Source organism: Streptomyces sp. NPDC054887 (assembly GCF_053610585.1).
Map to the genome: position 1 here is coordinate 1 of NZ_JBSGYQ010000015.1, position 112,560 is coordinate 112,560.

General features: G+C 72.9%; 101 protein-coding genes and 3 tRNA genes (1 of these 104 only partly in view). 57 read left to right on the forward strand and 47 right to left on the reverse strand.

The features are described from left to right. Positions 1-49: 49 nt before the first annotated feature. A complete protein-coding gene (locus ACWGH0_RS11140; protein WP_453403884.1) occupies positions 50-871 on the forward strand; it encodes a potassium channel family protein in 822 nt (273 codons plus the stop codon). Here the strand turns inward: ACWGH0_RS11140 and ACWGH0_RS11145 are convergent. The 3 genes from ACWGH0_RS11145 to ACWGH0_RS11155 all read right to left on the reverse strand — a co-directional run bounded on the left by ACWGH0_RS11145 (position 853) and on the right by ACWGH0_RS11155 (position 3,322). Beyond that, positions 853-1,116, reverse strand: coding sequence for a small hydrophobic protein (locus ACWGH0_RS11145; RefSeq protein ID WP_453403885.1), 264 nt, complete (start codon positions 1,114-1,116; stop codon positions 853-855). The genes ACWGH0_RS11140 and ACWGH0_RS11145 overlap by 19 nt on opposite strands. A gap of 82 nt (positions 1,117-1,198) precedes the next feature. Beyond that, positions 1,199-1,561: a peptidase inhibitor family I36 protein gene (locus ACWGH0_RS11150; RefSeq protein WP_453403999.1), complete on the reverse strand. Its 363-nt coding sequence runs from the start codon at positions 1,559-1,561 to the stop codon at positions 1,199-1,201. A gap of 153 nt (positions 1,562-1,714) precedes the next feature. Beyond that, positions 1,715-3,322: an MFS transporter gene (locus tag ACWGH0_RS11155; RefSeq protein WP_453403886.1), complete on the reverse strand. Its 1,608-nt coding sequence runs from the start codon at positions 3,320-3,322 to the stop codon at positions 1,715-1,717. A gap of 116 nt (positions 3,323-3,438) precedes the next feature. On the opposite strand from ACWGH0_RS11155, the gene ACWGH0_RS11160 reads away from it, so the two are divergent. The 7 genes from ACWGH0_RS11160 (at position 3,439) to ACWGH0_RS11190 (ending at position 11,029) form a co-directional block, all read left to right on the forward strand. Further along, positions 3,439-4,131 carry a TetR family transcriptional regulator gene (locus tag ACWGH0_RS11160; RefSeq protein WP_453403887.1) on the forward strand — a complete coding sequence of 231 codons (693 nt, stop codon included), beginning with the start codon at positions 3,439-3,441 and terminating at the stop codon, positions 4,129-4,131. 86 nt (positions 4,132-4,217) lie between these two features. Continuing rightward, on the forward strand, positions 4,218-5,429 hold the full coding sequence (locus tag ACWGH0_RS11165; protein WP_453403888.1) for an alpha/beta hydrolase: 1,212 nt from the start codon (positions 4,218-4,220) through the stop codon (positions 5,427-5,429). 96 nt (positions 5,430-5,525) lie between these two features. Further along, positions 5,526-6,422: a DUF4429 domain-containing protein gene (locus ACWGH0_RS11170; protein ID WP_453403889.1), complete on the forward strand. Its 897-nt coding sequence runs from the start codon at positions 5,526-5,528 to the stop codon at positions 6,420-6,422. Positions 6,423-6,651: 229 nt separating this feature from the next. Then, a complete protein-coding gene (locus ACWGH0_RS11175; protein ID WP_453403890.1) occupies positions 6,652-7,971 on the forward strand; it encodes a sensor histidine kinase in 1,320 nt (439 codons plus the stop codon). Further along, a complete protein-coding gene (locus ACWGH0_RS11180) occupies positions 7,968-8,642 on the forward strand; it encodes a response regulator (RefSeq protein WP_453403891.1) in 675 nt (224 codons plus the stop codon). The genes ACWGH0_RS11175 and ACWGH0_RS11180 overlap by 4 nt, the downstream gene beginning before the upstream one ends. 174 nt (positions 8,643-8,816) lie before the next feature. Then, positions 8,817-9,836 carry an alpha/beta hydrolase gene (locus ACWGH0_RS11185; RefSeq protein ID WP_453403892.1) on the forward strand — a complete coding sequence of 340 codons (1,020 nt, stop codon included), beginning with the start codon at positions 8,817-8,819 and terminating at the stop codon, positions 9,834-9,836. Beyond that, positions 9,836-11,029, forward strand: coding sequence for an acyltransferase family protein (locus ACWGH0_RS11190; RefSeq protein ID WP_453403893.1), 1,194 nt, complete (start codon positions 9,836-9,838; stop codon positions 11,027-11,029). The genes ACWGH0_RS11185 and ACWGH0_RS11190 overlap by 1 nt, the downstream gene beginning before the upstream one ends. Before the next feature lie 129 nt (positions 11,030-11,158). Here ACWGH0_RS11190 and ACWGH0_RS11195 read toward each other — a convergent pair whose 3' ends face one another. Further along, positions 11,159-12,178: an aldo/keto reductase gene (locus tag ACWGH0_RS11195; protein WP_453403894.1), complete on the reverse strand. Its 1,020-nt coding sequence runs from the start codon at positions 12,176-12,178 to the stop codon at positions 11,159-11,161. Positions 12,179-12,185: 7 nt separating this feature from the next. After that, positions 12,186-12,641: a MerR family transcriptional regulator gene (locus ACWGH0_RS11200; protein ID WP_453403895.1), complete on the reverse strand. Its 456-nt coding sequence runs from the start codon at positions 12,639-12,641 to the stop codon at positions 12,186-12,188. 207 nt (positions 12,642-12,848) lie between these two features. Between ACWGH0_RS11200 and ACWGH0_RS11205 the strand changes: the two genes are divergently transcribed. Beyond that, a complete protein-coding gene (locus ACWGH0_RS11205; protein WP_453403896.1) occupies positions 12,849-13,676 on the forward strand; it encodes a serine hydrolase domain-containing protein in 828 nt (275 codons plus the stop codon). On the opposite strand, the gene ACWGH0_RS11210 is transcribed toward ACWGH0_RS11205, so the two are convergent. Genes ACWGH0_RS11210 through ACWGH0_RS11230 form a run of 5 tightly spaced genes read right to left on the reverse strand, consistent with a single transcriptional unit; the run spans position 13,673 to position 19,271 of the window. Next, positions 13,673-14,170, reverse strand: coding sequence for a hypothetical protein (locus tag ACWGH0_RS11210; RefSeq protein ID WP_453403897.1), 498 nt, complete (start codon positions 14,168-14,170; stop codon positions 13,673-13,675). The genes ACWGH0_RS11205 and ACWGH0_RS11210 overlap by 4 nt on opposite strands. Then, entirely contained in the window at positions 14,167-15,714 is a 1,548-nt protein-coding gene (locus ACWGH0_RS11215) for an ATP-binding protein (RefSeq protein WP_453403898.1), read from the reverse strand. Before ACWGH0_RS11215 ends, ACWGH0_RS11210 begins: the two co-directional genes overlap by 4 nt. Then, entirely contained in the window at positions 15,708-16,394 is a 687-nt protein-coding gene (locus tag ACWGH0_RS11220; protein WP_453403899.1) for a response regulator, read from the reverse strand. The genes ACWGH0_RS11215 and ACWGH0_RS11220 overlap by 7 nt, the downstream gene beginning before the upstream one ends. 46 nt (positions 16,395-16,440) lie before the next feature. Continuing rightward, positions 16,441-18,012: a murein biosynthesis integral membrane protein MurJ gene (gene murJ / locus ACWGH0_RS11225; RefSeq protein ID WP_453404000.1), complete on the reverse strand. Its 1,572-nt coding sequence runs from the start codon at positions 18,010-18,012 to the stop codon at positions 16,441-16,443. A gap of 56 nt (positions 18,013-18,068) precedes the next feature. Then, the gene (locus ACWGH0_RS11230; RefSeq protein WP_453403900.1) at positions 18,069-19,271 is read right to left on the reverse strand and encodes a lipid II:glycine glycyltransferase FemX; all 1,203 of its coding nucleotides are present in this window, start codon (positions 19,269-19,271) and stop codon (positions 18,069-18,071) included. 198 nt (positions 19,272-19,469) lie between these two features. On the opposite strand from ACWGH0_RS11230, the gene ACWGH0_RS11235 reads away from it, so the two are divergent. Beyond that, positions 19,470-20,666 carry an Ig-like domain-containing protein gene (locus ACWGH0_RS11235; protein WP_453403901.1) on the forward strand — a complete coding sequence of 399 codons (1,197 nt, stop codon included), beginning with the start codon at positions 19,470-19,472 and terminating at the stop codon, positions 20,664-20,666. A gap of 9 nt (positions 20,667-20,675) precedes the next feature. Here the strand turns inward: ACWGH0_RS11235 and ACWGH0_RS11240 are convergent, their stop codons facing one another. Beyond that, positions 20,676-21,335, reverse strand: coding sequence for a pirin family protein (locus ACWGH0_RS11240; RefSeq protein ID WP_453403902.1), 660 nt, complete (start codon positions 21,333-21,335; stop codon positions 20,676-20,678). Positions 21,336-21,393: 58 nt separating this feature from the next. On the opposite strand from ACWGH0_RS11240, the gene ACWGH0_RS11245 reads away from it, so the two are divergent. From ACWGH0_RS11245 to fabF, 5 genes are all read left to right on the forward strand, one after another. Next, a complete protein-coding gene (locus tag ACWGH0_RS11245) occupies positions 21,394-22,593 on the forward strand; it encodes a PucR family transcriptional regulator (RefSeq protein ID WP_453403903.1) in 1,200 nt (399 codons plus the stop codon). An 89-nt stretch (positions 22,594-22,682) separates the two neighbouring features. Continuing rightward, positions 22,683-23,603, forward strand: coding sequence for an ACP S-malonyltransferase (locus tag ACWGH0_RS11250; RefSeq protein WP_453403904.1), 921 nt, complete (start codon positions 22,683-22,685; stop codon positions 23,601-23,603). Positions 23,604-23,617: 14 nt separating this feature from the next. Continuing rightward, a complete protein-coding gene (locus ACWGH0_RS11255; RefSeq protein WP_453403905.1) occupies positions 23,618-24,649 on the forward strand; it encodes a beta-ketoacyl-ACP synthase 3 in 1,032 nt (343 codons plus the stop codon). A 70-nt stretch (positions 24,650-24,719) separates the two neighbouring features. Beyond that, the gene (locus tag ACWGH0_RS11260; RefSeq protein ID WP_453403906.1) at positions 24,720-24,968 is read left to right on the forward strand and encodes an acyl carrier protein; all 249 of its coding nucleotides are present in this window, start codon (positions 24,720-24,722) and stop codon (positions 24,966-24,968) included. Between the two features lie 78 nt (positions 24,969-25,046). Then, positions 25,047-26,309: a beta-ketoacyl-ACP synthase II gene (gene fabF / locus ACWGH0_RS11265; protein ID WP_453403907.1), complete on the forward strand. Its 1,263-nt coding sequence runs from the start codon at positions 25,047-25,049 to the stop codon at positions 26,307-26,309. 84 nt (positions 26,310-26,393) lie between these two features. On the opposite strand, the gene ACWGH0_RS11270 is transcribed toward fabF, so the two are convergent. Together ACWGH0_RS11270 and ACWGH0_RS11275 are read right to left on the reverse strand one after the other, a co-directional pair. Beyond that, on the reverse strand, positions 26,394-27,878 hold the full coding sequence (locus ACWGH0_RS11270) for an outer membrane protein assembly factor BamB family protein (RefSeq protein ID WP_453403908.1): 1,485 nt from the start codon (positions 27,876-27,878) through the stop codon (positions 26,394-26,396). 84 nt (positions 27,879-27,962) lie between these two features. Then, on the reverse strand, positions 27,963-28,457 hold the full coding sequence (locus tag ACWGH0_RS11275; protein ID WP_453403909.1) for a DUF3145 domain-containing protein: 495 nt from the start codon (positions 28,455-28,457) through the stop codon (positions 27,963-27,965). 306 nt (positions 28,458-28,763) lie between these two features. Between ACWGH0_RS11275 and ACWGH0_RS11280 the strand changes: the two genes are divergently transcribed. Next, on the forward strand, positions 28,764-29,690 hold the full coding sequence (locus tag ACWGH0_RS11280) for an SGNH/GDSL hydrolase family protein (RefSeq protein ID WP_453403910.1): 927 nt from the start codon (positions 28,764-28,766) through the stop codon (positions 29,688-29,690). A gap of 11 nt (positions 29,691-29,701) precedes the next feature. After that, complete coding sequence (locus tag ACWGH0_RS11285) at positions 29,702-30,670, forward strand: aldose epimerase family protein (protein ID WP_453403911.1); 969 nt, start codon at positions 29,702-29,704, stop codon at positions 30,668-30,670. 60 nt (positions 30,671-30,730) lie between these two features. Here ACWGH0_RS11285 and ACWGH0_RS11290 read toward each other — a convergent pair whose 3' ends face one another. After that, positions 30,731-33,298, reverse strand: a complete 2,568-nt coding sequence (locus tag ACWGH0_RS11290; protein WP_453403912.1) for a beta-glucosidase — start codon at positions 33,296-33,298, stop codon at positions 30,731-30,733. Positions 33,299-33,448: 150 nt separating this feature from the next. On the opposite strand from ACWGH0_RS11290, the gene ACWGH0_RS11295 reads away from it, so the two are divergent. Beyond that, complete coding sequence (locus ACWGH0_RS11295) at positions 33,449-34,024, forward strand: TetR/AcrR family transcriptional regulator (RefSeq protein ID WP_453403913.1); 576 nt, start codon at positions 33,449-33,451, stop codon at positions 34,022-34,024. 52 nt (positions 34,025-34,076) lie between these two features. Next, the gene (locus tag ACWGH0_RS11300; protein WP_453403914.1) at positions 34,077-35,387 is read left to right on the forward strand and encodes a pyroglutamyl-peptidase I family protein; all 1,311 of its coding nucleotides are present in this window, start codon (positions 34,077-34,079) and stop codon (positions 35,385-35,387) included. Between the two features lie 67 nt (positions 35,388-35,454). Here the strand turns inward: ACWGH0_RS11300 and ACWGH0_RS11305 are convergent, their stop codons facing one another. Next, entirely contained in the window at positions 35,455-36,063 is a 609-nt protein-coding gene (locus tag ACWGH0_RS11305) for a LysE family translocator (protein WP_453403915.1), read from the reverse strand. A 79-nt stretch (positions 36,064-36,142) separates the two neighbouring features. Between ACWGH0_RS11305 and ACWGH0_RS11310 the strand changes: the two genes are divergently transcribed. Continuing rightward, positions 36,143-36,874 (forward strand): carbon-nitrogen hydrolase family protein, encoded by a 732-nt coding sequence (locus ACWGH0_RS11310; protein WP_453403916.1) that lies wholly within the window; start codon positions 36,143-36,145, stop codon positions 36,872-36,874. Here the strand turns inward: ACWGH0_RS11310 and ACWGH0_RS11315 are convergent. Next, a complete protein-coding gene (locus tag ACWGH0_RS11315; RefSeq protein ID WP_453403917.1) occupies positions 36,864-37,670 on the reverse strand; it encodes an EI24 domain-containing protein in 807 nt (268 codons plus the stop codon). The genes ACWGH0_RS11310 and ACWGH0_RS11315 overlap by 11 nt on opposite strands. Before the next feature lie 4 nt (positions 37,671-37,674). Further along, on the reverse strand, positions 37,675-38,187 hold the full coding sequence (locus ACWGH0_RS11320) for a GNAT family N-acetyltransferase (RefSeq protein ID WP_453403918.1): 513 nt from the start codon (positions 38,185-38,187) through the stop codon (positions 37,675-37,677). A 172-nt stretch (positions 38,188-38,359) separates the two neighbouring features. Between ACWGH0_RS11320 and ACWGH0_RS11325 the strand changes: the two genes are divergently transcribed. Beyond that, positions 38,360-40,933 (forward strand): M14 family zinc carboxypeptidase, encoded by a 2,574-nt coding sequence (locus ACWGH0_RS11325; protein ID WP_453403919.1) that lies wholly within the window; start codon positions 38,360-38,362, stop codon positions 40,931-40,933. Between the two features lie 96 nt (positions 40,934-41,029). Here ACWGH0_RS11325 and ACWGH0_RS11330 read toward each other — a convergent pair whose 3' ends face one another. Both ACWGH0_RS11330 and ACWGH0_RS11335 read right to left on the reverse strand, forming a co-directional pair. Beyond that, a complete protein-coding gene (locus ACWGH0_RS11330) occupies positions 41,030-41,458 on the reverse strand; it encodes an organic hydroperoxide resistance protein (RefSeq protein WP_453403920.1) in 429 nt (142 codons plus the stop codon). Positions 41,459-41,525: 67 nt separating this feature from the next. Then, positions 41,526-42,545, reverse strand: coding sequence for an NADP-dependent oxidoreductase (locus ACWGH0_RS11335; protein ID WP_453403921.1), 1,020 nt, complete (start codon positions 42,543-42,545; stop codon positions 41,526-41,528). Between the two features lie 92 nt (positions 42,546-42,637). Here ACWGH0_RS11335 and ACWGH0_RS11340 point away from each other — a divergent pair, with 92 nt between their 5' ends. After that, positions 42,638-43,060, forward strand: coding sequence for a MarR family winged helix-turn-helix transcriptional regulator (locus tag ACWGH0_RS11340; RefSeq protein ID WP_453403922.1), 423 nt, complete (start codon positions 42,638-42,640; stop codon positions 43,058-43,060). A 79-nt stretch (positions 43,061-43,139) separates the two neighbouring features. Here the strand turns inward: ACWGH0_RS11340 and ACWGH0_RS11345 are convergent, their stop codons facing one another. Then, a complete protein-coding gene (locus tag ACWGH0_RS11345; protein ID WP_453403923.1) occupies positions 43,140-44,189 on the reverse strand; it encodes an SCO2400 family protein in 1,050 nt (349 codons plus the stop codon). 112 nt (positions 44,190-44,301) lie between these two features. On the opposite strand from ACWGH0_RS11345, the gene ACWGH0_RS11350 reads away from it, so the two are divergent. The 3 genes from ACWGH0_RS11350 to ACWGH0_RS11360 all read left to right on the forward strand — a co-directional run bounded on the left by ACWGH0_RS11350 (position 44,302) and on the right by ACWGH0_RS11360 (position 47,707). Next, positions 44,302-44,877 carry a hypothetical protein gene (locus ACWGH0_RS11350; protein WP_453403924.1) on the forward strand — a complete coding sequence of 192 codons (576 nt, stop codon included), beginning with the start codon at positions 44,302-44,304 and terminating at the stop codon, positions 44,875-44,877. A 182-nt stretch (positions 44,878-45,059) separates the two neighbouring features. Further along, positions 45,060-46,103: a rod shape-determining protein MreB gene (mreB, locus tag ACWGH0_RS11355; protein ID WP_453403925.1), complete on the forward strand. Its 1,044-nt coding sequence runs from the start codon at positions 45,060-45,062 to the stop codon at positions 46,101-46,103. 26 nt (positions 46,104-46,129) lie between these two features. Beyond that, positions 46,130-47,707 carry a sensor histidine kinase gene (locus ACWGH0_RS11360; RefSeq protein ID WP_453403926.1) on the forward strand — a complete coding sequence of 526 codons (1,578 nt, stop codon included), beginning with the start codon at positions 46,130-46,132 and terminating at the stop codon, positions 47,705-47,707. Between the two features lie 46 nt (positions 47,708-47,753). On the opposite strand, the gene ACWGH0_RS11365 is transcribed toward ACWGH0_RS11360, so the two are convergent. Both ACWGH0_RS11365 and ACWGH0_RS11370 read right to left on the reverse strand, forming a co-directional pair. Then, positions 47,754-48,998 (reverse strand): MFS transporter, encoded by a 1,245-nt coding sequence (locus ACWGH0_RS11365; protein WP_453403927.1) that lies wholly within the window; start codon positions 48,996-48,998, stop codon positions 47,754-47,756. Continuing rightward, a complete protein-coding gene (locus ACWGH0_RS11370) occupies positions 48,995-50,422 on the reverse strand; it encodes an FAD-dependent oxidoreductase (RefSeq protein ID WP_453403928.1) in 1,428 nt (475 codons plus the stop codon). The genes ACWGH0_RS11365 and ACWGH0_RS11370 overlap by 4 nt, the downstream gene beginning before the upstream one ends. A 171-nt stretch (positions 50,423-50,593) precedes the next feature. Here ACWGH0_RS11370 and ACWGH0_RS11375 point away from each other — a divergent pair, with 171 nt between their 5' ends. Continuing rightward, entirely contained in the window at positions 50,594-50,965 is a 372-nt protein-coding gene (locus ACWGH0_RS11375) for an ArsR/SmtB family transcription factor (protein ID WP_453403929.1), read from the forward strand. A 112-nt stretch (positions 50,966-51,077) separates the two neighbouring features. Here ACWGH0_RS11375 and ACWGH0_RS11380 read toward each other — a convergent pair. From ACWGH0_RS11380 to ACWGH0_RS11390, 3 genes are all read right to left on the reverse strand, one after another. Continuing rightward, positions 51,078-51,151 (reverse strand) — tRNA-Ile (locus ACWGH0_RS11380). Between the two features lie 167 nt (positions 51,152-51,318). Beyond that, positions 51,319-51,391 (reverse strand) — tRNA-Asn (locus tag ACWGH0_RS11385). Positions 51,392-51,396: 5 nt separating this feature from the next. Further along, positions 51,397-51,469: transfer RNA gene (locus ACWGH0_RS11390), tRNA-Asn, on the reverse strand. 213 nt (positions 51,470-51,682) lie between these two features. On the opposite strand from ACWGH0_RS11390, the gene ACWGH0_RS11395 reads away from it, so the two are divergent. The 5 genes from ACWGH0_RS11395 (at position 51,683) to ACWGH0_RS11415 (ending at position 57,599) form a co-directional block, all read left to right on the forward strand. After that, entirely contained in the window at positions 51,683-51,985 is a 303-nt protein-coding gene (locus ACWGH0_RS11395; protein WP_453403930.1) for a YtxH domain-containing protein, read from the forward strand. Positions 51,986-52,064: 79 nt separating this feature from the next. Then, on the forward strand, positions 52,065-53,504 hold the full coding sequence (locus ACWGH0_RS11400; RefSeq protein ID WP_453403931.1) for an FGGY family carbohydrate kinase: 1,440 nt from the start codon (positions 52,065-52,067) through the stop codon (positions 53,502-53,504). 115 nt (positions 53,505-53,619) lie between these two features. Beyond that, positions 53,620-55,353: an ABC transporter ATP-binding protein gene (locus ACWGH0_RS11405; RefSeq protein WP_453403932.1), complete on the forward strand. Its 1,734-nt coding sequence runs from the start codon at positions 53,620-53,622 to the stop codon at positions 55,351-55,353. Beyond that, positions 55,350-57,320 (forward strand): ABC transporter ATP-binding protein, encoded by a 1,971-nt coding sequence (locus ACWGH0_RS11410; protein ID WP_453403933.1) that lies wholly within the window; start codon positions 55,350-55,352, stop codon positions 57,318-57,320. Before ACWGH0_RS11405 ends, ACWGH0_RS11410 begins: the two co-directional genes overlap by 4 nt. Positions 57,321-57,326: 6 nt before the next feature. Then, positions 57,327-57,599, forward strand: a complete 273-nt coding sequence (locus ACWGH0_RS11415; RefSeq protein WP_453403934.1) for a hypothetical protein — start codon at positions 57,327-57,329, stop codon at positions 57,597-57,599. Between the two features lie 50 nt (positions 57,600-57,649). On the opposite strand, the gene ACWGH0_RS11420 is transcribed toward ACWGH0_RS11415, so the two are convergent. The 3 genes from ACWGH0_RS11420 to ACWGH0_RS11430 all read right to left on the reverse strand — a co-directional run bounded on the left by ACWGH0_RS11420 (position 57,650) and on the right by ACWGH0_RS11430 (position 62,444). Next, on the reverse strand, positions 57,650-58,855 hold the full coding sequence (locus tag ACWGH0_RS11420) for an RNA polymerase sigma factor (protein ID WP_453403935.1): 1,206 nt from the start codon (positions 58,853-58,855) through the stop codon (positions 57,650-57,652). Positions 58,856-59,203: 348 nt separating this feature from the next. Beyond that, entirely contained in the window at positions 59,204-61,108 is a 1,905-nt protein-coding gene (gene dnaG / locus ACWGH0_RS11425; RefSeq protein ID WP_453403936.1) for a DNA primase, read from the reverse strand. A gap of 79 nt (positions 61,109-61,187) precedes the next feature. After that, positions 61,188-62,444: an NAD(P)/FAD-dependent oxidoreductase gene (locus ACWGH0_RS11430; RefSeq protein ID WP_453403937.1), complete on the reverse strand. Its 1,257-nt coding sequence runs from the start codon at positions 62,442-62,444 to the stop codon at positions 61,188-61,190. 371 nt (positions 62,445-62,815) lie between these two features. Between ACWGH0_RS11430 and ACWGH0_RS11435 the strand changes: the two genes are divergently transcribed. Next, positions 62,816-63,835, forward strand: coding sequence for an ArsR/SmtB family transcription factor (locus ACWGH0_RS11435; protein WP_453403938.1), 1,020 nt, complete (start codon positions 62,816-62,818; stop codon positions 63,833-63,835). On the opposite strand, the gene ACWGH0_RS11440 is transcribed toward ACWGH0_RS11435, so the two are convergent. The 3 genes from ACWGH0_RS11440 to ACWGH0_RS11450 form a co-directional block, all read right to left on the reverse strand. Continuing rightward, positions 63,807-65,168 carry a deoxyguanosinetriphosphate triphosphohydrolase gene (locus tag ACWGH0_RS11440; RefSeq protein WP_453403939.1) on the reverse strand — a complete coding sequence of 454 codons (1,362 nt, stop codon included), beginning with the start codon at positions 65,166-65,168 and terminating at the stop codon, positions 63,807-63,809. The two genes, ACWGH0_RS11435 and ACWGH0_RS11440, sit on opposite strands and share 29 nt — an antisense overlap. A gap of 36 nt (positions 65,169-65,204) precedes the next feature. Then, complete coding sequence (locus tag ACWGH0_RS11445; RefSeq protein WP_453403940.1) at positions 65,205-66,113, reverse strand: sirohydrochlorin chelatase; 909 nt, start codon at positions 66,111-66,113, stop codon at positions 65,205-65,207. 114 nt (positions 66,114-66,227) lie between these two features. Then, positions 66,228-66,875, reverse strand: a complete 648-nt coding sequence (locus ACWGH0_RS11450) for a GNAT family N-acetyltransferase (RefSeq protein ID WP_453403941.1) — start codon at positions 66,873-66,875, stop codon at positions 66,228-66,230. Positions 66,876-66,909: 34 nt separating this feature from the next. On the opposite strand from ACWGH0_RS11450, the gene ACWGH0_RS11455 reads away from it, so the two are divergent. Both ACWGH0_RS11455 and ACWGH0_RS11460 read left to right on the forward strand, forming a co-directional pair. Continuing rightward, positions 66,910-67,707 carry a SanA/YdcF family protein gene (locus ACWGH0_RS11455; RefSeq protein ID WP_453404001.1) on the forward strand — a complete coding sequence of 266 codons (798 nt, stop codon included), beginning with the start codon at positions 66,910-66,912 and terminating at the stop codon, positions 67,705-67,707. 231 nt (positions 67,708-67,938) lie between these two features. Continuing rightward, complete coding sequence (locus ACWGH0_RS11460) at positions 67,939-70,080, forward strand: molybdopterin oxidoreductase family protein (protein ID WP_453403942.1); 2,142 nt, start codon at positions 67,939-67,941, stop codon at positions 70,078-70,080. A 6-nt stretch (positions 70,081-70,086) separates the two neighbouring features. Here ACWGH0_RS11460 and cutA read toward each other — a convergent pair whose 3' ends face one another. After that, positions 70,087-70,410, reverse strand: a complete 324-nt coding sequence (cutA, locus tag ACWGH0_RS11465) for a divalent-cation tolerance protein CutA (RefSeq protein WP_453403943.1) — start codon at positions 70,408-70,410, stop codon at positions 70,087-70,089. Between the two features lie 124 nt (positions 70,411-70,534). Then, positions 70,535-71,188, reverse strand: a complete 654-nt coding sequence (locus ACWGH0_RS11470; RefSeq protein ID WP_453403944.1) for an NADPH-dependent FMN reductase — start codon at positions 71,186-71,188, stop codon at positions 70,535-70,537. 126 nt (positions 71,189-71,314) lie between these two features. Between ACWGH0_RS11470 and ACWGH0_RS11475 the strand changes: the two genes are divergently transcribed. The 3 genes from ACWGH0_RS11475 (at position 71,315) to ACWGH0_RS11485 (ending at position 73,779) form a co-directional block, all read left to right on the forward strand. Beyond that, positions 71,315-72,121 (forward strand): aminotransferase class IV, encoded by an 807-nt coding sequence (locus ACWGH0_RS11475; RefSeq protein WP_453403945.1) that lies wholly within the window; start codon positions 71,315-71,317, stop codon positions 72,119-72,121. Positions 72,122-72,413: 292 nt separating this feature from the next. Next, complete coding sequence (locus ACWGH0_RS11480; RefSeq protein ID WP_453403946.1) at positions 72,414-73,031, forward strand: hypothetical protein; 618 nt, start codon at positions 72,414-72,416, stop codon at positions 73,029-73,031. 118 nt (positions 73,032-73,149) lie between these two features. Further along, positions 73,150-73,779, forward strand: coding sequence for a class F sortase (locus ACWGH0_RS11485; RefSeq protein ID WP_453403947.1), 630 nt, complete (start codon positions 73,150-73,152; stop codon positions 73,777-73,779). 13 nt (positions 73,780-73,792) lie between these two features. Here ACWGH0_RS11485 and ACWGH0_RS11490 read toward each other — a convergent pair whose 3' ends face one another. After that, on the reverse strand, positions 73,793-74,575 hold the full coding sequence (locus ACWGH0_RS11490) for a sulfite exporter TauE/SafE family protein (RefSeq protein WP_453403948.1): 783 nt from the start codon (positions 74,573-74,575) through the stop codon (positions 73,793-73,795). A gap of 277 nt (positions 74,576-74,852) precedes the next feature. On the opposite strand from ACWGH0_RS11490, the gene ACWGH0_RS11495 reads away from it, so the two are divergent. The 4 genes from ACWGH0_RS11495 (at position 74,853) to ACWGH0_RS11510 (ending at position 80,064) form a co-directional block, all read left to right on the forward strand. Then, positions 74,853-76,190 carry an NAD(P)/FAD-dependent oxidoreductase gene (locus tag ACWGH0_RS11495; protein ID WP_453403949.1) on the forward strand — a complete coding sequence of 446 codons (1,338 nt, stop codon included), beginning with the start codon at positions 74,853-74,855 and terminating at the stop codon, positions 76,188-76,190. A 1-nt stretch (position 76,191) separates the two neighbouring features. Further along, positions 76,192-78,729, forward strand: coding sequence for a nitrite reductase large subunit NirB (gene nirB, locus ACWGH0_RS11500; RefSeq protein ID WP_453403950.1), 2,538 nt, complete (start codon positions 76,192-76,194; stop codon positions 78,727-78,729). After that, positions 78,726-79,055 carry a nitrite reductase small subunit NirD gene (gene nirD / locus ACWGH0_RS11505; RefSeq protein ID WP_453403951.1) on the forward strand — a complete coding sequence of 110 codons (330 nt, stop codon included), beginning with the start codon at positions 78,726-78,728 and terminating at the stop codon, positions 79,053-79,055. Before nirB ends, nirD begins: the two co-directional genes overlap by 4 nt. 79 nt (positions 79,056-79,134) lie before the next feature. Continuing rightward, positions 79,135-80,064, forward strand: a complete 930-nt coding sequence (locus ACWGH0_RS11510) for an oxidoreductase (RefSeq protein ID WP_453403952.1) — start codon at positions 79,135-79,137, stop codon at positions 80,062-80,064. A gap of 25 nt (positions 80,065-80,089) precedes the next feature. On the opposite strand, the gene ACWGH0_RS11515 is transcribed toward ACWGH0_RS11510, so the two are convergent. Both ACWGH0_RS11515 and ACWGH0_RS11520 read right to left on the reverse strand, forming a co-directional pair. After that, positions 80,090-80,503 carry a VOC family protein gene (locus ACWGH0_RS11515; RefSeq protein WP_453403953.1) on the reverse strand — a complete coding sequence of 138 codons (414 nt, stop codon included), beginning with the start codon at positions 80,501-80,503 and terminating at the stop codon, positions 80,090-80,092. A gap of 129 nt (positions 80,504-80,632) precedes the next feature. Continuing rightward, positions 80,633-81,070 (reverse strand): MarR family winged helix-turn-helix transcriptional regulator, encoded by a 438-nt coding sequence (locus ACWGH0_RS11520; protein WP_453403954.1) that lies wholly within the window; start codon positions 81,068-81,070, stop codon positions 80,633-80,635. A gap of 127 nt (positions 81,071-81,197) precedes the next feature. Here ACWGH0_RS11520 and ACWGH0_RS11525 point away from each other — a divergent pair, with 127 nt between their 5' ends. The 7 genes from ACWGH0_RS11525 to ACWGH0_RS11555 all read left to right on the forward strand — a co-directional run bounded on the left by ACWGH0_RS11525 (position 81,198) and on the right by ACWGH0_RS11555 (position 88,430). Next, complete coding sequence (locus ACWGH0_RS11525) at positions 81,198-82,019, forward strand: CoA transferase subunit A (RefSeq protein WP_453403955.1); 822 nt, start codon at positions 81,198-81,200, stop codon at positions 82,017-82,019. After that, positions 82,016-82,786: a CoA-transferase subunit beta gene (locus ACWGH0_RS11530; RefSeq protein ID WP_453403956.1), complete on the forward strand. Its 771-nt coding sequence runs from the start codon at positions 82,016-82,018 to the stop codon at positions 82,784-82,786. The genes ACWGH0_RS11525 and ACWGH0_RS11530 overlap by 4 nt, the downstream gene beginning before the upstream one ends. Next, complete coding sequence (gene pcaH, locus ACWGH0_RS11535) at positions 82,783-83,553, forward strand: protocatechuate 3,4-dioxygenase subunit beta (RefSeq protein ID WP_453403957.1); 771 nt, start codon at positions 82,783-82,785, stop codon at positions 83,551-83,553. The genes ACWGH0_RS11530 and pcaH overlap by 4 nt, the downstream gene beginning before the upstream one ends. Further along, the gene (gene pcaG, locus ACWGH0_RS11540; RefSeq protein WP_453403958.1) at positions 83,550-84,107 is read left to right on the forward strand and encodes a protocatechuate 3,4-dioxygenase subunit alpha; all 558 of its coding nucleotides are present in this window, start codon (positions 83,550-83,552) and stop codon (positions 84,105-84,107) included. Before pcaH ends, pcaG begins: the two co-directional genes overlap by 4 nt. A gap of 76 nt (positions 84,108-84,183) precedes the next feature. After that, positions 84,184-85,785, forward strand: coding sequence for a lyase family protein (locus tag ACWGH0_RS11545; RefSeq protein ID WP_453404002.1), 1,602 nt, complete (start codon positions 84,184-84,186; stop codon positions 85,783-85,785). Then, entirely contained in the window at positions 85,778-87,127 is a 1,350-nt protein-coding gene (pcaDC, locus tag ACWGH0_RS11550; RefSeq protein WP_453403959.1) for a bifunctional 3-oxoadipate enol-lactonase/4-carboxymuconolactone decarboxylase PcaDC, read from the forward strand. The genes ACWGH0_RS11545 and pcaDC overlap by 8 nt, the downstream gene beginning before the upstream one ends. Before the next feature lie 145 nt (positions 87,128-87,272). Beyond that, complete coding sequence (locus ACWGH0_RS11555) at positions 87,273-88,430, forward strand: alkaline phosphatase PhoX (RefSeq protein ID WP_453403960.1); 1,158 nt, start codon at positions 87,273-87,275, stop codon at positions 88,428-88,430. Here the strand turns inward: ACWGH0_RS11555 and ACWGH0_RS11560 are convergent. The 4 genes from ACWGH0_RS11560 to dusB all read right to left on the reverse strand — a co-directional run bounded on the left by ACWGH0_RS11560 (position 88,420) and on the right by dusB (position 97,044). Beyond that, positions 88,420-89,508 (reverse strand): ArsR/SmtB family transcription factor, encoded by a 1,089-nt coding sequence (locus ACWGH0_RS11560; protein WP_453403961.1) that lies wholly within the window; start codon positions 89,506-89,508, stop codon positions 88,420-88,422. The two genes, ACWGH0_RS11555 and ACWGH0_RS11560, sit on opposite strands and share 11 nt — an antisense overlap. Before the next feature lie 485 nt (positions 89,509-89,993). Beyond that, the gene (locus ACWGH0_RS11565) at positions 89,994-92,228 is read right to left on the reverse strand and encodes a hypothetical protein (RefSeq protein WP_453403962.1); all 2,235 of its coding nucleotides are present in this window, start codon (positions 92,226-92,228) and stop codon (positions 89,994-89,996) included. A gap of 560 nt (positions 92,229-92,788) precedes the next feature. Continuing rightward, positions 92,789-95,527, reverse strand: coding sequence for a pyruvate, phosphate dikinase (gene ppdK, locus ACWGH0_RS11570; RefSeq protein WP_453403963.1), 2,739 nt, complete (start codon positions 95,525-95,527; stop codon positions 92,789-92,791). Positions 95,528-95,904: 377 nt separating this feature from the next. After that, positions 95,905-97,044 carry a tRNA dihydrouridine synthase DusB gene (gene dusB / locus ACWGH0_RS11575; protein ID WP_453403964.1) on the reverse strand — a complete coding sequence of 380 codons (1,140 nt, stop codon included), beginning with the start codon at positions 97,042-97,044 and terminating at the stop codon, positions 95,905-95,907. Positions 97,045-97,096: 52 nt separating this feature from the next. On the opposite strand from dusB, the gene ACWGH0_RS11580 reads away from it, so the two are divergent. Then, positions 97,097-98,548, forward strand: a complete 1,452-nt coding sequence (locus ACWGH0_RS11580) for an MFS transporter (protein WP_453403965.1) — start codon at positions 97,097-97,099, stop codon at positions 98,546-98,548. Between the two features lie 120 nt (positions 98,549-98,668). Here the strand turns inward: ACWGH0_RS11580 and ACWGH0_RS11585 are convergent, their stop codons facing one another. After that, positions 98,669-98,890, reverse strand: coding sequence for a DUF6243 family protein (locus ACWGH0_RS11585; protein WP_453403966.1), 222 nt, complete (start codon positions 98,888-98,890; stop codon positions 98,669-98,671). Between the two features lie 248 nt (positions 98,891-99,138). Then, a complete protein-coding gene (locus ACWGH0_RS11590) occupies positions 99,139-100,524 on the reverse strand; it encodes a glycine--tRNA ligase (RefSeq protein WP_453403967.1) in 1,386 nt (461 codons plus the stop codon). Between the two features lie 167 nt (positions 100,525-100,691). Between ACWGH0_RS11590 and ACWGH0_RS11595 the strand changes: the two genes are divergently transcribed. The 4 genes from ACWGH0_RS11595 (at position 100,692) to ACWGH0_RS11610 (ending at position 103,911) form a co-directional block, all read left to right on the forward strand. Then, positions 100,692-101,699 carry a metal ABC transporter substrate-binding protein gene (locus tag ACWGH0_RS11595; protein WP_453403968.1) on the forward strand — a complete coding sequence of 336 codons (1,008 nt, stop codon included), beginning with the start codon at positions 100,692-100,694 and terminating at the stop codon, positions 101,697-101,699. Between the two features lie 35 nt (positions 101,700-101,734). Next, entirely contained in the window at positions 101,735-102,508 is a 774-nt protein-coding gene (locus ACWGH0_RS11600; protein WP_453403969.1) for a metal ABC transporter ATP-binding protein, read from the forward strand. A 2-nt stretch (positions 102,509-102,510) separates the two neighbouring features. Further along, on the forward strand, positions 102,511-103,425 hold the full coding sequence (locus ACWGH0_RS11605) for a metal ABC transporter permease (protein WP_453403970.1): 915 nt from the start codon (positions 102,511-102,513) through the stop codon (positions 103,423-103,425). Positions 103,426-103,491: 66 nt separating this feature from the next. Then, positions 103,492-103,911 carry a Fur family transcriptional regulator gene (locus ACWGH0_RS11610; RefSeq protein ID WP_344497441.1) on the forward strand — a complete coding sequence of 140 codons (420 nt, stop codon included), beginning with the start codon at positions 103,492-103,494 and terminating at the stop codon, positions 103,909-103,911. Positions 103,912-103,989: 78 nt separating this feature from the next. On the opposite strand, the gene ACWGH0_RS11615 is transcribed toward ACWGH0_RS11610, so the two are convergent. The 3 genes from ACWGH0_RS11615 to recO are packed head-to-tail and all read right to left on the reverse strand — an operon-like array spanning position 103,990 to position 106,156. Next, on the reverse strand, positions 103,990-104,517 hold the full coding sequence (locus ACWGH0_RS11615) for a YcxB family protein (protein WP_453403971.1): 528 nt from the start codon (positions 104,515-104,517) through the stop codon (positions 103,990-103,992). Positions 104,518-104,561: 44 nt separating this feature from the next. Beyond that, positions 104,562-105,389 (reverse strand): isoprenyl transferase, encoded by an 828-nt coding sequence (locus ACWGH0_RS11620; protein ID WP_453403972.1) that lies wholly within the window; start codon positions 105,387-105,389, stop codon positions 104,562-104,564. 20 nt (positions 105,390-105,409) lie between these two features. Further along, entirely contained in the window at positions 105,410-106,156 is a 747-nt protein-coding gene (gene recO / locus ACWGH0_RS11625; RefSeq protein ID WP_453403973.1) for a DNA repair protein RecO, read from the reverse strand. Between the two features lie 159 nt (positions 106,157-106,315). Between recO and ACWGH0_RS11630 the strand changes: the two genes are divergently transcribed. Next, positions 106,316-107,686 carry an FAD-dependent oxidoreductase gene (locus ACWGH0_RS11630; RefSeq protein WP_453403974.1) on the forward strand — a complete coding sequence of 457 codons (1,371 nt, stop codon included), beginning with the start codon at positions 106,316-106,318 and terminating at the stop codon, positions 107,684-107,686. 25 nt (positions 107,687-107,711) lie between these two features. On the opposite strand, the gene ACWGH0_RS11635 is transcribed toward ACWGH0_RS11630, so the two are convergent. Together ACWGH0_RS11635 and leuA are read right to left on the reverse strand one after the other, a co-directional pair. Next, the gene (locus ACWGH0_RS11635) at positions 107,712-108,416 is read right to left on the reverse strand and encodes a TerB family tellurite resistance protein (RefSeq protein WP_453403975.1); all 705 of its coding nucleotides are present in this window, start codon (positions 108,414-108,416) and stop codon (positions 107,712-107,714) included. A gap of 161 nt (positions 108,417-108,577) precedes the next feature. Then, positions 108,578-110,335, reverse strand: coding sequence for a 2-isopropylmalate synthase (gene leuA / locus ACWGH0_RS11640; RefSeq protein WP_453403976.1), 1,758 nt, complete (start codon positions 110,333-110,335; stop codon positions 108,578-108,580). A gap of 306 nt (positions 110,336-110,641) precedes the next feature. Between leuA and ACWGH0_RS11645 the strand changes: the two genes are divergently transcribed. From ACWGH0_RS11645 to ACWGH0_RS11655, 3 genes are all read left to right on the forward strand, one after another. Beyond that, on the forward strand, positions 110,642-111,697 hold the full coding sequence (locus tag ACWGH0_RS11645) for a M4 family metallopeptidase (RefSeq protein ID WP_453403977.1): 1,056 nt from the start codon (positions 110,642-110,644) through the stop codon (positions 111,695-111,697). A gap of 26 nt (positions 111,698-111,723) precedes the next feature. Further along, entirely contained in the window at positions 111,724-111,990 is a 267-nt protein-coding gene (locus ACWGH0_RS11650; RefSeq protein WP_453403978.1) for a protealysin inhibitor emfourin, read from the forward strand. 127 nt (positions 111,991-112,117) lie between these two features. Next, on the forward strand, positions 112,118-112,560 hold the 5' end (the start) of the coding sequence (locus ACWGH0_RS11655; RefSeq protein ID WP_453403979.1) for a GH1 family beta-glucosidase. Its footprint extends 928 nt past the window's final position; 443 of the gene's 1,371 nt are visible here — the first part of the coding sequence; the start codon lies at positions 112,118-112,120; its stop codon lies off the right edge, out of view.

Genomic DNA, 112,560 nt, shown 5'->3' on the forward strand with positions numbered 1-112,560 from the left:
GGGACCTCCTGGGGTCTCGCCGCCCTTCGGCGTTCCCTACGATGCGGGCATGAAGGTGCAGACCGCGCAGATCCGCTGGGAAGAGCGCACCCACAGGCCCCTGCTCGTGCTGGCGGGGGCGTTCGCCCTGGCGTACGCGGTGCCCATAGTCGCTCCCGACGCCGACGAGGCGGTGCACCGGCTGTGCCTGGCCACGGAATGGGTGGTGTGGGGCGCGTTCGCCCTGGACTACCTCGTACGGCTGACCCTGTCCCCGCGGAAGTGGCTCTTCGTCCGCAGGCATCCGCTGGACCTGCTCGCCGTGGTGCTGCCGCTGCTGCGGCCCCTCCAGCTGCTGCGGCTCGTCTCCACGCTGCTGCTGGTCGGCCGGCGGGCCAGGATGGCGCCGCAGATCCAGCTCACGACGTATGTCGGGGGCGCGGTCGTGGGTCTGCTGATGTTCGGCTCACTGGCCGTGCTGGAGGTCGAGCGGGATTCCCCCGACGGGAACATCAAGACGCTGGGTGACGCGGTCTGGTGGTCGTTCACGACGATGACGACCGTCGGGTACGGCGACCACTCCCCCACGACCGGTCTCGGCCGGATGCTGGCGGTGGGGCTGATGCTGTCGGGCATCGCGCTGCTGGGTGTGGTGACCGCGAACATCGCCGCCTGGTTCATCTCCCGCTTCGACCGGGACGACGTCGAGGAGCGGCGGCAGACGGCCGCCATCGCGCTGCTCACCGACGAGGTGCGGGCGCTGCGGGCGCAGGTGGCGGAGCTGACGTCCGGGCCGGTTGCCGCGGCTCCGGGCACGGGTGAGGGGCCGCCCCTGGGGGCGGCCCCTGCACCGCGGCGTTCACAGCAGGCGCGTCAGATCGACATGCCGTAGACGGCCGCGCCGCTTATCAGCGCGATGATCGCGAGGACGGTGATGATCAGGCCGAGTACGAAGCCGATCATGGCGGGCACGTTGCCGCTGTTGAAGTGCTTGCCCATCGCGATCCAGCCGGTGATCAGCGCGACCGGACCGAGGACGATGCCGAAGGTGAAGAAGCCGACGATGCCGCAGATGAGCGAGACCCAGCTGAGGGCGCTGGTGTTGGACGGGCTGTGTGCGCGGCTGTTGCTCGCCATGGTCACTCCCTAGGTCGTGCCCTGGAAATCGTGTGATCCGGGCTTGACCACCGGTTGCCCCGCTTTCGCGCGCGCATCCCCCTCAGTTCTCCCACACCTTGAAGGCCCGGACGCGGTAGGGCGACTGGGGCACCCACGTGCCGCCGCCCGGGTACGTCTCGAATTCGCCCGTCTCGGCGCACTCGGCGGACTGGTACGTCGTGACCGGCCGCCCGGTGCGGTTGGCGACGGACTGGGCGTCGGCGCCGGGCGGCAGGGGGACGCAGCTCTCGATGTCGACGCCGGACAGCTCGTGGGTCTGGCGCGCTCCCCTGAAGTCCGGTTTCTGCCACATGCAGAGCTCGCCGGGCGCGCAGTCGCCGAGGCGCGGCGGTCCGGCGTGGGCGGGCTGCGGCAGCAGCGCGGTGACGGCCAGGGCCCCGGCCGCGAGGACGGTCGTACGCATCATCGGAAATCAACCCCCGTGTCGTGCGGATCAGTTGACCCACCCTGAGCTGGGCGGACGGCGCCGCGGAAGGTCTCCGGGGCGGTTACACCCGGATAGGCGACAGCCCCGCCGGAACCGTCCGGCGGGGCTGTCGTACGCACGGGGTTGACGTCAGATGTGGGCGCCGCCCGCGGCGGCGTCCGCGTTCTCGCCGCGCTTCGTCAGGGTGGCGACGAGTGCGGCGACGACCGCGACGACGCCGGCGACGGTGAAGGCGAGGTGCATGCCCGACACGAACGTGTCATGGATGACCCCGCCGATCTTCTCGATCACCGGCGGCTGGAGGCCGGCCTCGGCGAGCTCCTTGGCGGGTACGGCGGCGAACTCGGCCGCCTCCTCCAGCTTCGGGTCGGCGGGGACCGGGATGCCCGCTTCCTTCCAGTTGCCCGCGAAGTCGGCGCTCACCTTGGCCGACATGATCGCGCCGAGGACGGCGGTGCCGAGCGCGCCACCGACCTGCATGGCGGCCTGCTGGAGACCGCCGGCGACGCCGGAGAGCTCCATCGGGGCGTTGCCGACGATGACCTCGGTCGCACCGACCATGACCGGCGCGAGGCCGAGGCCGAGGAGGCCGAACCAGAGGGACATCATGAACGTGCCGGTGTCGGCGGTGAGGGTCGTCATGCCGAACATGGCGGCCGCGGTGGCGACCATGCCGCCGACCAGCGGGACACGCGGGCCGAACTTGGTGATGAGCACGCCCGCCAGCGGCGAGGAGACGATCATCATGCCGGTCAGCGGCAGCAGGTGCAGGCCGCTGTCGACCGGGCTCATGCCGTGCACGCCCTGGAGGAAGAACGTCACGAAGAACAGGCCGCCCATGAAGGCGATGGCCATGAGGACCATGAGCACGACGCCCGCGGAGAGCGGGACGGAGCGGAACATGGCGAGCGGGATGAGCGGTTCCCGGACCTTCGTCTCCCAGACCGCGAAGACGGCGAACAGGACGACGGAGGCGCCCAGCCACATCCAGGTGCTGGGGCTGTCCCAGCCCCACTCGCCGGCCTTGATGATGCCCCAGATGAGGGCGAACATCGCGCCCGAGAGCAGCACGATGCCGAGGACGTCGAAGGAGCGCGGGGCGTTGGCCGCGCGGTGGTCCTTCAGGATCACCAGGCCGAAGACCAGGGCGACGACGCCGACCGGCACGTTGATGAAGAAGACGGACTGCCAGTTGACGTGCTCGACGAGCAGGCCGCCGACGATCGGGCCGCCCGCGGTGGAGGCGCCGATGACCATGCCCCAGATGCCGATGGCCATGTTGAGCTTCTCGGCGGGGAAGGTGGCGCGGAGCAGGCCGAGCGCGGCCGGCATGAGGAGCGCGCCGAAGAGTCCCTGGAGCACGCGGAAGGCGATGACCAGGGCGATCTCGCTGGAGAGGCCGATGGCCCCGGAGGCGAGGGCGAAACCGGCTATGCCGATCAGGAACGTCTGGCGGTGGCCGAAGCGGTCGCCCAGCTTGCCCGCGGTGATGAGCGCGACGGCGAGGGCGAGCAGGTAGCCGTTGGTGATCCACTGGACGTCGGCGAGCGAGGCCCCGAGGTCCTTCTGGATGGCCGGGTTGGCGATGGCGACGATCGTGCCGTCGAGCGCGACCATCATCACGCCGATCGCCACGGAGAAGAGCGTCAGCCAGGGGTGGCCACGGAGCCCCTTGGCCGGCGCGGGCGCGGGATCCTGCGGCGGCGGCGCCTTGTCGATGGTGGTCTGACTAGTCATACCGAACAAGCTAATGTCAGCCGCTGACAGTTGACAAACGAATTCACAAGCCGGTAACTGTCACGTAGCTCACAGGTATCCTGAGCTGGACAAAGGCGAAAGAGGCGTACCTACGGATGACCGAGCGGCAGGCGGCCGGCGAGCCGACGACGGGACTGCGCGAGCGCAAGAAGCAGCGCACCCGCGACGCCCTGCTGCGGGTGGCGCTGGAGCTCTTCACCACCCAGGGATACGAGCACACGACCGTCGACGAGATCGCCGACGCGGTCGAGGTCTCCCAGCGCACCTTCTTCCGCTACTTCGCGAGCAAGGAGGAAGTCGCCTTCGCCGTCCAGGAGATGATGGAGTCGCGCTTCGTCGCGGAGTTGCTCGAACGCCCCGCGCGGGAGCGGCCGTTCACCGCCATGCGCAACGCGGTGCTGTGCGCCTGGAACACCATCGGCGAGGCGATCGAGGCCGTCGTGCCGGTCGAACTGCACATGCGCACCTACCTGATGATCGAGTCGACGCCCGCCCTGCTCGCCGCGCATCTGCGCCGCTCCACGGAGCTGGAGGAGCGGATCGCCCGGATCGTCGCGGACCGCGAGGGGCTCGACCTCGACGCCGATCCGCGCCCGCGCATCGCCGTCGCGGCGTTCACCGGCGTCATGCGCGTGACCGGGCGGCTGTGGGGGCAGGGCGAGGACGCCAGCATGGAAGCGATCAGATCGCTGACCGAGCTGTACCTGGACCACCTCGAACCGGCGCTCGCGGCGGACTGGCGCGCCCCGGCGCGTACGCCGGGCCCGTCCGGCGTGCACGAAGTGTGACGGAGCATCAACCTCCGCCCCGTTGAAACGTGATGTGTGTCACGGATTTCGCGACGAGCCCCCTGATTCTCCTAGGGTGGCGGGCAGTGACTTCCTTCGACACCTCCCCCACCCTCAACGCATGGCGCGCGCTGCTCGCTCTCGCCGTGGTGTTCGTCCTGCTGGCCACCACGGGCTGGACCGCGATACGCCACCACGAGGGCGACCCGGATCTGCGCGCGGCCTCGTTGGCCGCGTGGGCCCGCGGGGGGATCGACGGCCGCGCGCTGCCGGACGCCGGATCGGCGCCCGGCCGGTTCGCCCGCTTCTTCGCCGGTCTGACCGCCTCCCAGCGCGGTCGGCTCGTCGACCGCTACCCGCTCGTCGTCGGCAACCTGAACGGCGTCCCGCTCACTCTGCGCTACCGGGCCAACCGCCTGGCGCTGGACCGGGCGCGCAAGGTCGAGTGGCGGCGGATGCACGACGAGCGGCTCACCCCGGCGGGCCGCCAGACCGCGGAGCGCCGGCTGAAGCGCTTCGCGTCGCTGATGGGCGAGGGGCGGCAGATCCTCGCGTTCGACCCCGTGGGCTCCGGGCAGGTCGCCGAGGTCTTCGGCGACCTGGGCCGCGCCGAACGGGTGTCCGTGGTGGTGCCCGGTGTCGACACCAATGTGGTGAACTTCGAGCGGACGCGCCGCAGGTACACCGCGCCGGTGGGCATGGCCAAGTCGCTGTACGCCGCCGAGCGCGCGGCGGCGCCCCGTACCCGTACCGCCGTCATCGCCTGGGCCGACTACACGTCGCCCGTGGGCGTCGGCATGGACGCGGCCATCGGCCGGCTGGCCAGGTACGGCTCCAAGCGGCTCGACGCCCTCGTGCGGGCGCTGCCCGGGGACTCGAAGGTGTCGCTGTTCTGCCACAGCTACGGCTCGGTGGTGTGCGGTGTCGCGGCGCCCTCGCTGCCGGCGCGGGTCTCCGACATCGCGGTCGCCGGCAGCCCCGGCATGCGGGTCGAGAGCGCGAAGGAGCTGCGCACCGGCGCCCGGGTGTGGGCCACCCGGGACCACGACGACTGGATCCAGGACGTGCCGTACCTGGAGGTCGGCGGGCTCGGCCACGGCGCGGACCCGGTGACGCCGGAGTTCGGGGCGCGGGTCGTCTCGGCGTCCGGCGCGGTCGGGCACACCGGTTACTTCGAGCCCGGGACGACGAGCCTCAGCAATTTCGCCGGGATAGGCGTCGGCTCGTACTCCACGGTGCGCTGCGCCGGCGACGACGGGGCCTGCCGGAGCGGAATTTCCGGTGCGGAAGCGAACTGACGCGCGTAGAACCCCGTGGCGACCGGAGTGCGGCCGGAACATTGTGGCTAGCACCGAGGGGCGACGCGCGGGCGCACGCCGCATACGATGAGCCGCATGGGTGATGTGCTGGCCGGAATTCATGCCACCTGGGAGTTCGAGAGCGACTCCGTGCTCATCCGCTTCGAACGGGGGATCCGCACGCCGAAGCTGTTCCAGGCGCTCGGCGAACGACGCATCCCGCACGAGGCGCTGGCGTCGGTGACCCTGACGCCGGGGAAGCGCGGCACGGTCGTTCTGCACGCGACCCCGAGACCGGGCGCCGACCCGCTGATGGAGGCCGCGGCCGGGCAGCTGCGGGAGGGCTGCGACCCGTACCGGCTGGTGCTGCCGGCCGAGCGGGAGACCCTCGCGGAGTACTACGGCGACGAGCTGCGCGCCGTGCTCACTCCCGACGCGAAGACGCCCGCCGAGAAGTTCCTGGTGGCCGCACCGCAGGGGCCGCTCCACTTCAAGGCGTACGACGGCAAGGCGTCCTTCGACGGGGCGCGGGTCTCCTTCCGCTGGTTCTGGACGGGCGCGTCCTCCGCGAAGTGGAAGGCGGGCGACCAGAACTTCCAGGTGCGGGAGCTGGACGGCGTGGAGTGGCGCTCCCCCGACGTCTTCGACGGGTACCTGCGGCTGCTGCGGCGCGACGCCGGCCTGCCGGGGTCCCCGCCGCAGCCGGCCCAGGCGGACCAGGACCCGGCCGCCGTCGTCTTCGGCCTCGGGTACGGCCCGGTGCACGAGTCCCTGCCGTTCGCCGCGGCGGTGCTCGCGGCGGTGCGCACGGGCGTGGCGCCGCCCCCGCGGGACGGCGAGCCGGGCGGCCCGGTGCCGGTGGCCGTCGGCGCGCGGCGCGACCCCGCCGACATCGCCGAGCGGATACGCCACCTCGGCGACCTGCGCGCGGCGGGCCTGGTCACGGACGAGGAGTTCACCGCGAAGAAGGCGGAGCTGCTCGCGGAGCTGTAGCGGCGGACGGACCGGCGCCCGGGGGAGCTGCGGTCGCGGAGCCGGCCCGCGACCCTGCGGAGCTGTGGCGCCGGGCCCCGCCCCGCGCCCCGGTCCGGTCCCGTGGCACCCGCGATCTGTGCTGACGGGCCCGCCCGCGCCGCCTCCCGTGTCGTACCGGGGTATGAGGCCGGGACTGCGACCCGGGTACGACGCGGTGCGGTCGTCTCGCGCCTACGCTGGCCGGGTCATGACCCAGCCCTCCGCTCCCCCGCCGCCCGCCGACGGCCTCGTCAGCGCCGGGCGCCGCAATCTTCGCGCCCTCGCGTACGCGGTCAGCCACCCCTCGCACGCGCCCACCCCGCTGTTCGCGGACTCCCCGAGGCTGTGGCAGCGGTTGCTGCCGTACGCGGCGGCCGTCGCCCTCGTCGCCACCTTCCTGCCTCTGAGCGTCGTCGTCCTCGCCGGGGACTACGGCGTGCCCGGCGCTCTGGCCGGCGCGATCGCCGCCGCGCAGACCGTTCCGCTGCTGATGGTCGCCCACCGGCCGCTCCAGGCGTGGTGGATCGTGCTGCCCGCCGACGTCGCCGGCGCGCTCGTCGCCCTCGGCGGCTTCGACGGGCGGTCCCCGTGGCCCTGGACGCCGCCCGCCCTGGTCGCGTACCTCTTCCTGATGTTCGCGCTGGCGCTGCGCGAGACGCGGCGGACGCTCATCGGGGTCTGGATGGTCACCGGCGCGGCCGGTCTCGTCCTCGGGCGGGTCTTCCCCGAGGAGAGCGACGGTACGAACGTCCTGCTCGTCGTGCTCAGCGCCGTCGTCCTCGTCATAGGCGGCGCGCTGCGCGAGCGCGGTGAGGCGCAGCGGCGGCTCGCCGAGCAGGAGACCATCAGCGAGGCGGAGCGGGCCCGGCGGACGCTGCTGGAGGAACGCACCCGGATCGCCCGGGAGTTGCACGACGTGGTGGCCCACCACATGTCGGTGATCACCGTGCAGGCCGACTCCGCGCCGTACCGGGTCGGGGGCCTGCCGCCCGAGGCGCGGGAGGAGTTCGCCTCGATCGCCGCGAGCGCCCGGGAGTCGCTGACGGAGATGCGCCGGCTGCTGTCGGTGCTGCGCAGCGAGGACGCGGCGGGCGAGCGGGCTCCGCAGCCCGGCCTCGACCGGCTCCAGCAGCTCGTGGAGGCGACGGTGCGGGCGGGTCTGCCGGCCGAGCTGTCCCTCGCGGCGGGGCTCGCCGAGCGCGGCCGGCTGCCGCAGACCGTCGACCTGTCGGCGTACCGGATCGTCCAGGAGGCACTGGCGAACGTGGTGCGGCACGCGCCCGGCGCCACCACCCGGGTCTCCGTCACCTCCGACGGCACGGACCTCACCGTCCTCGTCGTCAACGGACCGCCCGCCGGACCGACTTCACCGGTGGAGGCGGGCGGGGCGGGCGGTCACGGCCTCGTCGGCATGCGCGAACGCGTACGGTTGACCGGCGGCACGCTCGACACCGGCCCGCTGCCCGACGGCGGCTTCCGGGTCGCCGCCCGGCTTCCCCTCGGCGCGAAGGACCCCGCTTCCCCATGACCATCCGCGTGATCATCGTCGACGACCAGGCCATGGTGCGCGCGGGGTTCGCCGCGCTGCTGTCGGCGCAGAGCGACATCGACGTGGTCGGGGAGGCGCCGGACGGGCGGCAGGGGATCGCGGTCGGACGTGCCGTGCGTCCCGACGTGGTCCTAATGGACGTACGGATGCCGGAGATGGACGGACTGGCGGCGGCGCGCGAGCTGCTGGACCCGCCCCCCGGGGTCGTCCACCGGCCGAAGGTCCTCATGCTCACGACGTTCGACGTGGACGACTACGTGTACGAGGCGCTGCGCGCCGGCGCGTCCGGGTTCCTCCTCAAGGACGCGCCGCCCGCCGACCTGATCTCGGCGGTGCGGGTGGTGGCGGCCGGGGAGGCGCTGCTGGCGCCGTCGGTGACCCGGCGCCTGATCGCGGACTTCGCGCGGCAGCGGCCCGCCCCGCGCAAGGACCCCTCCCTGCGGCTGAACGGGCTCACGCCCCGCGAGACGGAGGTGCTGGAGCTGATCGCCCGGGGTCTGTCGAACCAGGAGATCGCCGCCCGGCTGGTCCTGGCGGAGCAGACGGTGAAGACGCACATCGGCCGTGTCCTGGCCAAGCTGCACCTGCGCGACCGGGCGCAGGCAGTGATCTTCGCGTACGAGTCGGGCCTGGTCTCGCCAGGCGCCTGACGGTCCGTCACCTCTCTGGACGGTCACCCGAGGCCCCCGGCGCGCGCGACCCGTACCCCTGATACCCCGGTAGCACCCCCGACTTGGCTCTCCGGTCCGACGCCCCCGCCGGCGTCGTCTTCCTACCTTCCTCTCCGCCAGCCACCGGACGAGGAAGAGGAAGCAGGGGGAGCCATGCGCCGCTACAAGAGGACCCTGATCGCGCTAGCACTCGCGACGACCGTCGTGTCGGGCACGGCGGGCTGGGCCTCCGGGACCGCGCAGGAGCCCGTCACCGGCCCGCCGCCCGGCACCGCCGCCTGGAACCGCGAGGGTCTGCCCGACCCCGCCACGACGTCGCCCGCCCGGGTCGCCCGCTTCTTCGCGGCGCTCGGCGACGACCGGCGCCGCGACCTCGTGCGCCGCCACCCCACCGTCGTCGGAAACCTGGACGGCGTCCCCGTGGAGCTGCGTTACGCCGCCAACCGCCGCACCGCGAAGGCCACCGGGCACGACCGCCTCGCCGAGCCCGGCCGCCGGATCCTGGCCCTCGACCCGCGCGGCCGGGGACAGGTCGCCGAGGTGTACGGGGATCTGACGGACGCGCGGCACGTCGCCGTCGTGGTCCCCGGCTCGGACATCGACGCCGCCACCTTCGACCGTACGAACGACCCCTACGGCACCCCCGCCGGCATGGCGAAGTCCCTGCGGGACGCCACGAAGGGCCACCGCACCGCCGTGATCGCCTGGGCCGGTTACACGACGCCCGTCGGCGTGGGCGTGGACGCCGCCACGGGGGACCTCGCCGAGGCGGGCGCGGACCGGCTCGTCCGGCTGGCCGACGGACTCGACGCCGTGGGCGCCCCCGACCCGGCCCTGTTCTGCCACAGCTACGGCTCGGTGGTCTGCGGCCTGGCGGCTCACCGCCTCGACGCGGCCGACGTCGTCGCGCTGGGCTCCCCCGGGATGCGCGCGGACAGCGTCGGCGACCTGCGGACGCGAGCCCGTGTGTGGGCCGCCAAGGATCCGACCGACTGGATCGGCAGGGTCCCCCACGTGCGGTTCGCGGGGCTGGGCCACGGCGCCGACCCCACCGGGGCGGCCTTCGGCGCCCGCCGCGTGCCGGCCGGTGACGCCGACGGCCACACCGGCTACTTCGCCCCCGGCACGGAGTCCCTCCGCACGTTCGCCTCGATCACCGTCGGAGCGATCTGATGCGGGCCCTGGCAGCGAGGATCGACGCACGGACCCCCGCCCACCGCGACCGCGCCGTCGACGGCCTGCGGGCGCTGGCCCTCCTCGCCGTGCCGACCGGCCACTGGATGCTCGGCGGCTTCACCCTCGACGGCGGCGGCGCGCTGCACAACGCGAGCCCGCTGTCGTCCTTCGGCTTCTTCGCGCCGGTCAGCTGGGTGCTCCAGATGCTGGGCATCTTCTTCCTGGTCGGCGGTTACGCGTCCGTCCTGTCCTACCGCCGCCACCGGGGCACGGCCGGGGCGTGGCTGCGCGGCCGGATCGCGCGGCTCGGCCGGCCGGTGCTCGGCGTGACCGCCGTGTGGGCGGCGGTGCTGCCGGTGCTGTACGCGGCGGGGGTGCCGGGGACGACGCTGCGGACCGCGTCGACGCTGGTGATCCAGCCGCTGTGGTTCGTCGGGGTGTACGTCGCGGTGACGGCCCTGACGCCGTACTGCGTCCGCGCCTCCAGCGGGCTGGGCGCGTGGGCCGCCGCGCCGCTCCTGGCGTCCGTCGCGGTCGTCGACTTCCTGCGGTACGGGCCGTACGCCGGGGACGTGCCGTCGTGGCTCGGGGTGCTGAACCTGCTGCCGGGCTGGCTCTTCGCGTACCAACTCGGCGTCTCCTGGGGCGAGAAGCGCATCGGCCGACGGGGAGGTGCGGTGCTGCTGGCCGGTGGGGCGGTGCTGTTCGCCGTGCTGCTGGTGGTGTTCCACTACCCGGCGTCGATGGTCGGCGTTCCGGGCGAGGCCCGTACCAACTCGCATCCACCGTCGCTGCTGGTCCTCGCCCTCGCGGCGGCGCAGAGCGGTGCGGCGATCCTGCTGCGCGAGAGGATCGGCGGGCTGCTGCGCCGGCCCGCGCTGTGGGCGCCGGTCGTCGTGGTCAACCTGTCGGCGATGACGATCCTGTGCTGGCACCAGACGGCGATGCTCGCCGCGGCCGTCCCCGCCTCGTTCCTGGGCACGGTTCCGGGGCTGACGGGGGCGCCGGACTCGCTCGGCTGGATTCTGGCCAGGGCCGCGTGGCTGCCGGTGTTCGCCGGGCTGCTGATCCTGATCGGACGGTACGCGCGCGCCTTCGAGGCGCCGTGGGCCAACGTGACGACGGCCCGCCGCACGGTCGCGGGCCTGCTCGCGGCGGGGTTCGCGGCCTTCGCCCTCGGCCTGGCGTGACCGGTCCGCCGCCCCCGGCCAGGGAGTCTCCTCGCATCCGCGTACCGGGAGATCCCCTCGCCTCACGGAAGAGTCGCGCACTCCGCGCCGCGTACACGACGGCGGCCGGAGTGTGCGACGGCGGCGTCCCTACTCGCGCCCGGCCGACGTGAACGTCATGTCCGCGTACCGGCCGCCCGCGACCTGGTCCGCGATCGGGGCCAGGAGTTCCATCTCGCTCTCGGTGAGCAGGAGCCGCGTCGCCGCCGCGTTCTCCTCGACGCGGGTGCGCCTGCGGGTCCCGGGGATCGGTACGACGGCGAGTCCGTGCACCCGGGCCTGCTGCTGCACCCAGGCGAGGGCGACCTGTCCGAGCGTGGCGTTGCGGCCCTCGGCGAGCTTGCGCACCGGTTCGAGCAGCAGGGCGTTCGCGGCGGCGTTGTCGCCGTTGAAGCGGGGCTGGCTGCGGCGGAAGTCGTCCTCGGTGAGGTCCTTCTCCGCGCTGGTGAAGGCCCCGGTGAGGAAGCCCCGGCCCAGCGGGGAGTACGGGACCAGGGCGACACCCAGTTCCTTGGCCGCCGGTACGACGCCCTTCTCGATGTCGCGGCTGAACAGCGACCACTCGGACTGCACGGCGGCGATCGGGTGCACGCCCTGTGCGGCCCGCAGCTCGCCGCCGGTCACCTCGCTCAGTCCCAGGTGCTTGACCTTGCCCTCGCGCACCAGCTCGGCCATCGCGCCGACCGTCTCCTCGATGGGGACGTTCACGTCCCTGCGGTGCATGTAGTAGAGGTCGATCTCGTCGACGCCGAGGCGTTCGAGGCTGCCCTCGACGCACTGGCGGATGTAGGCGGGGTCGTTGCTGATCGTCCGCTTCGACGGGTCACGGGGGTCGACGGCCAGCGCGAACTTGGTCGCGATGACGACCTCGTCCCGGTGCGCGCGGACGAACGGCGCGAGGAACCGCTCGTTCTCCCCGGCCGCGTACGCGTCCGCCGTGTCGTACAGGGTGATGCCCAGTTCGAGCGCGCGCTCCAGCGTCGCCCGCGCCTCGTCGGCGTCCGTGGGCCCGTACGCGAAGCTCATGCCCATGCAGCCGAGGCCCTGGACGCCGACCTCCGGTCCACCCGTGCCCAGCCGGACCTTCTCGATGGTGCTGTGGTCGCTCATAGGGGTTTCAGGCCCTCTCCGACGCCCTCCGGGCGTCCGCGTAGAAGTCGATCTTGTAGTTGAGAACGGCGAGCGTGTCCTGAAGCTCGGCGATGCGCGTGCGCACGTCGCGGCGGGTCGACTCCAGCAGCTCCTGCCGCTGCTCGAAGGTGTGCTCGCCCTCCCGCAGCAGTTCGGCGTACCTGACCATGTCGGCGACGGGCATGCCGGTCAGGCGCAGCTTGCCGACGAAGGCCAGCCAGTCGAGATCCCGGTTGCTGAAGCGCCGCTGACCGGTGTGCGAGCGGTCGACGTGCGGCATGAGCCCGATCCGCTCGTACCAGCGCAGGGTGTACGCCGTGAGGCCGGTGTGCGCGGCGACCTCGCTGATCGTGTAGTGGTCCCGGCCCTCGGGGCGGGGGTGCGCGCGGGTCGCGGCGGCGCGGGGACCGGTGCGTGCGGGGACGGTTTCCGTCACGGTCATGACCTCCACGCTAGGACCTTGGAGTGCACTCCAAGCAACCGTAAACGGGAAGAAGTTTCGGGGAGGAGGCCGGACGGCCTCCGCCGCACGGGCCGCGTACCCCTCGCTCGGCCCCGCACACGCCGTACGCCCCGCCCTGCCCCGTACGCGGGCGCGGGCCGGACCCCTCGATGCGGCCGTCGGCGTGGAGCCTTTACGCTCGTACGCATGCAGAGCCTGGCGTCGCTGATCGAGAACTGGCCGGTACCCACCGCGGCGGCCGCCGTCGTGCGGGCGGACGGAAGCGTGCCGGCGTCGTACGGCCCGACCGGCCACCGCTTCCCGCTGGCCTCGGTGACCAAGCCGCTCACCGCGTACGCCGCGCTCGTCGCGTACGAGGAGGGGGCGGTCGAGCTCGACGAGCCGGCCGGACCCGAGGGGTCCACGGTCCGCCACCTGCTGGCCCACACCAGCGGGCTCGCCTTCGACGAGCACCGCGTGATGGCGCCGCCCGGCGAGCGCAGGCTGTACTCCAACGCGGGCTTCGAGGTGCTCGGGGACCACCTCGCGAAGGCGACGGACATCCCCTTCGCCGACTACCTGCGCCAGGCGGTGCTCGAACCCCTCGGCATGGCGGCCACCTCGCTGGACGGCTCGCCGGCCAAGGACGGTGTGTCGACCGTCGACGACCTGGCGCGGTTCGCCGCCGAGCTCCAGGCCCCGCGTCTGCTCGACCCGCGCACGGTCGCCGGGGCCACGGCCGTCGTCCACCCGGGGCTCAAGGGCGTACTGCCGGGCTACGGCCACCAGAACCCGAACGACTGGGGCCTCGGCTTCGAGATCCGCGACTCCAAGTCCCCGCACTGGACGGGCGGTTCGTCCTCGCCGCGTACGTTCGGACACTTCGGCCAGTCCGGTACGTTCCTGTGGGTGGACCCCGACGCGGGCCTCGCCTGCGTCGCCCTCACGGACCGGGCTTTCGGGCCGTGGGCCGTCGAGGCGTGGCCGCCGTTCACGGACGCCGTGCTCGCCGCGTTCGGCCCCGGCGCCCGCTAGGCGCAGCCGGCGGCGGGCAGCGAGCCGTCGCTGCCGGTGAGGGCCACTTCGGTCAGGCCCTCCGGGTCCTCGGCGTGGGCCGTCGTGCAGACCAGCTGCCGCACGCTCGCCGCGTCCAGCGAGCGCACGGCGAACCCGACCGTGACCCGCACCCGGGCGCGCTTCCCCCCACCGGCCACCGGCTCCACCGTGACCGGTGTGCGGTCGGTGGGCAGCCCGGTCGTGATGCCGGCCGCGTGCTCCTCGGGCGTGGGACCGTTCAGCAGCGCGGCCAGCCTCTTGTCGGTCGGCACGGCGGCGGGCGTCGAGTCGATGAACCTGACCACGGGGATCGACGAGCCGTCCGGTCCGACGAAGAAGAGCAGCATCCCGTCGTCCTTGGCCACGTCGGCGACGGCCGGGCCGCCCGCCTCGACCACCTCGCTCGCCCTGATGCCGCAGCCGGCGAGCAGCAGCGAGGCGGACGCCAGGGCGAGGGCGCGCACGTGCTTCACGCGCTCACCTCGCTGGTGGTGAGGGGTATCTCCACGACGAAGACGGCGCCGCCGCCGGGGCCGTTGGCGGCGCGGACCGTACCGCCGTGCAGCCGTACGTTCTCCAGGGTGATGGCGAGTCCGAGGCCGCTGCCCGCCGAGCGCGCACGGGCCTGGTCGGCCTTGTAGAACCGGTCGAAGACGTGCGGCAGCACGTCCGCGGGGATGCCCGGGCCCCGGTCGGCCACCTCCGTCACGAGCCAGTACGCGGCCTCCCCGCCCGGAGCGTCCGGCCCGCCGCCGGGTCCGTCCGCCGGGCCCGGTCCGTCCGCCGCGGTCTCCTGGGCGGCCGGATCGCGCTCGCGGGTCTCGGTTCTCAGCGTGACGGTGACGGGCGGCCGGCCGTGCCGCAGGGCGTTGCCGACCAGGTTGGCGATCACGACGTCGAAGCGCCGGGGGTCGAGCCGTGCGCGGATGCCGTCGGGCAGGTCGAGGACGATCTCGGCGGGGTCCGTCCAGTGGCGGCTCTGGAGGGTCCTGCGGATGGTCTCGGCGGCGTCGACCTCGTCGGTGTTCAGCTCGGCCGCGCGGGCGTCGAAGCGGGAGATCTCCATCAAGTCCTCGACCAGTACGGCGAGTTTGCCCGTCTCGGCGCTGATCAGGCGGACCGCCGCGGCCGTGTCCGGGTCGAGCCCGGCCGCGTCCTCGTCGAGGAGTTCGGTGACGGCGAGCATCCCGGCGAGCGGGGTGCGCAGTTCGTGGGAGACGTCGGAGGCGAAGCGGCGGGCGCGGGCCTCGGCGCGCTGGAGTTCGTCCACGGAGCGTTCGAGGGCGGCGGTCGACTCGTTGAACGTGCGGGCCAGTTCGGAGAGCTCTCCGCCGCCCTTGACGGGGATACGGGTGTCCAGCCGGCCCCGGCCGAGGCTGCGGGCCGCCTGCCGCAGGTCGCGCACCGGGCGCAGCACACCGCGCGCGGCGAGCAGCGCGGGCACCAGGGCGATCGCGAGGGCCGGCAGGGCGCCGTCCCGTGCGGCGACGACCATGGCGTCCACGTTGGCCTGTTCGTCGGTCAGCGGCACGACGGCGTAGAAGATCAGACCCGTGGGGCGCACGGTCCGCCCGCCCGTCCCGGCCGGGCTGGTCCGGAAGACGACGGGCACGGCGACGGTCAGGTAGGGCTCGCCGCCCTTGACGACCCGCTGGAAACTGCCGTGCGGCGTGCCCCGGGCCTCGCGGCGCAACTCGGGCGTGATGACGGTGGAGGTGGGGTTGGTGCCGGAGGACAGCCGCAGCGACCCGTACTCGGCGTACACCCACCAGTCGCGGCCCTTGCCCTGCCGGGCGAGCATGCGGAGCATGCCCTGCATCTGCTCCGTGTTGGGCGGCAGGTTGAGGTGGAACTCCTGGATCTGTTCGCGGAAGGACGAGACGGCCGAGTCCTGTGCCTGCTTGAGCAGGGCGTTGCGCGCCTCGCGGTAGGTGAGGGCGGCCGTGGTGCCGCAGCCGACCGCGGCGACGAGCAGGAAGGCGAGGACGAGCCGCGTCCGCAGGCCGGAGATCAGCACAACGGTCCGAAACGGTAGCCGAAACCGCGCAGGGTCTGGATGTAGCGGGGGCTGCCCGGTACGTCCTCGATCTTGTTGCGCAGCCGCCGTACGCAGGCGTCGACGAGCCGGGCGTCGCCGTGGTAGCTGTGCTCCCACACGTGCTCCAGCAACTGCTGCCGGCTGAAGACCTGTTCCGGGGCCGCGCACAGGTGCAGCAGCAGCTTGAGCTCCGAGGGGGCGAGGGCTATCCGCTCGCCGGACTTGACGACGGTGAGCCCGGCCCGGTCGACGGCGAGGTCGCCGTGGAACTCGACGGCGGGCCGCGCGCCGCCGGGTTCCTCGATGCGGCGCAGCACCGCCCGGATGCGGGCCTCGATCACCTCGGTGCGGGCCGGCTTGACGATGTAGTCGTCGGCGCCCGCCTCCAGTCCGATGACGACGTCGAAGTCGTCGCCGCGGGCGGTGAGCATGATGATCGGCAGTTGGCTGGTCTCGCGCACCCGGCGGCAGACCTGGACGCCGTTCATGCCCGGCAGCATCAGGTCCAGGAGCAGCAGGTCGGGGCGGAACTCGGCGAGGGCGGCGAGCCCCGCCTCGCCCGTTGCGGCGGTCCGTACGTCGTGGCCGCGGCGGCGCAGCCCCAGTTCGACCCCTTCGCGTACGGACGGGTCGTCTTCGATCAGCAGCACGCGTGGCATCTGCGGAGTATCCCAAGGGGTGAGGTTCGGTCGTTCGTCGCCGTGCTCATGGCCGCAGCCGCCGTACGGCGCCCGACAGCAGGGCGTCGACCTCGGCCAGGCGCAGCGGCTTCGCCAGGACGGCGAACACCGCCAGGATCACGGCCGCGCCGGACGCCGCGCCCGCCGGGGCGCCCGCACCCGCCGCCCATCCGGCGGCGAGGTGGCCGAGCACGGCCGCGGGCACGGCGGCGGCGAGCAGCCGGGCGTGCGCGGTGACGGACGGCGAGCGCCCCGTCGCACGGGCCGGCGGCAGGCGTCTGTGCAGGGTGTACGCCGTGAGCGCCCAGCCCGCGCAGAGGGCGAGCGAGTACGCCCCGGCCATGCCGGTCACCGCCCAGCGCGGCGGCAGCAGGACGTACGCGGCGATGGACAGGCCCGCGTTGAGGCCGGCGATCACCAGGTTGAGCAGGAAGGGGGTGCGGGTGTCGCGCAGGGCGTAGAAGGCCCGGGAGAGGACGTACTGGCCCGAGAAGGCGATCAGGCCGGGTGCGAACGCCATGAGGATGCCCGCCATCGCGGCGATGTCGTCGGCGCCGGTCCGCCCGTACTGGAAGACGAGGGCCATCAGCGGCTGGGCGAGGGCGAGCAGGGCGCAGGCCGCCGGGACGACGGCGGCGGCGCTGGTGCGCAGCGCGTACGACACGTCGCGGCGCACGGCCGCCAGGTCCCCGTCGGCGGCCGCCCCGCTCATCCGGGGCATCAGGGCGGTGACCAGCGAGACGGTGACGATGCCGTGCGGCACCGCCCACAGCAGGTAGGCGTTGTTGTAGGCGCTGTAGCCGACGCCGCCGTGGATGCCCACGGCGAGCGCCCGCTCTCCGGCCGACGTGGCCAGCCGGGTCACGACCCAGTACGCGGCCTGGTTGGTGAGGACCAGCATGACCAGCCAGCCCGCGGCCCGCATCGGCCGGGTGAGCCCGCTGCCCCGCCAGTCGAATCGGGGCCGCCAGCGGAAGCCGGCCGCGCGCAGGGCGGGCAGCAGGGCGAGCGCCTGGACGGCGATGCCGGCCGTGGTCCCCCAGCCGAGCAGCGCCGTGCTCCCGGGCGACAGGGAGCCGCCGGACGTGGTCACCAGCGTGAGGTAGAGCGTGAACACCGCGATGACGACGGCGTTGTTGAGCACCGGCGTCCACATCATCGCGCCGAACCTGCCGCGTGCGTTGAGGACTTGGCCGAGCAGCGTGAACAGGCCGAGGAAGAAGATCTGCGGCAGGCAGTAGCGGGCGAAGGCGACCGTCATGGTGGCCCGCTCGCCGGTGTAGCCGGTGTACGCGGCGACGATGGCGGGCGCCGCGAGGACCGCGCCGCCGGTGATCACCAGCAGCGCCACGACGCAGACGGTGAGCAGCCGGTCGGTGTACGCGACGCCGCCGTCCCCGTGCTCCTTGGCGGCCTTGACCAGCTCGGGCACGAAGACGGCGTTCAGCGCGCCGCCGAGCAGCAGCATGTAGACGATGGTCGGGACGGAGTTGCCGACCGCGTACCCGTCGGCGACGACGCCGGCGCCGAGCGCCGCGGCGACGACGGCGGACCGTACGAACCCGGTGGCGCGCGAGACGACGGACCCGGCGGCCATGAGCGCGCCGCTGCGCAGCGCGGACGGCGGCTTCGGCGGGGCGGGCAGCGTGGTGCTCACCGGCGTGCCAGGTACGCCTGGAAGGCGCGGTACAGCGTGTGGTTGGCCGTTCCCGGCATCGGTGTCTCCCACTCCCCCAGTGTTTCGACGACCTGTCCGCCCGTGCCGAGCTTCCAGCGCAGCAGGCCGTGCCCCCGGTCGTCGGGATCAAGGGTGGAGGGTACCCCGCGCATGTCGTACACGTCGGCGCCCAACGCGTGGGCGTCCCGCAGCATGCGCCACTGAAGGGCGTTGGAGGGGCGGACCTCGCGGCGGTGGTCGGCGGAGGCGCCGGTCTGGTACCAGACCCGCCGGCCCACCGTGATCATGGTGTGGGCGGCGAGCGTCTCGCCGCCGTGGCGGGCGAGGTAGAGCTTCATGCGGCCCGGCTGCTCGGCGTTGAGGACCTCGTACTGGCGCGCGTAGTACGCCAGGGAGCGGCCGAGCCGGAACCCGTCGCGGTCCTCGGTGATCCGCAGCAGCCGGTAGAACTCGGGGAGGTCGGCGGCGCCTCCCACGGACACCTCGACACCGGACTTGTCGGCCCTGCGCACATTGCGGCGCCACTCCTGGTTGAGCCCGTTCCACAGGTCGTCGACGGTGCGCCCGGCGAGCGGCACCTGGAAGACGAGGCGCGGCTGCGCGTCCCCGTCGCCGCCCGGGCCGTCGCCGCCACAGCGCCGCCAGCCGCGTGCCCGCAGCCGCTCGGACACGGCGGTGCCCAGGGGGTCGACCTCGCAGGCGAGGACGTCGTGGACGCTTCGGCCGGGGCCGGTGAGCTGCTTGAGGCGGGCGGCGTTCCAGCGGCGGAAGGCGGGCGCGGGCCCGATGCGCACGGCGAAGACGCCGGCCGCCCGCAGGTGGCGCAGCAGCGGCGTGAGCCAGCCGTCGATGTCCGGGTCGGCCCAGTCGGCGTACGGCCCCTCCGGCAGGTACGCGAAGTACTTGCGGGTGCCGGGGAACGGGCGGAGCAGGACCAGGGCCACTCCGGTGAGCTCCCGCGGGCCGGGCGGGCCGGAGCCGTCGACGGCGGGTCCCCAGCCGATCAGCCGCGACTGCCAGCCCTCCTTCACACCGGCCCAGGAGGGGCACTGGAGGAAGCTGGGGCCGGACGGCCCGGCCGCGCGGGACGCGAGGAACGCCTGGTACGTCTCGGCGGTGATGGGCCCCAGCCGGGTCTCCCGGCTGCGGGCGGCCGCCGTCACGAGCAGAGCTGACACAGCGTGAACCTCCTTCTTCCGCCCCTTGGTCGGTGGGGGCGTCCAGGAGATTCACAGCCGTCCGTGACCGTGCCGCGCGGCGAATGTGACGGGACGACGACCGTTTGTTCCCAACCGCTGTCACATGGCCACAGGGCCGGTTTCCGGAGTTTTCCGCGGCTTAGAGTCCGGACATCCCACCCCTTTCTGGAGGCTTCCGTGAGTCATATACGTGCGTCGCGTGCCGCTGTCGTGGCCGGCGTACTGGGCGCCGTGCTCTGCGCCTGTTCGTCGAGCGGCGGGAGCGTCGCGCCGCCGGACGAGGGGAAGCCGGGCGGCCGGCCCGACCGCCCGGTGACCGTCACCGTGACGCCCGACGGCAAGGGCGCGGCCGCCGGGAGGCCGGTCGTCGTGACGGCGAAGGGCGGCACCCTGTCCTCGGTGACCGTCGTCGACGCCGGGGGCGGGCGGCTGACCGGCCGCCCGGCGCCCGGCAAGGCGTCCTGGACGTCGGACCGCAAGGCGGTGCCCGGCACGACGTACACGGTGGAGGCGAGGACCCGGACGCAGGGCGGCCGGGAGGCCACCAGCAGGACCTCCTTCAGCACGGCCGCCGCGAGCCGGGTCAACAAGCTGTCACTGGCGCCCGGCAAGAACTCCACCGTCGGCGTGGGCCAGCCGCTGTCGGTCGTCTTCGACGGCCCGGTCGCGCACCGGGCCGACGTGGAGAAGCAGCTCAAGGTCACCACCTCGAACGGCACCGTGGGCTCCTGGGGCTGGGTCCGCGACCACTCCGGCAGGGACCGCGCGGACTGGCGGCCCGAGAAGTACTGGAAGGCCGGTACGAAGGTCACCCTCGACGCCGAGCTCAACGGCACCGACTCGGGCCCGGCCGGCGGCTGGTTCGTCCGCGACTACCGCACCGGTTTCACCGTCGGCTCCCGCCAGGTCGTACGCGTCGACCTCGACCGCAAGCTGCTCACGCTGGAGCGGGACGGGAGGAAGCCGGTCGAGATCCCCGTCTCCGGCGGCACCCCCGGCGGCGACAAGCGGTCCTGGCGGGGGACGGCCGTCCTCATGTCGAAGGAGGGCACCATCAACATGAACTCGGAGACCGTGGGCCTGGGCGACGCGTACGACAAGATGGTCGACTACTCGATGCGCCTCACCTGGTCCGGGATGTACGCGCACGCCGCCCCCTGGAACGCCGCCCACTTCGGCCGCGCCAACATGAGCTCCGGCTGCATCGGGATGAGCACGGCCGACGCGGCGCGCTTCTACCGGCTGGTCCGGGTGGGCGACCCGTTCGAGATCAAGGGCCGGGACACCAAGGGCACGGTCGCCGAGGGCAACGGCTACGGCGCGTGGAACGTGTCCTGGGAGCAGTGGAAGTCCAAGAGCGCGCTGAAGGGCTGACCCGGGGGGTCAGCCGCTCATCTCCCACAGCAGCACCTCGGCGGGGGCGGCGGCCGCCACCAGCTCCAGGCCGTCCGCCCCGGTGATCAGCGCCGCGTCGCCGGGACCCAGCGCGTGCTCGCCGAGCCCGAAGCGGCCCCGTACGACGTGGGCGTACACCCGCGGGGCGTCCGGGACCGCCGTGCGCTCCCCGGCGCCCGGCCGCCGCACGTGCAGCAGCGCTCCGGCCTCGGGCAGCGCGTACGGGGTGGCGTCGGCGATGCCGCGCACGACCTCGTACGACGGCTCCCCGCCCGGGTCCACCGGCGCCAGCCACATCTGCACGAAGACCAGCGGCGCCTCACCGTCGTTGCGCTCGACGTGCCGGACCCCCGCGCCGGCGCTGAGCCGCTGCACGTCACCGGGGCGCACGACGGTGGCGTGGCCGGCCGAGTCGCGGTGGGTGAGCTCCCCCTCGGCGACCCAGGTGACGATCTCGGTGTGGCTGTGCGGGTGCTCGTCGAATCCGGCGCCGGGCGCCAGCCGTTCCTCGTTGCAGGCCAGCACGGCGCCGAAGCGCAGCAGCTCCGGGTCGTAGAAGTGCCCGAAGGAGAAGGCGTGGAGGGACTCGACACCGGCGGAGGCGTCACCGCCGCGGAAGCGGTCCGCGGCACGCCGTACAGAAATCACGGAGCCCACCGTAGCCCCGGCCCGACGGCCCGGGGTTCCGATAAGGCAGTCTTGTCCCGTGCCCCAACCCGATCCTGAGCAGCCCGCCGCGAAAGCCGCCCACCCGCATTCCGCGACCTTGCGCCGGCTGGAGAAGTCCTCCGGCCGCCTCGCCGCGAACGCGATCGCCCGCATGGACGAGACGCTGCCGTGGTACCGGGCCATGCCCCCGGAGAACCGGTCGTGGATCGGCCTGGTCGCCCAGGCCGGCATCGCCGCCTTCACCGAGTGGTTCCGGCATCCCGAGACCCCGCAGGCCATCTCCACCGACGTCTTCGGCACCGCGCCCCGCGAGCTGACCCGGGCGATCACCCTGCGGCAGACCGTCGAGATGGTCCGTACGACGATCGAGGTCATGGAGACGGCGATCGAGGAGGTCGCGGCGCCCGGCGACGAGTCGATCCTGCGCGAGGCCCTGCTCGTGTACGCCCGCGAGATCGCCTTCGCGACCGCGCAGGTGTACGCGCAGGCCGCCGAGGCGCGCGGTGCCTGGGACGCCCGTCTGGAATCGCTCGTCGTGAACGCGGTGCTGTCCGGGGAGGCCGACGAGGGCGCGGTCTCCCGCGCGGCGGCCCTGGGCTGGAACTCCCCCGAGCACGTCTGCGTCGTCCTGGGCACCGCGCCCGACGGCGACTCCGAGCTGACGGTCGAGGCGATCCGCCGCGCCGCCCGGCACGCCAAGCTCCAGGTGCTGACCGGCGTGCTCGGCAGCCGCCTGGTCGTCATCGCGGGCGGCAGCGACAACCCGCTCCAGGTGGCGAAGGCCCTCATCGGCCCGTACGCCGCCGGACCCGTGGTCGCCGGGCCCATCGTCCCGGACCTGCTCGCCGCCACCCGGTCCGCGCAGGCCGCCGCCGCCGGGCTCAAGGCGTGCCAGGCGTGGCAGGACGCCCCGCGCCCGGTCCTGGCGGACGATCTGCTGCCGGAGCGGGCGATCGCCTCCGATCCCGCTGCGCGGGAGCAGTTGGTGGAGGAGATCTACAGACCGCTGGAGGAGGCGGGCTCGGCTCTGCTGGAGACGCTGAGTGTGTATCTGGAGCAGGCGAGCAGTCTGGAAGGCGCGGCACGGATGCTCTTCGTGCACCCGAACACCGTGCGATACCGCCTTCGACGTGTGACGGACGTCACCGGATGGTCACCCTCCGATGTTCGATCCGCCTTCACTCTGCGCATCGCGCTCATCCTGGGGCGTCTGGCCGACGGGGACCCCCAGCCCTAGACTTTTGTCGAACACCAACAAATCCCCCGACGGTTCTTGGTCCCTGTCCCCACGGGCCCGCAGGTCCGTCCACAAGAGAGAGTGTGAGGGTGCTCGTACTCGTCGCTCCCGGCCAAGGCGCTCAGACGCCCGGCTTCCTGACTCCCTGGCTCGACCTCCCCGGCGCCGCCGACCGGCTCGCCGCCTGGTCCGACGCCATCGGGCTCGACCTCGTCCACTACGGCACGCAGGCCGACGCGGACGCGATCCGCGACACGGCCGTGGCCCAGCCGCTGCTGGTGGCGGCGGGTCTGCTGTCCGCCGCAGCGCTGGACGCCCGCCCGCACGTCTCCGCGGTCGCCGGACACAGCGTCGGTGAGATCACCGCCGCCGCGTACGCCGGTGTGCTCACCGAGGAGGCCGCGCTCGGCTTCGTCCGTACGCGCGGCCTGGGCATGGCCGAGGCCGCCGCCGTCACCGAGACCGGCATGGCCGCGCTCCTCGGCGGCGACCCCGAGGCCGTCGTACCGCACCTGGAGAAGCTGGGCCTGACCCCGGCCAACGTGAACGGCGCGGGCCAGATCGTGGCCGCGGGCACGCTGGAGCAGCTCGCCGCGCTCGCGGAGGACAAGCCCGAGGGCGTACGCCGGGTCGTGGAGCTGAAGGTCGCCGGCGCGTTCCACACGCACCACATGGCCCCCGCGGTCACCGAACTCGGCAAGGCGGCGCAGGACCTGGTCGTCTCCGACCCGGCCGTCACCTATGTCTCGAACGCCGACGGCCGTACGGTCTCCACCGGCTCCGAGGTCGTCGCGCGCCTGGTCGCCCAGGTCTCCAACCCGGTCCGCTGGGACCTGTGCATGAAGACCCTGGAGGAGCTGGGCGCCACCGCGCTCATCGAGGTCTGCCCCGGCGGCACGCTGACGGGCCTCGCCAAGCGCGCGCTGCCCGGTGTGAAGACTCTCGCGCTCAAGACCCCCGACGACCTCGAAGCGGCCCGCGCGCTCATCGCTGAGCACGCGGCGCGATAGGAGCCCGAGAGAGCATGTCGAAGATCAAGCCCAGCAAGGGCGCCCCGTACGCGCGGATCATGGGTGTCGGCGGCTACCGTCCGACCCGGGTCGTGCCCAACGAGGTGATCCTCGAGACGATCGACTCGTCCGACGAGTGGATCCGCTCCCGCTCCGGCATCGCGACCCGGCACTGGGCCTCCGACGAGGAGACCGTCGCCGCCATGTCGATCGAGGCGTCCGGCAAGGCCGTCGCCGACGCCGGGATCCGCGCCGACCAGATCGGCGCCGTGGTCGTCTCGACCGTTTCGCACTTCAGCCAGACCCCGGCCGTCGCCACGGAGATCGCCGACAAGCTCGGCACGGCGAAGGCCGCGGCCTTCGACATCTCGGCCGGCTGCGCGGGCTTCGGCTACGGGCTGACCCTCGCCAAGGGCATGATCGTGGAGGGTTCCGCCGAGTACGTGCTGGTCATCGGCGTCGAGCGGCTGTCCGACCTGACCGACCTGGAGGACCGCGCGACGGCCTTCCTGTTCGGCGACGGCGCGGGCGCGGTCGTCGTCGGCCCCTCCGAGGAGCCGCACATCGGCCCGACCGTCTGGGGCTCCGAGGGCGACAAGGCGGGCACGATCAAGCAGACCGTGCCGTGGGACCGCTTCCGCATCGGCGACGTGTCCCAACTGCCCCTCGACTCCAAGGGCGAGGTCAAGTTCCCGGCCATCACGCAGGAGGGCCAGGCGGTATTCCGCTGGGCCGTCTTCGAGATGGCGAAGGTCGCCCAGCAGGCGCTGGACGCGGCCGGGATCACCCCGGACGAACTGGACGTCTTCATTCCGCACCAGGCGAACATGCGGATCATCGACTCGATGGTGAAGACTCTGAAGCTGCCGGAGCACGTCACGGTCGCCCGTGACGTCGAAACCACCGGTAACACCTCGGCCGCCTCGATTCCGCTCGCGATGGAGCGGCTCCTGGCGACCGGACAGGCGAAGAGCGGCGACACCGCGCTGGTCATCGGCTTCGGGGCGGGTCTCGTCTACGCCGCGACGGTCGTTACCCTCCCCTAGGCACGTCCGGACCTTTCCGGACCTGCCGCTGTACCCCATTCCCTCTGCACAACACCGAAGGAGCGCCACCATGGCCGCCACTCAGGAAGAGATCGTCAACGGTCTCGCCGAGATCGTCAACGAGATCGCCGGCATCCCCACCGAGGACGTCCAGCTGGACAAGTCCTTCACCGACGACCTGGACGTCGACTCGCTGTCCATGGTCGAGGTCGTCGTCGCCGCCGAAGAGCGCTTCGACGTCAAGATCCCCGACGAGGACGTCAAGAACCTCAAGACGGTCGGCGACGCCGCCGCCTACATCCTCAAGCACCAGGCCTGATCCGGCCGGTCCTGTGTCGCCGCCCGGCGGTGGCGCCGTGAAAATTCAGCACCCTCTACACGTGGAGAAAGAATTCCTGTGAGCCCGACCAATCGCACCGTGGTCGTCACCGGTATCGGCGCAACAACACCGCTGGGTGGCGACGCCGCATCGACCTGGGAAGGTCTGATGGCCGGACGTTCCGGCGTCAGGCCCCTGGAGGGCGAGCGCTTCGCCGAACTCCCCGTCCGCATCGCGGCCCTGGCCGCCGTCGACCCGGGCGACGTACTGCCCCGCCCGCTGGCCCGCAAGCTGGACCGCTCGGCGCAGTTCGCGCTGATCGCGGCCCGTGAGGCGTGGGCCGACGCGGGGTACACCGACAAGGCGGGCGAGGACGAGAAGATCCAGCCGAACCGTCTCGGCGCGGTCATCGCCTCCGGCATCGGCGGCGTCACGACGCTGCTCGACCAGTACGACGTGCTGAAGGAGAAGGGCGTACGCCGCGTCTCCCCGCACACCGTTCCCATGCTCATGCCGAACGGCCCCTCCGCCAACGTCGGTCTCGAGGTCAACGCCCAGGCGGGCGTGCATACTCCGGTCTCCGCGTGCGCCTCCGGCGCCGAAGCCATCGGTTACGCCGTCGAGATGATCCGCACCGGCCGTGCCGACGTGGTCGTCGCCGGCGGTACGGAGGCGGCGATCCACCCGCTGCCGATCGCGGCCTTCGCCAACATGATGGCGATGTCCAAGAGCAACGAAGAGCCGCAGAAGGCCTCGCGCCCGTACGACACCGGCCGCGACGGCTTCGTCCTCGGCGAGGGCGCGGGTGTCGTCGTCCTGGAGTCGGCCGAGCACGCCGCCGCGCGCGGTGCGCGGGTGTACTGCGAGGTCGTCGGCCAGGGCCTGTCCGCGGACGCCCACCACATCGCGCAGCCCGAGCCGAGCGGCCGCGGCATCGCCGTCGCCCTGCAGAACCTGCTCGACGACACCGGTCTGAAGCCTGCCGAGATCGTGCACCTGAACGCGCACGCCACCTCGACCCCCCAGGGCGACGTCGCCGAGATCAAGGCGCTGCGCAAGGTCCTCGGTGACGACCTCGACCACGTGGCGGTCTCCGCGACGAAGTCGATGACCGGTCACCTGCTGGGCGGCGCGGGCGGCATCGAGACCGTCGCGACGGTGCTGGCGCTGCACCACCGGAAGGCCCCGCCGACCATCAACGTCGACGACCTCGACGCCGAGGTCGACGCGGACGTCGTGCGCGACGAGCCGCGGGTGCTGCCCGAGGGCACGATCGCCGCGATCAACAACTCGTTCGGCTTCGGCGGCCACAACGTGGTCCTGGCCTTCCGTACGGTCTGATCCGCGCGGCACACAGCCGAAAAGGCCCTGCCGGGAGCTCCGCGCTCCCGGCAGGGCCTTCGCCGTCGCGCTCCCCGTGCGGGGTCAGCGGACGGCGAAGACCGGCGGTTCGCCGTCGGTGTACCGGTTGACGACGACGTATCCGTCGCGCACCGCCAGCATCTCGGCGTCGATGGACACCGGCGCCTCCTTGCCCAGCGTCGTCTTCTCGACGGCGCCCTTCGCCCGGGGGTCGAGCACGGCGACGTCCGAGCGCGGCCATCCGGAGGTCAGCGCCGCCACCCGGCCGTCGTCCCGCAGGGCGAGCGCGCCGATGTGGCCGATCTTCGGACTGCGCCACAGCTCCCGGCCGTCCTCGATGGAGAATCCGGCGACGTACTGGGGCACGATGTCGCCCGGCTTCTGGACGGCGGCGACCAGCGTGCCGCCCGACACGAACGGGCCCTCGGCCTTCAGGTCGTCGGGAGACAGCCGTATGTCGAGGTCGCCGGAGCGGCCGGACAGCGGCACGGCCGCGCGCGCCTCGCCCCGCTCGTCGAAGGAGAGCACCGCGCGCACGCCCCGCTCGTCGGTCTCCTGGAAGCCGATCACGGCCGGCTCGACGGAGTACACGTACGCCGTGCCCGCGCTCTCGACCGGGAGCTTCGTCACCCACTCCTGCGCACCGGTACGGGTGTCGAGGGCCAGCAGCCGCGCGGTGACGGCGCCGTCGCTCTTGACCCGGGCGCACTCCTCCACGAGCAGGGTCCGGGCGGCGTTCGCGCCCACGGTGAGGATCCGGCAGCGTTCGGGCACCGGCCGCTTCCACTGTTCACCGCCGGTGCGGGCCGACCGGGCGCGCACCGCGCCGTCCTCCAGGGTGACGGCGGTGGCGCCGCCCAGGGCGATGCCCTTGCCGATGCCCTCACCCTTGAGGGTCCGCTTCCAGAGCGTGGCGCCGTCGTCGAGCCGGACGGCGGCGAGGGTGGAGCAGGGCTTGTTGTGGCGCCCGTAGGCGACGAGTCCCACGCCTGCGGACGGCTGGGCGCTCTGCGCGCACACGGACTCGCGGACCGGTGCGGGGGTGCTCCACCGCTCCTCGCCGTCCTTCACGGCGTAGGCGGCCAGGCCGTCGGTACGGACCCGCACGACGGTGTCGCCGGTGGACCAGCCGCGCAGCCCCTTGACGGTGGCGGGGCGGTCCACCGGCGCCTTCCAGGCGATGTCCAGCCGGTCGACGCCCTTCATCGGGGAGGTGATCCGCACCTTCTCGCCGCGGAGCCACTGGTACCCGTACAGCCCGGGCAGGACGCCGATCAGCAGTCCGGCCACCACCACGCCGGCGACGGCCGCCCGGCGCAGCCCCGCCGCGCCCAGCGCCTTGCTCAGGGCGAGGGAGCCGCCGAAGGAGAACGCGAACGCGAGGAGGAGCACGGTGGGCAGCCCCTGCGGGCAGTCACCGCCGCCGCACGCCCCGCCGGCCTCGCGGAACAGCGCGGTCCAGCCCAGGACGTGGAAGACGACGGCCCAGCAGACCACGACTGACGCCAGCAGTACGGCGGCCACTTCGACCGCCGGTCGTATACGCACAACCAACCCCCACACAGAGCGGTGCACGGCATGTGCACCGTGGGGCGGAATGTATCGGGCGGCCGTCGCGCGCGGTCGAGAGGGTCAGACCACCTGGTGGAGCCAGCGCACGGGGGCGCCCTCGCCCGCGTATCTGAAGGGTTCGAGTTCGTCGTCCCAGGGCTTGCCCAGCAGCTTGGCGACCTCGGCCTCCAGGTCGGTCTCGCCGCCCACCGAACGGGCCAGGGCGGCGCGCAGCCGGTCCTCCGGGACGAGGATGTCGCCGTGCATTCCGGTGACGGCGTGGAAGATGCCGAGGCCGGGGGTGGAGCTGTAGCGCTCGCCCTCGGCCGTCGGGGAGGGTTCGGCCGTCACTTCGAAGCGCAGCAGGTGCCAGCCGCGCAGGGCGGACGCCAGCTTGGAGGCGGTGCCCGCCTGGGCCTGCCAGGAGAACTCGGCTCTCCAGGTGCCGGGCGAGGCCGGCTGTCTGATCCAGTCGAGGTTGACCCGCACACCGAGTACGCCCGCTACTGCCCATTCGACGTGCGGGCACAGCGCGCGCGGTGCGGAGTGAACGTACAGAACTCCACGTGTCGTCACCGGGACCTCCAGTGTGGGACGAGGTTCGCCTTCCCCAGCGGCCTCGCGCCCGTACCGCCTCTTCCCGGTCGGCTCCCGAGGTTGTCAACAGTAAACAGCATCGGGAGTTAATCTCCTGAAAAGGGACAGTATGTGACGTGATGTAATTTACCGGAGCCCCGGATGGGCGAAGGGCTGCTGGTTCGACGGGGAAAAACTACCGTGCGGCGGCGTCCGGCGGGTGACGTACTGTCGGTCGGGGTGGACGCGGACACGAAGCTTTCACCCGCCAGGACGCCGGTACGACGCCACGGAGGGGATCAGGGCATGCGGGTACGCCGCCGAGTGCGCGGCCGGGAGCGCCGGCCGCGTGCCGCCGCAGCCGCCGCGACGGCGGCCCTGCTCGTCCTGGCGGGCGCGCTCGCCGGGTGCGACGCCGGGGACGGCACGGAGCCGGGCGAACCGCCGGCGGCCCGCCCGGCCGTCCCGAAGCCGACGCCCCTGTGGGACCGCAGCCCGGAGTCCGTCGCCGCGGTCGGGGACTCCATCACGCGCGGCTTCGACGCGTGCGAGGTCCTCGCGGACTGCCCGGAGGTGTCCTGGGCCACGGGCACGGACGCCACCGTGCGCAGCGTGGCGCTGCGGCTGCTGGGCAGGGCGGGGGCGGTCGCCCGCACCTGGAACCACGCCGAGTCAGGCGCGCGGATGGCCGAGCTCCCCGAGCAGATGACGCGAGCCGTCGCGGACCGGCCGGAGCTGGTGACGGTCATGGTGGGGGCGAACGACGCCTGCCGCAAGGACGTGTCGCACATGACATCGGTGGCTGACTTCCGGACGTACTTCGAGACGTCGGTGAAGAAGCTGCGCGAGGAGCTGCCCGAGTCGCAGCTGTACGTGTCGAGTGTGCCGGATCTGAAGCGGCTCTGGTCGCAGGGGCGCGCCAACCCGATGGCCAAGCAGATCTGGGGGCTGGGCATCTGCCCGTCCATGCTGGCCGGCCCGGACGCCACGGACGCGGGGTCGGTGGCGCGGCGCGAGTCGGTGCACCGGCGGGTGGTGGCGTACAACGAGGTGCTGCGGGACGTGTGCGCGAAGGACGCGCGCTGCCGCTACGACGGCGGCGCGGTCTTCGACTTCCGTTTCACCGGGCGGCAGTTGAGCCAGTGGGACTGGTTCCACCCGAGCAGGAACGGGCAGCAGCGGCTGGCCGAGATCGCGTACCGCAACATCACGGCGGCGGAGCCTCCCGCGTAGGGTCTTCCGTCATGGACGCGCAACCTTCCCCGGCACGCCCGGAGCCCTTCGGCACGCTCGACGACGGCACGCCCGTCCACCGCTGGGTCCTGGAACGGGACGGCGTGGTGGTGCGCGTGCTGACGTACGGCGGGATAGTCCAGTCGGTGGAGACCCCGGACCGGCACGGGCGCACGGCCGGTGTGGCGGTCGGGTTCGACTCCCTCGCGGGGTACGTGGAGCGTCCCGGGCCGTACTTCGGGGCGCTCGTCGGGCGGTACGCCAACCGGATCGCGGGCGGCGCCTTCACCCTGGACGGGCGGACGTACGCGCTGGCGCGCAACGGGGGCGCGCACAGTCTGCACGGCGGCGAGCGCGGCTTCGACAAGCGGGTGTGGGAGGCGCGGCCGCTGCCGTACGGCGTGCGGCTCTCGCGGGTCAGCCCCGACGGCGAGGAGGGTTTTCCCGGGCGCGTCGATGTCTCGGCGGCGTACACCCTGGAGGCGGGCGGGGCGCTGCGGATCGCCTACCGGGCGGTCACGGACGCGCCGACGGTGGTGAACCTGACGAACCACACGTACTGGAGCCTGGGCAGCGGCGGCCCGCGCGAGCTGCGCCTCGCGGCGGGGGCGGTGACGCCGGTGGACGGCGAGGGGATACCGACCGGCGCCATGGACACGGCGGCGGGCTCGCGGTTCGACTTCCGTGCTGCGCGGGTCCTCCGCGGCGGGTACGACCACAACTTCGTGCTGGACAAGGGGGTCACGGCCGAGGCCGAGCCGGTGGGCGAGCTGTACGACCCGGGGTCGGGGCGGGTGGTGACGATCGCCACGACGGAGCCGGGGGTGCAGGTGTACACGCCGGACGGGTTCGACGGGGTGGCGCTGGAGACCCAGCACTTCCCCGACTCGCCGAACCGGCCCGGGTTCCCCCCGGTGGTGCTGCGCCCGGGCGAGGTCTACGCGTCGGCGACGGTGTACGGGTTCGGGGTGCGGGGGTAGCGGCGGGGGCGCGGCCGGGCCGCCCCCGCCGGCCCGGCACCCCGCCCCCGCCCCGCTGGGTCAGTCGCCCTGGAGGTCCAGCGTCGCCGTCAGCCGGACGTCGGTGAGGGAGCGGCCCGTACGGACCTCGTACGTGCCGGGGACGAAGGACCAGGCGCCCGCCTCCTCGTCCCAGATCTCGAACGCGCGCGCCGGCAGGGTGATCTCCGCCTCCGCCCACTCCCCCGGCGCCGCCTCGACGTTCGCGAACCCGGCAAGCCACCGGGCCGGGCGCTCCACCGCGTCCGCCTGCGGGGCCAGGTAGACCTGGACGACCTCGCGGCCGGCGCGCGCCCCGGTGTTGCGCACCCGGATCTTGGCCGTCGTGCGGGTCGCTTCCAGCGACTCGTACTCCCAGGTGGTGTAGCCCAGGCCGTGGCCGAAGGGGTACGCCGGCGCGGCGCCCGCCCTGTCCCAGGCGCGGTAGCCGATGAAAAGCCCCTCGCGGTAGTGGAGTTGCCCGTCCGTCGGCGCGACCTCGGTCACCGGCGCGTCCGCGAGGGCGGCCGGCCAGGTGGTCGGCAGCCGGCCGCCCGGCTCCGCCGCGCCGAGCAGCACGTCGGCGAGCGCGGCGCCGCCCTCCTGGCCGGGGAACCAGCCCAGCAGCACGGCGGCCACCTCCTCGCGCCACGGCATCTCCACCGGGGAACCGGCGTTGACGACCACGACCGTGTTCGGGTTGGCGGCGGCCACGGCGTGCACGAGGTCGTCCTGGCGGCCGGGGAGGTGCAGGTCCGCACGGTCGAAGCCCTCCGACTCGACCTCCTCGGTCGTGGCGACCACGACGACGGCCGCGTCCGCGCCGCGGGCCGCCTCCACCGCCTCGGCGATCAGGTCGTCGGGGTCGCGCCGGGGCGCCGCGTGCAGGAACGAGAACATCACCGCGGGGAGCGGTGCGTCGTCCCGCCGGTCGAGGAGGTGGGTGAGCGAGACCTCCACGGGCTCGCCCGCCGTGAGGCGGACCCGTCCGCGTTCGGCGGGGGCGCCGAAGAACGCCTCGAAGGGGTCGGCGGCGTCGGACACCGGCTGCACGCCGTCGTACAGCACCTCACCGGCGACGGTCAGCGTGAACGCGCCGGGGCCCCGGGTGCCGAACGTGTGCTCGCCGCTCTCGCGCGGGGTGAAGACGCCCTTGACCTCGACGCTGTGGAGCGTCTCGTGCGTGACGCCGTCGGGCAGGTCGTCGCCGATCCACTGCACCTGGCCGCCGGGGAGCGAGCGCGTGCCGATGACGTCACCGGCCGCGTCCCGGCAGACGGCGTGCAGGACGAAGCCGGTCGCGGCGGGGGCGAGTTCACCGCTGGGGTCGGCTCCGACGGCGTACGTGAGCGCCACGCCGGGCAGCGCGGCGGCGAGGCCGTCGAGCGGGGAGACGACCCGCTCGGGGAAGACGGTGGCGGAGCCGCCGCCGAGGACGCGCGCGTCGCGGGCCGCCGCGCCGCTCAGGGCGAGTGTGCGCAGCTCGGAAGGGTCGAGGGGCAGGACGCGGCGGCCCGCCGCCCGCACCACGTCACGGGCCTGGCCCGCGGGCTCGTCGCGTGGGCCGGTTGCCGCCTCGGTCCTGGCGGCGTCGCGCGCCTCGCCGCGTACCTCGTTGCGTACGAGGACGAACGCGCGGCGGGCCACCTCGCGGGCCAGAGCCTGGCCGTCCACGGGCTCCGGCAGCTCGGTGACGGCCGGCGGCGCGCCGTCCAGGGCGCCGACCCGTGCGGCGAGCCGCAGCACGTTGCGCACGGCGTCGTCGACCACGGCTTCGTCGACCTCGCCCGCGCGCACCGCCCCGGCGAGCGCGTCGCCGTACACCGTGACGGGGCCCGGCATGGCGGCGTCGAGGCCGCCCCGGACCGCGCCGGTGGTGGAGCGGGCCGCCGTCCAGTCGGAGACGACGAAGCCGTCGAAGCCCCACTCGCCGCGCAGCACCTCGTTCTGCAGGAAGTGGTGCTCGGTCATGCTCACGCCGTTGACCTGGTTGTACGCCGACATGACGCCCCACGGGTGGGCGTTCTTGACGATGGCTTCGAAGGGCGCCAGATACAGCTCGCGCAGGGGCCGGGGTGCGATGACGTTGTCGACGGTGAAGCGGTCGGTCTCGGCGTCGTTGGCGACGAAGTGCTTGACGGTCGTGCCGACGCCGCCGTCCTGGACGCCCTGCACGTAACCCGAGCCGATCTCGCCGGTGAGGTACGGGTCCTCGGAGTAGCACTCGAAGTGCCGGCCGCCGAGCGGCGAGCGGTGCAGGTTGACGGTGGGGGCCAGCAGGACGTGCACGTCCTTGCGGCGGGCCTCCTGCGCGAGGAGGCGACCGGCGCGGCGGGCCAGCCCGGGGTCCCAGGTGGCGGCGAGCGCGGTCGGCGACGGCAGCGCGACCGACGGGTCGTCCGCCGTCCAGCGGACGCCGCGCACGCCGACCGGGCCGTCGGACATGACCAGCGACTTCAGGCCGATCTCGGGGAGCGCGGGCAGCGACCACATGTCCTGGCCGCCGAGCAGCGCGGCCTTGGCTTCGAGCCCGAGCTTGCCGAGCGCCGCCTCGACGGCCTCTTCGCGCACGCGGTCGGGGGTGTCCTGGGTGCTGGGGTCGGCTGCCACGTCCGTACCTCCTCGTTGAAGTCCTGTGGGGTCACTCGCCCTTCCATCGTCACGGGTTTACCTGTAGAGCGGTAGGGTTCGTTATGCATACGTGATAATCGGCCATGGCGTACCGTCCTGCCAGCACGTACGAGGGAAGGAACCGGGACGATGGCCAGGGCCAGGAGCGAGGAGCGGCGGGCGGAGATTCTCCGCGCCGCGCTCGAAGTGATCGCCGAGCGCGGCTACCGCGGGGCGTCGCTGAGCGCCGTGGCCGAACGGGTCGGCCTGACGCAGCAGGGGCTGCTGCACTACTTCCCCACCAAGGAGGCCCTGCTGGTCGCCGTACTGGAGGAGCGCGACCAGTGGGACACCGGCGGCTCCGGGCGCAGCTCCGGGGCCTGGCGGCTGGATCTGCTCGACTCGCTCGTGGAGTACAACGCGATGCGCCCCGGCATCGTGCAGACCTTCTCCGCGCTGCTCGGCGAGAGCGTCACCGAGGAGCACCCCGCGCGGGAGTTCTTCACCCGGCGGTACGCCCAGGTCCGCGAGGGGACGGCGGCGGCGCTGCGCGGCGAGTACGGCGACGCGCTGCCCGGCGGGCTCACGCCGGAGGAGGCCGCGCCGCTGCTGGTGGCGGTGATGGACGGGCTCCAGTACCAGTGGCTGCTCGACCCGGGCTCGGTGGACATGCCGGCCGCCTTCCGCGACTTCCTTGCCCTGCTGCGCCGGCCACCCGCCCCGTAGCGCGAGCCCCACGCGTACCGGGATACTTCCGCCACCCGACGGAAGGATCACCGTGTCCCCGATACGCCCCGCACGTCCGACGCGCGCCCGGCACACCGCGGCCGGCGTCGCACTCCTCACCCTCGCCCCGCTGCTCGGGGCGCTGCCCGCCGCGGCGGCCGGGCCTGCGGCGGCTCCGACCGCCGCGGCGGCGGGTGTCGAGGAGCAGCGCCTGGAGCGGGCGGCGCCCCAGGAGATCCTGCGGCGCAGCGGATTCGACTCCGTGGCAGCGGACTTCGGCGAGGCGCTGGGCGGGGCGCGGTCGTACGCCGCCGCCGAGGAGGCCGTCGTACGGCACGGGACGCGGCTGTGGCGGCGGGCCGTCGACCGGGCGCAGGGCCGGGGACCGGCGGGCGGGGACCTCAGCCGGGACGACGACCGGCCGCTGTACTGGTCGCGGCTGGGCATGACCCGCGAACTGCGGCAGTGGCAGGCGCCGTTCGCGCTGACGGACGCGGCGCGGGCGAAGCTGCTGGACCGGCTGGAGCGCTCGTCGCGCGGACAGGACACGATCCGCTTCCCGTCAGGGGCGGGGGCGGCCGGGGCCGGGGCCGGGCACGACGGCGGGGCCAAGGGCCTGAAGCGGGTGCTCGTCACCGGTTTCGACCCGTTCACGCTGGACCGGGACGTGCGGATCAGCAATCCGTCGGGCGCGACGGCGCTCGCGCTGGACGGCACGGTCGTGCGGACGGCCGACGGCCCCGCGCGGATCGAGACGGCCGTCTTCCCCGTTCGGTGGCAGGACTTCGCCGACGGCACGGTGGAGCGTGCCCTGCGCCCCCATCTGCCGCACCTCGACCTGTTCACCACCGTAAGCCAGGGCAGGGTCGGGCGCATCGACGTCGAGCGCCACAACGGGGCCTGGCGCGGGGGCTTCGGGGACAACGAGAACGTGTCGCGGACGGGGACCGTTCCGGTGAGCGATCCCGGCTCGCAGCCGCAGTGGACCACCACCACGCTCCCGTACCGGGAGATCGTCGCGGCGGACACCGGCCGCTTCCCGGTGTACGACAACACGTCGGTCACCGAGATACCGGCGGGCTCCACCACCCCCGTGGTCCGGCCGGGAGGCCCGACGCCGGGCTCGACCGCACGCGCCGGGGGCGGCGGCGACTACCTCTCCAACGAGATCGCCTACCGCGCGACGCTGCTGCGCGACCGGCTGGGACTGCCCGAGCTGCCCGGCGGGCATGTGCACACCCCGGTGCTCCAGTTCGGCGCGGGCAACACCACCGAGGTGACCGACCCGGAGTTCGTCCGCAACCGGCTGGACATCGTCGCGCAGGTACGGGCGGTCGTCACGGTGGCGGCGGGTGCCTCCTGACGGGCCCACGGGGCGCGGGGATCGGGCTCAGCGGGCCTCGGGCGCGGCTCGGCGGGCAGCAGCGGGCTCAGCGGGCGACGCCGAGGGTGACGCCGAGGCCCACCAGCACCGAGCCGATCGCGCGGTTGAGCGCCTTCTGGCGGCGCAGCATGGCGGTGCGCAGCCGTGAGTCGGAGAAGAACAGCGCGATCGCGCCGAACCACCCGAGGTGCGCCGCCGACATGAAGAGCCCGTAGCCGGCCTGCTGCCACACCGGGGTCCCGGGGCCGACGACCTGGGTGAAGGTGGACACGACGAACAGGGTGGTCTTGGGGTTGAGGACGTTGGTCAGGAAGCCGGAGCGCAGTGCGCCGAGCGGGCCGAGCTCCGGCTTCGACCCCAGGTCGACGGTGAGGTCGGCGCGGGCGGTGAAGGTCCGCACGCCGATGTAGACGAGGTAGGCCGCACCCGCCAGCTTGATGGCGGTGAACAGTTCGGTCGAGGAGGCGATCAGCAGGCCGACGCCGAGCATCGTGTACGTCACGTGCACCAGGACGCCCGCGGCGACTCCGGCGGCGGCGAACAGTCCGGTCGTACGCCCGTAGAGGCAGCTGTTGCGGACGACCATGGCGAAATCGGCGCCCGGGCTGATGACGGCGAGCAGGGTGATGACGGCCACTGCCGCGATCTCTGTCATGGTGCGATGCTCGCGGACTGGCCACCGGTGATCAAGTGCCTTTCGCCGTAGGCACTTTCGGCGGTGCAGAATGGGCCGCATGATCGTCGCAGCGGCGCAGTTCACGTCCGTCGCCGGCTCCGTCGGCGCCAACGCGCGCCGGATGGCCGGGTACGTACGGGAGGCCGCCGCGCGCGGCGCCCAGCTCACCGTCTTCGCCGAACTGGCGCTGACCGGCTACGAGCCGGAACTCATCGCCCGGGACCCCTCGCTGCTCGTCACGGCCGGCGACCCGCGTCTGGAACCGGTCGCGGCGGCCTGCCGCGAGACGGCCACGGCGGCCCTCGTCAACTGCGCGGCGCCTGCGGTGGACGGCGGCGACCGTCCCGCGATCACGTCCTTCGTCGTCGGCCCGGACGGCACGCCGCTCGCCCGTTACGACAAGCAGCATCTGTACGAGAGCGAGCGTGAGGTCTTCGCGCCCGGCGCGGGCGACGGCCGGTTCGAGCTGGACGGCGTGCGGTGCGCGACGGCGACCTGCTTCGACAACCACTTCCCCGAACTCGCCGAGCGGGCCGCAGCCGACGCGTGCACGCTCTACCTGGCCAGTTCGCTGTACGGCAGGGGCGACGGCGAACGCGAGCGCCTGGCGGTGTATCCCGCTCTGGCGAAGGACCACGGGCTGTACGTCGTCCTCGCCAACCACGTGGGCCCGGCGGGGACGTACGACGCCTGCGGCCTGAGCGCGGTGTGGGGGCCGGACGGTACGGCGGTGGCCGAGGCGGCGCGGGACGAGGCGGGCCTGGTGCTGGCCGAGGTGCCTACGCCGTAGCGGGCGGCGGCGTCACCATGTCGCCTGCCACGACGTCGTCCGCGTCGGCCGACGGCTCCTCCAGCAGGTCGCGCGCCATCAGCGTCGCGCCGGCCACCGCGCCGGGCATCAGGAACACGGCGACCAGCGGGACGAGGAAGGCGAGGGTGATCGGGACGCCGAAGCCGAGCGTGAGCAGGCGCCGGCCGCGCAGCAGCGTGAGCCGCTCCTTCAGTTCGATGCCCCGGCGCTGGAGCGCCACCGACGTCAGCTCCTGCGCGAGGAAGAAGCCGGAGACGCAGAAGCCGGCGACCGGGACGACGGTCTGGCCGATCACGGGGATGAAGCCGCAGGCGAAGAGCAGGACGCCGTAGAGCAGCACCCGGGCCAGGACGCGCAGGCTGTCGCGGGCGGAGATCCACAGTTCGCGGATCAGCGGGAGGTCCGACTCGGGGGCGGTCCCGTCGGGGGACACCGAGCGGTCGACGCGCTCGGACAGCGCCTCGTAGAAGGGCTGTCCGACGAGCAGCGTGACGGCGGTGAAGGTGATCACCGCGAGGAACAGCGCCAGGGCGAAGAGCAGGGCGGTCAGCGCGCCCCGGAAGAGGCCGAGCCACGGCGAGCCCCAGCCGTCGGCGAAGGGCGTGGCCCAAGCCGTGAGGTCGTCGGCGCCGAGGCCGAGCCCGACGAGGGCGCCCACGTACAGCACGAAGGTCACGAGGCCGGGCAGAAGTCCGAAACCGTAGGACTTGCCGTGCCGGGCGACCCAGCGCTGGCCCTTCATGAGATAACCGAAGCCCACCCCGAGATCACGCATGGGATCAGCCTATCCACTGGTCCAGGCGGAGCCGATACCGCGTACCCGGCTGCCCGCCCAGGTCGATGTCGCCGACCGGGACGAAGCCGGTGCGGGCCAGGACCGCGCGCGAGGCGGCGTTGCCGAGCGTGGTGGCGGCCGTGAGCGCCGTGAGGCCGTACTCGTTCGCGGCACGGGAGCGGATCTCCCGGACGGCGGCGACGGCGAGGCCGCGGCCGGCGACGCGTTCGGCGACGCGGTAGCCGAGGTCGGCGCTGCCGTTCTCGACGTCGACCAGGTTGACGCGGCCCAGGACCGCGCCGTCGTCGTCGAGCAGGAGGTGGAAGTGGCACGCTCCGGCGTCCTGCTCGGCGAGCAGCGCGGCGTGGCGGGCCGCGAAGCGGGTGAAGTAGTCGTCCCCGCGGTCGGGCACGGACCGGGCGAAGTAGGCGCGGTTCTCCCGCTCGAAGGCGAGGAGGGCAGGGGCGTGGTCGTCGCGCAGGCGCGTCAGGTTCAGGGCAGGGGGTCGTGGCGGCACAGGTGGACCGTACAGAAGGCGAGCGGTTCGCGGCTCCCCCTTTTCCCGGTCGGCCGCCACCACGCCGTCGGGCAGGGGCGGCTCAACGCCCCCTTGCCGCCGGGTGATTCACCCGGTAGACCCTGCACGACGATCACCACCTCTGATCGCTTCCGAGCACCCGGAGACACGCATGGGCACTGGTATACCGAGACCGCTCCTCATCACCGCCGCCGCCATGACGAGCGCACTCCTGCTCTCCCCCGTCGCCGCCCTCGCCCGCCCCGGACCGCCGGGCGGCGGCGACGGGGTGCACCGGGAGCGGGCCGCCGATCAGGGGCAGGCGGCCCGCACCCCGGCGGGGGCCGCCGCGCGGGCGCTCGACTCCGGCCGGGCCGGGACCGGGCAGCGGCACGGCGGCGGGTATCCGCGCCGTACGCACCTGACGCCGCCCGCGCCGGACCCGGCCGACAAGTCCGTCAGGCTGGGGCTCGCGCCGTACCACTCCCTCGCTCCGAAGCTGAACGCGCTCCAGAAGCTGGGCGACCGGGTCAGCGTCGAGATCGCAGGCAAGTCCGCCGGCGGGCGCGAGCTGTACCTGGTGACGGTCACCGCGCCGGAGAGCGACCGCCAGGCCCGCGAGCAGGAGCGGATGCGGGAGCTGATCGAGAACGCGCCGTCGGCCGCCGCCGGGGACCGGCGCCTCAAGTCCGCCTACAAGGCACCGGTCTTCATCAACAACAACATCCACGGCAACGAGTGGGAGGGCACGGACGCCGCCCTGAGGCTCGTCGAGGAGCTGGCGAAGGCCAAGGACCGCAAGACCGCCGATCTGCTGGCGAAGACCCGTGTCCACCTCAACATCACGGCCAACCCCGACGGGCGGATCGCCGGCACCCGTGCCAACGCCAACGGCTTCGACCTGAACCGGGACTTCATCACCGCGACCCAGCCCGAGACCCGCGCGATCCGGCGGATCGCCGTCGACAAGCAGCCGGCCGTGATGATCGACCTGCACGGGTACGTCAACGGCACGCTCATCGAGCCGACGACCCCGCCGCACGGCGAGAACTACGAGTACGACCTGTTCCTCAAGAACTCCTACGCCAACGCGCTGGGCATGGAGGAGGCCGTCAACGGCCTCGGCTACACGGCCGCGGAGGACGGTGTCGAACCCGCCGTCATCCCGTTCCGCGACCAGGAGGAGGGCTGGGACGACTGGCCGCCGATCTTCACGCCGCAGTACATGCCCTTCCAGGGAGCGGTCGCGGCGCACACGATCGAGTTCCCGCTCCAGGTCAACAACCGGGCGTACGACACCCTGCCGGTGGCGGAGCTGCGGCGCAGGGCCGCCGTCAACACGGACATCGCGGGCGCGGCGATGCGCGCGACGCTCGACTACACGGCCCGCCACCGGTCCGCGGTCGTCGCCGACCAGATCGAGACGTTCCGGCGCGGCGCGGCGGGCGCGGCGCAGGTGCCGGTGTCCCCCGAGACGGTTCCTGGCGTGCCCGGCATCGGTCCCGAGGACGTCTACACGACGGACTTCCCCCGGGCGTACGTCGTCCCGGCGGGCCGCGGCCAGCGCTCCGCGACGGCGGCGGCCCGGCTCGTCGGCCACCTCGTCGCCAACGACGTGCGCGTGGCCCGCGCGCACCGCGACTTCCTGCTGGGCGGGCGGTCGTACGAGGCGGGCTCGTACGTGGTCGACATGCGGCAGCCCAAGCGGGGCCTCGCCAACGTGATCCTGGCCGCGGGCCGGGACATCAGCGCGGACGTCTCGACGATGTACGACATATCCGGCTGGAGCCTCGGGCTGCTGTGGGGCGCGAGCGTGGAGGAGGTGCGCGAGGCCGGTCCCGGCCGGCTCGGCGTACCCGGGCACGCGGTCCGTGCCGCCCCGTCCGCCGGGTACGTCGCGCCGCGCGGCGACCTGCGGCTGCGGCTCGACGACCCCGGGGAGCTGGCGGCGCTCAACTCCCTGCTGCGGGACGGCGTCCGGGTGCGGCGTACGGCCGACGGCAGCGCGCTGGTGCCCGCCTCGGCCCGCAAGAAGGCCGCCGTGCTCGCCGAGCGGCACGGCGTCGCGTTCCACGCGACCAGGGCCGGGGGCGTGGCCCCGCTGCACCGCACGCGGGTGGCGGCGGCGGTGGCGCCCGGCGAGCTGCTGGCGCTGCGGGAGATGGGCTTCGACGTCGTCCCGGTGTCGACTGCGGCGCTCAACGCCGGCTTCGACTGGTCCCGGGCGGACGTGCTGTTCGTGTCGGGCGGCCTGGAGTACGGGAAGCTCGACGCGGCGGCGCGCGGCGCGCTGGACGCGTTCCTCTCCGGTGGCGGCGGCCTCGTCGGGCGCGGCGCGGCGGGCGCCGCGCTCAACGCCGACGCGGGTCTGCTGGCGGTGAAGCCGGTCGAGGGCAACGGGGACGCCAACGGCGTCGTCCGGGTCGTCAACGCGGGCGGCGCGGTGACCGGCGGCGCGCCCGCGCACACCTTCGTCTACTCCCCGGTGTGGTTCACCGACCTGGGTCCGGGCGTGCGCGTCGACCAGTCGTACGGCGCGGGCAGCCCGCTCGTGTCCGGCCACTGGCGTGCGGCGCGGGACGGCGGCGGCGGTCCGCTGGACGCGGCCGGCCGGGCGGCCGTCGTCAGCGGTACGTCGGCGAAGGGCGCGCCCGTCGTGCTCTTCGGCACGGAGCCGCTGTTCCGCGCGCACCCGAAGGGTGTGTTCGCGCAGGTCGGCCGGGCCCTGCTGCACGCGGCGGGCTGAGGAGCGGCGAAGGGCCGCACCCCGTGCGGGGTGCGGCCCTTCGTTGTCACGCGAAGCGGTACGCGGCGACGGGACGCCGCGCGTCGCGTCCGGACGTCAGACGACGGCCAGGTCGACCTTGATGTTGCCGCGGGTCGCGTTGGAGTAGGGGCACACCTGGTGCGCCTTCTCCAGCAGCGCCAGGGCGGTCGCCTCGTCCACGTTCGGGATGTGCGCGGAGAGCGCGACCTCGAGGCCGAAGCCGCCGTTCCCGTTCGAGCCGATGCCGACCTTGGCGGTCACGGTCGAGCCCGAGACGTCGACGTTCTCCTTGCGCGCCACGACGCCCAGCGCACCCTGGAAGCAGGCGCTGTAGCCGGCGGCGAACAGCTGCTCCGGGTTGGTGCCGGCACCGCTGCCGCCCATCTCCTTCGGCGGGTTGACGACGACGTCCAGCTTGCCGTCGTCCGTCGCGACGCGGCCGTCACGGCCGTTCTCGGCGGTGGCGACAGCGGTGTACTTCACGTCTATGTCGAGAATGGTCATGCTGAGGCATTCCTCCTGCTTCGTACGCCGCGACTCGCGCCCACGACCGCGGCGGCTGGGGGTGAGCCTATCGGGTGAGCGAAACGATCATCTTGCCGGTGTTCTCGCCCCGGAGCAGACCCACGAAGGCGTCGTAGCCGTTCTCGATGCCCTCGACGACCGTCTCGCTGTACTTCAGCTCGCCCGAGCGGATGTAGGCCGAGACGTCCTGGACGAACTGCGGCTGGAGCGCGGCGTGGTCGCCGACCAGCACACCCTGGAGGCGCAGTCGCTTGCCGATGATCAGCGCCATGTTGCGCGGTCCCGGCGTGGACTCGGTGTCGTTGTACTGGGCGATCATGCCGCAGATGGTCGCGCGGCCGTGCACGTTCAGGGAGCCGATGGCCGCTTCGAGGTGGTCGCCGCCGACGTTGTCGAAGTAGACGTCGATGCCGTCCGGAGCGGCCTCGCGCAGCTGCTCGGCGACCGGGCCGTTCTTGTAGTTGAAGGCGGCGTCGAAGCCGAGGTCCTCGATCAGGTGCTTGACCTTCTCGTCGGAGCCCGCCGACCCGATGACGCGGGAGGCGCCCCGCAGCTTCGCCAGCTGGCCGACCTGGCTGCCGACGGCGCCGGCCGCGCCGGAGACGAAGACCGCGTCGCCCTCCTTGAAGGAGGCGACCTCGAAGAGGCCCGCGTACGCGGTGAGGCCCGGCATGCCGAGGACGCCGAGGTAGGCGGAGAGCGGGGCGAGCGCGGCGTCGACCTTGGTGGCGTGCTTCGCCGGGACCTCGGCGTACTCGCGCCAGCCGAGCCCGTGCAGGACGTGGTCGCCGACGGCGAAGCGCTCGTCGGCGGAGGCGATGACCTCGCCGACCGCGCCGCCGTCCATCGGCTGGTCCAGCTTGAACGGCGGTACGTACGACTTCACGTCGTTCATGCGGCCGCGCATGTAGGGGTCGACGGAGAAGTGGAGGTTGCGGACCAGTATCCGGCCTTCGCCGGGCTCCGTCACCGGGGCTTCGCGCAGCGCGAAGTCCTCGGGCTTGGGCCAGCCGTGCGGACGGGCGACGAGGTGCCAGGAGCGGCCGGTCGTGGGCAGTGCGGTCATGCGGTGCGACCTCCTTGGAAAAGCTTCAGGTACTGAAACAACCATGCTCCTGGATATTTCAGATTGTCAAGTAAATCGGTACGATGGGCCCCATGACGCCGCGTACCGACCCCCTGACTCTCGAAGTCGTCGAGCTGATCGGCGAGGTCGTCTCCCGCTACCACCAGGAGTACGACGAGGCGGCGGCGGAGCACGCCCTCACCGGCGCCCAGGCGCGCGTGCTGAGTCTGCTCTCCGTCGAACCGCTGCCCATGCGGCGGATAGCCAGGAAATTGAAGTGCGAGCCGTCGAACATCACGGGGATCGTCGACCGGCTGGAGACGCGCGGCCTCGTCGAGCGGCGGCCCGACCCGGCTGACCGGCGCGTCAAACTCGCCGCCGCCACCGAGGACGGGCGGCGGACCGCGGCGAGACTGAGCGAGTCGCTGGACTTCGCGCGGGAGCCGCTCGGCGAGCTGTCCGACGACGAGCGCACCGCCCTGCGCGACCTGCTGAGGCGGATGCTGGGGAGCTGACCGCCCGGGGCTCCCTCAGGAACACCACCAAAGGAACCGGGGCTCCCTCAGGAACACCACCAAAGGAACCGGGGCTCCCTCAGGAACACCACCACAGGAACCGGTCGCACTCGTCCTCGGTCGGCGTGGGTTCCGGTGTCGGCTGCGGGGGCGGGGCCGGGTCCGCGGACGAGGCCGGCGGCGGGGGCGGCGGCGGCTCCGCGGGGGCGGGGGCGGAGGACGGTTCGGCCCCGGGCTCCTGGGGAGCCTCGCCGGGGGCCGACTCCTCGTCCGACGCGGTGGCGCCCGCGGTGCCGGTGGCCTTCGCGGAGGCGGACTTCGACGGCTTGGCGGAAGGCGAACCGCTGTCCGAGGCGGAGGCCGAGGCCGAGGCGGAGGCACTGCGTCCGGACGCCGAGGGGCCGGCCTCCGCGCCCACGCCCGCACCGGCACCCCCGGCGCCCGCGCCGCCGGTCGCGGACGGGTCGCCGGGGCCGCCCTCGCCGCCGTCCTCCCCGTCGCCGTCCCCCTCGCCGTGCACCGCGCGGGAGATCCATCCCTCGCCGCCCGACTCGGTGGCGAGCTCCGCCAGGCTCAGCGCACCGCCGGCCAGCACCAGCCCCATGCCCACCATCGCCATCTTGCGCCCCCGGCGGCGGTGCGCCCTGCGGCCGCCGCGACCGCGCTCCGTACGGCGGGCGGCGCGGCCGGGAGAGGCGGGCGGCGAGGCGTCGTCGGACGCGTCGTCGTCCAGTGCGTCGTCGCCGTCGGGGGCGTCGGGCCCGGCGTAGGCGTCCGGTACGCCGTAGGCGTCGGGCCCGTCGTAGGTGTCCGGCCCGGCGTCCGGCAGGTGGTGGCCGTGGTCGTCGCCCTGCGTCCCGGCGGGACCGTACGCCGCGTGGCCGTCGTAACCGCTCTGGTCGTGGCCGTGCGCGCCATGGACAGCGTGCGCCCCGTGGCCGCCGTGCGCGCCATGGACACCGTGCGCCCCGTGGGCAGCGTGGCCGCCGTACGCGTCGGCGCCGCCCCCGGACGGGCGGGTGTCGTACGCGTCGGGCGCGGTGCGGCCGAGTTCACCGACGGGGGCTCCGCATCCGGCGCAGGCCAGAGCGCCGTTGAGGTGCCTGCGGCAGGAGTAGCAGTAGTCCATGGCGCCCGCAGGTTATGCGTCACAGGGTCACCATCGGGAGCCCGAGGTGTGAGGATCCTGTGTGGAAGCGTCCGTTCCGCGGTGTGTCGGTGCGGCGGGGCAGGATGGGGCCATGAACACGGGCACGCATCGCTTCGGGCCGCTCGACTTCCAGCTCGTGCTGCTGCGCCGGATGGCCGACCACCAGCCGGACCTCGTGGAGGACGCCCGCCGCGAGCTCGGCGTGACGCTCGGGCAGATGCGCGAGGCGAACCGCCGCTGGCAGGCCATGGTCCGTTCGCCCCGCGCCCGCGGCTCCGCGGCGCGCTACCGCTCGGTGCTGGGGCCGCCCGAGACGTCCGTACGGCGCAGCATCGGCGACCTGGAGTGCGACGCCCTGGCCTGGCCGGTGCCGCTCTGGCCCGGCCTGCGCTTCGAGGTGACGACCGCGCCGGGCGGCGCCGTGTGGAACGAGTGGCTGGTCCCCGCCCCCGGTGCGCCCGGCCCCGTCCTGCGTACGGCGGACGACCTGCGCCCGTGGTCGTGCACCGTCGACGAGGCGGCCCGCGCCTTCCCGCCGGCGCGGCCGATGGAGGGGACCGCGCCCACTCGATGGCGGCTCGCACTGACGCTGCCCGGCGGCAAACCCTGCGTCGCGGAGTTCACCTGGGGACTGCTGCAACGCGTATCCCTTCCTGACGGTCCATGACCTCGCCGCTCCCCGCCCGCCACCGGCCGCCGCCGCGCCTCGCGTCGGGGCACGGCTCCTGGCAGGGCGTCAGCTCGTACGCCCGACCGGCCCACCCAGCGCGCGGACGGCCACCGGCCGCCGCACGATGCGAAGCAGGACCGGCATCCGCCGGTCCGTCAGCGCTCTCGGGAGAACCTGCCGTGACCGTCAGTCTTGAGCAGTTGCGCCGTTGCCATATCGCCGTCGATCTCGGGGCCGCCAGGACCCGGGTTTTCGTGAAGGGTGTGGGGCTCGTCGTCGACGAGCCGAGTGTGGCCGCCGTGAACACCCGCACCGGCGCGCTCATCGCCGTCGGCGCCTTCGCCGAACAGATGACGGGCCGTACGCCCGACTACATCCGCGTCGTACGCCCCGTCTCGGGCGGCACCGTCGTCGACATCGAGATGGCCCAGCGCATGCTGCGCCACCTCATCGGGGAGAAGCTGCGCCGCCAGCTCCGCCGCAAGCCGCGGCTGCGCGCCGCGGCGTGCACGCCGCACGACAGCGACCCGCTGGCCCGGCGCGCGGCCGTCGAGACGCTCATCGGTCTCGGCGCGCGCCGCGTCGAGCTCGTCGACACCCTCATCGCCGCGGCGGTGGGCTGCGGCCTGCCCGTGGAGCAGCCCTCGGCCACGATGATCATGGTGTGCGGGGCGGCGGCCACGCAGGTCGCGGTGCTCTCGCTCGGCTCGATCGTCACCGCCGAACGGATCCCGATCGGCGGCAACGCCATCGACCACGCGGTGATCCAGCACCTGCGCCAGGAGCACGAGCTGATGCTGCCGAGCCAGTCCGTACGCCCCCTCCAGCTGGCGCTGCGGGGCAACGGCCTGACGGCGGAGGGCCCCGCGTCCACCGAAATCCACGGCCGTGACGTGGCGACCGGCCTCGCCCGCTCGGTGCACGTCGACACCGCCGCCGTGCGCCAGGCCATCCACACCCCGCTCACGGCCGTGCTCGACGGCATCGGGAAGGTCCTGCGCGACTGCCCGCCCGACCTGGTCGCCGACCTGGCCGACCGCGGCATCATGATGGTCGGCGGCAGCGCCCTGCTGCCGGGCCTCGACCAGATGCTGCGCGACGCGACGGGCATGCCGGTGCACATCGCGGAGCGGCCCGACGTCTGCTCCGTGCTCGGGCTCGGGGCGATGCTGGAGGGCAAGGTCCAGCCGATGAGCCTCGAACCGGTCAGCGGCTCGGGCTGAGCGGTGCGGCGCGTACGGGGCGGCGGGTGAACCGGGAGGACGGCGCCGGCCCGGCGCCCCGGCTGCCGGCGCTGCTGGAGGCCCTTCTGGACATCGGCTCCGACCTCGACCTGCGCGTCACCCTCCAGCACATCGTGGACACGGCCACCGCCCTGGCCGGCGCGCGGTACGGCGCGCTCGGCGTGCTCGATCCCGAGCGCGGCGGCGTCAGCGAGCTGTTCACCTCGGGCGTCGACGAGGCGGCGCACGAGCGGGTGGGACGGCTTCCCGACGGCGCCTCCGGCCTGATCGGCCACCTCGTGCGGGAGCGGCGGCCGCTGCTCGTCCCCGACCTTTCGGCCGACGTCCGCTCGGCCGGTCTGCCGCCCGGGCACCCCGCCATGAAGTCCTTCGTCGGCGTCCCGATCCGGGTGGACACCGACGTCTTCGGCAATCTGTACCTGACCGGCAAGCGGGGCGAGGCCGGGGCGTCCGGCTTCACGACGGACGACCTCGCGCTGCTGCGGGTGCTCGCCTCGCAGGCGGGCATCGCGATCGGCAACGCCCGGCTGTACGAGACGGTCCGCCGCCGGGAGCGCTGGATCGAGGGCGCCGCCGCCGTCACCACCGCCCTGCTGGCCGGCGCGAGCGCGCAGGACGCGCTGACGACCGTGGCCGAGAAGGCCCGTGTCCTCGCCGGCGCCTCGGCGGGCGTGATCCTCCAGCCGACGCCCGAGGGCGGGATGGAGATCGTCGCCGCCTCCACCCACGACGACCCGGCCGACCTGATCGGCGCCGTCATCGAGCCCGGCAGCCCGGTACTGGAGCAACTGCTCGGCGGGGAGCCGGTGTTCGTCGACGACGCGGCGACCGACGAGCGGATGACGACGCGGGTACGCACCCGGTTCGGGCCGAGCATGATGCTGCCGCTGCGCAGCGGCGGCCGGCTGATCGGGACGCTCGCCCTGCCGAGGCGGCGCGGCGGCCCTCCCTACGCGGCGGCCGAGCGGCTGCTCGCCTCGCAGTTCGCCTCGCAGGCGGCGCTGGCCCTCGTCATGGCGGACAGCAGGAACGACCGGAAGCGGCTCGCGGTGTTCGAGGACCGCGACCGGATCGCACGCGACCTGCACGACCTGGTCGTACAGCGGCTGTTCGCTACCGAGATGATGCTGGAGTCCACCCGGCGGCGGGCCTCGGCGCAGCCGGACCTCGACGAGCTGCTCGGTGCGGCCGTGGACGAGCTGGACTCCACCATCCAGGAGGTACGGACCGCGATCTTCGCGCTTCAGCAGCCTCCGGCCGACGCGCCCGCCACCTTCCGGGGCCGGGTCCTGCGCGAGACGGCCGGCGCGGCCACCCTGCTGGGCTTCCAGCCCTCGGTGCGCTTCACCGGCCCGGTGGACGCCCTCGTCCCGGAGCCCGTGGGCCTGCGCCTGACGGCCGCGCTGCGCGGCGCGCTCGCGGCGGCGCACCGGCGGGCGGGGGTCACCGGGGTGCGGGTGGAGATCGACGCCCGGGCGAGGTCGCGGGACGGGCGGGCGGCCGTACGGCTGACGGTGAGCGACGACGGCGAGACGCCCGCGGGTGGGCGCGGGACGACGTTCGCCTGGGAGGCCCCGCTCTGACGCCGGACACGAAAGGGCCGCGCCCGCCGACCGGTGCGAGTTCTGCTCAACCGCCTGTCTTGGGACCGCCCGCACCGGTCGGCGGGGAGCTGCCGGCGGCGAGCGCCGCCGCCGCGAAGGACACCGCGCCGAGGGCCAGGAAGAGTACGGAGTAGCCGTGCAGCCGCCCGGCGAGCGCGGCGCCGGCGAAGGGGGCGAGGGCCGCCGCGACGCTGGCGGGTGCGGTGAGGAGGCCGGAGAGCCGGCCGTAGTGGGTGGTCCCCCAGCGGTCGGTGACGGCGGTGGCCTGAAGCAGCGTGAGGTTGCCCCGGACCATGCCGGCCGCGACGGACAGCGCCATGAGCAGGGCGTACGGGCCGGGTGTCAGCGCGATGCCGAGCGTGGTGACGCCGCCGAGCGCGATGAGCGCCGTCGTGCGGGTGGTGGGCGCGGTGCGGCGGGCGACGGCCGCGTACAGCGTGCGGCCGGCGGTCTGCCCGACACCGCCGACGCCGAGGACCCAGGCGGCCTGCGCCGGGGTGTAGCCGCGTTCGAGCAGGAGCGGTACGAGGGCGACGACGACGGCGTACATCGCGAACCCGGAGAGCGTGAACGCCGCCGCCAGCGTGCGGAAGGGGCGGCTGCGCGCCACCGCGCCGGCGCTGCGCGGCAGGTGGGCCGGCGCCGGTGGCGCCGGTGGCCACGGGGCGCGCAGGGCGAACGCGTGCGCGGGGACGGTGACGAGGGCGAGGATCGCGGCGAGTACGAGGTAGGTGGCGCGCCACGACAGCTGGCCGGCCAGTGCCGCCGTGAGGGGCGCGAAGAGGGTGGAGGCGAGGCCGCCGGCGAGCGTGACGAGGGTGAGCGCCCTGACGTGGTCCGGCGCCCACCAGCGGGTGAGCGCGGCGAAGGCGGGGTGGTAGAAGGTCGACGCCATGGCGAGCCCGGCGAGCAGCCAGCCGGCCGTGAAGACGGCGATGTGAGGGGCGGTCGCCACGACGACGAGGCTGAGCGTTCCGACGACGGAGCCGGCGGTCATGACGGTGCGCGGGCCGCGGTGGTCGAGGACGCGGCCGACGCGGATCCCGGCGACGGCGGAGACGAGCAGGGCCGCCGAGAACGCCGCCGTGGTCGCGGAGGCGGACCAGCCGGTGTCCGCGGTGATCCGGGGGTTCAGCACCGGGAAGGCGTAGTAGAGGACGCCCCAGCCGGTGATCTGCGTGGCGCACAGGGCGGGCAGTGCCGCGCGGGGCCGCGACCGGTCCCCCGTGCCGGCCGCGGCCCCGCTCTCGGGGAGGCGTAGGTCTGTCACGAGCCGCAGCAGCCGCCGGCATCCGCCTGCCGCTCGGCAGGGGCCGGCTCGGCCGCCGCGACGGCGCCGACGGGCACCGCGCCGAGCTGGAGCAGGGCGGGCTCGGGGGCGCAGCAGCCACCGGCGGCGGCCTCCGTACCGCTCGCGGACTCGTCGAAGAGTCCCGCGCCGCCGCAGACGCCGCTCTCGGGCAGGGTGAGTTCCACGCGGTCGGCCGAGGCGAGGTCGCCGGCGATGGCGGCGGTGACGGAGCGGACCTGCTCGTAACCGGTGAGGGCAAGGAAGGTAGGGGCGCGGCCGTACGACTTCATGCCGACGAGGTAGACGCCCGGTTCGGGGTGGGAGAGCTCCCGGTGGCCGTGGGGGTAGACCGTGCCGCAGGAGTGCTGGTTGGGGTCGATCAGCGGCGCCAGCTCCACCGGTGCCTGGAGCCGCTCGTCGAGGCGCAGGCGGACCTCGGAGAGGAAGGACAGGTCGGGACGCAGGCCCGTCAGTACGACGACCTCGTCCACGGCGTCGAGACGTCTTCCGTCCTCGCCGACCAGGATGAGGCTTCCGTCGGCGGCGCGCTCGATCGCGTCGGTGCGGAAGCCGGTGACCGCGTCGGCGTGTCCGTCGTCGACGGCGGCCTTGGCCGCGAGGCCGAGTGCGCCGCGTGCGGGGAGCTGGTCGGCGGCGCCGCCGCCGAAGGTGGAGCCGGAGATGCCGCGGCGCAGGATCCACAGTGCCCGCGTCCCGTGGCCGTCGTCGGCCCGGGCGAGAGCGGCCAGCGAGGCGAGAGCGGTGAAGGCGGAGGCGCCGGAGCCGATGACGGCGGTGCGCCTGCCGGCGTAACGGGCCCGGGTGGCGGGGTCGCCGAGGTCGGGGACGCGGTAGGCGACGCGGTCGGCCGCGTCCTTCTCCCCGAGGGCGGGCAGTCCGCTGCCGCCGGCCGGTCCGGGAGTGGTCCAGGTCCCGGAGGCGTCGATCACGGCGCGGGCGAACAGGCGCTCCTGCCGGCCGTCAGCGCCGGTGACGTGGACGACGAAGGGCTGGGCGTCGCGGTCGGCGTCGACGACGCGGTCGCGGCCGGCCCGGGAGACACCGGTGACCGTGGCGCCGTAGCGGACGCGTTCCCCGAGGACGTCGGCGAGCGGCTGGAGGTAGAGCTCGGCCCAGTCACCGCCGGTCGGGTAGGCCGCGGCGTCGGGCCTGCTCCAGCCGGTCGGGGCGAGGAGCTTCTCGGCGGCCGGGTCGGTCAGCTCGCCCCAGGTGGAGAAGAGGCGGACGTGCGACCACTCCCGTACGGCGGCCCCCGCGGCCGGGCCGGCCTCCAGGACCAGCGCCTCGATGCCGCGTTCGGCCAGGTGGGCGGCGGCGGCCAGGCCGGTCGGGCCGGCGCCGACGACGATGACGGGATGGTCGGTGAGGGCGGGCGCGTTCACGGCGACTCCTTGGTGATTCGACGTCTGTCGATGTGGTGGCGTTGCCAGCTTGGCACTTGATTCGACAAGCGTCAACATAGACGCGCGTCGAAATGGCGCACGGACTGCCCCACCGCGCACGGACCGCCACACTCCCGCTCCCGCTGCTTAGACATGTGTCAACATAGACGCATGTCGAACACGAAGATGCTGCCGATCCTGGAGGCCGAGCCGGGGGCGGCGCCGTGCTGCCCGCCGCTGACCGAACGCCCCTTCAGCGCGGACGAGGCGGAGCGTGCGGCGAAGATGTTCAAGGCGCTCGGCGATCCCGTACGGCTGCGGCTGTTCTCGGCGGTCGCCTCGCACGAGCGCGGAGAGGCATGCGTCTGCGACATCTCCGACGTCGGCGTCTCGCAACCGACCGTCTCCCACCACCTGAAGAAGCTCAAGGAGGCCGGCCTGCTCAGTTCCGAGCGGCGCGGGACGTGGGTGTACTACCGCGTCGAGCCTTCAGTGCTCGCCGCCATGGGGCAGTTGCTGACGAACGTGTCCGCCACCGCCTGATCGCCGCCCGCCCGGGGCAATGGGGCGTACGGTGTCGCCCGGAGCCGGGCCCGCACAGGTGGGCCGTCAACGCAGTCGCAGGCCAGAACGTTTCTTCTGACCTGCGATCGAGTGGGGCGGGTGGGACTCGAACCCACGGCCGACGGATTATGAGTCCGCTGCTCTAACCGGCTGAGCTACCGCCCCTAACGGCGCGTCGCGCACATTTGTGCGCGCCGTCTGCCGCAGCATAGCCGCTCATACGATCTCCTGCCTCGGGTGGTCGGCTACGCCTGCCCAAGAGGACAGCGCTGCCGCCTGCGCGGTTGCGGGAGAAACGAAAAAGGACCCCTGAGGGGCCCTTTTTCTTGCCGCTCCCCCGACTGGACTCGAACCAGTAACCCTCCGGTTAACAGCCGAATGCTCTGCCAATTGAGCTACAGGGGATCGCGCTCCCCCGACTGGACTCGAACCAGTAACCTGCCGGTTAACAGCCGGCTGCTCTGCCAATTGAGCTACAGGGGATTGCTGCGTTGCACCGAACGTACCCACCGGATGGCGTCCCGGGGGGCGTGTGCTCGCTGCGACACATACATTAGCGCAAGCAGGGGGGTGCTCCGCCAATCGGTATCGCCCCGACTGATCACGGGCGCCCCGGGGTAGGCGGCCAGCACAGCCCCGCGGTCCGAAACAGCCCCGGCCCCGGGGGACCGCCGACGCAAGAGAAGGGTGACAGCCATGCGCTATCGGCTCACATTCATCGCCGGACTGGCCCTCGGGTACGTGCTCGGGACCCGCGCCGGACGTGAGCGCTACGAGCAGCTGAAGAAGTCGGCGCGGCAGGTCGCCCAGAACCCCGCCGTACGCAACGCCGCCGAGTCCGCCGCCCACAACGGCCGCGACTTCGCGGACAAGGCGTTCCACACCGTGAGCGACAAGGTCGGCGACCGGATCCCCGGCTCGGTGACCGAGCGCGTCCGCTCCCTGCGCGAGCGCGGTCAGGCGTCCGAGGCCGACGACTGGGGTACGACCAACACCTAGCCGGCCCCCACAGGCGCGCCGGGCCCGGTCCGTACCGGTCCGGCGCGTTTCCTGTGCCGGATGCGGCAGAATCTGTGACATGGGGATAGTCGCCGGTTTGGACAGTTCGTCAGATTCCACCCGCATCGTCGTGTGCGACGCGGACACGGGTGCCGTCCTGCGGCAGGGGTACGCACCCCACCCGGTGGAGGCGAAGGCCACCGAGGCCGATCCGCAGGTGTGGCTGCTGTCACTGGGCGAGGCCGCGGCCGGCGGGCTGCTGGAGGGCGTGCAGGCCATCGGCGTGTCGGCGCAGCAGCACGGACTCGTCCCGCTCGACGCGCAGGGCTCCCCGGTACGTCCGGCGCTGCTCGGCAACGACAAGCGGGCCCAGGTCGCGGCGGCCGATCTGGTCGACGCGCTCGGCGGGCGTCAGGTCTGGGCGGAGGCCGTCGGCTGCGTGCCGCAGGCCGCGCAGCCGGTCGCCAAGCTCCGCTGGCTGGCGCGCAACGAACCGGAGTCGGCGCAGCGCACCGCCGCCCTGATGCAGCCGCACGACTGGCTGGTGTGGCAGCTGCTGGGCCGGCCGGTCCGCCGGACCACCGACCGGGGCGCCGCGTCGGGGACCGGCTACTGGTCGGCCGTGACCGGTTCCTACCGGCCCGACCTGGTGGAGCTGGCGCTCGGGCACCAGGCCGCGCTGCCGGAGGTGATCGGTCCCGCCGAGGCCGCCGGAACCACCCCCGAGGGCCTGCTGATCTCCGCCGGGACCGGCGAGACGATGGCCGCGGCCTTCGGTCTCGGCGTGGCGGTCGGGGACGCCGTGGTGTCGCTCGGGGCCTCGGGCTCCGTCATGGCCGTGCACCACGAGGGGCTGGCGGATTCGAGCGGGCTCATCACCTCGTTCGCGGACGCCACCGGAATGCACCTGCCGGTCGTCCACACGCTCAACGCGGTCCGGGCGCTGCGCGGCACGGCCGATCTGCTGGGGACCGACCTCGAAGGGCTCTCGGACCTGGCGCTGAAGTCGTCGCCCGGGTCGTACGGGCTCGTACTCCTGCCGTACCTCGAAGGGGAGCGCACGCCGCAGCTTCCGCACACCGCCGGTACGTTGAGCGGGCTGCGGCGGGAGTCGATGAAGCCGGAGCATCTGGCGCGGGCGGCCTTCGAGGGCATGCTGTGCTCCCTGGCCGACGCCCTGGACGTGCTGCGGGCCCGCGGGGTGCAGGTGCGGCGCGTGTTCCTGCTGGGGGCCGCCGCCGAACTGCCGGCCGTACAGGCGGCGGCGCCCGCGATCTTCGGCACGCAGGTGGTCGTGCCGCAGCCCGCCGAGTACGCGGCGCTGGGCGCGGCGCGGCAGGCGGCGTGGGCGCTCGGCGTGTCGCGGGGCACGCTGGCCCCTCACACCCCGCCGGCCTGGCTGGGCGCGGCGGCGCAGGTGCTGGAGCCCGGTGACGAGCTGGCCGTGGGCCAGGCGGTGCGCCAGCAGTACGGGGCGACCCGGGACCAGATCCACCCGGGGGCGTTCGGCGGGGCGTGAGCCGCCTGGGCGCCGCGGAACGTGACCCGGCGATGGGTTAATCCCTTGGAAATGCCGGGGCCCGGTGGCGGAGGATGGGCGGAACCCCGATCTTGCCGACACCGAGAGACTCCGCGTGCTCATCAGACTTCTGCGGGCCCACCTCCGCCCGTACAGGAAACCCGTCGCCCTGCTGGTCCTGCTGCAACTGCTCCAGACCTCCGCCACCCTCTATCTACCCACCCTCAACGCGGACATCATTGACAACGGTGTCGTCGCCGGGGACACCGGCTACATCCTGGAGTTCGGCGGCGTCATGATCGCCGTCAGCCTGGCCCAGGTCGTCTGCAACATCGGCGCCGTCTACTACGGCGCGCGGACCGCGGCGGCGCTCGGCCGGGACGTGCGGGCCGCCGTCTTCGACCAGGTGCAGAGCTTCTCGGCGCGGGAGCTCGGGCACTTCGGGGCCCCCTCGCTGATCACGCGGACGACGAACGACGTGCAGCAGGTGCAGACGCTGGTGCTGATGGCGTTCACGCTGATGGTGTCGGCGCCGATCATGTGCGTCGGCGGCATCGTCATGGCCCTCGGCCAGGACGTGCCGCTGTCGGGCGTGCTGCTGGCGGTCGTTCCGGTGCTCGGGATCTCGGTGGGCCTGATCGTGCGGCGCATGCGGCCGCTGTTCCGCACGATGCAGGAGCGGCTCGACACCGTGAACCAGGTGCTGCGCGAGCAGATCACCGGCAACCGTGTGATCAGGGCGTTCGTACGGGACGCGTACGAGAAGGACCGGTTCCGGGAGGCGAACACCGCGCTGACGGACGTGTCGCTGTCCTCGGGCCGGCTGATGGCCCTGATGTTCCCCGTCGTCATGACGGTCGTGAACGTCTCCAGCATCGCGGTGGTCTGGTTCGGCGCGCACCGGATCGAGGCCGGCGGCATGGAGATCGGGGCGCTGACCGCGTTCCTCGCGTACCTGATGCAGATCGTGATGGCCGTGATGATGGCCACCTTCATGTTCATGATGGTGCCGCGCGCCGAGGTGTGCGCCGAGCGCATCGAGGAGGTCCTGGACACCGCGTCGAGCGTCGTTCCTCCCAAGGAGCCGGTACGGGAGCTGCGGGGGCGCGGGCAACTGGAGCTGCGCGGCGCGGAGTTCCGCTATCCGGGCGCCGAGGAGCCGGTGCTGCGGGACGTCGACCTGGTGGCGCGTCCCGGCGAGACCACGGCGATCATCGGGTCGACGGGCAGCGGGAAGTCGACGCTGCTCGGGCTCGTGCCGAGGCTGTTCGACGCGACGGGCGGCCAGGTGCTGGTGGACGGGGTCGACGTACGGACCCTCGATCCGGTGCTGATGGCGAAGACCGTGTCGCTGGTTCCGCAGAAGCCCTATCTGTTCTCCGGGACGGTCGCGACCAACCTGCGGTACGGGAAGCCGGACGCCACGGACGAGGAGCTGTGGCACGCCCTGGAGGTCGCGCAGGCCAGGGAGTTCGTGGAACGGCTCGACGGCGGGCTCGACGCGCCCGTCTCGCAGGGCGGTACGAACGTCTCGGGCGGCCAGCGGCAGCGTCTGGCGATCGCGCGGACGCTGGTGCGCCGGCCCCGGGTCTACCTGTTCGACGACTCGTTCTCCGCGCTGGACTACACGACCGACGCGGCGCTGCGGGCCGCGCTGGGGCGGGAGACGGCCGACGCGACGGTGGTGATCGTCGCCCAGCGGGTGTCGACGATCCGCGACGCCGACCGGATCGTGGTGCTGGACGAGGGCCGGGTGGTCGGCACGGGACGCCACCACGAATTGATGGCGGGCAACACGACGTACCGGGAGATCGTGCTCTCCCAGCTGACGGAGGCTGAGGCGGCATGAGCGGGCCCGGTGGACGCATGATGGCCGGCGGAGCGCCGGCCGAGCGGTCGATGGACTTCAAGGGGTCGGGGAAGCGGCTGCTGCGGCAGTTCGCTCCCGAGCGGGTCGCCCTGTGGTGGATGCTCGCGGCGTGCGTGCTCAGCGTCGGGCTGTCGGTGGTCGGCCCGATGATCCTGGGGCGGGCGACCGACCTGGTCTTCGCCGGCGTCGTCGGCCGGCAGACGGAGGACGGCGGCAGCAAGGCGCAGGTCGTCGAGCGCCTGCGGGCGGACTGCGACGGCGGACTCGCCGACATGCTCTCGGGGGTGGCGTTCACGCCCGGCCGGGGCATCGACTTCGGGGCGGTCGGCGACGTACTGCTGGTCGCGCTCGCCGTCTACGTGGGCGCCGGGCTGCTGATGCTGGTGGCGACGCGGCTGTCGATCCGGATCATCAACCGGACCGTGTTCCGGATGCGCGAGGACGTGCAGGCGAAGCTGTCGCGGCTGCCGCTGAGGTACTTCGACCGGCAGAAGCGCGGGGAGGTGCTCAGCAGGGCGACGAACGACATCGACAACATCTCGCAGACCATGCAGCAGACGCTGGGGCAGCTCATCAACTCGCTGCTGACCATCGTGGGCGTGCTGGTGATGATGTTCTGGGTGTCGCCGCTGCTGGCGCTGGTGGCGCTGGTGACCGTACCGCTGTCGGTGGTCGTGGCGGCGAAGGTCGGCAAGCGGTCGCAGCCGCAGTTCGTGCGGCAGTGGCGGACGACCGGCAAGCTGAACGCGCACATCGAGGAGATGTACTCCGGCCACGCGCTGGTGAAGGTCTTCGGGCGGCAGGAGGAGTCGGCGCAGGCGTTCCGGGAGCAGAACGACGCGCTGTACGAAGCCGGGTTCCGGGCGCAGTTCATCAGCGGGGTCATGCAGCCGCTGATGTTCTTCGTCAGCAACCTCAACTACGTGCTGGTGGCCGTCGTGGGCGGTCTGCGGGTGGCGTCGGGCGCTCTGTCGATCGGTGACGTGCAGGCGTTCATCCAGTACTCTCGGCAGTTCTCCATGCCGCTGACGCAGGTCGCGTCGATGGCCAACCTCGTGCAGTCGGGGGTCGCCTCCGCCGAGCGGGTCTTCGAGCTGCTGGACGCGCGGGAGCAGGAGCCGGACGTGGCGGGCCCGGAGCGGGCCGCGCTGCCGTCACCGGGGACTCCCGGTGCGTCGGCGCCGGCTCCGGCGGGCCGGGTGGTCCTGGAGAAGGTGTCCTTCCGGTACGAGCCGGAGAAGCCGCTCATCGAGGACCTGTCGCTCACGGTGGAGCCGGGGCAGACGGTCGCGATCGTCGGGCCGACCGGCGCCGGCAAGACGACCCTGGTCAATCTGCTCATGCGGTTCTACGAGGTGACGGGCGGCCGGATCCTGCTGGACGGCGTCGATGTCGCCAAGGTCGCCAGGGAGGAGCTGCGTTCGGGCATCGGGATGGTCCTCCAGGACACCTGGCTGTTCGGCGGCACGATCGCCGACAACATCGCGTACGGGGCGCCGGCGTCCCGCGAGGTCACCCGCGAGCAGATCGAGGAGGCGGCCCGGGCCGCGCACGCGGACCGTTTCGTACGGACGCTGCCGGACGGGTACGACACGGTGATCGACGACGACGGGTCGGGGGTCAGCGCGGGCGAGAAGCAGCTGATCACGATCGCGCGGGCGTTCCTCTCGGATCCGGTGATCCTGGTCCTCGACGAGGCGACGAGCTCGGTCGACACCCGGACGGAGGTCCTGATCCAGAAGGCGATGGCACGGCTGGCCCACGGCCGTACGAGCTTCGTGATCGCGCACCGGCTGTCCACGATCCGGGACGCCGACGTGATCTTGGTGATGGAGAATGGGTCCATCGTTGAACAGGGGACGCATGAGGAGCTGTTGACGGCCGGGGGCGCGTACGCGCGCCTGTACGCCGCGCAGTTCGCTCAGGCGGTGGCAGAAGTGGACTGACCGGCCATGACGGAGAACACGGCGAACACGGCGGGGAACGAACCGGCGGACGCGGGGGCGGGCGAGGGGACGGCCGGGACCAGGGGCCCGGTCTCGGGCATCGCTCTCGGGCTGTCGCTCGGGATGACGTTCGGGGTGGCCTTCGGGGCGCTGCTGCTCGACAACCTGGCGACCGGGATCGCGTGCGGCATGTGCGTCGGCGTGGGGATCGGAGCCACGGTCGACGCCCGCAGGAAGAACCGGGACGAGCCGGCCGCGGGGACGGCCGACGGCTCCTGACGGAGTTCGTGGGACCAGGACGGCCGCCCGGGGCCCCCGGGCGGCCGTGCTCAGTCCAGGTAGCCGCGGAGCTGGTCCGCGAAGGCGTGGTCGCGCAGCTTGCCGAGGGTCTTGGACTCGATCTGGCGGATGCGTTCGCGCGTCACGCCGAAGAGGCGGCCTATCTCCTCCAGGGTGCGGGGGCGGCCGTCGACCAGGCCGTAGCGGAGCTGGACGACCTTGCGTTCGCGCTCGCCGAGCGTGGACAGCACCGCCTCCAAGTGCTCGCGCAGGAGCAGGAAGGCCGCGGACTCCACGGGCGAGGCGGCGTCGCCGTCCTCGATGAGGTCGCCGAGCGCCACGTCGTCCTCCTCGCCCACGGGGGCGTGCAGGGACACCGGCTCCTGGGCCAGGCGCAGTATCTCGCCGACGCGTTCGGGGGTGAGCTCCAGGTGGGCGGCGACCTCCTCGGGGGTCGGCTCGTACCCGCGCTCCTGGAGCATCCTGCGCTGGACCCGTACGACGCGGTTGATGAGCTCGACCACGTGGACCGGGACGCGGATGGTGCGGGCCTGGTCGGCCAGGGCGCGGGACATGGCCTGGCGGATCCACCAGGTCGCGTACGTCGAGAACTTGTAGCCCCGGGCGTAGTCGAACTTCTCCACGGCGCGGATGAGGCCGAGGTTGCCCTCCTGGACGAGGTCGAGCATGGTCAGGCCGCGGCCGACGTACCGCTTGGCGACGGACACGACGAGCCGCAGGTTCGCCTCGATCAGACGGCGTTTGGCCATGCGGCCCATGACCACGAGCCGGTCCAGGTCGACGGCGAGCCGGGAGTCCGGGTCGGGGGTGCACCGCAGCTTCTCCTCGGCGAACAGACCGGCCTCGACCTTCCGGGCGAGGTCCACCTCCTCGGCGGCGGTGAGGAGCGGGATGCGGCCGATCTCGCGCAGGTACTGCCGGAAGAGGTCGGACGAGGGACCCGAGGCGTCGGCCCGGGGGTTGCGCCGGCGCTCGGACGCGTCGGGCGTCTCGGGGGCGTCGGGCGGGTCCTCGACGAGGACGTCGGGCTCGGCGAACTGGGCCTCGGCGTCGGCCTCGGGCTGGGCCCCGGCGCCGGTCTCTGCCTCGTCGGGGGGCTCCGTCACGGCCTCGGCCTGGTTCTCGGCTCCCGTGCGCGCCTGGGCCGCGGCTTCGGTTCCGGGGCGGAGATCGCCCCGGTTCCGTGCAGGGACCTGCGCGACGACGTCGGCCGACGTCTGGGTCTGGGTCTGCACGGGGGCGACCTCCAGGGTGATCGCTGCCGGTTCGGGGGGCGTGCGGCAGCGGGACGTGAGCGGCCGGCGGGCCGCCGTCCGTCCCGTACGCGTCGAGCGGATCCGCGGGGTGCGAGGCCCGCTCGGCGTGGGCCGGCCGCGCTCCGAGGACTCAGACACCGCCACCCAGTGTGGGGTACGACACATCACTGCCACGAGGGGCGTGCGGTGACTTTTTGAGACCGGTCCGTCACCGCCCGCCGATGCCGGTCCCCGAAGTGGACGGCCGCCGTCCCCGGTGCGGCCCGCACGCGACGGGCTCCCGGCGAGCGGGCCGCGCCGACGCGGCACGGTCGCGGGCGGCACGCGTCAGAGCGCCGCCGCGCCGTGACTCCGCAGGGACTGGGCGTACTGCTGGAGCACCCACAACTCGTTCTGGACCGCGGCCAGTTGCTCCGGGTCGGCGTGCGGGCCGCCGAGGCGGGCCAGGGTGCCCTGGACGTCGAGGATGCGCCGGTCGACCGCCCGCAGCCTGACCCGGATCAGCTGCTCGCCCGCGTAGATCTCGTCGACGGTCTTGCGCATGATCGGCTCGACGGCGAGCTCGGTGACCAGCGCGCGCACCGTGTCGTTGGGCGCGGCCTCGCGGACCTGGGCGAGGTAGTCGGAGGCGTTCAGCGCGCCCTGCTCCGCGCCTCCCGCCTCCTCGATGACCTGGCGCACGGCGGCGTACGGCGGGGCGGTGAACTCGTCGGCCCCGTACGCGTCGAACGCCGGGGAGACCAGCTCGGGGCGCTGGAGGGCGAGCTTCAGCAGCTCCCGCTCGGTGCGGTGCGCGGGGCTGCGCAGGTTCAGCGCGGGGCCGCTGTGGGCGGCGGGGGCCGCGTCGTACGAGGGGGTGGGGCGGCGGTCCTGCGGGGCGGCGGGGCCGCGGCCGCCCCGGTCGCGCGCCCAGCGGGCGAGCTGGGCGACGCGCTTGACCACGAACTGGGTGTCGAGGATGCCGAGGATGCCCGCGAGCTGGACGGCGGACTCGTGCTGGATCGCGATGTTCTTGATGTTGGCGACGATGGGCGCGGCCTCGTCGAGCGCGGCGGCCCGGCCGGCCGGCGTCTCCAGGTTGTGCCGGGAGACGACATGGCGGATCGCGAACTCGAAGAGCGGCGTGCGGGTCTCGACGAGGGACGCCACGGCCGCGTCGCCCTTGGCGAGCCGCAGGTCGCAGGGGTCCATGCCGCCGGGCGTGATGGCGATGGACGTCTCGGCGGCGAACTTCTGGTCGTCCTCGAACGCGCGCAGCGCCGCCTTCTGGCCGGCCGCGTCGCCGTCGAAGGTGAAGACGACCTCGGCCGAGGCGTTGTCCATGAGGAGGCGGCGCAGGATCTTGATGTGGTCGCCGCCGAAGGACGTGCCGCAGGTGGCGATCGCGGTGGTGACGCCGGCCAGGTGGCAGGCCATGACGTCGGTGTACCCCTCGACGACCACCGCCCTGCTGGTCCGGGCGATCTCCTTCTTGGCCAGGTCGATGCCGTACAGGACCTGCGACTTCTTGTAGATCGCCGTCTCGGGGGTGTTCAGGTACTTGGGGCCGTTGTCGTCGTCGCGCAGCTTGCGCGCGCCGAATCCGACGACCTCGCCGGTGATGTCGCGGATCGGCCACATCAGGCGGCCCCGGAAGCGGTCGATGGGGCCGCGGCGGCCCTCCTGGGAGAGGCCGGAGAGGGTCAGCTCCTTGTCGGAGAAGCCCTTGCCGCGCAGATAGCGGGTGAGGTGGTCCCAGCCGGCCGGGCTGTAGCCGACGCCGAAGTGCTCGGCGGCGCTCTGGTCGAAGCCGCGCTCCGCCAGGAACTTCCGGCCGATCTCGGCCTCGGCGGAGTCGAGCTGCTCGACGTAGAACTGCGCGGCGGCCTTGTGCGCCTCGACCAGGCGGACGCGCTCGCCGCGCTGGTGCGTGGGGTTGTAGCCGCCCTCCTCGTACCGCAGGGTGATGCCCGCCAGGGCGGCGAGGCGCTCGACCGTCTCGGAGAAGGAGAGGTGGTCGATCTTCATCACGAAGGCGATCGTGTCGCCGCCTTCCTGGCAGCCGAAGCAGTGGAAGAGCCCCTTGCTCGGGCTGACCTGGAAGGACGGGGACTTCTCGTCGTGGAAGGGGCACAGGCCCTTCAGATTGCCGCCGCCGGCGCTGCGGAGCTGGAGGTACTCGGAAACAACGGCGTCGATCGGGACCGCGTCCCGGACCGCCTTCACGTCGTCATCGTTGATCCTGCCTGCCACGCGTGAAGTGTACGGCGGCGCTCGGACAGTCCTGCCGGTACGGCCGCCGCCGTCCGGCGGGGACGGGGTCCCGTCGCGGTCAGGCCGCCAGGGAGCCGAGGGGCACGGACGGGTCGGCGAGGGCGTTCGGGTCGACCTCGACGCCCGTGCGGATCAGCTCCTGGATCGGCTGGGTGACGTCCCACACATTGACGTTCATGCCGGCCAGGACCCGCCCGTCCTTCAGCCAGAAGGCGACGAACTCGCGGCGTCCCACGTCACCCCGGGCGATGACCTGGTCGTACGAGCCGGGGGGCGCCCAGCCGGAGTACTCCAGCCCGAGGTCGTACTGGTCGGAGAAGAAGTACGGGACGCGGTCGTACGACACGTCCTGGCCGAGCATGGCGCGGGCGGCGGCCGGGCCGCCGTTCAGGGCGTTGGCCCAGTGCTCGACGCGCAGCGGTGTGCCCAGGAGCGGATGGTGCGCCGACGCGACGTCGCCCGCCGCGTAGATGTCGGGATCGGAGGTGCGCAGCGAGGCGTCCACGGCGACGCCGCCGGTGCCGTCGGCGAGGGTCAGGCCCGCGGCCTCGGCGAGGGCGGTGCGGGGGGCGGCCCCGATCGCGGCGAGCACGGCATGGGCGGGGTGCTCCTCGCCGTCGTCGGTGCGGGCGGCGAGGACCATGCCGTCCTGGCCGGTGATCTCCGTGAGCCGGGCGCCGAAGTGGAACCGGACGCCGTGCTCCTCGTGCAGGTCGGTGAAGAGCTGCCCCAGTTCGGGTCCGACGACCTGGTGCAGGGGTGTGGGCGCGGGCTCGACGACGGTCACCTCGGCGCCGTAACCGCGCGCGGCGGCGGCGACTTCCAGTCCGATCCAGCCCCCGCCGGCGATGACGAGGTGCCCGTTGTCGCGGCCGAGCGAGGCCAGGACACCGCGCAATCGCTCGGAGTGGGCGAGGCGGCGCAGGTGGTGGACGCCGACGAGCCCGGTGCCGGGGATGTCGAGGCGGCGCGGTTCCGCTCCGGTCGCGAGCAGCAGCTTGTCGTAGCGCACGGCGGTGCCGTCGCCGAGCCGGACCGTCTTCGTGGCGCGGTCCACGTGCACGACGGGCTGGCCGAGGTGGAGCTCGATGTCGGCCTGCGCGTACCAGGCCGGTTCGTGGACGAAGACGCTGTCGCGCTCCTCCTTGCCGGTCAGGAAGCCCTTGGACAGGGGCGGGCGTTCGTAGGGATGCTCCCGTTCGTCCCCGATGAGGATCACCCGGCCGGTGAACCCCTCGCCGCGGAGAGTCTCGGCCGCCTTCGCCCCCGCCAGTCCCCCACCGACGATGACGAACGTCAGATCTGCGTCGACCACTTGTGCCTCCTCTGTGCCTGCCCACACGCTACGCCGCCGTGTTCGAGCCTCCCGCACGGAGCGTGGCGGGGGAAGAGGGAGGGGGGCCGCTGGCGTGTCGCGGGGGTGGCCGGGAGATGGCCGGCGCGGGCGGGCGAGGAGGGCTCGGGCGCGCGGAACGGGCGGGAGGTGGCCGCGGACGTCTCCCCCGTTGACAGCCCGCGGCCACCTCGCGACAAGCGTCACGCCGATGTGGACACCTCGGGCAGCTTTCGTGCACAACGCAAAGGGAACCCACCGTTCCGGTGGGTGATGCGTACGCTCGCGGGTACGTACGCACCGGAGTCGCACCGGCGGACAGGTCGCGGGGCACGACGCGGCGTGGGGGGCGCATGTTACGCATCCACTTCACCACCGAGGATCTGAACCGGCTGCGGGTGGCCGCACGGCCCGACCCGCTGTGGGAGATCGTGAACAGCCTGCACCTGCTGCAGAACCGGCAGGGCGCACTGGTTTTCGATCCCTGGCGGCGCGAGGTGCGCGCGGCGATCGCCCGCGCGGGGCTCACCCGGACGGTGGCCTCGCTGCACCGCCTGTACCCGTGCGCGGCGTACCTCCCCGACTTCCTGACGCCCGGCCGGGGCATCCCGGACCTGGAGACCGGCCTCGACCACGTGCTGTCCACACCCGCCGCCCGGATGAGCGCGGAGCTCGGGCGGCTCTTCGCCGACGGCCCCGTGCCCCAGGTCGCGCGGCGGCTCGCCGAGGGCGACGTGGAGACGCTGGAGCGGCTGGCCGACTCGCTGCGGCGGTACTACGCGGTGGCGGTCGAGCCGTACCGGGACGTGATCATGTCGGCGGTGGACGCCGACCGTCCCGTGCGGGCGGAGGCCGCTCTGTCGCGCGGGCCCGAGGGCCTGCTGGCCAGTTACGACGACTTCGCCTGGCGCGACGACGGGGTGCTGGAGACCGGCTACCCGGTCGACAAGCAACTGGAACTGGGCGGGCGGTCGTTGACGATGATCCCCTCGTTCTTCTGCATCCGGCACCCGACAGCGCTGGCCGACGAGGAGCTGCCCCCCGTACTGGTCCACCCCCTGACACCGGATCCCGGGTGGCTGGCCCTCGCCCGGGGGCACGGCTCCGAGGAGCCGGGGTCCCGGGCGGCCGGGCTGCCGGTCGCGCAACTCATCGGCCACACCCGGGCGGCCGTCCTCGACGTGCTGGGGCGGCCGATGACCACCACGCAGCTCGGCGGCGTACTGCGGCTGACGCTGTCCACGGCGAGCCGGCACGCGACGGTGCTGCGGGAGGCGGGACTGGTCGCCTCGGAGCGGCACGGCAGCCGCGTGCTGCACCGGCGGACCGTGCTGGGCGACGCCCTCATGAACGGCGGCCCCTCGGGGCCGTGAGCCGGGCGTGCAGGGACCGGGCGGCGGCGTCGGTGAAGCACGCGATCTGGTCGACGATCACGCGCTTGCGGGCCCGGTCGTCGGCCGCCCCGGCGAAGAGCGCCCGGAACTGGGGGTCGAGGCCGTCGGGCGCGCGGGCCGTGAGCGCCTCGGCGAGCTCGGCGATGACGACGCGCTGGTCGGCGCGGAGCCGTTCCTGTTCGTCGCGCTGCATGACGTAGCGGTCGGCGACGGCCTTGAGGACGGCGCACTCGTGGCGGACCTCGCGCGGGACGACCAGCTCGGCGGCGTAGCGGGTGAGCCTGCCCGTGCCGTACGCCTGGCGGGTCGCGCCCTCGGCGGACAGGCAGAAGCGGCCGATGAGCTGGCTGGTGGCGTCCTTCAGCCGGGCCTGCGCGACGGCCGAACCGTCGTAGCCGTGCGGCCACCACTCCTCGTCGAGGAGGCGGTCGAGGGCCGCCGCCAGCTCGTCGGGGCTGGTGTCGTGCGGTACGTACCTGCCGATCGCCACCGCGAAGATCTCCTGCCGCTCGGGCTCGGCGAACAGGCAGTTCGGGTCGAGGTGGCCGGCGTGCAGACCGTCCTCGAAGTCGTGCACCGAGTACGCCACGTCGTCGGACCAGTCCATGACCTGGGCCTCGAAGCACTGCCGGTGGGCGGGCGCGCTCCGGCGGACCCAGTCGAAGACGGGGCGGTCGTCGTCGTAGACGCCGAACTTCACCGAGCCGGGGTCGACGGGGTGGCCGCCGCGCGGCCAGGGGTACTTCGTGGCGGCGTCGAGGGCGGCGCGGGTGAGGTTGAGGCCGACGCTGACCATCTCGCCGCTCTCCGCGGACGGTACGAAGCGCTTGGGCTCCAGGCGGGTCAGGAGGCGGAGCGACTGGGCGTTGCCCTCGAAGCCGCCGCAGTCCTTGGCGAAGTCGTTGAGCGCCTGCTCGCCGTTGTGGCCGAAGGGCGGGTGGCCCATGTCGTGGGAGAGGCAGGCCGCCTCGACGAGGTCGGGGTCGCAGCCGAGCGCGGCCCCCAGTTCCCGGCCGACCTGGGCGCATTCGAGGGAGTGCGTGAGGCGGGTGCGCGGGCTGGCGTCCCAGACCTGGCTGCTGGAGCCGGGGGTGACCACCTGGGTCTTGCCCGCGAGGCGGCGCAGCGAGGCGGAGTGCAGGACGCGGGCGCGGTCGCGCTGGAAGGCGGTCCTGCCGGGCCGTTTGTCGGGCTCGGCGGCCCAGCGCTCGGTGGCGACCCCGTCGTAGTGGGCGGCGTCGAGTGCGGCGTGGGGAGGGGTCCGGTCGTGCCGGTCGTCGGCGTGGGGGTGTTCGTGCGCGGTGCCTGCCATGCACCGACAGTAGACGCAGGCAGTGACAGCCGGGGCTCAGGCGGACGCCAGTTGGCGCCGGGGCGCCGGGGCGGGGGCGGCGAGCGCCTGGTCGTAGCGGTGCAGGACGAGCCGGGCCAGGGCCGGGTGGGCGCCGAGCGGCGCGGACGCGATCCAGGGCGCGGCGGCGGCGCACTGCGAGGCGAAGCGGCCCGGTGCGGCGAAGTACGAGGCGACGGCCGTCCGGTGGCGGCCGCGCGCGGCGAGGGCGCGAAGGGCGTCGCGGACCGTGGGTGCGGCGGCGGACGCGTAGGCGGGGAGGACGGGGACGCCCCCGAGGCGTTCGCTGAGCAGGGCCGCGGTGCGGCGGGTGTCGACGGCCGACTGCGGGTCGCGGGAGCCGGCGGCGGCCAGGACGACGCCGCTGCCCCGGTGCGCCGAGTCGCCGGGCCGCCAGCCGGCCTCCGTCAGGCGGGCGTACAGCGCCTCGACGAGCAGGGGGTGCGGGCCGAGCGGGGCGGCGATGCGGGTGCGCAGGTGGGGGGCGGTGGCGGCGGCCTCGGGCAGGTCGTGCTTGACGTGGTAGCCGCGGCCGAGGAGCAGCGGTACGAGCACGGTCTCGCCCGGGTCCAGGTCCGCGAGGGCGCCGGTGAGCAGCGGCTCGTTGAGCTCGATGTGCCCGAGCCGTACGTCGAGGCCCGGCCGCAGCTCCCGTACGCGCTCCAGCAGCGCGGTGACGGTGCGCAGGGCCCCGGGGTCGCGGCTGCCGTGGGCGACGGCAACGAGGGTGGGCGGGCCGGGCGGGGAGGGGGCCCGGGGCGGGTGGGGGTGCGGGGTCATCGGACGGCGGGTTCCGTTCAGGGAGACGTGGCTCAGCTGCGCGCCGAGCTGGGCGGTGACGCGGGTGAGCAGTTGCGCCGTACTGTCGAGGTCAAGTGACGCGCGGGGGGCTGCCGACTCGGTCATGGACCGATACTGCCGGGCGCACGTTGCCGCCTCGTTGCGCGGCGGTGACGGGTGTTTTCCGCAGCCTCACGGGCGGTGCGGCGGCGATGTCAGGCGGCCCGGGGCGGGCCCCTGCTACGGCAGCACCCCGAAGAGCTCCCGGCACGGCTCCAGGCCCGCCACCTCCACCGGCACGGTGCGGTGCGCCTCCCAGTCCTCGCGGGTCAGCCGCAGCCGCCGCACCGTCCTGGCCTCGCCCCGCACCGACTCCACCAGCAGCCCGTCGGGGCGGTAGCCGAGCTTCTCCGAGACCCGCAGGGAGGCCGGATTGTCCACCATCGCGCCGGACGTGACGTGCCGCGCGCCCAGGCCCTCGAACGCCAGGTGCAGCATGGCCGCCCGCATCTCGGTGCCGATGCCGCGCCCGTGGTGCGCACGGCCCAGCCAGGAGCCGGTCTCGCCCTCCCGGGTCACGGGAAAGTCCTCCGTCATCAGGTCCTGGCGGCCGACGGTCCGGCCGCCGCACCGCACGGCGAGGCTGAGCGTCCACTGCTGCGGCGTCCACTGCGCGACGGTGCCCAGTACGTGCTGGAAGGTCGCCCGCGCCCGGTCCTGCGGCGACCCGTCGGTCCACGGCACGGAGAACGGCATCGACGCCTCGTCGTGCACCCCGCCGGCCGCGACGGCGGCCAGCTCGTCGAGCACCTCGCCGTCCGGAAGCATCAGCTCCAGACGCGGGGTCGTGATCCGCAGGCCGTAGAGGGGCCAGAATTGTCTCGACATGGCGGAAGCATTCCAGTCGGGGGCGGGCAGAAGCATGCGAATTTCCTGGGGCGGCGCACGAGGCGGAACGAGTACGGGCGACGAGGGACGCGCGCCAGCGCCCGCACGGGCCCTGGCGAGAGGATGGGGCGCGGCGCGGCGATGGGCGGGCCGGGCAGGCCCGCGCCTCATACCCCGCACGCGCCGCGCCCAGCGGCGTACCGTGCAGGCCCTCGTGCTCGCCGCCGTGTGCGCGCTCGCTCCCGCGACATGGCTGCACGCGGTGGCCGACAGCCGGGTGCGGACGGCGGCGGACGTTCCCGCCCGTGACGTGGTCGTCGTCTTCGGGGCGGGCCTGTGGCGGGGCGGCCCTTCGCCGTACCTGGCGAACCGCCTCGACACGGCGGCCGAGCTGTACCGGACCGGCAGGGCCAAGGTCGTGCTGGTCACCGGGGACAACAGCCGCACGGAGTACGACGAACCGGACGCCATGCGCGCCTACCTGGTCGAGCAGGGGGTGCCCGACCGGCGGATCGTCAGCGACTTCGCGGGCTTCGACACCTGGGACTCGTGCGTGCGCGCCAAGAAGATCTTCGGGGTGGACCGGGCCGTGCTGGTCAGCCAGGGGTTCCACATCCGCCGGGCGATCGGGCTGTGCCGGGCGGCCGGGATCGACGCGCTCGGCGTCGGGGTCGACGCCCGGCGTGACGCGACCTGGTACTACGGCGGCGTACGGGAGATCCTCGCGGCCGGCAAGGCGGCGCTGGACGCCGCCACCGCGCCCGATCCGCAGTTCCTGGGGCGTCAGGAGACGGGTGTGACGGAAGCACTGGCCGAGGCGGCGGGGCGCTGACGGAGCGACGCCCGCCGGTTGCCGAACACTCCGGCGCGGCGGGCCGAGCGGCCACGGGGGCACGGGGCGTGCGCCGGGCTCGTGCGGCGGTGGGTGCGTCCCGTGGTCCCAGGGGCACCGGTGGACGGCGGCCGTACCTCACCGTGCGCGCGGCCCGTGGCTGAGCCCGGTGTACCGGGGGCGTAACACCCGGCGCCCGTCGCCGTAACACCGCCGTCGCATGCTGACGGCATGCCCCGCACCTCCCCCGCCCCGGCCCCGCCGTCGACCCCCACCCACTGCCCGTACTGCGCGCTCCAGTGCGGCATGAACCTGCGTGCCACCGCGGGCGACGACGTGGTGGAAGTCGTCGAGCGTACGGACTTCCCGGTCAACCGGGGCGCGCTGTGCGGCAAGGGCCGTACGGCCCCCGCCGTGCTCTCCTCCCGGGTGCGCCTGACCGAGCCACTGGTCCGTCGCCCCGCCACCGGCAGGCTGGAACCGGCCACCTGGGAGGAGGCTCTCGGAAAGATCGCCGAAGGGCTCGGCCGTACACAACGGGCGTACGGCCCCGACGCCGTCGGCGTCTTCGGGGGCGGCGGGCTCACCAACGAGAAGGCGTACGCCCTCGGCAAGTTCGCCCGCGTCGTGCTGTCCACCTCGCAGATCGACTACAACGGCCGGTTCTGCATGTCGTCGGCCGCCGCCGCCCACCAGCGGGCGTTCGGCCTCGACCGGGGCCTGCCCTTCCCGCTGGAGGACATCCCGCGCACCGGCTGCGTGATCCTCGTCGGCTCGAACCTCGCGGAGACGATGCCGCCCGCACTGCGCTACCTCACCGAGCTGAAGGCGAACGGCGGCAGGCTCATCGTCGTCGACCCGCGCCGCACCCGTACCGCCGAGCAGGCCGACCTGCACCTCGCCCCGCGCCCCGGCACCGACCTGGCGCTCGCGCTGGGGCTGCTGCACCTCGTCGTGGCCGAGGGCCGTACCGACGAGGACTTCATCCGGGAGCGCACCACCGGCTGGGACGAGGCGCGGGCCGCGGCCATGGCGCACTGGCCCGAGCTCGTCGAGCGCCTCACGGGCGTACCGGTGCCGCAACTGCGCGACGCCGTACGCATGTTCTGCGACGCCGGGACCGGCATGGTGCTGACCGCGCGCGGCCCCGAGCAGCAGTCCAAGGGCACCGACACGGTCGGCGCCTGGATCAACCTCTGCCTGGCCACCGGCCACGCCGGCCGCCCGAACTCCGGATACGGCTGCCTCACCGGCCAGGGCAACGGGCAGGGCGGCCGCGAGCACGGCCAGAAGGCCGACCAGCTGCCCGGCTACCGCAAGCTCACCGACCCGGCCGCGCGCGAGCACGTCGCCGGGGTGTGGGGAGTGGACCCGGACAGCCTCCCCGGCCCGGGCCGCAGCGCGTACGAACTGCTCGACGCGCTCGGCGGCGACATCAAGTCGCTCCTGCTGATGGGCTCGAACCCGGTCGTCTCGGCGCCGCGCGCCGCCCACGTCGAGGAGCGCCTGCGCTCGCTGGACTTCCTCGCCGTCGCGGACGTCGTCCTGTCGGAGACGGCGGCGCTGGCCGACGTCGTCCTGCCCGTCACCCAGTGGGCCGAGGAGACGGGTACGACCACGAATCTGGAGGGGCGCGTGCTGCTGCGGCGCAAGGCCGTCACACCGCCGCCCGGCGTACGCACGGACCTGGAGGTGCTGCACGCGCTGGCGGCGCTGCTCGGCCACGAGAAGGGCTTCCCCGTGGACCCCGAGGAGGTCTTCGACGAGCTGCGCCGCGCCTCGGCGGGCGGCCCCGCCGACTATTCGGGGATCTCGTACCGCCGGATCGCCGAGGAGGACGGTGTCTTCTGGCCCTGCCCCGACACGACGGCGGACGCGTCACCGGACGCCGAGCGGCCCGCCGCACCGCACCCGGGGACACCCCGGCTCTTCCTCGACCGGTTCGCCACCGAGGACGGACGCGCCCGTTTCGTCCCGGTCGTGCACCGCCCGGCGGCGGAGGAGACGGACGCCGAGTACCCGGTGCTGCTCACCACCGGCCGGGTCGTCGCGCAGTACCAGTCGGGCGCCCAGACCCGCCGCGTCGACGAGCTGAACGCGGCCGCGCCCGGCCCCTTCGTCGAACTGCATCCCCGGCTCGCGCAGCGCCTCGGCGTGGCCGAGGGCGACCGGCTGACGGTGGTGTCCCGGCGCGGGCGGGCGGTCGCGCCGGCCCGGATCACCGAGGCGATCCGCTCGGACACGGTCTTCATGCCGTTCCACTGGCCGGGCGAGGGGCGTACCAACACGCTGACGAACCCGGCGCTGGACCCGACGTCCCGGATGCCGGAGTTCAAGGTGTGCGCGGTACGGATCGAACGCGAGGGGGAGTGATCCCCCTCAGGCGGAGGCGGTCTCCTCGCCGACCCACGCCAGGTACTGGGCGCTGCCGCGCACCAGGGCCGTGGCGACGATCTCCGGCGTCTCGTAGTCGTGCGCGGCCCGCAGGTGCGCCTCCAGTTCCTCGTACCGTGCGCCCGCGGTCTTGAACACGACCTGCCACTCCTCGGCGGTCTCCGTCTCCCCCTTCCACCGGTAGACGGAGGTCAGCGGGCCGCCGACCTGCGCGCAGGCCGCCAGCCGCGCCTCGACGGCTCCCCGCGCCAGCGCGAGCGCCTTGTCGCGGGTGTCGGTCGTGGTCTGCACGGTCAGCCATTCGGCCATGGCGTTCTCCCTCGTTCGCGGCCCGTCCATGGTCTCAAGCCCGCGCCGGCAGGGGTGGCGCGCTGCCGGCCCCCACGGCGCCGTGCGCGGTCCCGGTCCGGACGGCGGGACGCCGCCGCGCCGCTCAGGCGGCGTACGGACAGGCGGTCCTGGCGTCGCGCAGGGCGCGCGCCCACCAGGTGAGCCGGTCCAGCAGCGCCTTGGCGGCGGTGTCGTGACCGGACGGGTCCTTGTGGCGGCCGTCCACGTCGAAGTGGGACCACGCCCCGTGGAAGCTGACGGTGTCCCGCACGGTGGTGGCGTGCATCTCGGCGAAGACCTGGCGCAGTTGCTCGACGGCCCGCAGACCGCCGGACATCCCGCCGTAGGAGACGAAGCCGACGGGCTTGGCGTGCCACTCGTCGCGGTGCCAGTCGATGAGGTTCTTGAGGGCGGCGGGGAAGGAGTGGTTGTACTCGGGGGTGACGACGACGAAGGCGTCGGCGGCGGCGAGCCGCGGCGAGGTCTCGGCGAGTACTGCCCTCACCTCGTCGGACGGGTTAAACGACAGGGCGGTCGGCAGGTCGATGCGGGCCAGGTCGAGTACGTCGACGTCGAGGTCGTCGTGCTCGGCGGCGCGGGAGAGGAACCAGTCGGTGACGACGGGGGCGAAGCGGCCCTCCCGGTTGCTGGCGACGACGACGACGACGCGCAGGGGTGCGGCGGAGGCGTCGGCGGGGCCGCCGGCCCCGGCGGACGCGGGCGTGGCGGGGGCGGATTCGCGCGTGGTGGAGTCCATGCGGGCAAGACTCGTATCTCAACCAAGGTTGAGGTCAAGTCTCTCCCGTTGGGCGTCTCCCGCGCGCCGGACGGAGCGGGCCGGCCACCGCGGGCCGACGGCCGCCACCCCTCTACGGTGGTGGCCATGACCACGCCCGACGCTGCCGCCGCCCCGTACGTCGAGATCGACGGCCGCCGGGCCGCCACGGCCGACGACCTCCTCGTGCCCGCCCTGTACGGCGGTCACGGTCACTTCACCGCGATGCAGGTGTGCGGCGGAGGGGTGCGCGGACTGGCACTGCACCTCGCGCGGCTCGACGCCGCCACCCGCGAGATGTTCGGCGCCGGACTCGGCGGGGAGCTGGTGCGCGAGCGGGTGCGGCACGCGCTCGACGGGGCCGGGACGCACGACGCCGCCGTGCGGGTGTACGTGTTCCGGGCGCCGGGCGCGGAGGCGGTCACGCTGATGGTCACCGTCCGCCCGCCCGCCGCCATGCCGCCGACGCCGCTGGCCCTCATGTCCGTCCCGTACGCGCGTCCCTTCCCGCACCTCAAGCACCTGGGCGGCTTCGCCCAGGCCCAGCACGGCCGGCTCGCGCGGGAGGCGGGCTTCGACGACGCGCTGCTGACCGCCCACGGCGGGGTGGTCACCGAGGGAGCGGTCACGAACATCGCGTTCTACGACGGCACGTCGGTCGTCTGGCCCGACGCCCCCTCGCTGCACGGCGTCACCATGGCCCTGCTGGAGGCGGGCCTGCCCGGGGCCGGCCTGCCGTCGGTGCGGGGCCCGGTGTCGCTGGACGGCCTCGGCGCGTACCGCGCGGCGTTCGTGACCAGCTCGCGGGGCGTGGCGCCGGTGCGGCGGATCGACGCGGTGGAGTTCGCGGTCGACGAGGACCTGATGAGAACGGTCGCGAAGGCGTACGGGGCGACGCCCCGGGAGCGCGTCTAGGGGCACCTGCCGGGTGGCGCCGGGAGGCGCGCCCGCGAGCGCGTCCCAGGGCCCGCCGCCGGAGCGCGTGCGCCGCGTTCTCGGGTGCCTGGCGTCACCCGTTCGGGGCGCGGGTCGGAGTGGGCCGTCCGGTGGGCCGTCGCCCGGGGGCTGACCTGGGTGAACGCCGCGCGGGCGGGGTGCGGCGCGGCGGCGGGAGGGGTGATCTGACCCGGCCTCAGCAGGCGCGGGGCGCGGACGGCGCCTTATCTCGGAGGGAGTGCCGTACCGACGCTTCCGGGAGGAAACCACCATGCGCCCAGCACTTCTGCTCGCCGGTACCGCGCTGGCGGCCGCCGCGGCGGGCCTCGGCGCGGGTCCCGCGTACGCCGAGAACGACACTCCGCAGCACGCGCTCGAAGTGCATCCCGCCACGGCGGGTCCCGGCGAGACCGTCACCGTCAACACCACCGCGTGCGGTTTCGACAGCGGCGGTACGGGCGACGCCAACGCCGTCGGGGCGGGCGACTTCACCCTGCGGCCGGCGACCCACAAGGAGTCCGTCACGGGACAGTTCCGGCTTCCCCCGGACGCCCCGGAGGGGACCCACGACATCGCGGTGGCCTGCGACAACGGCAACACCGCCGAGGGCACGCTGACCGTGACCGCCGGTCCGGCGCCCGAGCCCGGCCACCACGACCCGGGGCGGCACCACGAGGCCGGTCACCCGGACGGTGGCCACCACGAGGGCGGCAAGGAACCCGCCCACCGTCCCACGCACCCCACCGGCCATGTGAGGACCGGCGTCGGCGGGGTCGCGGACGCCGATCCCACCCGGATCGCGGCGGGTGCGGCCGTACTGGCCGTCACCGCCGCCGTCGGTGGTACCTGGCTCCTGCGTCGCCGGGCGAGCGGCGCGCCGGAGCGCTGAGGGCCGGCGCCGCCGCCCGCGTCCGTACCGCCGAAACCCCCGTGCCTCCGCCCCCGGTCCCCGAGCCGGGCGGGGGCACGCGGGGCGTTGCGCACGGCTGGACTGGAGGTGATCACCGATGACGGACCGGCGCACGAAGGGCGGCCTCGTCGCCATCGGCGTCTGCACCGGCCTCTGGCTGATCCAGACCGGGCTCGCGGGCCAGGACCCGCCCCGGCCGTCGTCCGCCGAGGCGTTCGCCGCCGGATCACGGCACGTCCCGCGGAGCACCGTCCCGCCGGCCGAACCGCTGCGCCCCTCCGACCCCGTGCGGGTCCGCATACCCGCCGTGCGGGTGGACGCGCCCGTCATGCGGCTCGGCCTCGCCCCCGACGGCAGTCTGGACGTACCGCCGGCCGGGGACCGCAACCTGGCCGGCTGGTTCGAGGGCGGCACGCCGCCCGGCGCCAAGGGCACGTCGGTCATCGCGGGGCACGTCGACAACGCGCGGGGACCGGCCGTCTTCTACCACCTGGGCGCGCTGCGGAAGGGGCACACCGTCGAGGTGGTGCGCGAGGACGGGCGTACCGCCGTCTTCACGATCGACGCCGTCGAGGTGTACGACGGCGAGGACTTCCCGGAGGAGCGGGTGTACGCCGCCTCCGGGCAGGCGGAGCTGCGGGTGATCACCTGCGGCGGCACCTTCTCCGAGAAGACCGGCTACCGGGGGAACGTGGTGGCGTACGCGCACCTGACGGCCGTGCGGTAGGCGCCCCGCGCCCCTACGCCCACTGGTCGAAGGCCAGCTTCGCGACCAGCGAGAGGACCACCACGAGCAGTACCCCGCGCACGAACTCGCTGCCCCTGTTCAGCGCGGTGCGCGCGCCCGCCGTCGCGCCGGCGAGGTTGAAGAGTGCCATCAGGCCGGCGAGCTGCCACAGGACCGTCCCCTGGTAGGCGAACATCGCGAGCGCGCCGGCGTTGGTGCAGACGTTGACGATCTTGGCGTTGGCCGAGGCGGTCACCAGGTCGAGGTGGAGGACGGCGGTCAGCGCGAGGACGAGGAACGTACCCGTGCCCGGGCCGAACAGGCCGTCGTAGAAGCCGATGCCGCCGCCGACGAGGACGATCGCGGTGACGGTACGGGCCCAGGTGACCGGCTTCCCGGCGTCGTCGGCGGCGCGGCCGAAGGAGGGCCGCAGGAGTACGAAGGCCGCGACGGCGAGCAGCACCACCATGATCACGGGGCGCAGTACGTCGCTGCTGATCCCCGCGGCGAAGAACGCGCCCGTCATGGAGCCGGCGAGGGCCGCGAGGCCGATGCGCACCGCCGTCCCGAGCCGCACCGGCGCCTTGCGCAGATACGTCACGGCCGCGCCGGACGTGCCGACGATGGCCACGGCCTTGTTGGTGCCCAGGATGTGCCCGGCGGGCACCTGGGGCAGGCCGAGCAGCAGGGCGGGCAGGAGCAGCAGCCCGCCGCCGCCCACCACCGCGTCGATCCAGCCGGCCGCGGCGGCGGCGAGGCACAGCAGGACGAGCGTGGTCAGCGATATGTCGGGCACGGTCGCGACCCTAGGTCGGCGGGGGTACGGCGTCCAATCGATCGCCGCGGCCTTGAGGGACATCGGAGCTTGCGCCGAACCTCAAGGGGGCGCCGGTGGCCGGGCGGCCGGTTCCGGCGGCCGTGGAGCGGTCGCGGTGCCGGACCTCGCGCCCCTCGCGCCCCGCCACCCCCTCTTCCACCCCTCACAGCGCGGTGTACGTGGCGCTGAGCGCAGTGTTCCCCGCGGGAAACAGACGGGATGCGGCCGGGTAACACCGCCCCCGCAGGCTGCTGGCATGAGCAAGGACATCGTGGTGATCGGCGGCGGGACGGCGGGTGCCCGGCTGGCCCGGCAACTGACCCGCCGGACCTCCACGGCCGCGGGGCCGCCGCCCTCGGTCACCGTCATCGGCGAGGAGGAGCACGCCCCGTACAACAGGGTGCTGCTCGCCGAGGTACTCGCCGGCCGCTACGGGCCCGAGGTCATCGCCCAGCCGGCGACGCCGGTGCGGCGCGGGGTGCGGGTCGTCCGCATCGACCGGGCCGAGCGGGTGGTGCTGTGCGACGACGGCAGCGCCGTCCCGTACGGCACGCTCGTCCTCGCGACCGGCTCCAACCCCGTCCTGCCGCCGCTGCGCGGCCTCGGCGCCGACCTCCCCGACGGCGTCCACCCCTTCCGCACGCTGGACGACTGCCTGGCCCTGGCGGCCGCCGTCCGCGAGGGCACCCGCGCGGTCGTCATCGGCGGCGGCCTCCTCGGCGTCTCGGCGGCCCGCGCACTCGCGGAACGCGGCGCCCAGGTCGTACTGGCCCAGCAGGGCGAGCACCTCATGCAGCGCCAGCTCGACCCCGCCGCGAGCGAACTGCTGCGCGGCCACCTGGAGACGCTGGGCGTCGAGGTCCACACCGAGTGCCGGGTGCGCGGCCTGCGCTGCGAGGCCGGCGAGGGCGCCGGCACCGTGCGGGCCGTCGAACTGGCCGACGGGTACGCCCTCGACGCCGACCTCGTCGTGCTGGCGTGCGGCGTACGACCCCGGGTCGGCCTCGCGCGGGCGGCGGGCCTCGACGTGCGCCACGGCGTCGTCGTCGACGACGAGCTGCGCACCTCCGATCCGCACATCCGGGCCATCGGGGACTGCGCCGAGCACGACGGCCGCGTATACGGTCTCGCGGGCCCCGCCCTCGAACAGGCCGACGTCCTGGCCGCGCTGCTGCTCGACCCCGCCCCGGCCGCCGCACTCGCGGCGCGGCCGGCGGGTCGCGCCGAGGCCGCCACGGCGGTGTCCGCCACGGCCTCGGCGGCGGTCGCCGGGCACGGGGGCGACACCTCGCCGCGCTACACCGGCACCCGGGCCCTCACCCGGCTCACGCTCCACAGCGGCGGCACCGGCACCGGCGCCGGGCCGCTCGACCTCGCCGCCTTCGGCGAGACCAATCCACTCCCCGGCGACGACGTCGTCCGCCTCGCCGACGCCACCCGTGGCGCGTACCGGAAGGTCGTCGTCCGCGGCGACCGGCTGATCGGCGGAATCCTGCTGGGCGATCTCGGCGCCGTCGGCGAACTCGCCCGCACCTGGGAGGGCGACGAGCCGCTCCCCTCCACCCCGTTGTTCCACCTGCTTGGAGGCGCCTGAGATGTCCACACCACCCACGATCGTGGTCGTCGGCCACGGCATGGTCGGCCAGCGCTTCCTGGAGGCCCTCGCCGAGCGCGGCGTGACGCGGCGGGCGCGGATCGTCGTCCTGTGCGAAGAGCCCCGGCCCGCGTACGACCGCGTCCAGCTGACCTCGTACTTCTCCGGCCGCACCCCGGACGAGCTGGCCATGGGCGAGCCCGGCTTCATCGAGCAGCACGGGATAGAACTGCACCTGGACGACCCGGCGACGGCGGTCGACCGCGAGGCGCGCACGGTCACCTCGCGTGCCGGACGCACCTTCTCGTACGACACGCTGGTGCTCGCCACCGGTTCGTACCCCTTCGTCCCGCCCGTTCCCGGGAAGGACGCGGAAGGCTGCTTCGTCTACCGCACCATCGAGGACCTGCTGGCGATCGAGGCGTACGCGAAGACAGCGCGTACCGGAGCGGTCGTGGGCGGCGGGCTGCTCGGCCTGGAGGCGGCGGGCGCGCTCAGCGGGCTCGGCCTCGCCACGCACGTCGTGGAGTTCGCTCCCCGCCTGATGCCCGTCCAGGTCGACGAGGGCGGCGGCGCCGCCCTGCTGCGGACGATCCAGGGCATGGGCCTGACGGTCCACACGGGCGTCGGCACCCAGGCCGTGACCACGGACGACTCGGGCGCGGTCAACGGCATGTCCCTCTCGGACGGTTCGACGCTGGAGACCGACATGGTCGTCTTCTCGGCGGGCGTACGGCCGCGCGACCAGCTGGCCAGGGACTGCGGCCTGTCGGTCGGCGAGCGTGGCGGCATCGCCGTCGACGAGCAGTGCCGCACGTCCGACCCCTCGGTCTTCGCGATCGGCGAGTGCGCCATGGCGGTGGACGGCCGGGTGTACGGACTGGTCGCCCCGGGGTACGAGATGGCCGAGACGGCCGCCGAGACGATCACGGGGGCGCTCGCGGAGCCGTCCGGGGCGGCGGCCGCGAGCCGCGCGTTCACGGGCGCGGACATGTCCACCAAGCTGAAGCTCCTCGGCGTCGACGTGGCCTCCTTCGGCGACGCGCACGGCCACGCGGAGGGCTGCCTGGACGTCACGTACTCCGACTCGCGCTCGGGCGTCTACAAGAAGCTCGTGGTCAGCCCGGACGGCGCGCTCCTCGGCGGCGTGCTGGTCGGCGACGCCGACGCGTACGCGATGCTGCGGCCGCTCACCGGGTCCGTACCGCCCGTCGCGCCGGAACAGCTGATCGCGCCGGCGGGCAGCGGGCAGGTCACCCTCGGCCCGTCCTCCCTGCCCGACGACGCCGTGGTCTGCAACTGCCACAACGTCACCAAGGGCCAGGTCACCGCCTGCTCGACGATGCCCGAGGTGAAGAAGTGCACCAAGGCGGGCACGGGCTGCGGCAGCTGCGTCAAGCTGATCGGGCAGCTGCTCCCCCAGACCGGCGACAAGGGCCTGTGCGGCTGCTTCCCGCACACCCGGTCCGAGCTGTACGAGATCGCCCGCACCCTGCGGATCACCTCGTACGCCGAGCTTCTCGACTCGCACGGCCGGGAGGCGGCCCGGGGCGGCGACGGCTGCGAGGTCTGCAAGCCGACGGTCGGCTCGATCCTCGCGAGCCTGAACACCGGCTACATCCTCGACGGCGAGCAGGCCGCCCTCCAGGACACCAACGACCACTTCCTCGCCAACATGCAGCGCAACGGCTCGTACTCGATCGTGCCGCGCATCCCGGGCGGTGAGGTCACGCCCGAGAAGCTGATCGTGATCGGCGAGGTGGCCCGCGACTTCGGCCTCTACACGAAGATCACGGGCGGCCAGCGCATCGACCTCTTCGGCGCCCGGGTCGACCAGCTCCCGCTGATCTGGACGCGCCTGGTGGACGCCGGCTTCGAGTCGGGACACGCCTACGGAAAGGCGCTGCGGACGGTCAAGTCCTGCGTCGGGCAGACCTGGTGCCGCTACGGCGTCCAGGACAGCGTCCGGATGGCCATCGACCTGGAGCTGCGCTACCGGGGCCTGCGCGCGCCGCACAAACTGAAGTCGGCGGTCTCGGGATGCGCGCGGGAGTGCGCCGAGGCGCAGTCCAAGGACTTCGGCGTGATCGCCACCGCGAACGGCTGGAACCTGTACGTCGGCGGCAACGGCGGCGCGACCCCGCGCCACGCCGACCTGCTGGCCCAGGACCTCTCGGACGCCGAACTCGTGCGGCTCATCGACCGGTTCCTGATGTTCTACATCCGCACCGCGGACCGCCTGGAGCGCACGTCCACCTGGCTGGAGCGGCTTGAGGGCGGCCTCGACCACCTCAGGGACGTCGTCGTGCACGACTCGCTCGGCATCTGCGACCAGCTGGAGGCCCTGATGGCCGCCCACGTGTCCAACTACCGCGACGAATGGGCCGAGACCATCAACGACCCCGAGCGGCTCTCCCGGTTCGTCTCGTTCGTCAACGCTCCCGACGCGCCGGACCCGTCGGTGCGGTTCGTTCCCGAGCGCGACCAGATGAAGCCGGACCTCACCGTCCTCACCCTCGAAGGGACCCGTGCCGGATGACCCTGCAACTGCGCATCGACGACACCTGGTTCACCGCCTGCGACGTGTCCGCCCTCACTCCGGGGCGCGGCGTGGCGGCCCTCCTCCCCGACGGCCGCCAGGCGGCCCTGTTCACAGACCGCAGGGGACGCCCGTACGCCATCGACAACCGCGACCCGTTCTCCGGCGCCCAGGTGCTGTCCCGGGGATTGATCGGGTCCGCGGACGGCCGCCCCTTCGTCGCCTCGCCGCTCCTCAAGCAGCGCTTCGACCTGGAGACGGGGCACTGCCTGGACGACGAGACGGTCACGGTGCGGACGTTCGACGTCCGCGTCGCGGCGGCCTGACCGGGCGTTCGGCCCCAGGGGTGGGGGAGCCGGCGCCCGAGGACCGCGGTTCTCGGGCGCCGGCCGTACGCTGGCCCCCATGACGACCGGCTGGAAAGCGAGCGACATCCCCGACCAGAGCGGCCGTACGGCCGTGGTCACGGGGGCCAACAGCGGTATCGGGCTCGTCACGGCGCGCGAGCTGGCCCGCCGCGGGGCGCGCGTGCTCCTCGCGTGCCGCAGCGAGCGGCGCGGCAAGGAGGCGGCGGCGCGGATCGCCCGTGACGTCCCGTCGGCGGCGGTGGAGTTCACCCCGCTCGACCTGGCGGACCTGTCGTCCGTCCGGGCCTTCGCCGCCGCGTACACCGGCGAGGGCCTCGATCTGCTGGTGAACAACGCGGGCGTCATGGCGCTGCCGTACGGAAGGACCGCCGACGGCTTCGAGACGCAGTTCGGCGTCAACCACCTCGGGCACTTCGCGCTCACCGGACTGCTGCTGCCGCACCTGCTGCGCACTCCGGGGGCTCGCGTGGTGACCGTGTCCAGCGGCCTGCACGCGCTGGCGAACATCGACATCGGCGACCTCAACAGCGAGCGCGCGTACCGCCGCTGGATCGCCTACGGCCGCTCCAAGACCGCGAACCTGCTCTTCACCCACGAGCTGGCGCGGCGACTGGCCGCGGCCGGCTCCGGCGTCGTGGCGGCGGCGGCCCACCCCGGGTACGCCCGTACGAACCTCCAGACCGCCGGGGTGCGGATGGAGGGCCGCAGGACCGCCGAGCGGATCGTGGAGCTGGGGAACAGGATCATCGCCCAGCCCGCCGAGTCCGGCGCCCTGCCCACGCTGTACGCGGCGACCGCGCCCGGCGTGCGGCCCGACTCGTTCACCGGGCCGAGGCTCCAGGGGCTGCGGGGCGCGCCCGCGAAGTCCTGGCGCGCGTCCTGGACCCGTGACGACGTGGCGGGCGAGCGGCTGTGGGCGGCCTCCGAGCAGCTCACCGGGGTGACGTACGGGGGCCTCACGTCCTGAGGCCCCCGGGGTACGCCTCCCGGTCTCAGCCCTGCCCGCCCTCGACGGCGGCCGGGTCCATCCAGACGACCTCCCACGTGTGACCGTCGGGGTCCTGGAAGGAGCGGCCGTACATGAAGCCGAGGTCCTGGGGGTCGCCCGCGGGGGATCCGCCGGACGCCAGGGCGGTGTCCGCCAGCTCGTCGACCTTCTCCCGGCTCTCGGCGCTGAGCGCGAGCAGGACCTCGGTGGTCGTACTCGTGTCCGCGATCTCCTTCTTGGTGAACTCCTTGAAGCGCGGCTCGGTGAGCAGCATGGCGAAGATGGTGTCGCTGATGACCAGACAGGCGGTCCTGTCGTCGCTGAACTGGGGGTTGAACGAGAACCCGAGCTTGCCGAAGAAGGACTTGGTGGTGTCGAGGTCCTTGACCGGCAGGTTCACGAAGATCATCTGGTTCATGAGGGGTCTCTCTTCCCGGGTCGGGCGCGTGGCCGCGGTGTGCCGTACACAAGGACAGACCCCGGGCCCGCCCGAAACTCATCGCTCCGGCCGAGCCGCATCCTTACAAAGAGGTGGGCGTCCGGTGACTCAACCCTTCAGCTCTTCCGCCGCGTCCGCGACCCGGCCGATCAGGCGCAGCAGCGTCTCCTGCTCCTCCTCGTCCAGGGGCGCGAGGAACACCCGGTTCATCCGGGCCGTCCGGGTGACCAGCCGGCGGTGCACCGCCGCGCCCTCGTCCGTGAGCTTCAGTACGTTGCGCCGGCCGTCGCGCGGGTCGCGCACGCGCTCCAGCATGCCGCGCCGGCCCATGCGGGCCACCAGGTCGGCGATGGTCGAGCGGTCGAGGTGGACCTGCTCGCTCAGGGTGCGCTGGTCGATGTCCGGCTTCGCGGCCAGGGCGTTGAGCACGGCGAACTGCGGGGAGGTGGTCTCCTCCGACACCATCGTCGTCCACAGCAGCGTGTGCGCCTGCTGCAACCGCCGGGCGAGGTGCCCGGGGTGCGTGCTCAGATCGACCGCAGCCATGCGGGCCTCCTGCAATCGGGTTGTTGCTCCGTGTACTGAGCCATTGACGTGAGCGGGACTCGATGGAAGTCTACGGCCTCGACATGAAAATAGTCAGTGCACTGAGCAACTCGCGGAGTGAGGGACGATGGCCGAGATACGCAGCCTGCACGACGCCGTGGCGGACCTCGTCCACCCGGGGGACACCCTCGCCATGGAGGGCTTCACCCACCTGATCCCCTATGCGGCGGCGCACGAGATCATCCGTCAGGGCATCACCGACCTGACCCTCGCCAGGATGACCCCGGACGTGATCTACGACCAGCTCATCGGCGTCGGCCTGGTACGGAAGCTGATCTTCTCCTGGGGCGGCAACCCGGGTGTCGGCTCCCTCCACCGCTTCCGCGACGCCGTGGAGAACGGCTGGCCGCGCCCGCTGGAGCTGGACGAGCACAGCCACGCCGGCATGGCCAACCGGTACGTCGCGGGCGCCTCGCGCCTGCCGTTCGCCGTACTGCGCGGCTACCGGGGTTCCGACCTCGCCACCCGTACGGACACGGTCTCCTCGGTCGTCTGCCCGTTCACCGGTGAGGAGCTGGCCGCCGTCGCCGCGCTCAATCCCGACGTCACGGTCATCCACGCCCAGCAGGCCGACCGGCGGGGCAACGTCCAGATGTGGGGCCTGACCGGCGTCCAGAAGGAGGCCGCGCTGGCCGCCGACCGGGTGCTCGTCACGGTCGAGGAGGTCGTCGACGAGCTGACGCCCCGGCCCGGCGGTGTCGTCCTGCCGACCTGGGTGATCGACGCGGTCGCCGTCGTGCCGGGCGGCGCGCACCCGTCGTACGCCACCGGCTACACGGTGCGCGACAACGCCTTCTACCAGGCGTGGGACCCGGTCGCCCGGGACCGGGACGCCTTCGTCCGCTGGATCGACGAGAACGTACGCACCGAAGGGGCTGTCACGCGATGACCACCGAGGGCTTCACCCGCGACGAGCTGATGGAGGTGAACGCGGCCCGCGCGCTGGCCGGGGCGCGGACCTGCTTCGTCGGCATCGGACTGCCGTCCACCGCCGCGAACCTCGCGCGCACCACCGTCGACCCCGGCCTCGTGCTCATCTACGAGTCCGGGACGATCGGCTCGAAGCCGACCCGCCTGCCGCTGTCCATCGGCGACGGCGAGCTGGCCGAGACCGCCGACGCGGTGGTGCCCGTGCCGGAGATGTTCAACTACTGGCTCCAGGGCGGCCGCATCGACGTGGGCTTCCTCGGGGCCGCCCAGGTCGACCGCTTCGCCAACATCAACACCACGGTCGTCGACCGCGGCCCCGGCCGGCCAGAGGGCCGTCTGCCGGGAGCGGGCGGCGCGCCCGAGATCGCGTCCAACTGCGGCAGGGTGCTCATGGTCCTGCGCCACTCCACGCGCAACTTCGTGCCGAAGCTGGACTTCGTCACGACGCTCGGCCACGGCTCGGGCCCCGGCGACCGCGCCGCGCTCGGCATGCCGGGCGCCGGCCCGGTCGCCGTCATCACCGATCTCGGCATCCTGCGGCCGGACCCGGCGACCGCCGAGCTCGTCCTGACCGAACTGCACCCCGGCGTCACGGTCGAGCAGGTACGGGCGGCCACCGGCTGGCCACTGCGGTGCGCCGAAGCGGTCGGGGTCACCGAGCCCCCGACCGCCGCCGAACTGACCGCGCTGCGCGCCCTGAAGGCCGCGGGAAAGGACATGCGGTGACCCTCACCCAGGCCGACATCGACGGCGAGCTCGCCGAGATCCGCGCACGTCACGCACGCGCGCGGGCCGCCGGAGCCCCGGCCGCGCACCACCCGCCGCGCGACTTCCCGCCGTACCGCAGCACCCTGCTGCGCCACCCCGGGCAACCGCTGGTGGCCGTCGGCGCGGACCCCGACACCGTCGAGCTGTCCGGGCCCGTCTTCGGCCGGACCGACGTCACGGAGCTGGACCACGACCTGACCCGGCAGCACGCCGGCGAGCCGCTCGGCGAGCGCATCACCGTCTCCGGCCGCGTCCTGGACAGCGCCGGCCGCCCCGTCGCGAACCAGCTCGTCGAACTGTGGCAGGCCAACGCCTCCGGCCGGTACGCCCACCAGCGCGACCAGCACCCGGCGCCGCTCGACCCCAACTTCACCGGCGTGGGGCGGGTGCTGACCGGCGACGACGGCTCGTACCGCTTCACCACCGTCAAGCCCGGCGCGTACCCCTGGCGCAACCACGAGAACGCCTGGCGCCCCGCGCACATCCACTTCTCGCTCTTCGGCACGGCCTTCACCCAGCGCCTGGTCACGCAGATGTACTTCCCCGGCGACCCGCTCTTCGCGTACGACCCGATCCTCCAGTCGGTGACGGACGACGCGGCCCGCGCCCGGCTTGTCGCGGCGTACGACCACTCCCTCTCCCGCCCCGAACACTCCCTGGGCTACCGCTGGGACATCGTCCTGGACGGGCCCCGCGCGACCTGGTTCGAGGAAGGCAGCCGATGACGCACCCGCCCACCCCTTCGCACACCGTCGGCCCCTTCTACGGGTACGCCCTGCCGTTCCCGGGAGGCGGCGACATCGCCCCCGCGGGCCACCCCGACGGCATCACGCTGCACGGGTACGTCCTCGACGGCGCGGGGGAGCCGGTGCCGGACGCGCTGCTCGAGTTCTGGCAGGCCGGACCCGACGGGTCCCTCGCCGGCGCCCCGGGGTCGATGCGGCGCGATCCCGTGACCGGCGGTTTCCTCGGCCGCGACGGCGTCGGCTTCACCGGGTTCGGCCGGGTGGCGACCGACCCGGACGGCCACTACGCGCTCCGCACCCTGCCGCCGGGGGCGCCGTCCGTCCCGTACATCAGCGTGTGCGTGTTCGCGCGCGGCCTGACGCACCACCTCTTCACCCGCGCGTACCTCGCCGAGGGCCCGGACGCCCTGCTCGCCTCGCTGACTCCCGAGCGCCGGGCGACACTGATCGCCCGGCCCGGCCCGGACCGCACCCACCGCTTCGACATCCGCCTCCAGGGCGGGGAAGAGACGGTCTTCCTTGACTTCGCCTGACCACGGCCTCCTCTCCCCCGTGCGCGCGGGCACGGCGGCCGAGGAAGCGACCGGCGACGTGGCACTGCTCCAGGCGATGCTGGACGCCGAGGCCGCCCTCACACGCGTCCAGGGACCCGCATGGGCGGGCGAGGCGGTCACGGCGGCGGCGCGGGCCGACCGGTTCGACGTACGCGACCTGGCCCTGCGCGCACGGTCCGGCGGCAACCCGGTGATCCCCCTGGTCGCCGCCCTCACGGCGGCGGCGGGCCCGGAGGCGGCGCCGTACGTGCACCGGGGGGCCACGAGCCAGGACATCGTCGACACGGCGACGATGCTGGTCGCCACCCGCACGCTGCCCCTCATCACGGCGGACCTGGCCCGCACCGCGGCGGCCCTGGCCACCCTGGCGGCGGAGCACCGGGACACGCCCATGCCGGGCCGCACCCTGACCCAGCACGCGGTCCCCACCACGTTCGGCCTCAAGGCGGCGGGCTGGCGAAGCCTGACCCTGGACGCCCACACCCGCCTGCGAGCCCTGACCCTCCCCGCCCAACTAGGCGGAGCCGCAGGCACCCTCGCCGCCTTCCCCCCACCCACACAGCCGGCCCAGAACCCACTGCACCCCACCCCGGCCGAAGACCACACCGCCCCGGCACAGGACACGCCGCACCCCACCCCCGCCGAGGAACCGACGGTGCCAGGAGGGGACGTACCGGGGCGCTCCCCGCAGGGTGTCGAACGCAACCACCCCGAACCACACCCAGTACCCGAACGTTCGACACCCGAGGAGACGCCCCGGAACGGCCCCGACCCCCACACCCCTGGGACCACCCCCACCACCCCCGCCGAAGACCCCACCGCCCCGGCACAGACAGCACCGCGAGAAACCCCCGCCGAAGGCCAACCCGCCCCGGCACAGACCGCACCCCGAAACCCCCCCGCCGCAGACCGAACCGCCCCGGACCCCGCCGCCGCCCTCCTCACCGCCTACGCCGAAGAACTGGGCCTGGCGGTCCCCGACCTCCCCTGGCACACCCTGCGCACCCCCACCGCCGACCTCGCCACCGCCCTAGCCTTCACCTGCGCGGCCCTCGGCAAGCTCGCCACGGACGTCCTCACCCTCACCCGCACCGAGATCGCCGAGCTCTCCGAACGCACCGGCGGCGGCTCGTCCGCCATGCCGCACAAGGCCAACCCGGTCCACGCCACCCTGATCGCCTCCGCCGCCCACCAGGCCCCGGCCCTGGCCTCCGTACTGCTCACCTCCCTCGCCACCGCCGGCGACGAGCGCCCCGCCGGAGCGTGGCACGCCGAGTGGCAGCCCCTGCGCGAGCTGCTGCGGCTGGGCGGCGGCGCGGCGGCCCACGCGGCCGAGCTGACCGAGGGGCTGCGCGTCCACCCCGACCGCATGCGCGAGAACCTCGGCCTCACCCACGGCCTGATCGTCAGCGAACGGGTGGCCGCGGCCCTGACCCCGGCCCTGGGCCGGGCCGGGGCCAAGGAAGCGCTCACCGCCGCCTCCCGCCGCACGGCCGCCGAAGGCATCTCGCTGGCCGAGGCGCTCACCGCCGCTCTGCCGCAACTCACCGAAGACCTCGACCTCACGGACCTCACCGACCCCACGCGATACACCGGTTCCGCGGCGGCCCTGGTGGACCGGGCCCTGAACCGAAAGCCGGAGCCCTCTCTTGACTGACTTCAGCGCCCCGAGCCAGCCCCTCCCCCACGTCCGCCTCGACGGCCCGGAGTCCGGCACTCCGCTGATCCTGGGCCCCTCGGTGGGCACGTCCCTGGCGGTCTGGGAGCCCCAGGCGGCCGCCCTGGCCCGGGTCCACCGCGTCCTGCGCTGGGACCTGCCGGGCCACGGCGGCACCCCCGCCGGACTGATCCCGCTGGACGGCACCGCGACCGTCGCCGACCTGTCGGCGCTCGTCCTGCGGGCCGCAGACGCGCAGGGCTGGCAGTCGTTCGCGTACGCCGGGATCTCGATCGGAGGCGCCGTGGGACTGCACCTGGCCACGCACTTCCCGGAGCGCGTCACCGCCCTGGCGGTGGTCTGCTCGTCGGCCCGCTTCGGCGAGCCGGCCACCTGGAGGGATCGCGCCGCTCTCGTACGGGCGGAGGGCACCGAGGCGATGGTGGCGAGCCGCCCCGGCACCTGGTTCGCGCCCGCGTTCGCCTCGACGCCGCTGGGCCACGCGCTGATCGAGGACCTGCGCGCGACCGACCCGGCCGGCTACGCCGCCTGCTGCGACGCCCTCGCGGCGTACGACCTGCGCGGCGCGCTCCCGACGGTCGCCGCGCCGACCCTGGTGGTCGCCGGACGCGACGACCCGGCGACGCCGCCCGCGCACGCCCGCGAGATCGCCGACGCCATCCCTGGATCGAGTCTGCTCGAAATCGCGGGCGCGGCCCATCTGGCCGGCGTGGAGAGGCCGGAGACGGTGACCGCCGCCCTGCTCGCCCACTTCGCCCCGCCGCCCGTCGACACCGACGCGTCCCGCCACGCGGCCGGCCTGCGCGTGCGCCGGGCGGTCCTCGGGCGGGCCCACGTGGACCGCGCGATCGGCCGTACGACACCGTTCACGGCCCGCTTCCAGGACTTCATCACCCGGTATGCCTGGGGCGAGATCTGGACCGACGGAACACTGGACCGGCGTACCCGCAGCTGCGTCACCCTGACCGCGCTCGTGGCGCACGGCCACGAGGCGGAGCTGGCGCTGCACGTGCGGGCGGCCCTGACCAACGGCCTGAGCCGGGAGGAGATCGGCGCGGTCCTGCTCCAGTCGGCGGTCTACTGCGGCGTGCCGGCGGCGAACTCGGCGTTCGCCGTGGCCCAGAGCGTCTTCGACGATCTGGACCGCACCGACTACGAGGACGCCCCCACCCCGGACCCGCTCGACCAGCCCGACCTGCTCGACCCGGACGTACTCGACGCGGACCCGCGCGACCAGCCCGACGCCCTCGACGACCCCGACCAGCCGGACCCGCTCGACCAGCCCGACGACCCCATCCCCACCGACGCCGACCAGCCCTAGGACTCCTGCGACTCAAGGACTGAGCCCCGTCCGACCCGTCCGACCCGTCCGACCACTCATCACCTCCCGCTCACCGGTTGTTGCTGCACTGTCAATTCGAGACGCTTACGTTCCGAGGTCACATTCCCTCACCCTGGAGTGACACATGGAACGTCGTAGCTTCCTGCGCGGCGCGGTCATCGGCACTTCCGTCGCCGCCTTCGGCGGCACCCTCTGGCGCGGCGCCGCCCAGGCCGCCCCCGCACAGCCCGGCGCCGGCCCCTACGGGGCCCTCGGCCCCGCCGACGCGAACGGCCTGCGCCTGCCGTCCGGCTTCAGCGGCCGCGTCATAGCCCGCTCCGGCCAGAAGGTCGGCTCCACCGCGTACACCTGGCACAACGCGCCGGACGGCGGCGACTGTTACGCGGACGGCACCGGCTGGATCTACGTCTCCAACTCGGAGATCAACCCCTCCGGCGGCGCGAGCGCGATCCGCTTCTCCGCCACCGGCGCGATCACCGGCGCGTACCGCATCCTGTCCTCCACCCGCCAGAACTGCGCGGGCGGCAAGACGCCGTGGAACACCTGGCTCTCCTGCGAGGAGGTCGACCGCGGCTACGTCTACGAGACGGACCCGTGGGGCGTGAAGGCGGCCGTACGGCGCGACGCGATGGGCCGCTTCAAGCACGAGGCGGCGGCGGCCGACCCCGTCCGCAGGACGATCTACCTCACCGAGGACACGACCGACGGCTGCTTCTACCGCTTCACGCCCACCACGTGGGGCGACCTGTCGGCGGGCAGGCTGGAGGTGCTGAAGATGGGTTCGGGCACGTCCGGCCCCGTCACCTGGGCCACCGTTCCCGACCCGAGCGGCGCCGTCACCGCCACCCGCAACCAGGTCTCCGGCGCCAAGCGCTTCACGGGCGGCGAGGGCTGCTACTACGCCAACGACGTCTGCTACTTCACCACCAAGGGCGACAACCGCGTCTGGCAGTACAACGCCGCCGCCCAGACCATCGAGCTCGCCTACGACGACTCGCTGGTGAACGGCACCGCGCCGCTGACCGGCGTGGACAACGTCACCGGCACGTCGTCCGGCGACCTGTTCGTCGCCGAGGACGGCGGCAACATGGAGATCTGCGTGATCACGCCGGACGACATCGTCGCCCCCTTCCTGCGCATCGACGGCCAGTCCGGCTCGGAGATCACGGGACCGGCGTTCTCGCCGGACGGCAGGCGCCTGTACTTCTCCAGCCAGCGCGGTACGACGGGCAGCTCGTCCGGCGGCATCACCTACGAGGTGACGGGCCCGTTCAGGGCCTGACCTCCCGCCCGGAACGGGCCTGATCACCCGTCGCACCCGTCGCACCCGTCACGTCCGACGACGGTACGAGTGCTTCCGCCGTGGCGCCGCCCCGCAGGAGGGCGGCGCCCAGTGGGGTGAGCGTGTGGAGCACCGCGTTGCCGTGCCGCAGGGTGACGATCAGGCCCGCTTCGCGCAGCACGCACGCGTGCTGGCTCGCCGAGGCGAGCGACACCCCGGCCCTGCGGGCGAGTTCGCTCGTCGTACAGCCGCCGCCGATGGCCCCGAGGACCGCCGAGCGGGTGTGGCCGACCAGGCGCCCCAGGGGCGGCCCGGGGTCGTCGACCGGAGCCGGGGCGTCCGCGTGGGTCACCGGGTAGACCAGTACGGGCGGCAGTTGCGGGTCCCGGTAGACGACGGGGTTGCCGCGGCAGAAGAACGACGGCTGGAGCAGCAGGCCCCGGCCGCGCAGGTACAGGTCGCGGTCCACCGGATAGTCCGCCTCCAGGACCGGCGGACGCCAGCGCAGCATCGGCGTCAGCGAGGCGAGGAGTTCGTCCGCGCCCCCGTCGAGCAGGGCGCGCCCCCTGGCCGCCCGGTCGGCCTCGACACGGGCCTGTACGTGCGGCCAGTACGGTTCGACGGCCGCCCGGTGGTAGCCGCGCAGCGCGACGGCGAGGCGGGCCAGCGGCTCGCCCCGCCCGCCCGCCAGGGGCTCCAGGCGCTGATGCGTGGACGCCGCACTGCTGCTCGCCGGCGTACGGTCCGGGCGGTGGGAGACGGCGAGCAGGGCCAGTTCGGCGCGCAGCCGCTCGGGGGCGGTGCCGCGCACCGCCTCGATGCCCGTCTCGATGCCCCTGGCTCCCTCGCGGGGCGTCAGGAAATCGGGAAAATAACCCCTGTTCGGTATGAGGGATGCCAGCAGCCGTGTTTCACCGTTCAACCGAGTCCGTGATTCCCGGCGCCATTCTCCGAACACCTTGGCACCGCGCCGGTCCCGCAATCTGTGAAAACTGAGCACCGTTTCCCATAACGCGTCCGGCCGGTCGGACAGCCGAATCCTCGACAGGTCAACACCGGAGAAATGAACACGTAGCACCGAAGCCCCATCTGTTGCATCCGCAATCGCCCCCCGCAGCCGAGTATGCACGCCATCACACGCCGTTACCACGGCCTTTCGGCCACAGTTGAAACGCATCGCGCGAAACCTGTGCCGAACGAAATGCTGTCCTCGTCGGGCACGACACCGGAGTCACCGGAAAGGTTCAGCGAAGGCCGTGGGGGGCTTTGCTGGGTCTGGCGGCGGTCGGCGAAGGTAGCGGCTCAGTGTCCGACGAGGTATCAGGATGTGGTCGCCGGGTGGGGATCCGGCGACCGCATCCTGCCTCGTTCCGGGAAAAGTGGCGGAATTCAACTGCTGCCGCCGCGTTGTTCAAACGCGTACAGCTGAGCTCCCCGGCTAATCCCGAGGTCATTTGCCGCCCCATGAACGCACACGTTCGCACACATCGGCAACGCCTCGGCCGGCCGCCGGCGGGTGTGCCCCAGGGGTGTCACAGGGGGCCGCCGGGCTCCGGTGAGGGGTCAGGAAGGCTCCGCCAGGTCTTCGACGGCCTCCGGCAGGGTCCGCAGCGTGGTGATCGTGCGGGTCAGCCGGAGCACCGCGTCGTCGGCCTGCCGACGGGTCAGCGCGCGGCCCCCCGCCTCGTCGCGCGCCCGTTCCGACAGGCGCCGCACCGAGTCGGCGACCGCGGTCGCGTCGCCGAGGAGCCGCCGCAGACGTTCCTCCAGGTCGTACGCCGAATCCGCCAGGGTTGCCGCGCTCGCGCCCGCACCACCGGCCGGCTCCACGGCATCCGCGTCCGCGCTCCCGGCCGGGGCGGTCACCGCCGTCGCCGACGGGGCGGTCGGGTTCGGCGTCGGCCACAGGGCCGGCGCGGCCGGGACCGCGCTCGGAGCGGAGGCGGCGCTCGCGGCGGGAGCTACGGAAGTGGCGGGAGCGGCGGAAGCCCAGTTGCCGCCGCGCGGCGGGGGGACCGCGTGCTTCCGCGGCCGCATCCCGGTCTCCTTGGGGAAGTTCAGGTCGAACCAGAGCGGAGTCATCCTCTCGTTCGGCAGCACCGTCCCCGAGCCGCTGACCCGCCACGGCGGCCGGTCGCCCTCGTCCATCGCGGCGGCGAGCTCCCGCAGCAGCCCGACGGCCATGCGCCTGCTCCTCTCGTGGCGCAGCGCCTGGAGGCAGTTGGTGACCGACCGCCGCACCCTGCTGACCTTCTCGCCCGCGTCGTTCAGGGCCTGCTGGCCGGCGAGCGATCCCCGGTCCGCGTCGATGATGTCGAAGGCGGCCAGCCAGTGCGCGGCCCGGTAGGTGACGAGTTCGTCGAAGGCGGCGTCATCGCTGTCCGCGGCCGCCAGCAGTTCGCCCAGTGGGCGGCCGGAGAGATCGAACCCGTCACGCGCCTTGGTGGTGAAGATCTCTCCGATGCGTGGGTTCCAGGGCTCGGGATAGCTCTCGGAGGTGAGGGCGGACCAGGTGCGGGCCCGCTGGTTGATCTCGGGCCCCTTGAGCTGGGACGGCGGGGACTCGCTGAGCACCCGGCGCAGCAGCAGGCGCTTGCGCTGGTCCTTGGGGAACAGTTCGTCCAGCAGCCGCATGGAGCGCAGATCCCGGAGCTCGGAGACCGACATGCCCGCGGAGGCGCCCGGCAGGTCCCGGACGGGCGCCAGGCCGGACAGCACCTCCGCCGTCCTCTCGTCGAGCACGCCCTGCGCCACGTACATGCCCAGTACGCTCCGGCCCAGCGCCCGGGAGCGGTCGTTGGCGTCGAATTCCAGCGGCGGGTGGACGTGGTCGCGCCTGTTGCTCATCTGCACGATCCGGTAGAGCCGCTGCGGTGTTTCCGTTCCGATCACCAAATGCGCGTCGACCACGGCGACGGACGCCGCTCTCCGCGCCCGGGAAGCGTTCTGCGGATGCTCGTCCTCGGGCGCCTGGGCATGCTCCTTGTTGAGGATTTCCGAGAACTCGGCGAGCCAGCGGCCGGGTTCCAGAACAACATCCTTCCCACTGCGCCCAAGTTTCGCAGCCGGAACACCGGTGAGCACGTCGGTGGAAGTCAGTCCGAAGATCTCATGCCGCTTCTGCGTCCGGTTGTTTCCCCGTACGGCCATCCATCCCCAGTATTCGGCCGGGTGCAGTGGATTGCCGTCCTCGTCGACTTCCGGCTTCTCCTCCAGCCGCACCATTTGCGGAACGTACATTCCCGGTTCCTGTTGCCCGTTGAGAACGAGATCTTCCAGCAGGTCGTACGGACGGACTTTGTCGCGCTTGCGCAACTCGTCGGAGGTCTCCTCGACATTGATGACGAGCGACTGCCGGTTCCACGCGGAACTCTCCAGGGCGGCGAAGATCTTCCCCTGGCCGTGACCGTCGGACCCCCGCCACGGGCGCACGGGGGTCAGCGACTTCTTGGTCTCGCGGTCGACCGTCGGGTCGGCCGGGGTGCGCCAGATCGAACTGATCCGTTCGTTGTGCCCCCAGACGACTCCCCCGGCGCCGTGCATGCGTACGACGGCGATGACCATGTCGCCCGCCTCCGTCCGCACGCGACGCACGGCACCGCCCTTGAGGGTGCGCACACCCTGGGCGTCGGGTTCACTCAGGGTCAGCTCTGGATCGACGATGAACGGAGCGACGTTCTCCAGTGCGGCGAGAGGGACGTTGACTCCCGGCGTAGCCAACACCGCCTGCGCCCACGCCTTCTGCCGCTCCGCGGAAACCGGCAACGGAAATGGCCCGTCGACATGCAACTCGCCCATATTGACACCTCATACGATCATTCTTGATCACGGAACACGTCGACAAGCCACTTGACGAGACTTTGCAGCGGCCAGATTCTCTTCCGCGCCGTTCTGCACAGAATTTCGCCATAGGGACGCACTCCGGTCGGCGCCGACACTCAACGTTCGACGTTCGACGTTCGACGTTCGACGTTCGACGTTCGACGTTCGACGTTCGACGTTCGACGTTCGACGTTCGACGTTCGACGTTCGACGTTCGACCAAGGGTGCTTTGTTAACGGGCACCAGCATGGTCATCACACTGCCCCTCCGCCAGCGCGCGACGGAAAGTGACCGCGAATGATCAACGCGGGCTAGCAGAAGTCGATTTCGCCGTCATGCCGCAGCTATTACGCGCATGTCACGGCGCATTGTGTGCGCTTAGGAAAAACAACAACCCGAGCGACGCACGCCTGAGAAACGAAAAAGAGGGCGGCACCCTCTCGCGAAGGTGCCGCCCTCTTCGGGGCGCCGGAGCCGCCGTCGAACCCCCCGACCGGGGTTGACTAATGGCGGCTCCGGTGATATGGGACCGCTTCTCAGCGGCTGTCGGAGCCCGTGGACTGCGCCGCGGCGCGGCCCGCCTCCAGACGCGCGACCGGGATCCGGAAGGGCGAGCAGGACACGTAGTCCAGGCCGACCTCGTGGAAGAAGTGCACCGACTCCGGGTCGCCGCCGTGCTCGCCGCAGACGCCGAGCTTCAGGTCGGGGCGCGTGGCGCGGCCCGCCTCGACGGCGGAGCGCACGAGCGCGCCGACGCCGTCCCGGTCGATCGTCTCGAACGGGGAGACCCCGAAGATGCCCTTCTCCAGGTACGCCGTGAAGAAGCTCGCCTCGACGTCGTCGCGGGAGAAGCCCCACACGGTCTGGGTGAGGTCGTTCGTGCCGAAGGAGAAGAACTGCGCGGCCTCGGCGATCTGGCCGGCGGTCAGGGCGGCGCGCGGCAGCTCGATCATCGTGCCGATGGTCAGCTTGAGGTTCGTGCCGGTCGCGGCCTCGACCTCCGCGATGACCTGGTCGGCCTCCTCGCGGACGATCTCCAGCTCCTGGACGGTGCCGACGAGCGGGATCATGATCTCCGCACGCGGGTCGCCCTTGGCGTTCTTGCGGTGCGCCGCCGCCTCGGCGATGGCGCGGACCTGCATCGCGAACAGACCCGGGATGACGAGGCCCAGACGTACACCGCGCAGACCCAGCATCGGGTTCTGCTCGTGCAGCTTGTGCACGGCCTGGAGCAGGCGCAGGTCGTTCTCGTTGTGGTCCTTGCGGGACTCGGCGAGGGCGACGCGCACCGACAGCTCGGTGATGTCGGGGAGGAACTCGTGCAGCGGCGGGTCGAGCAGCCGCACGGTCACCGGCAGCCCGTCCATCGACTCGAACAGCTCGATGAAGTCGGCCTTCTGGAGCGGCAGCAGCGCGCCGAGCGCCTGCTCGCGCTCGTCGTCCGTGTCGGCCAGGATCAGCCGCTCGACGAGCTCGCGGCGCTCGCCGAGGAACATGTGCTCCGTGCGGCACAGGCCGATGCCCTGGGCGCCGAAGCGGCGGGCCCGCGCGGCGTCCTCGGCGTTGTCCGCGTTGGCGCGCACGCGCAGGCGGCGGACCCGGTCGGCGTACGCCATGATCCGGTGCACGGCGGCGACCAGTTCGTCGGCGTCGTCGGCGCCCGCGTGCATGCGGCCCTCGAAGTACTCGACGACCGGGGACGGTACGACGGGTACCTCACCGAGGTAGACCTTGCCGGTGGAGCCGTCGATGGAGACGACGTCGCCCTCCTCGACGACGATCCCGCCGGGGGCCGTCAGCCGGCGGCGCTTGGTGTCGACCTCGATCTCCTCGGCGCCGCAGACACAGGTCTTGCCCATGCCGCGCGCCACGACGGCGGCGTGCGAGGTCTTGCCGCCGCGCGAGGTCAGGATGCCCTCGGCGGCGATCATGCCGTCGAGGTCGTCGGGGTTCGTCTCGCGGCGGATGAGGATGACCTTCTCGCCGGAGCGCGACCACTTGACGGCCGTGTACGAGTCGAAGACCGCCTTGCCGACCGCCGCGCCCGGGGAGGCGGCGATGCCGCGGCCGAGCTTCTCGGTCTTCGCGTCCTCGTCGAAGCGCGGGAACATCAGCTGCGCGAGCTGCGCGCCGTTGACGCGCTGGAGCGCCTCCGCCTCGTCGATGAGCCCCTGGTCGACGAGCTGCGTGGCGATGCGGAACGCGGCGCCCGCGGTGCGCTTGCCGACGCGGGTCTGGAGCATCCAGAGCTGGCCGCGCTCGATCGTGAACTCGATGTCGCAGAGATCCTTGTAGTGGGTCTCCAGCGTCTCCATGATCTGCATCAGCTGGTCGTACGACGCCTTGTCGATGTTCTCGAGGTCGGCGAGCGGCACGGTGTTGCGGATACCGGCGACGACGTCCTCGCCCTGCGCGTTCTGCAGGTAGTCGCCGTAGACGCCCTGGTGGCCGCTGGCGGGGTCGCGGGTGAAGGCGACGCCGGTGCCGGAGTCGGGGCCGAGGTTGCCGAAGACCATGGAACAGATGTTGACGGCCGTGCCCAGGTCGCCGGGGATGCGCTCCTGGCGGCGGTACAGCTTCGCGCGGTCGGTGTTCCACGAGTCGAAGACCGCGTTTATGGCGAGGTCCATCTGCTCGCGCGGGTCCTGCGGGAAGTCGCGTCCGGCCTCGTCGGAGACGATCTTCTTGAACTTGCGGACCAGCTTCTTGAGGTCGGCCGCCTCCAGGTCGGTGTCGACCGCGACCTTCTTGGCGTGCTTGGCCTGCTCCAGCGCCTCTTCGAAGAGTTCGCCGTCGACGCCGAGGACCGTCTTGCCGAACATCTGGATGAGGCGCCGGTAGGAGTCCCACGCGAAGCGCTCGTCGCCGGACTGCTTGGCGAGGCCGGTGACCGACTTGTCGGAGAGCCCGATGTTCAGGACGGTGTCCATCATGCCGGGCATCGAGAACTTGGCGCCCGAGCGGACGGAGACGAGCAGGGGGTTGTCGGCCTGGCCGAGCCTCTTGCCCATCTTCTGCTCCAGGGCGTCGAGGTGCGCGCTGACCTCGGCCCGCAGGGCCTCCGGCGCCTCGCCGCTGTCGAGGTAGACCTTGCACGCCTCGGTGGTGATCGTGAAGCCCGGAGGGACGGGCAGCCCGAGGTTGGTCATCTCGGCGAGGTTGGCACCCTTGCCGCCCAGCAGGTCCTTGAGGTTCCTGTTGCCTTCGGTGAAGTCATAAACGAACTTCTGACCCTCCGGCGCGGTGGCTACCTGGGGTTCTTTGTTTTCCGACACGGGTCTCGACTCCTCGAGGACGCGGTGGCTGCCCTGACGGCCAGGAACATACCCAGATCGAAGGTGCCTGGGTACGTCCACCTGACTGTCATGCGGCCTTAACCACTCGTCCGCCAGCAGATCGAAAGTGGTCAACAGCTTCGGACCCGCCAAACCATTCATTCAAGTATTCAACTCATCACTACGCACCGCGACGGTTCCCGCGAGTCTGATCACCGGAGAGTGAGGGATGGTTTGATCGATCAAAACAAATAAAGGTGGCACCCAGTGCCACCTTTTGAGAGGTGCAACCCCGCCCGATGCGCTCATCTGAGCAATGACCGCATCAGGCGTGGCGAGGATCACTTCTCAGATGAGACCCTACCGAGACCGGAATCTCAGCCCCCGGACGTGTCCAGCTCCGCTTCCGCACTCACGGCGGAGCAGTCGTACGGGTCCTTCAGCCAGCCGTCCGGCAGGACAACCCGCCCATTGCCGGACGAACGACCCCGGGGCCCGTCCGCCCCGACCGGCCACGGCTGGTCCAGATCGAGCTCGCTCAAGTGAGCGTCCATTTCGTCCAGGGATGAGGAGATAGCAAGCTTCTTCCGCATCTCCGAACCCACGGAGAACCCCTTCAGGTACCAGGCGACGTGCTTACGGAAGTCAATGACCCCGCGTGCCTCGTCCCCGATCCACTCCCCGAGCAGCTGCGCGTGCCTGCGCATCACCGCGGCGACCTCCCGCAGCGTCGGGGCGGCGTACGCGCCCGTGCCCTCGAAGCCCGCCACCAGGTCGCCGAACAGCCACGGCCGCCCCAGGCACCCGCGCCCGACGACCACACCGTCGCAGCCGGTCTCGCCCATCATCCGCAGCGCGTCGTCGGCGGACCAGATGTCGCCGTTGCCGAGGACCGGGATCTCCGGGACGTGCTCCTTGAGGCGCGCGATGGCGTCCCAGTCGGCCGTCCCGCCGTAGTGCTCCGCCGCCGTCCGCCCGTGCAGGGCGATGGCCGTGACGCCCTCCTGCACCGCTATCCGTCCGGCGTCGAGGTAGGTGAGGTGGTCGTCGTCGATGCCCTTGCGCATCTTCATCGTCACCGGCAGCTCGCCCGCGTTGGACACGGCCTCGTTCAGGATGGCCCGCAGCAGCGGCCGCTTGTACGGGAGCGCCGAGCCGCCGCCCTTGCGCGTCACCTTGGGCACCGGGCAGCCGAAGTTCAGGTCGATGTGATCGGCCAGGTCCTCGTCCACGATCATGCGGACCGCCTTGCCGACCGTGACGGGATCCACGCCGTACAGCTGAATCGAGCGCGGTGTCTCCGTCGCGTCGAAGTGGACGAGCTGCATCGTCTTCTCGTTGCGCTCGACCAGCGCCCTCGTCGTGATCATCTCGCTGACGAACAGCCCCTTCCCGCCGGAGAACTCGCGGCACAGGGTGCGGAACGGGGCGTTGGTGATGCCGGCCATGGGCGCGAGCACCACCGGCGGCTGCACGGAGTGCGGGCCGATGGAGAGCATGGGGAGCGCGGTGGTCATGGCCCCATTGTCCCGTACGGCGGGAGTCGTTAGTGAGCCGTACTATCCGCGTATGCCCGAGCTCGGTCACCGGCGGCGGTTGCTGGTGCTGGCGATCTGCTGCATGAGCCTGCTGATCGTGAGCCTCGACAACACCGCACTGAACGTCGCCCTGCCCTCCATGCGCGCGGAACTCGGCGCCACGGTCGCCGGGATGCAGTGGGTGGTCGACGCGTACACACTCGTCCTCGCCTCGCTGCTGATGCTCGCCGGCTCCACCGCCGACCGCGTCGGGCGGCGCAGGGTCTTCCAGGCCGGTCTGGTGCTGTTCACGCTCGGCTCGCTGCTCTGCTCGCTCGCCCCGAGCCTGGGCGCGCTCGTCGCGTTCCGCATGGTCCAGGCCGTCGGCGGCTCGATGCTCAACCCGGTCGCCATGTCGATCATCACCAACACCTTCACCGAGCCGCGCGACCGGGCCCGCGCGATCGGCGTCTGGGGCGGTGTGGTCGGGATCTCCATGGCCGCGGGACCGCTGATCGGGGGCCTGCTGGTGGACGCCGTGGGCTGGCGGGCGATCTTCTGGGTCAACCTGCCGGTGGGACTCGCCGCACTGCTGCTGACGGCCCGCTACGTGCCCGAGTCGCGCGCCCCGAAGCCGCGCCGCGCGGACCCGGTGGGACAGCTGCTCGTCATCGCGCTCCTCGGCCCGCTCACGTACGCGATCATCGAGGCGCCCGTGGCGGGCTGGACCTCGCCGCCGATCCTGCTGTGCGCGGGCACGGCCGCGACGGCCCTTGTGGGCCTGCTCGTGTACGAACCGAGGCGGGCGGAGCCACTGATCGACCTGCGGTTCTTCCGCAGCGCGCCCTTCAGCGGGGCCACGGTGATCGCGGTGTGCGCGTTCGCGGCGCTCGGCGGGTTCCTCTTCGTGAACACGCTGTACCTCCAGGACGTGCGCGGGTTCTCCGCCCTGCACGCCGGGCTCTACATGCTGCCGATGGCGGGGCTGACCCTGGTCTGCGCCCCGCTCTCCGGACGCCTCGTCGGCAGCCGCGGCCCGCGGCTGCCGCTGCTGGTCGCCGGCGTCACGATGGCGGCGAGCGGCGTCCTGTTCGCGGCCTTCGAGGCGGAGACGTCCACGCCCCTGCTGTTCACCGGGTACGTGCTCTTCGGCCTCGGCTTCGGCATGGTGAACGCGCCGATCACCAACACCGCCGTGTCCGGCATGCCGCGCGCCCAGGCCGGCGTGGCCGCCGCCGTCGCCTCCACCAGCAGGCAGGTCGGCCAGACGCTGGGCGTCGCCGTCATCGGCGCGGTGCTCGCCGCCGGGGTGCACGGGCGCCCGTACGAAGCCGCCTTCGTCGCGGCGAGCGGGCCGGCCTGGTGGATCATCGCCGGCTGCGGACTGTGCGTACTGCTGGTGGGGGCGCTCACCAGTGGCCCCTGGGCCCTGCGGACGGCCGCCCGGGCGGCCGAGCGGCTGGCGGACTCCCCGGCGGGCCGGCAGGCGGGCGCGGTGCGCTGAGGCCGGACGAGCCGAGTCACCGACCGCCCGCCGACCCCGGAAGGACCCGTGGGCCCGGACCGCTGTGTGCGGTCCGGGCCCACGGGCCACTGCTCTGTGCCGCGGTACGTGCCGCTGACGTCAGCTCTGCGCGTCCTGGGCGTCCTGCGTGTCCTCGGCGGCAGCCTCGTCGCCCTCGGCGCCGCCCGTGCGCTCACGCATCTTGCGCAGCAGTTCCTGCTTGTGGTCGGACGCCAGCCTGCGGTCGGCGTTGCGCGTGGGGCCGTTGTCCGCGACCTCGGCGCGGGACATCCGCTTGCGCTGGCCGCCTACGCCGAGAAGGTTGTTGCGGCTCTTTGCCACGGGGTTCTCCCGATGTGGTGAGAAGTGATCTGCGGATTCGTCTGGTGGGGGGCGGACGTGGGATCCGCCGCGCGCTCACTCGTAGATCTGGAAGAACATGCATGCGACACTACCCGGCCCCGGGACCGCCGGGCACCAGGTTTTCCGGCCGGACCGCCGTGGCGGCACGGCCCCGCGCCCGCGTGCGCGGCGCCCGAAGGCCCCGGCTCCGCTGGGCGGAACCGGGGCCTTCGGAACGTACGAGCGGGTCAGCAGCCGAGGAGGCGGCCGCCCAGGTACGACTGGATCTGGTCCAGCGAGACGCGCTCCTGCTTCATGGTGTCGCGCTCGCGCACCGTCACCGCGTTGTCGTCGAGGGTGTCGAAGTCGACGGTCACGCAGAACGGGGTACCGATCTCGTCCTGACGGCGGTAGCGGCGGCCGATGGCGCCCGCGTCGTCGAACTCGATGTTCCAGTTCTTGCGCAGGTCCGTCGCCAGGCCCTTGGCCTTCGGCGACAGCTGCGGGTTGCGGGACAGCGGCAGCACCGCGACCTTGACCGGCGCGAGGCGCGGGTCGAGGCGCATGACGGTGCGCTTCTCCATGACGCCCTTGGCGTTGGGCGCCTCGTCCTCGTTGTACGCGTCCAGCATGAAGGCGAGCATGGCGCGGTTCACGCCGGCCGCCGGCTCGATGACGTACGGGGTGTAGCGCTCGCCGGCCTCCTGGTCGAAGAACGACAGGTCCTGGCCCGACGCCTTGGAGTGCGCCTTGAGGTCGAAGTCCGTGCGGTTGGCCACGCCCTCCAGCTCGGAGAACTCGCTGCCGCCGAAGTTGAAGCGGTACTCGATGTCCGCCGTGCGCTTCGAGTAGTGCGAGAGCTTCTCCGCCGGGTGCTCGAACCAGCGCATGTTCTCCTCACGGAGACCAAGCTCGCGGTACCAGCTCCAGCGCTGCTCCATCCAGTATTCCTGCCACTGCTCGTCCTCGCCCGGCTTGACGAAGAACTCCATCTCCATCTGCTCGAACTCGCGCGTGCGGAAGATGAAGTTGCCCGGAGTGATCTCGTTCCGGAAGGACTTGCCCATCTGCGCGATGCCGAACGGCGGCTTCTTGCGCGAAGTCTGCTGCACCTGGGCGAAGTTGGTGAAGATGCCCTGCGCGGTCTCGGGACGCAGGAAGGCGCGGGAGCCGGTGTCCTGGGTCGGGCCGAGGTGCGTCTCCAGCATGCCGGAGAACTGCTTGGGCTCGGTGAACTGGCCCTTGGTTCCGCAGTTCGGGCAGTTGACGTCGGCAAGGCCGTTCTCGGGGGCACGGCCGTTGTGCTTGGCCTCGTACGCCTCGATCAGGTGGTCCGCGCGGTGGCGCTTGTGGCACGCGGTGCACTCGGTGAGCGGGTCGGAGAACGTCGCGACGTGACCGGACGCCTCCCACACCTCGGGGGCCAGGATCACCGAGGAGTCGAGACCGACGACGTCCTCGCGCGCGATGACCATGGAGCGCCACCACTGGCGCTTGATGTTCTCCTTGAGCTCGACACCCAGCGGTCCGTAGTCCCAGGCGGCCCGGGAGCCGCCGTAGATCTCACTGCACGGGTAGACGAAGCCACGGCGCTTGCTCAGGCTGACGATGGTGTCGATCTTGTCGGCGGCCACGGTGCTCTCTTCATTACGACGACGACGAACGCGAATGATTCAGATTACCGGCGCTCGTACCCCCCGGATCAAATCGGTACCGGGGTAAGGGACGCGACCGGTCCCCGGGCTCACGTCACACCGACCATTATTGACAATCGTTTCCAATTTTGTTGAAAATGGGAGTCATGAACGTACGACGCCGCCTCATACCCACCGCCGCTGCCGCCGGAGCCGTCGCGCTCGGCCTCACGGCCGTCACCGCCTGCGGTTCCTCCGCCGGAACCGCCGCGAAGAACGGCGACGGCAAGCTCGACGTGGTGACGTCGTTCTACCCGCTCCAGTATCTGGCGGAGGAGATAGGCGGCGACCACGTCGCCGTATCGACCCTCACGAAGCCCGGCGTGGAGCCGCACGACCTGGAGCTCAGCCCGAAGCAGACCGCCGGACTCGGCGAAGCGGGCGTCATCTTCTACCTCAAGGGCCTCCAGCCCGCCGTCGACGAGGCGGTCGCGCAGTCCGGTGTGGAGAACACCGTCGACGCCGCCGGCCTCACCCACCTCGAAGAGCACAGCACCGAGACCGGCCCCGACGAGCACGCCGGCGAAGAGCACACGGACGAGCACGCCGGCGAGGAGCACGCCGAAGAAGAGGGCCACGACCACTCCGAGGCGGGCGGCGACCCGCACGTCTGGCTGGACCCCGTGAAGTACTCCGAGGTCGCCGAGGGCGTCGGCAAGGCGCTGGAGAAGGCCGACCCGGACAACGCCGCCGCGTACAAGAAGAACACCGCGGCCCTGGTCGGCAAGCTCGACGGCCTGCACGAGAAGTTCGAGAAGGGCCTGAAGAACACCGACACCCGGACGTTCATCACGACCCACGCGGCCTTCGGCTACCTCGCCGAGCGCTACGACCTCAAGCAGGAGGGCATCAGCGGCCTCGACCCCGACTCCGAGCCCAGCCTCTCCCGCATGAAGGACCTCCAGAAGACCGCCAAGGAGGACAAGGTCACCACGGTCTTCTTCGAGACGCTCGTCAGCGACAAGACGGCCAAGACCCTGGCGGGCGACACCGGCCTGCGCACCGACGTCCTGGACCCGCTGGAGGGAATCACGGACAAGTCCAAGGGCGCTGACTACATCGAGGTCATGGAGTCCAACCTCGCCGCGCTGGAGAAGGCCCTCGGCGCGAAGTGAAGCAGATCACCCCGGCACCATCGGAGGCGCGAGCCATGAAGTCTGAGCCACAGCAGCCCGTCATATCCCTGCGCGGCGCCACGGCCACCCTCGGCTCGCGCCCCGTGCTGCGCGGCGTCGACCTCGCCGTGCACCGGGGCGAGGTCGTGTCGCTGCTGGGCGCGAACGGCTCGGGCAAGTCGACGGCGGTGCGTTCCGTCATCGGCCAGGTGCCCCTCACCGGCGGCTCCGTGGAGCTCTTCGGTACCCCGCTGCGCCGCTTCCGCTCCTGGTCCCGCGTCGGGTACGTACCGCAGCGCACCACGGCCGCCGGCGGCGTTCCCGCCACCGTGCACGAGGTGGTCTCCTCCGGCCGTCTCTCCCGTGCGAAGCTGCGGTGGCCCACCAGGGCCGACCGCGCCGCCGTGCACCGCGCCATCGAACTCGTGGGCCTCGCGGACCGTGCCAAGGACTCCGTGAACGCCCTGTCCGGCGGCCAGCACCAGCGCGTGCTCATCGCGCGGGCGCTCGCCTCGGAGCCGGAGCTGCTGATCATGGACGAGCCGATGGCGGGCGTGGACCTCGCCAGCCAGGACATCCTCGCCGCGACCCTGCGCGAGCAGGTCGTCGCCGGTACGACCGTCCTGCTCGTCCTGCACGAACTGGGCGCACTGGAGCCACTGATCGACCGCGCGGTGGTCCTGCGCGACGGCTGCGTCACCCATGACGGGCCGCCCCCGGAGTCGCTGGGGCAGCACGCGCTGCCCGGCCACGACCACGTACACCCGCACTCGGACTCCGAGCGCGTCCGGACGGGACTGCTGACCTGATCATGGAAATCCTCGAAACAGCCTTCATGCAGCGGGCCCTGCTCGCCGCCGTCCTCGTCGGCATCACCGCCCCCGCCGTCGGCATCTACCTCGTACAGCGCCGCCAGGCCCTGATGGGCGACGGCATCGGCCACGTCGCCATGACCGGTGTCGGCCTCGGCTTCCTGCTGAGCGCCAACCCGGTGTGGATGGCCGCGCTCGTCTCGATCGCCGGCGCCGTCGCGATGGAACTGATCCGCTGGTACGGCCGCATGCGCGGCGACATGGCGCTGGCCATGCTGTTCTACGGCGGCATGGCGGGCGGCGTCCTGCTGATCAACCTCGCGCCGAACGGCTCGAACTCGAACCTGACCTCGTACCTCTTCGGCTCGCTGTCGACCGTCTCGGACGCGGACGTGGTCGCGATCTGCCTGCTGGCCGCCTTTGTGATGCTCGTCACGGTCGGTCTGCGGCGTCATCTCTTCGCGGTCAGCCAGGACGAGGAGTTCGCCCGCGTGACCGGTCTGCCGGTGCGCGCCCTGAACCTGCTGATCGCCGCCACCGCGGCGGTCACCGTCACCGTCGCGATGCGCGTCGTCGGACTCCTGCTGGTCAGCGCGCTGATGGTGGTGCCGGTGGCGGCGGCGCAGCAGATCACGCGGTCCTTCAAGGTCACGTTCGTCCTGGCCGTGGCCATCGGCACGGCCGTGACGCTGGCGGGCACGGTGACCTCGTACGAGTACGAGGTGCCGCCGGGCGCGACCATCGTCCTGCTCGCCATCGGCGTCTTCTTCCTGCTCACCGCGCTGGCGGCCCCGCTCGCCCGGCGCCGGGCCCGGGCCGTGGGCGGGGCGGAGGCCACCACGGCGGCCGCCTGTAGCGTGGAGGCGGACGGACTGCCGGACGGCTTCCGCCCCACCAACGGCGCCAAGGTCTGACCCGGCGGCCGGCGGCGACCTGGCAGAATGGCCCGGCATACGTACGGGCGACCAGAGGAGGCACCTGTGACCACTGCGGGAACCCCATCCCCGGTGCGTGGCCGGTCCACCCGGCAGCGGGCCGCCGTCGCGGCCGCGCTCGACGAGGTGGACGAGTTCCGCAGCGCGCAGGAGCTTCACGACATGCTCAAGCACCGGGGCGACTCGGTGGGGCTGACGACGGTCTACCGCACCCTTCAGTCACTCGCCGACGCCGGCGAGGTGGACGTGCTGCGCACCAGCGAGGGCGAGGCGGTGTACCGGCGCTGCTCCAGCGGTGAGCACCACCACCACCTGGTGTGCCGGGTGTGCGGCAAGGCCGTCGAGGTCGAGGGCCCGGCGGTCGAGAAGTGGGCGGAGGCCATCGCGGCCCAGCACGGGTACGTGAACGTGGCCCACACCGTGGAGATCTTCGGCACGTGCGTGGAGTGCGCCGCGAAGGTCTGAGACGTACGTGGGCGGGCCCGCGACCGGAAGTGTCCGGTCGCGGGCCCGCTCTCGTGCGCGCGTGCGCGTCCCGGGCCCTCAGAGCCGGCGCAGGTTGCGGTCGAGGACCGCGAGCAGCCGCTCCGCGCCGGCCGGGTCGCCGAGTCCTCGCTTGGGCAGGACCTCCACGCCCGCGGCGCCCGGGTCGGCGGCGAGCAGGACGACGTGGTCGCGGGTCTCCCGGTAGCCCCGGAAGAACGACCAGCGCATGGTCGCGGTGACGTACGCGCTGGCGGCCGACACGCCCGCGTCGGTGACCGTCGTACGGTATTCGCCCTGCCACGCCAGCGTGCGCAGCACCTGCCGGGCCTGGAGGCGCGGGACCGACCAGACGAACAGGGCGACCGGCCCGAACACGAGGACGTTCATCGCCCCGGCGCCGGCCGGTCTCACGGTCAGCAGCAGGCCGAGCCCCGCTGCCAGCGCGACGAGCGCCCACCGGAGCGCGTCGAGCCGCCGGACGCGGTCGCGCACCCGGATGCCCGCCGCGATGTCGCCGCGCGTCGGCCGGTAGGTCAGCTCGACGCTCCCGGCGGCCTGGACCGTGTCCCGCCCCTGATCATTCATGGGGCGGGATCCTAGCCACGCCGTCCGGGCGGGCGGGCACCGCCCTACATGCTGCCGGCGGCGAGCTGTTCCTCGTTGGGGACGGCTCCGCCGAAGCGGCGGTCGCGGGAGGCGTACTCGACGCAGGCGCGCCACAGGTCGCGGCGGTCGAAGTCGGGCCACAGGACGTCCTGGAAGACCATCTCGGCGTACGCGCTCTGCCAGATCAGGTAGTTGGAGGTGCGCTGCTCGCCGCTGGGGCGCACGAACAGGTCCACATCCGGCATGTCCGGGTAGTACATGTACTTGGCGAAGGTCTTCTCGTTGACCTTCGACGGGTCGAGCCTGCCCTCCGCGACGTCACGCGCGATCGCCTGCGCCGCGTCCGCGATCTCGGCACGCCCGCCGTAGTTGACGCAGAAGTAGAGCGTCATGGCGTCGTTGTCCTTGGTCTGCTCCTGCGCGACCTGGAGCTCCTGGACGACGGACTTCCACATCTTCGGCATGCGGCCGGTCCACCGGATGCGGATGCCGAGCTCGTCCATCTCGTCGCGGCGGCGGCGGATGACGTCCCGGTTGAAGTTCATCAGGAAGCGCACCTCCTCGGGCGAGCGCTTCCAGTTCTCGGTGGAGAAGGCGTACAGGGAGAGGTTCTTGACGCCCATCTCGAGGCAGCCCTTGAGCACGTCGAGCACGACGCCCTCGCCGACCTTGTGGCCCTCGGTGCGCGGCAGCCCGCGCTCCTTGGCCCAGCGGCCGTTGCCGTCCATGACGATCGCCACATGCTCCGGAACCAGCTCGCCGGGGATCTTCGGCGGCCGCGCACCGGACGGGTGCGGTTCCGGCGTCTTGTACTCGCGCCGGTTACGGCCCAGAATCCCGCGTCGTGCCATGAGTTTGCCTCTCCCTCGATTCACTTTTCCACATACCGCAGGGAGCGCAGCCCGCGCTCCAGGTGCCAGTGCAGATAGGCCGACACCAGTCCGCTGCCCTCCCGGACGTGCCGCGCCTCGCATCGGTCCGCCGTCTCCCAGTCCCCCGTCAGCAGCGCGCTGAGCAGTCCGACGGCCTCCGCCGAGGGTACGACGCTTCCGGGCACCCGGCAGTCGCCGCAGACGACCCCGCCGGCGGCGACGGAGAAGAACCGGTTCGGCCCGTGCAGCCCGCACCGCGCGCAGTCGTCGAAGCTCGGCGCGTACCCGTTGACGGCCAGCGAGCGCAGCAGGAAGGCGTCGAGGATGAGGTGGGGGGCGTGTTCGCCGCGGGCGAGCGTGCGCAGGCCGCCGACGAGCAGCAGGTACTGCTGCACGGCCGGTTCGCCCTCGTGGTCGGTGAACCGCTCGGCGGTCTCCAGCATCGCCGTGCCGGCGGTGTAGCGGGCGTAGTCCGTGACGATCCCGCCGCCGTAGGGGGCGATCGTCTCGCTCTGCGTGCACAGCGGCAGGCCGCGCCCGACGAGTTCGCTGCCCCGCGAGAAGAACTGCACGTCGACGTGCGAGAAGGGCTCCAGGCGCGCGCCGAACTTCGACTTGGTCCGCCGTACGCCCCGCGCGACGGCCCGTACGCGGCCGTGACCGCGGGTGAGCAGCGTGATGATCCGGTCCGCCTCACCCAGCTTCTGGGTGCGCAGCACGATGCCGTCGTCGCGGAACAGGGTCATGCGACCATTCTCGCCCACCGGGTACCCATCAAGGAGACCTTTGGGTGGTCATAAGAACTGCTTATGGGGTCATAGGTGGGGGTCGCGTACCTGTCCCGGCATTTCGTTGCCTAGGGTGACGCACGAGACAGTTGTCGCCACCCGAAGGGAAATCCCCCCATGCCCCGCCCCCTGAGGGTCGCGATCGTGGGCGCCGGCCCCGCCGGAATCTACGCCGCCGACGCCCTGCTGAAGTCCGACGCCGCGACCGACCCCGGGGTCTCCATCGACCTCTTCGAGCGCATGCCGGCGCCCTTCGGCCTCATCCGGTACGGCGTCGCCCCGGACCACCCCCGCATCAAGGGCATCGTCACGGCGCTGCACCAGGTGCTGGACAAGCCGCAGATCCGGCTCTTCGGCAACGTCGACTACCCGTCGGACATCGGCCTGGACGACCTGCGCGCCTTCTACGACGCGGTGATCTTCTCCACCGGCGCGAGCGCCGACCGGGCCATGGACATACCCGGCATCGACCTCGACGGCTCGTACGGCGCTGCCGACTTCGTCTCCTGGTACGACGGGCACCCGGACGTGCCGCGCACCTGGCCGCTCGACGCGGAGAAGGTGGCCGTCCTCGGCGTCGGCAACGTGGCGCTCGACGTGGCCCGCATCCTCGCGAAGACCGCCGACGAGCTGCTCCCGACCGAGATCCCGCCGAACGTGTACGACGGCCTCGCCGCGAACAGGGCCCGCGAGATCCACGTCTTCGGGCGGCGCGGGCCGGCGCAGGCGAAGTTCAGCCCGATGGAACTGCGCGAGCTCGACCACTCCCCCACCATCGAGGTCGTCGTCAACCCCGAGGACATCGACTACGACGACGGCAGCATCGCCACCCGCCGCGCCAACAAGCAGGCGGACATGGTCGCCAAGACGCTGGAGAACTGGGCGATCCGCGACATGGGCGACCGCCCCCACAAGCTCTTCCTGCACTTCTTCGAGTCGCCCACCGAGGTCGTCGGCGAGGACGGCAAGGTCGTGGGTCTGCGTACGGAGCGCACGCGGCTCGACGGCACGGGCAACGTCACGGGCACGGGCGAGACCCGGACCTGGGACGTGCAGGCCGTCTACCGCGCGGTCGGCTACCTCTCCGACGAACTGCCCAAGCTGCCCTTCGACTTCGTCACCGGCACCGTCCCGCACGAGGGCGGCCGCGTGATCGAGGCGGGCGAACACGTCCCGTCGACGTACGTCACCGGGTGGATCAAGCGCGGCCCCGTCGGCCTCATCGGCCACACCAAGGGCGACGCCAACGAGACCGTGGCGAACCTGCTGGAGGACCACGGGGCGGGCCGCCTGCCGGCTCCCGCCGCGCCCGGGGAGGACGCCGTGGTGGACTTCCTCGCGGGCAAGGGCGTCGCCTACACGACGTGGGAGGGCTGGCACCGCCTCGACAGCGCGGAGCGCGCGCTCGGCGAGGCCGAGGGCCGCGAGCGCGTGAAGATCGTCGAGCGCGAGGCCATGCTGAAGGCGAGCGAGGCGCCGCAGGGCTGATCCGGGCGGACGGGCCCGGCCCGCCTCACGACGGGGTGCGCGCCGTCGACAGCAGCCGGGCCGTGTCCTCCGGGCGGATCAGCAGCGCGCCGCCGACGATCGCCAGCACCTCGCGCTCGGCGGCGCTGTACGGGCCGTCGGCGAGCGCGATCCGCGCGCCTTGGAGCAGGATCGATTCGCGGCCGGCGGACGCGAGGTGCGGGGCCAGCGGTTCGAGCGCCTCGTGCAGTTCGATGGCGAGCGCGGCGCCGCAGGGGTCGGCGGGGTCCGGAGCCCCCTCGTACGCCCCCAGAAGGCGTCCGGTGTCGGCCGCGAGGGCGTCGACGAGGGTGGTGAGCCGGTCCTCGGTGCAGTCGTCGAACCCGGCGGCCCGGACGGCCTGCACGGCGGTCACCCGGGCCGTACGGGAGGACGTGCCGCCGGCGGCGAGGACGGCGAGGGCCACGGTGTGGACGGCGTCGCGCAGCATCGCGGCGAGGCGGACGGTGGTGGGGTGGTCCAGCGCCTCGGTGCCGAAATGGCCCTGACAGGCCGCGCATTCGACGACCGGGCCGACGTCGCCCCGCGACAGGAGCGGGACGCCGAGCACGGTGAAGCGTCTGCGGCCCGTACGCCGCCGGTAGTTGCGGTCGCCGCCGCAGCCGGGGCAGAAGAAGTCACCGTCGCCGACGGTGTTCCATGCGGTGCGAATGCCCCATACACATCGTTTCTGCCCTCGGGTTTGCAGCACGTCGCACCTCCGTAACGCTCCGGCAACGCTGCCGTGTTGCCGTGATGTTAGCCACATCCGTGATGTCACGTCAGCACCCTCGCGGTGCCGGAGCCACGCGAAAGGCCGGGCGTGGCCGAAAATCGACCCGCCCGGCCTGTGCGCGGCGGAAGCCGGCAGCGTCAGCGCGTGGCCCTGTTCACGGCCGAGACGACGGCCTTCAGGGAGGCGCGCGTGGTGTTCGCGTCGATGCCGATGCCCCACAGCACCTTGCCGTCGATGGCGCATTCGATGTACGAGGCGGCCTGGGCGCTGGCGCCCTCGCTCATCGTGTGCTCCTGGTAGTCCAGCAGCCTGGCGTCCACGCCGACCGCTCCCAGCGCCTCGAAGAAGGCCGAGATCGGGCCATTGCCGGTGCCGGTCAGCACCGTGTCGACGCCGTCGACGACCGCCTCGACGGTCAGCGTGTCCTGGCCGTCCTTGTCGGTCGTGGTCTGGCCGGAGCGCAGCTGGATGCGTCCCCAGGCGTTCTCGGAGTTCGGCAGGTACTCGTCCTGGAAGACCGACCAGATCGCCTTCGGCGTGACCTCGCCGCCCTCGGCGTCCGTCTTGGCCTGGATGATCCGGGAGAACTCGATCTGCATGCGGCGCGGCAGGTCCAGCTTGTGGTCGTTCTTCAGGACGTACGCGATGCCGCCCTTGCCGGACTGCGAGTTGACCCGGATGACCGCCTCGTACGAACGGCCCACGTCCTTGGGGTCGATCGGCAGGTACGGCACGGCCCACTCGATGTCGTCGACCGTCTTGCCGGCGGCGGCCGCCTCGGCCTCCATGGCGTCGAAGCCCTTCTTGATGGCGTCCTGGTGGGAGCCGGAGAAGGCGGTGTAGACCAGGTCGCCCGCGTAGGGGTGGCGCGGGTGGACCTCCATCTGGTTGCAGTACTCGCTGGTGCGGCGGATGTCGTCGATCTGCGAGAAGTCGATCTGCGGGTCGACGCCCTGCGAGAACAGGTTCATGCCCAGGGTGACCAGGTCGACGTTGCCGGTGCGCTCGCCCTGCCCGAACAGGCAGCCCTCGATGCGGTCCGCGCCCGCCATGATCGCCAGCTCGGCGGCGGCGACGGCGGTGCCGCGGTCGTTGTGCGGGTGCACGGACAGGCAGATGTGCTCGCGACGGGACAGGTGGCGGGACATCCACTCGAAGCGGTCCGCGTGCGTGGACGGCGTCGAACGCTCCACGGTGGCGGGCAGGTTCAGGATGATCTCCCGGCCCTCCTCCGGCTGCCACACGTCGCAGACCGCCTCGCAGACCTCCAGGGCGAAGTCCAGCTCGGTGTCGGTGAAGATCTCCGGGCTGTACTGGTAGCCGAAGATCGTCTCCGGGCCCAGCAGCTTGTCGGCGTACTCCATGACCAGCCGGGTACCGTCCACGGCGATCTGCTTGACCTGCTCCTTGGAGCCGCGGAAGACGACGCGGCGGAAGGTCGGCGCGGTGGCGTTGTAGAGGTGCACGGTCGCGCGGCGGGCGCCGACCAGCGACTCGACGGTCCGCTCGATCAGCTCTTCGCGCGCCTGCGTCAGGACGGAGATCGTCACGTCCTCGGGGATCGCGCCCTCTTCGATGATGGAGCGCACGAACGCGAAGTCGGTCTCGCCGGAGGACGGGAAGCCGACCTCGATCTCCTTGTAGCCCATGCGTACGAGCAGGTCGAACATCTCGCGCTTGCGGGCGGGGCTCATGGGGTCGATCAGGGCCTGGTTGCCGTCGCGCAGGTCGGTGGACAGCCAGCGGGGCGCCTTGGTGATGCGGTTGTCCGGCCAGGTGCGGTCGGGGATGTCCACGGCCTCGTACGAGCCGTACTTGTGGATCGGCATCCCGGACGGCTTCTGCAGCTGCGTCGCGTTGGTGATCGGCGTGGGGCGGCCAACAGGGGCGTTCATCGCGTGGGGCTCCTCGGTGTCCTGCAAAGGGGACGGCCGACGGTGTCGCTGCAGCACCAGACTCCGCGGGGAGGGGGTCGGCCTGGAACTACAGACCCTCGCCGCGGCAGCTAAGGAGAAGCAGCCCGTAACGCATGATGTGCCGCAGCCTAGCCGAGTCGGGCCGGTTTCGCCGGACCCGTATCAGTATGCGGGACCACCTCGGGGGTAACGGGCGGGTAACGGGCGAAAGTGATCCTTCACTCGATTTCAGCAATCATGGTCGCAAGTAGTGACAGCGCGGTGACGCACTGCCACATTGCGGCCATGAAGGCCACACACCCCGTGTTCTGCACCATCGTGCCGCCCCACGTCCTCGACAAGCTCGCCCGGGCCGACGACCCGGCGCTGGCGGGCCCCGCGCGCCGGACCCTCGAAGCCGACGCCGCCCAGCGCACCCACCGCCGGCTGACCACGGTGCTGGGCGCCCCCGCGGGCGCTCCGCGAAAGGCGGCGGACGGCACGCCGCACCGCACGGTCCACGACGCGCAGCACGGCCAGCGGCTGCCGGGCGTCAAAGTGCGCGGCGAGGGCGAGGAGCCGGGGCAGGACGCGACCGTCAACCGCGCCTACGCGGGTCTGGGGGCGACGTTCGAACTCCTCCTCACCGCCTTCGCCCGCGACTCGATCGACGGCAACGGCCTGCCGCTCGTCGCGAGCGTCCACTACGGCGAGAACTACGGGAACGCCTTCTGGGACGGTGAGCAGATGGTCTTCGGCGACGGCGACGAGATCTTCCGCGACTTCACGCTCCCCGTGGACGTCATCGCACACGAGCTGTCCCACGGCATGACGCAGTACACGGCCAACCTCACGTACTTCGGCCAGCCCGGCGCGCTCAACGAGTCCGTGTCCGACGTCTTCGGCTCCCTGGTCAAGCAGTACGCCGGCGACGAGACCGCCGACCGGGCCGACTGGCTGATCGGCGCGGGCCTGCTGACCGACCGCGTCAACGGTGTGGCGCTGCGCTCGATGAAGGCGCCCGGCACGGCGTACGACGACGACGTGCTCGGCAAGGACCCGCAGCCCGCGAGGATGGCGGACTACGTCCGCACCGGCCGGGACAACGGCGGCGTCCACATCAACTCAGGCATCCCGAACCACGCCTTCTACCTGCTCGCCACGGACCTCGGCGGCAAGGCGTGGGAGCGGGCGGGGCAGATCTGGTACGACACCCTGACCGGCGGCGGCCTCCAGGTCGACGCGAGCTTCGCCGACTTCGCGCGGGCCACCGTGGCGGCGGCGCGGGCCCGTTTCGGTGACGGCGAGGAGCGGGAAACTCTGCTGAAAGCGTGGTCCGCGGTGGGGGTGCCTACCGGCTGAGCCGCATCCGTACTAGAACGGGAACCATGCGAATCGGAGTAAGGCGCACGGGAGGCTTCGCCGGCATCGAGCGGTACGCCGAGGTGGACACCTCGGGACGGACCGACGCCGCCGCGTGGCGCGCCCTGGCCGAGGAGGCGGTCGCCGCCGGCCGGGGCACGCCGCCGGTCGGCGTGCCGGACGGGTTCAGCTACCAGATCACGGTCGACGGCCGAACCGTCTACTGCGCGGACCCGAGGCTGACCGAGGCCCAGAGCCGGCTCATCACACAGGTGCTCAAAGAGGGCGCCTGACGTCACGCGTCCGACGCCGACGGCATGAAGAAGCTCCGGCGGCGGCCGGATCTGCCGATCGCCGTCCGACGCGCGCGTTCCCGACCGCCCCATTGACAGGGTTACCGGCGGTACCGAGCATCGCTGCATGACGCCGCTGCCGCCGCATCCGCTGCCCCGCTTCCCCGCCGGCTTCCTCTGGGGGGTGTCGACTTCGGCGCAGCAGATCGAGGGCGCGGGCGGGCGGGGGCTGTCGTCGTGGGACGCGTTCGCCGCCGAGCCGGGGCGGATCAAGGACGGTTCCGACGCCTCCGTGGCGACCGGCCACTGCCACCGCTACCGCGAGGACGTGGCGCTGATCAAGGACCTGGGCGTCGGGGCGTACCGCTTCTCGGTGGCCTGGCCGCGGGTGGTGCCGGACGGCGTCGGGCCGGTGAGCGCGGCCGGTCTCGGCTTCTACGACCGGCTCGTCGACGAGCTGTGCGCCGCCGGGGTGCGCCCCGTGCCGACCCTCTTCCACTGGGACACCCCGCTGGCGCTGGAGAAGGCCGGTGGCTGGCTGGAGCGGGACACCGCCCACCGGTTCGCCGA

Excerpts from the sequence above, each read along its gene's own strand:
- ACWGH0_RS11185 (WP_453403892.1), top strand. The coding sequence starts at position 8,817 with ATGCGCCGCTACAAGAGGACCCTGATCGCGCTAGCACTCGCGACGACC.
- leuA (WP_453403976.1), bottom strand. The coding sequence starts at position 110,335 with ATGAACGCCCCTGTTGGCCGCCCCACGCCGATCACCAACGCGACGCAG.
- ACWGH0_RS11485 (WP_453403947.1), top strand. The coding sequence starts at position 73,150 with ATGACGGACCGGCGCACGAAGGGCGGCCTCGTCGCCATCGGCGTCTGC.
- ACWGH0_RS11305 (WP_453403915.1), bottom strand. The coding sequence starts at position 36,063 with ATGACAGAGATCGCGGCAGTGGCCGTCATCACCCTGCTCGCCGTCATC.
- ACWGH0_RS11200 (WP_453403895.1), bottom strand. The coding sequence starts at position 12,641 with ATGACCGTGACGGAAACCGTCCCCGCACGCACCGGTCCCCGCGCCGCC.
- ACWGH0_RS11260 (WP_453403906.1), top strand. The coding sequence starts at position 24,720 with ATGGCCGCCACTCAGGAAGAGATCGTCAACGGTCTCGCCGAGATCGTC.
- ACWGH0_RS11580 (WP_453403965.1), top strand. The coding sequence starts at position 97,097 with ATGCCCGAGCTCGGTCACCGGCGGCGGTTGCTGGTGCTGGCGATCTGC.
- dusB (WP_453403964.1), bottom strand. The coding sequence starts at position 97,044 with ATGACCACCGCGCTCCCCATGCTCTCCATCGGCCCGCACTCCGTGCAG.
- ACWGH0_RS11180 (WP_453403891.1), top strand. The coding sequence starts at position 7,968 with ATGACCATCCGCGTGATCATCGTCGACGACCAGGCCATGGTGCGCGCG.
- ACWGH0_RS11605 (WP_453403970.1), top strand. The coding sequence starts at position 102,511 with ATGGAAATCCTCGAAACAGCCTTCATGCAGCGGGCCCTGCTCGCCGCC.
- ACWGH0_RS11620 (WP_453403972.1), bottom strand. The coding sequence starts at position 105,389 with ATGGCACGACGCGGGATTCTGGGCCGTAACCGGCGCGAGTACAAGACG.
- ACWGH0_RS11310 (WP_453403916.1), top strand. The coding sequence starts at position 36,143 with ATGATCGTCGCAGCGGCGCAGTTCACGTCCGTCGCCGGCTCCGTCGGC.
- ACWGH0_RS11295 (WP_453403913.1), top strand. The coding sequence starts at position 33,449 with ATGGCCAGGGCCAGGAGCGAGGAGCGGCGGGCGGAGATTCTCCGCGCC.
- ACWGH0_RS11600 (WP_453403969.1), top strand. The coding sequence starts at position 101,735 with ATGAAGTCTGAGCCACAGCAGCCCGTCATATCCCTGCGCGGCGCCACG.
- ACWGH0_RS11155 (WP_453403886.1), bottom strand. The coding sequence starts at position 3,322 with ATGACTAGTCAGACCACCATCGACAAGGCGCCGCCGCCGCAGGATCCC.
- pcaG (WP_453403958.1), top strand. The coding sequence starts at position 83,550 with ATGACGCACCCGCCCACCCCTTCGCACACCGTCGGCCCCTTCTACGGG.
- ACWGH0_RS11280 (WP_453403910.1), top strand. The coding sequence starts at position 28,764 with ATGCGGGTACGCCGCCGAGTGCGCGGCCGGGAGCGCCGGCCGCGTGCC.
- ACWGH0_RS11375 (WP_453403929.1), top strand. The coding sequence starts at position 50,594 with ATGTCGAACACGAAGATGCTGCCGATCCTGGAGGCCGAGCCGGGGGCG.
- nirD (WP_453403951.1), top strand. The coding sequence starts at position 78,726 with ATGACCCTGCAACTGCGCATCGACGACACCTGGTTCACCGCCTGCGAC.
- ACWGH0_RS11520 (WP_453403954.1), bottom strand. The coding sequence starts at position 81,070 with ATGGCTGCGGTCGATCTGAGCACGCACCCCGGGCACCTCGCCCGGCGG.
- ACWGH0_RS11440 (WP_453403939.1), bottom strand. The coding sequence starts at position 65,168 with ATGGCAGGCACCGCGCACGAACACCCCCACGCCGACGACCGGCACGAC.
- ACWGH0_RS11170 (WP_453403889.1), top strand. The coding sequence starts at position 5,526 with ATGGGTGATGTGCTGGCCGGAATTCATGCCACCTGGGAGTTCGAGAGC.
- ACWGH0_RS11630 (WP_453403974.1), top strand. The coding sequence starts at position 106,316 with ATGCCCCGCCCCCTGAGGGTCGCGATCGTGGGCGCCGGCCCCGCCGGA.
- ACWGH0_RS11205 (WP_453403896.1), top strand. The coding sequence starts at position 12,849 with ATGCAGAGCCTGGCGTCGCTGATCGAGAACTGGCCGGTACCCACCGCG.
- ACWGH0_RS11530 (WP_453403956.1), top strand. The coding sequence starts at position 82,016 with ATGACCACCGAGGGCTTCACCCGCGACGAGCTGATGGAGGTGAACGCG.
- ACWGH0_RS11150 (WP_453403999.1), bottom strand. The coding sequence starts at position 1,561 with ATGCGTACGACCGTCCTCGCGGCCGGGGCCCTGGCCGTCACCGCGCTG.
- ACWGH0_RS11555 (WP_453403960.1), top strand. The coding sequence starts at position 87,273 with ATGGAACGTCGTAGCTTCCTGCGCGGCGCGGTCATCGGCACTTCCGTC.
- ACWGH0_RS11615 (WP_453403971.1), bottom strand. The coding sequence starts at position 104,517 with ATGAATGATCAGGGGCGGGACACGGTCCAGGCCGCCGGGAGCGTCGAG.
- ACWGH0_RS11435 (WP_453403938.1), top strand. The coding sequence starts at position 62,816 with ATGTTACGCATCCACTTCACCACCGAGGATCTGAACCGGCTGCGGGTG.
- ACWGH0_RS11325 (WP_453403919.1), top strand. The coding sequence starts at position 38,360 with ATGGGCACTGGTATACCGAGACCGCTCCTCATCACCGCCGCCGCCATG.
- ACWGH0_RS11285 (WP_453403911.1), top strand. The coding sequence starts at position 29,702 with ATGGACGCGCAACCTTCCCCGGCACGCCCGGAGCCCTTCGGCACGCTC.
- ACWGH0_RS11395 (WP_453403930.1), top strand. The coding sequence starts at position 51,683 with ATGCGCTATCGGCTCACATTCATCGCCGGACTGGCCCTCGGGTACGTG.
- ACWGH0_RS11445 (WP_453403940.1), bottom strand. The coding sequence starts at position 66,113 with ATGACCGAGTCGGCAGCCCCCCGCGCGTCACTTGACCTCGACAGTACG.
- ACWGH0_RS11495 (WP_453403949.1), top strand. The coding sequence starts at position 74,853 with ATGAGCAAGGACATCGTGGTGATCGGCGGCGGGACGGCGGGTGCCCGG.
- ACWGH0_RS11480 (WP_453403946.1), top strand. The coding sequence starts at position 72,414 with ATGCGCCCAGCACTTCTGCTCGCCGGTACCGCGCTGGCGGCCGCCGCG.
- ACWGH0_RS11140 (WP_453403884.1), top strand. The coding sequence starts at position 50 with ATGAAGGTGCAGACCGCGCAGATCCGCTGGGAAGAGCGCACCCACAGG.
- ACWGH0_RS11175 (WP_453403890.1), top strand. The coding sequence starts at position 6,652 with ATGACCCAGCCCTCCGCTCCCCCGCCGCCCGCCGACGGCCTCGTCAGC.
- ACWGH0_RS11400 (WP_453403931.1), top strand. The coding sequence starts at position 52,065 with ATGGGGATAGTCGCCGGTTTGGACAGTTCGTCAGATTCCACCCGCATC.
- ACWGH0_RS11470 (WP_453403944.1), bottom strand. The coding sequence starts at position 71,188 with ATGGACTCCACCACGCGCGAATCCGCCCCCGCCACGCCCGCGTCCGCC.
- ACWGH0_RS11455 (WP_453404001.1), top strand. The coding sequence starts at position 66,910 with ATGCGAATTTCCTGGGGCGGCGCACGAGGCGGAACGAGTACGGGCGAC.
- ACWGH0_RS11460 (WP_453403942.1), top strand. The coding sequence starts at position 67,939 with ATGCCCCGCACCTCCCCCGCCCCGGCCCCGCCGTCGACCCCCACCCAC.
- nirB (WP_453403950.1), top strand. The coding sequence starts at position 76,192 with ATGTCCACACCACCCACGATCGTGGTCGTCGGCCACGGCATGGTCGGC.
- ACWGH0_RS11650 (WP_453403978.1), top strand. The coding sequence starts at position 111,724 with ATGCGAATCGGAGTAAGGCGCACGGGAGGCTTCGCCGGCATCGAGCGG.
- ACWGH0_RS11350 (WP_453403924.1), top strand. The coding sequence starts at position 44,302 with ATGAACACGGGCACGCATCGCTTCGGGCCGCTCGACTTCCAGCTCGTG.
- ACWGH0_RS11515 (WP_453403953.1), bottom strand. The coding sequence starts at position 80,503 with ATGAACCAGATGATCTTCGTGAACCTGCCGGTCAAGGACCTCGACACC.
- ACWGH0_RS11220 (WP_453403899.1), bottom strand. The coding sequence starts at position 16,394 with ATGCCACGCGTGCTGCTGATCGAAGACGACCCGTCCGTACGCGAAGGG.
- ACWGH0_RS11335 (WP_453403921.1), bottom strand. The coding sequence starts at position 42,545 with ATGACCGCACTGCCCACGACCGGCCGCTCCTGGCACCTCGTCGCCCGT.
- ACWGH0_RS11345 (WP_453403923.1), bottom strand. The coding sequence starts at position 44,189 with ATGGACTACTGCTACTCCTGCCGCAGGCACCTCAACGGCGCTCTGGCC.
- ACWGH0_RS11330 (WP_453403920.1), bottom strand. The coding sequence starts at position 41,458 with ATGACCATTCTCGACATAGACGTGAAGTACACCGCTGTCGCCACCGCC.
- ACWGH0_RS11255 (WP_453403905.1), top strand. The coding sequence starts at position 23,618 with ATGTCGAAGATCAAGCCCAGCAAGGGCGCCCCGTACGCGCGGATCATG.
- cutA (WP_453403943.1), bottom strand. The coding sequence starts at position 70,410 with ATGGCCGAATGGCTGACCGTGCAGACCACGACCGACACCCGCGACAAG.
- ACWGH0_RS11145 (WP_453403885.1), bottom strand. The coding sequence starts at position 1,116 with ATGGCGAGCAACAGCCGCGCACACAGCCCGTCCAACACCAGCGCCCTC.
- ACWGH0_RS11415 (WP_453403934.1), top strand. The coding sequence starts at position 57,327 with ATGACGGAGAACACGGCGAACACGGCGGGGAACGAACCGGCGGACGCG.
- ACWGH0_RS11595 (WP_453403968.1), top strand. The coding sequence starts at position 100,692 with ATGAACGTACGACGCCGCCTCATACCCACCGCCGCTGCCGCCGGAGCC.
- ACWGH0_RS11545 (WP_453404002.1), top strand. The coding sequence starts at position 84,184 with ATGCTGGACGCCGAGGCCGCCCTCACACGCGTCCAGGGACCCGCATGG.
- ACWGH0_RS11340 (WP_453403922.1), top strand. The coding sequence starts at position 42,638 with ATGACGCCGCGTACCGACCCCCTGACTCTCGAAGTCGTCGAGCTGATC.
- ACWGH0_RS11315 (WP_453403917.1), bottom strand. The coding sequence starts at position 37,670 with ATGCGTGATCTCGGGGTGGGCTTCGGTTATCTCATGAAGGGCCAGCGC.
- ACWGH0_RS11475 (WP_453403945.1), top strand. The coding sequence starts at position 71,315 with ATGACCACGCCCGACGCTGCCGCCGCCCCGTACGTCGAGATCGACGGC.
- ACWGH0_RS11190 (WP_453403893.1), top strand. The coding sequence starts at position 9,836 with ATGCGGGCCCTGGCAGCGAGGATCGACGCACGGACCCCCGCCCACCGC.
- ACWGH0_RS11525 (WP_453403955.1), top strand. The coding sequence starts at position 81,198 with ATGGCCGAGATACGCAGCCTGCACGACGCCGTGGCGGACCTCGTCCAC.
- ACWGH0_RS11410 (WP_453403933.1), top strand. The coding sequence starts at position 55,350 with ATGAGCGGGCCCGGTGGACGCATGATGGCCGGCGGAGCGCCGGCCGAG.
- ACWGH0_RS11450 (WP_453403941.1), bottom strand. The coding sequence starts at position 66,875 with ATGTCGAGACAATTCTGGCCCCTCTACGGCCTGCGGATCACGACCCCG.
- ACWGH0_RS11195 (WP_453403894.1), bottom strand. The coding sequence starts at position 12,178 with ATGAGCGACCACAGCACCATCGAGAAGGTCCGGCTGGGCACGGGTGGA.
- murJ (WP_453404000.1), bottom strand. The coding sequence starts at position 18,012 with ATGGCCGCCGGGTCCGTCGTCTCGCGCGCCACCGGGTTCGTACGGTCC.
- ACWGH0_RS11645 (WP_453403977.1), top strand. The coding sequence starts at position 110,642 with ATGAAGGCCACACACCCCGTGTTCTGCACCATCGTGCCGCCCCACGTC.
- ACWGH0_RS11565 (WP_453403962.1), bottom strand. The coding sequence starts at position 92,228 with ATGGGCGAGTTGCATGTCGACGGGCCATTTCCGTTGCCGGTTTCCGCG.
- ACWGH0_RS11160 (WP_453403887.1), top strand. The coding sequence starts at position 3,439 with ATGACCGAGCGGCAGGCGGCCGGCGAGCCGACGACGGGACTGCGCGAG.
- recO (WP_453403973.1), bottom strand. The coding sequence starts at position 106,156 with ATGACCCTGTTCCGCGACGACGGCATCGTGCTGCGCACCCAGAAGCTG.
- ACWGH0_RS11510 (WP_453403952.1), top strand. The coding sequence starts at position 79,135 with ATGACGACCGGCTGGAAAGCGAGCGACATCCCCGACCAGAGCGGCCGT.